At 51.5% G+C, this 90093-nt stretch carries 81 protein-coding genes and 1 tRNA gene (1 of these 82 cut by a window edge); 48 read left to right on the top strand and 34 right to left on the bottom strand.

The annotated features are described in order from the left end of the window. Window positions 1-51 precede the first annotated feature (51 nt). Window positions 52-570: a YcxB family protein gene (locus AB7C91_RS02905; protein WP_428589107.1), complete on the top strand. Its 519-nt coding sequence runs from the start codon at window positions 52-54 to the stop codon at window positions 568-570. 82 nt (window positions 571-652) lie between these two features. Then, a complete protein-coding gene (locus AB7C91_RS02900; protein ID WP_332447989.1) occupies window positions 653-1057 on the top strand; it encodes a GFA family protein in 405 nt (134 codons plus the stop codon). Between the two features lie 66 nt (window positions 1058-1123). On the opposite strand, the gene AB7C91_RS02895 is transcribed toward AB7C91_RS02900, so the two are convergent. Next, window positions 1124-1690, bottom strand: coding sequence for an HD domain-containing protein (locus tag AB7C91_RS02895; RefSeq protein ID WP_332447990.1), 567 nt, complete (start codon window positions 1688-1690; stop codon window positions 1124-1126). Window positions 1691-1934: 244 nt separating this feature from the next. On the opposite strand from AB7C91_RS02895, the gene AB7C91_RS02890 reads away from it, so the two are divergent. Beyond that, complete coding sequence (locus AB7C91_RS02890; protein WP_332447991.1) at window positions 1935-2795, top strand: AraC family transcriptional regulator; 861 nt, start codon at window positions 1935-1937, stop codon at window positions 2793-2795. Between the two features lie 85 nt (window positions 2796-2880). Here the strand turns inward: AB7C91_RS02890 and AB7C91_RS02885 are convergent, their stop codons facing one another. Next, complete coding sequence (locus tag AB7C91_RS02885; RefSeq protein WP_332447992.1) at window positions 2881-3948, bottom strand: Gfo/Idh/MocA family oxidoreductase; 1068 nt, start codon at window positions 3946-3948, stop codon at window positions 2881-2883. Window positions 3949-4120: 172 nt separating this feature from the next. Here AB7C91_RS02885 and AB7C91_RS02880 point away from each other — a divergent pair, with 172 nt between their 5' ends. The 17 genes from AB7C91_RS02880 to AB7C91_RS02800 all read left to right on the top strand — a co-directional run bounded on the left by AB7C91_RS02880 (window position 4121) and on the right by AB7C91_RS02800 (window position 20417). Continuing rightward, entirely contained in the window at window positions 4121-5242 is a 1122-nt protein-coding gene (locus tag AB7C91_RS02880) for a hypothetical protein (protein ID WP_332447993.1), read from the top strand. Window positions 5243-5423: 181 nt separating this feature from the next. After that, on the top strand, window positions 5424-6503 hold the full coding sequence (locus tag AB7C91_RS02875; RefSeq protein ID WP_332447994.1) for an extracellular solute-binding protein: 1080 nt from the start codon (window positions 5424-5426) through the stop codon (window positions 6501-6503). A gap of 72 nt (window positions 6504-6575) precedes the next feature. After that, a complete protein-coding gene (locus tag AB7C91_RS02870) occupies window positions 6576-7688 on the top strand; it encodes an ABC transporter ATP-binding protein (protein WP_332447995.1) in 1113 nt (370 codons plus the stop codon). Beyond that, window positions 7678-8532, top strand: a complete 855-nt coding sequence (locus AB7C91_RS02865; RefSeq protein ID WP_332447996.1) for an ABC transporter permease — start codon at window positions 7678-7680, stop codon at window positions 8530-8532. Before AB7C91_RS02870 ends, AB7C91_RS02865 begins: the two co-directional genes overlap by 11 nt. Next, a complete protein-coding gene (locus AB7C91_RS02860) occupies window positions 8529-9386 on the top strand; it encodes an ABC transporter permease (RefSeq protein ID WP_332447997.1) in 858 nt (285 codons plus the stop codon). Before AB7C91_RS02865 ends, AB7C91_RS02860 begins: the two co-directional genes overlap by 4 nt. Window positions 9387-9541: 155 nt before the next feature. Beyond that, on the top strand, window positions 9542-10198 hold the full coding sequence (locus AB7C91_RS02855) for a TetR/AcrR family transcriptional regulator (protein WP_428589099.1): 657 nt from the start codon (window positions 9542-9544) through the stop codon (window positions 10196-10198). A gap of 21 nt (window positions 10199-10219) precedes the next feature. Next, on the top strand, window positions 10220-11818 hold the full coding sequence (locus tag AB7C91_RS02850) for a xylulokinase (protein ID WP_428589096.1): 1599 nt from the start codon (window positions 10220-10222) through the stop codon (window positions 11816-11818). A 12-nt stretch (window positions 11819-11830) separates the two neighbouring features. Continuing rightward, the gene (locus AB7C91_RS02845) at window positions 11831-12271 is read left to right on the top strand and encodes a GtrA family protein (RefSeq protein ID WP_332448000.1); all 441 of its coding nucleotides are present in this window, start codon (window positions 11831-11833) and stop codon (window positions 12269-12271) included. Between the two features lie 19 nt (window positions 12272-12290). Further along, window positions 12291-13769: an aspartate aminotransferase family protein gene (locus AB7C91_RS02840; protein WP_332448001.1), complete on the top strand. Its 1479-nt coding sequence runs from the start codon at window positions 12291-12293 to the stop codon at window positions 13767-13769. Window positions 13770-13781: 12 nt separating this feature from the next. Then, complete coding sequence (locus AB7C91_RS02835; protein WP_428589092.1) at window positions 13782-14867, top strand: class II aldolase/adducin family protein; 1086 nt, start codon at window positions 13782-13784, stop codon at window positions 14865-14867. A gap of 393 nt (window positions 14868-15260) precedes the next feature. Continuing rightward, window positions 15261-15839 (top strand): NAD(P)H-dependent oxidoreductase, encoded by a 579-nt coding sequence (locus AB7C91_RS02830; RefSeq protein WP_332448003.1) that lies wholly within the window; start codon window positions 15261-15263, stop codon window positions 15837-15839. 222 nt (window positions 15840-16061) lie between these two features. Then, window positions 16062-17015, top strand: a complete 954-nt coding sequence (locus AB7C91_RS02825) for an RnfABCDGE type electron transport complex subunit D (RefSeq protein ID WP_332448004.1) — start codon at window positions 16062-16064, stop codon at window positions 17013-17015. Then, entirely contained in the window at window positions 17015-17608 is a 594-nt protein-coding gene (locus AB7C91_RS02820; protein ID WP_332448005.1) for an FMN-binding protein, read from the top strand. The genes AB7C91_RS02825 and AB7C91_RS02820 overlap by 1 nt, the downstream gene beginning before the upstream one ends. A gap of 1 nt (window position 17609) precedes the next feature. Beyond that, complete coding sequence (locus tag AB7C91_RS02815; RefSeq protein ID WP_332448006.1) at window positions 17610-18218, top strand: NADH:ubiquinone reductase (Na(+)-transporting) subunit D; 609 nt, start codon at window positions 17610-17612, stop codon at window positions 18216-18218. Then, complete coding sequence (locus tag AB7C91_RS02810; RefSeq protein ID WP_332448007.1) at window positions 18215-18808, top strand: NADH:ubiquinone reductase (Na(+)-transporting) subunit E; 594 nt, start codon at window positions 18215-18217, stop codon at window positions 18806-18808. The genes AB7C91_RS02815 and AB7C91_RS02810 overlap by 4 nt, the downstream gene beginning before the upstream one ends. 12 nt (window positions 18809-18820) lie before the next feature. After that, entirely contained in the window at window positions 18821-19927 is a 1107-nt protein-coding gene (locus AB7C91_RS02805; RefSeq protein ID WP_332448008.1) for a 2Fe-2S iron-sulfur cluster binding domain-containing protein, read from the top strand. 13 nt (window positions 19928-19940) lie between these two features. After that, window positions 19941-20417: a hypothetical protein gene (locus AB7C91_RS02800; RefSeq protein WP_428589085.1), complete on the top strand. Its 477-nt coding sequence runs from the start codon at window positions 19941-19943 to the stop codon at window positions 20415-20417. A 4-nt stretch (window positions 20418-20421) separates the two neighbouring features. Here AB7C91_RS02800 and AB7C91_RS02795 read toward each other — a convergent pair whose 3' ends face one another. Beyond that, entirely contained in the window at window positions 20422-21354 is a 933-nt protein-coding gene (locus tag AB7C91_RS02795; RefSeq protein ID WP_428589082.1) for a diguanylate cyclase, read from the bottom strand. A 209-nt stretch (window positions 21355-21563) separates the two neighbouring features. On the opposite strand from AB7C91_RS02795, the gene AB7C91_RS02790 reads away from it, so the two are divergent. The 9 genes from AB7C91_RS02790 to AB7C91_RS02750 all read left to right on the top strand — a co-directional run bounded on the left by AB7C91_RS02790 (window position 21564) and on the right by AB7C91_RS02750 (window position 37329). Then, window positions 21564-23057 carry a sugar ABC transporter ATP-binding protein gene (locus tag AB7C91_RS02790; RefSeq protein WP_332448011.1) on the top strand — a complete coding sequence of 498 codons (1494 nt, stop codon included), beginning with the start codon at window positions 21564-21566 and terminating at the stop codon, window positions 23055-23057. Between the two features lie 17 nt (window positions 23058-23074). Beyond that, window positions 23075-24295 (top strand): ABC transporter permease, encoded by a 1221-nt coding sequence (locus AB7C91_RS02785; protein WP_332448012.1) that lies wholly within the window; start codon window positions 23075-23077, stop codon window positions 24293-24295. Between the two features lie 74 nt (window positions 24296-24369). After that, on the top strand, window positions 24370-25464 hold the full coding sequence (locus AB7C91_RS02780) for a substrate-binding domain-containing protein (protein ID WP_332448013.1): 1095 nt from the start codon (window positions 24370-24372) through the stop codon (window positions 25462-25464). 83 nt (window positions 25465-25547) lie between these two features. Continuing rightward, on the top strand, window positions 25548-26594 hold the full coding sequence (locus AB7C91_RS02775) for a LacI family DNA-binding transcriptional regulator (RefSeq protein ID WP_428589077.1): 1047 nt from the start codon (window positions 25548-25550) through the stop codon (window positions 26592-26594). A 110-nt stretch (window positions 26595-26704) separates the two neighbouring features. Then, window positions 26705-28207 carry a metallophosphoesterase family protein gene (locus AB7C91_RS02770; protein ID WP_332448015.1) on the top strand — a complete coding sequence of 501 codons (1503 nt, stop codon included), beginning with the start codon at window positions 26705-26707 and terminating at the stop codon, window positions 28205-28207. A 316-nt stretch (window positions 28208-28523) separates the two neighbouring features. Continuing rightward, complete coding sequence (locus tag AB7C91_RS02765) at window positions 28524-30110, top strand: Na+/H+ antiporter NhaC family protein (RefSeq protein WP_332448016.1); 1587 nt, start codon at window positions 28524-28526, stop codon at window positions 30108-30110. 317 nt (window positions 30111-30427) lie between these two features. After that, on the top strand, window positions 30428-34156 hold the full coding sequence (locus AB7C91_RS02760; RefSeq protein WP_428589073.1) for an InlB B-repeat-containing protein: 3729 nt from the start codon (window positions 30428-30430) through the stop codon (window positions 34154-34156). 85 nt (window positions 34157-34241) lie between these two features. Then, window positions 34242-36539: an ATP-binding protein gene (locus AB7C91_RS02755; protein ID WP_332448018.1), complete on the top strand. Its 2298-nt coding sequence runs from the start codon at window positions 34242-34244 to the stop codon at window positions 36537-36539. 88 nt (window positions 36540-36627) lie between these two features. Then, window positions 36628-37329, top strand: coding sequence for a UMP kinase (locus AB7C91_RS02750; RefSeq protein ID WP_428589069.1), 702 nt, complete (start codon window positions 36628-36630; stop codon window positions 37327-37329). Here AB7C91_RS02750 and AB7C91_RS02745 read toward each other — a convergent pair. Beyond that, a complete protein-coding gene (locus AB7C91_RS02745; protein WP_428589066.1) occupies window positions 37307-38281 on the bottom strand; it encodes a radical SAM protein in 975 nt (324 codons plus the stop codon). The two genes, AB7C91_RS02750 and AB7C91_RS02745, sit on opposite strands and share 23 nt — an antisense overlap. Before the next feature lie 190 nt (window positions 38282-38471). Here AB7C91_RS02745 and AB7C91_RS02740 point away from each other — a divergent pair, with 190 nt between their 5' ends. Both AB7C91_RS02740 and AB7C91_RS02735 read left to right on the top strand, forming a co-directional pair. Continuing rightward, window positions 38472-39743, top strand: a complete 1272-nt coding sequence (locus tag AB7C91_RS02740; RefSeq protein WP_332447917.1) for a patatin-like phospholipase family protein — start codon at window positions 38472-38474, stop codon at window positions 39741-39743. Window positions 39744-39778: 35 nt separating this feature from the next. Continuing rightward, window positions 39779-40150 (top strand): hypothetical protein, encoded by a 372-nt coding sequence (locus AB7C91_RS02735; RefSeq protein ID WP_332447918.1) that lies wholly within the window; start codon window positions 39779-39781, stop codon window positions 40148-40150. Here the strand turns inward: AB7C91_RS02735 and AB7C91_RS02730 are convergent. Both AB7C91_RS02730 and AB7C91_RS02725 read right to left on the bottom strand, forming a co-directional pair. Beyond that, on the bottom strand, window positions 40102-40755 hold the full coding sequence (locus tag AB7C91_RS02730; RefSeq protein ID WP_332447919.1) for a 5'-methylthioadenosine/S-adenosylhomocysteine nucleosidase: 654 nt from the start codon (window positions 40753-40755) through the stop codon (window positions 40102-40104). The genes AB7C91_RS02735 and AB7C91_RS02730 overlap by 49 nt on opposite strands. Beyond that, window positions 40745-41587 (bottom strand): pyridoxamine kinase, encoded by an 843-nt coding sequence (locus AB7C91_RS02725; protein WP_332447920.1) that lies wholly within the window; start codon window positions 41585-41587, stop codon window positions 40745-40747. Before AB7C91_RS02725 ends, AB7C91_RS02730 begins: the two co-directional genes overlap by 11 nt. Window positions 41588-41652: 65 nt before the next feature. Here AB7C91_RS02725 and AB7C91_RS02720 point away from each other — a divergent pair, with 65 nt between their 5' ends. After that, window positions 41653-43554, top strand: coding sequence for a phosphoglucomutase (locus tag AB7C91_RS02720; RefSeq protein WP_428589061.1), 1902 nt, complete (start codon window positions 41653-41655; stop codon window positions 43552-43554). On the opposite strand, the gene AB7C91_RS02715 is transcribed toward AB7C91_RS02720, so the two are convergent. Genes AB7C91_RS02715 through AB7C91_RS02705 form a run of 3 tightly spaced genes read right to left on the bottom strand, consistent with a single transcriptional unit; the run spans window position 43551 to window position 45951 of the window. Then, entirely contained in the window at window positions 43551-43976 is a 426-nt protein-coding gene (locus AB7C91_RS02715; protein ID WP_332447923.1) for a very short patch repair endonuclease, read from the bottom strand. The two genes, AB7C91_RS02720 and AB7C91_RS02715, sit on opposite strands and share 4 nt — an antisense overlap. An 11-nt stretch (window positions 43977-43987) precedes the next feature. Next, window positions 43988-45295, bottom strand: coding sequence for a hexokinase family protein (locus tag AB7C91_RS02710; protein ID WP_428589058.1), 1308 nt, complete (start codon window positions 45293-45295; stop codon window positions 43988-43990). Window positions 45296-45327: 32 nt separating this feature from the next. After that, window positions 45328-45951, bottom strand: a complete 624-nt coding sequence (locus AB7C91_RS02705; protein ID WP_332447925.1) for a hypothetical protein — start codon at window positions 45949-45951, stop codon at window positions 45328-45330. Between the two features lie 91 nt (window positions 45952-46042). On the opposite strand from AB7C91_RS02705, the gene sbcB reads away from it, so the two are divergent. Beyond that, window positions 46043-47458 (top strand): exodeoxyribonuclease I, encoded by a 1416-nt coding sequence (gene sbcB, locus AB7C91_RS02700; protein WP_332447927.1) that lies wholly within the window; start codon window positions 46043-46045, stop codon window positions 47456-47458. Here sbcB and AB7C91_RS02695 read toward each other — a convergent pair. After that, window positions 47455-48639 (bottom strand): glycine C-acetyltransferase, encoded by a 1185-nt coding sequence (locus tag AB7C91_RS02695; protein ID WP_332447928.1) that lies wholly within the window; start codon window positions 48637-48639, stop codon window positions 47455-47457. The two genes, sbcB and AB7C91_RS02695, sit on opposite strands and share 4 nt — an antisense overlap. Beyond that, window positions 48636-49586 (bottom strand): NAD-dependent epimerase/dehydratase family protein, encoded by a 951-nt coding sequence (locus AB7C91_RS02690; protein ID WP_332447929.1) that lies wholly within the window; start codon window positions 49584-49586, stop codon window positions 48636-48638. The genes AB7C91_RS02695 and AB7C91_RS02690 overlap by 4 nt, the downstream gene beginning before the upstream one ends. A 108-nt stretch (window positions 49587-49694) precedes the next feature. On the opposite strand from AB7C91_RS02690, the gene AB7C91_RS02685 reads away from it, so the two are divergent. The 5 genes from AB7C91_RS02685 to AB7C91_RS02665 all read left to right on the top strand — a co-directional run bounded on the left by AB7C91_RS02685 (window position 49695) and on the right by AB7C91_RS02665 (window position 55701). Continuing rightward, complete coding sequence (locus AB7C91_RS02685; protein WP_332447930.1) at window positions 49695-50267, top strand: XRE family transcriptional regulator; 573 nt, start codon at window positions 49695-49697, stop codon at window positions 50265-50267. A gap of 74 nt (window positions 50268-50341) precedes the next feature. Beyond that, window positions 50342-51703: an MFS transporter gene (locus tag AB7C91_RS02680; RefSeq protein WP_332447931.1), complete on the top strand. Its 1362-nt coding sequence runs from the start codon at window positions 50342-50344 to the stop codon at window positions 51701-51703. Between the two features lie 54 nt (window positions 51704-51757). After that, the gene (prfA, locus tag AB7C91_RS02675) at window positions 51758-52822 is read left to right on the top strand and encodes a peptide chain release factor 1 (RefSeq protein ID WP_332447932.1); all 1065 of its coding nucleotides are present in this window, start codon (window positions 51758-51760) and stop codon (window positions 52820-52822) included. A gap of 3 nt (window positions 52823-52825) precedes the next feature. Further along, window positions 52826-53686: a peptide chain release factor N(5)-glutamine methyltransferase gene (gene prmC / locus AB7C91_RS02670; protein ID WP_428589051.1), complete on the top strand. Its 861-nt coding sequence runs from the start codon at window positions 52826-52828 to the stop codon at window positions 53684-53686. Continuing rightward, entirely contained in the window at window positions 53671-55701 is a 2031-nt protein-coding gene (locus AB7C91_RS02665; protein ID WP_332447934.1) for a RelA/SpoT family protein, read from the top strand. The genes prmC and AB7C91_RS02665 overlap by 16 nt, the downstream gene beginning before the upstream one ends. Window positions 55702-55703: 2 nt before the next feature. Here the strand turns inward: AB7C91_RS02665 and AB7C91_RS02660 are convergent, their stop codons facing one another. Next, window positions 55704-57338 carry a putative manganese-dependent inorganic diphosphatase gene (locus AB7C91_RS02660; protein ID WP_428589047.1) on the bottom strand — a complete coding sequence of 545 codons (1635 nt, stop codon included), beginning with the start codon at window positions 57336-57338 and terminating at the stop codon, window positions 55704-55706. 112 nt (window positions 57339-57450) lie between these two features. Here AB7C91_RS02660 and AB7C91_RS02655 point away from each other — a divergent pair, with 112 nt between their 5' ends. Further along, the gene (locus AB7C91_RS02655; RefSeq protein WP_332447936.1) at window positions 57451-57897 is read left to right on the top strand and encodes an RpiB/LacA/LacB family sugar-phosphate isomerase; all 447 of its coding nucleotides are present in this window, start codon (window positions 57451-57453) and stop codon (window positions 57895-57897) included. Here AB7C91_RS02655 and AB7C91_RS02650 read toward each other — a convergent pair. The 9 genes from AB7C91_RS02650 to AB7C91_RS02610 all read right to left on the bottom strand — a co-directional run bounded on the left by AB7C91_RS02650 (window position 57894) and on the right by AB7C91_RS02610 (window position 67804). Then, a complete protein-coding gene (locus tag AB7C91_RS02650) occupies window positions 57894-58439 on the bottom strand; it encodes a hypothetical protein (protein WP_332447937.1) in 546 nt (181 codons plus the stop codon). The genes AB7C91_RS02655 and AB7C91_RS02650 overlap by 4 nt on opposite strands. 6 nt (window positions 58440-58445) lie before the next feature. Then, window positions 58446-58970: a hypothetical protein gene (locus tag AB7C91_RS02645; RefSeq protein ID WP_428589044.1), complete on the bottom strand. Its 525-nt coding sequence runs from the start codon at window positions 58968-58970 to the stop codon at window positions 58446-58448. Window positions 58971-58972: 2 nt separating this feature from the next. Further along, window positions 58973-60244: a phospholipase D-like domain-containing protein gene (locus tag AB7C91_RS02640; protein WP_428589042.1), complete on the bottom strand. Its 1272-nt coding sequence runs from the start codon at window positions 60242-60244 to the stop codon at window positions 58973-58975. Beyond that, on the bottom strand, window positions 60244-61413 hold the full coding sequence (gene cdd / locus AB7C91_RS02635) for a cytidine deaminase (RefSeq protein ID WP_332447940.1): 1170 nt from the start codon (window positions 61411-61413) through the stop codon (window positions 60244-60246). The genes AB7C91_RS02640 and cdd overlap by 1 nt, the downstream gene beginning before the upstream one ends. A 120-nt stretch (window positions 61414-61533) precedes the next feature. Beyond that, window positions 61534-62934, bottom strand: a complete 1401-nt coding sequence (hydA, locus tag AB7C91_RS02630) for a dihydropyrimidinase (protein WP_428589040.1) — start codon at window positions 62932-62934, stop codon at window positions 61534-61536. 56 nt (window positions 62935-62990) lie between these two features. Then, window positions 62991-64442 carry an aminomethyl-transferring glycine dehydrogenase subunit GcvPB gene (gcvPB, locus tag AB7C91_RS02625; protein ID WP_428589037.1) on the bottom strand — a complete coding sequence of 484 codons (1452 nt, stop codon included), beginning with the start codon at window positions 64440-64442 and terminating at the stop codon, window positions 62991-62993. Then, window positions 64439-65794, bottom strand: a complete 1356-nt coding sequence (gene gcvPA / locus AB7C91_RS02620) for an aminomethyl-transferring glycine dehydrogenase subunit GcvPA (RefSeq protein ID WP_332447943.1) — start codon at window positions 65792-65794, stop codon at window positions 64439-64441. Before gcvPA ends, gcvPB begins: the two co-directional genes overlap by 4 nt. 65 nt (window positions 65795-65859) lie before the next feature. Continuing rightward, window positions 65860-66243 carry a glycine cleavage system protein GcvH gene (gene gcvH / locus AB7C91_RS02615; RefSeq protein ID WP_332447944.1) on the bottom strand — a complete coding sequence of 128 codons (384 nt, stop codon included), beginning with the start codon at window positions 66241-66243 and terminating at the stop codon, window positions 65860-65862. A gap of 31 nt (window positions 66244-66274) precedes the next feature. Continuing rightward, complete coding sequence (locus AB7C91_RS02610) at window positions 66275-67804, bottom strand: glycine hydroxymethyltransferase (RefSeq protein ID WP_332447945.1); 1530 nt, start codon at window positions 67802-67804, stop codon at window positions 66275-66277. 182 nt (window positions 67805-67986) lie between these two features. On the opposite strand from AB7C91_RS02610, the gene AB7C91_RS02605 reads away from it, so the two are divergent. Together AB7C91_RS02605 and infA are read left to right on the top strand one after the other, a co-directional pair. After that, window positions 67987-69369, top strand: a complete 1383-nt coding sequence (locus tag AB7C91_RS02605; RefSeq protein WP_332447946.1) for a sodium-dependent transporter — start codon at window positions 67987-67989, stop codon at window positions 69367-69369. A 69-nt stretch (window positions 69370-69438) separates the two neighbouring features. After that, entirely contained in the window at window positions 69439-69657 is a 219-nt protein-coding gene (gene infA, locus AB7C91_RS02600; RefSeq protein WP_013607767.1) for a translation initiation factor IF-1, read from the top strand. 41 nt (window positions 69658-69698) lie between these two features. Here the strand turns inward: infA and AB7C91_RS02595 are convergent, their stop codons facing one another. The 7 genes from AB7C91_RS02595 to AB7C91_RS02565 all read right to left on the bottom strand — a co-directional run bounded on the left by AB7C91_RS02595 (window position 69699) and on the right by AB7C91_RS02565 (window position 76044). Then, entirely contained in the window at window positions 69699-70688 is a 990-nt protein-coding gene (locus tag AB7C91_RS02595) for a Smr/MutS family protein (protein ID WP_332447947.1), read from the bottom strand. Then, on the bottom strand, window positions 70689-71333 hold the full coding sequence (locus AB7C91_RS02590) for a CBS and ACT domain-containing protein (RefSeq protein WP_332447948.1): 645 nt from the start codon (window positions 71331-71333) through the stop codon (window positions 70689-70691). 61 nt (window positions 71334-71394) lie between these two features. Further along, window positions 71395-72153: an ABC transporter ATP-binding protein gene (locus AB7C91_RS02585; RefSeq protein WP_332447949.1), complete on the bottom strand. Its 759-nt coding sequence runs from the start codon at window positions 72151-72153 to the stop codon at window positions 71395-71397. Next, the gene (locus AB7C91_RS02580) at window positions 72150-72929 is read right to left on the bottom strand and encodes an ABC transporter ATP-binding protein (RefSeq protein WP_332447950.1); all 780 of its coding nucleotides are present in this window, start codon (window positions 72927-72929) and stop codon (window positions 72150-72152) included. The genes AB7C91_RS02585 and AB7C91_RS02580 overlap by 4 nt, the downstream gene beginning before the upstream one ends. Further along, window positions 72926-73843, bottom strand: a complete 918-nt coding sequence (locus AB7C91_RS02575) for a branched-chain amino acid ABC transporter permease (protein WP_332447951.1) — start codon at window positions 73841-73843, stop codon at window positions 72926-72928. Before AB7C91_RS02575 ends, AB7C91_RS02580 begins: the two co-directional genes overlap by 4 nt. A gap of 1 nt (window position 73844) precedes the next feature. Next, a complete protein-coding gene (locus tag AB7C91_RS02570) occupies window positions 73845-74762 on the bottom strand; it encodes a branched-chain amino acid ABC transporter permease (RefSeq protein ID WP_332447952.1) in 918 nt (305 codons plus the stop codon). 109 nt (window positions 74763-74871) lie between these two features. Further along, window positions 74872-76044 carry an ABC transporter substrate-binding protein gene (locus AB7C91_RS02565; RefSeq protein ID WP_332448227.1) on the bottom strand — a complete coding sequence of 391 codons (1173 nt, stop codon included), beginning with the start codon at window positions 76042-76044 and terminating at the stop codon, window positions 74872-74874. A gap of 244 nt (window positions 76045-76288) precedes the next feature. Between AB7C91_RS02565 and mscL the strand changes: the two genes are divergently transcribed. Both mscL and AB7C91_RS02555 read left to right on the top strand, forming a co-directional pair. Then, the gene (gene mscL / locus AB7C91_RS02560; RefSeq protein ID WP_332448226.1) at window positions 76289-76723 is read left to right on the top strand and encodes a large-conductance mechanosensitive channel protein MscL; all 435 of its coding nucleotides are present in this window, start codon (window positions 76289-76291) and stop codon (window positions 76721-76723) included. 78 nt (window positions 76724-76801) lie between these two features. Further along, window positions 76802-76875 (top strand) — tRNA-Arg (locus tag AB7C91_RS02555). Window positions 76876-77077: 202 nt separating this feature from the next. On the opposite strand, the gene AB7C91_RS02550 is transcribed toward AB7C91_RS02555, so the two are convergent. From AB7C91_RS02550 to AB7C91_RS02535, 4 genes are all read right to left on the bottom strand, one after another. Then, window positions 77078-77491 (bottom strand): hypothetical protein, encoded by a 414-nt coding sequence (locus AB7C91_RS02550; RefSeq protein WP_332448225.1) that lies wholly within the window; start codon window positions 77489-77491, stop codon window positions 77078-77080. Window positions 77492-77907: 416 nt separating this feature from the next. Continuing rightward, window positions 77908-79020, bottom strand: a complete 1113-nt coding sequence (locus tag AB7C91_RS02545) for a hypothetical protein (protein WP_332448224.1) — start codon at window positions 79018-79020, stop codon at window positions 77908-77910. Between the two features lie 12 nt (window positions 79021-79032). Continuing rightward, a complete protein-coding gene (gene topA, locus AB7C91_RS02540; protein ID WP_428589025.1) occupies window positions 79033-81561 on the bottom strand; it encodes a type I DNA topoisomerase in 2529 nt (842 codons plus the stop codon). Between the two features lie 63 nt (window positions 81562-81624). Continuing rightward, a complete protein-coding gene (locus AB7C91_RS02535; RefSeq protein ID WP_332448222.1) occupies window positions 81625-82434 on the bottom strand; it encodes a hypothetical protein in 810 nt (269 codons plus the stop codon). 66 nt (window positions 82435-82500) lie between these two features. On the opposite strand from AB7C91_RS02535, the gene AB7C91_RS02530 reads away from it, so the two are divergent. Beyond that, entirely contained in the window at window positions 82501-84153 is a 1653-nt protein-coding gene (locus tag AB7C91_RS02530) for a B12-binding domain-containing radical SAM protein (RefSeq protein WP_332448221.1), read from the top strand. 60 nt (window positions 84154-84213) lie between these two features. Continuing rightward, window positions 84214-84933 carry a hypothetical protein gene (locus tag AB7C91_RS02525; protein ID WP_332448220.1) on the top strand — a complete coding sequence of 240 codons (720 nt, stop codon included), beginning with the start codon at window positions 84214-84216 and terminating at the stop codon, window positions 84931-84933. 59 nt (window positions 84934-84992) lie between these two features. On the opposite strand, the gene ychF is transcribed toward AB7C91_RS02525, so the two are convergent. Further along, window positions 84993-86099: a redox-regulated ATPase YchF gene (gene ychF, locus AB7C91_RS02520; RefSeq protein WP_428589020.1), complete on the bottom strand. Its 1107-nt coding sequence runs from the start codon at window positions 86097-86099 to the stop codon at window positions 84993-84995. Window positions 86100-86188: 89 nt separating this feature from the next. On the opposite strand from ychF, the gene hflX reads away from it, so the two are divergent. Then, a complete protein-coding gene (gene hflX / locus AB7C91_RS02515; protein WP_332448218.1) occupies window positions 86189-87511 on the top strand; it encodes a GTPase HflX in 1323 nt (440 codons plus the stop codon). A 66-nt stretch (window positions 87512-87577) separates the two neighbouring features. Here the strand turns inward: hflX and AB7C91_RS02510 are convergent, their stop codons facing one another. Beyond that, window positions 87578-88054, bottom strand: coding sequence for a hypothetical protein (locus AB7C91_RS02510; RefSeq protein ID WP_332448217.1), 477 nt, complete (start codon window positions 88052-88054; stop codon window positions 87578-87580). Between the two features lie 172 nt (window positions 88055-88226). Between AB7C91_RS02510 and AB7C91_RS02505 the strand changes: the two genes are divergently transcribed. Together AB7C91_RS02505 and rlmN are read left to right on the top strand one after the other, a co-directional pair. Further along, on the top strand, window positions 88227-89822 hold the full coding sequence (locus tag AB7C91_RS02505; RefSeq protein WP_332448216.1) for an OPT/YSL family transporter: 1596 nt from the start codon (window positions 88227-88229) through the stop codon (window positions 89820-89822). A 13-nt stretch (window positions 89823-89835) separates the two neighbouring features. Then, window positions 89836-90093: the 5' portion of a 23S rRNA (adenine(2503)-C(2))-methyltransferase RlmN gene (gene rlmN, locus AB7C91_RS02500; protein WP_332448215.1), read on the top strand. 822 nt of this gene lie beyond the right edge of the window; only the first 258 of its 1080 coding nucleotides appear in the window; the start codon lies at window positions 89836-89838; the stop codon falls past the right edge of the window.

The following is a 90093-nucleotide window of genomic DNA, read 5'->3' as shown; positions in this document are numbered from 1 at the left end:
AATCAGCAGATTGTGAATGAAATGCAAGCATGAATATGCTATAGTCGGCCTATGACCATAGCTGTGTATTTGGATGAAAGCCACTTCCGCCAATTTCTCATTTTCAACATCATCAAGCGCCTGAAGCTGCATAGACGGCCCGTCGTCTTTGCATCCATCTTTACGATTTCTGCGATCATCTGCTTTCTGATGTATCGGGTTGAGGGTGCACTGCTCTTGGGTACCGTACTGCTGGTTTCAGGCTTGGGAATGCCACTGGTATACTTCGCATCTTTCTTCGTTTCTCTGAAAAAACAAGTCCGGCTTCAGAACCTCAATCCCCCACGCCTTGTGTATACTTTGGAATTCTCAGAGGAATCGGACATGTTGGAAATTTCAAACGGCAAAGAGAGAGCAACCTATCGATGGCAGGATGTATTGCATGCGTATTGCGAAAAAGGAAGCATCTACCTGTTCATTACAAAAGAAAGGGCATTTCTCCTCCCCGGTAATTTGCTTGCAGATACGAATCGTGTGTGGAAGATTATCAGCGCAAAACTCCCGGTCGGCGATTTTAGCAAACATGGCTGAAACCGGACTAGGTCCGAGCGAAGGATGATCCACTGGACAAACTTTTGCCGGTTGTTGCATCATGCAGAAACAGGAGGTGCATATGAGCCTACACAAAGGAGCGTGTCTTTGTGGGAGTGTGACATTCGAAATAGAAGGTGATTTCGAACATTTCTACCTTTGTCATTGTCATCTATGCCGCAAAGACAGCGGTTCCGCACATGCTGCCAACCTATTCTCCTCATCGGCCACATTGCGTTGGCTCAGTGGAGAACATTTGGTGAAAACCTTCGATTTCCAATCGAGTGGACATATGAAGAGTTTTTGCACCGAATGTGGCTCGGCACTCCCTCACTTACAGATGCAGGGAACATTATTGGTTGTGCCTGCCGGTTGTCTGGATACTGAGCTATGCATACGGCCGGATGGTCATATCTTCAGAGCCGACAAGGCAGCATGGGACCATGATTTGGAACAAATACCGAAGTTTGCCGAACTTCCAGAGTAGTACGAAAATCTGCATTCTTCCAGCCAACCCGGTTTTCATTCCCGCATGACGTGCATGCGGGAATGGTCACGAAAGCAAGCGCCTGATTTCTTTATACAGAGTGCCATATTGCTCTTGTGCAATCTCACTCATCTTATTCCAATCTCGTTGGATTTTCTGCATGACCCAGATTTTCCCATCCTCTCTTGCCATCCTCTTCTTCCCATAGGCCACAAAGAACAATGAGGAAAGATCAGACATATGGGCAATTGCATCGGCATCAGCAACACATCGTTCCTCCGCTGTTTCCTTGATCATCGGCACACTTCCTCGATGATGCAGGATGCATTGGGCGACCAACTCGGTTTTCCGCTCAGGATACTGATTCGACGCCAAAATTTCACGGGCCCGCTGGGCTCCGTACCAATGATGCAATTCCTGTTTGGAGTAATCCTCAATTCCCGCCAAATCATGCAGCAACACAGCCAATGTCACTATTTCACAATCGGCACCATGGGCAACAGCAAGGTCCTGTGCAATGGAAACCATAGGATGGATATGAAACTTCCAGATTTCATATCCATGCGTATTGTTCTCTGATGCACAAGCTCGTTCCACTAATTCAGAAATTTTGGTGATCAGCATGGTATCCATACATCTCCCCCTGCTCCAGCTGAATCTACTTAGCCACGTAGGATGCGGCAGAATGCCTGGACTGATTCGACAGACGGCAGCGGGAAACAAGTATCCCTCGCTGCAATGCTGTTTTGAAAGTATACCAGAAGCAGAATAGAAAACAAATGCCTGGAAGAATCCGGCATCCGACATTTATATGTCATCTGGGTCGAGCATCATGCCTGCCTGAATGCTATCATGCACCAATACAGGGAGGACCCGTATGGTTGAACAGTTGCAGTCAGTGGTTGCGTATCTTGAGCAACATCTCAGTGAAGAAATTACAATGGATGCGTTGAAACCGCTTATTACCGGCTCAATCTACCATTTCAACAAAGTCTTTCATGCATTGTCCGGGTATTCGATCAGCGAATACCTGAGAAACAGGAGGATGTCTGAAGCGAACAAAGCTTTGCTGGAAGGAAGGAACGTTACCGAAGTAGCCTACCAATATGGATACAATTCGCAAGACGGATTCAGTCGTGCCTTTACGGCATGGGCAGGGTTACACCCCTCTGAAGTCCGGAAGCTTGGTTTCAGCAAGACAACCCCGGTACTCTCTTTTCAGATTACGGTACGGGGAGGAGATAGTATGGAGTGTAGAATCATCACAATGCCAGCATTCAAATTTGCCGGTGTCATCAAACGAGTACCGATGCAATTCGAAGGCATTAATCAGGAGATTGTGAAACTTGCACAATCAATCACAGCCGAACAAAGAAAAGCAATGCACCGGCTTCAGAATATGGAGCCAAAGGAAGTGGTCAACGCATCCTTCGATGCAGATTCAAACTTTTTGGAAGAGAAAGGCGAACTGACCCATCTCATCGGAGTACTGACCACGGCAACGGAGGTAGATCCAATACTGGAGACAATCCCTGTCGAGGCGATGACCTGGGCAATATTTCCTTGCGAAGGACCATTCCCTTCTACGCTACAGGAAACCATGGCCAATATCTATGCACTGTGGCTGCCTGTATCCGGATATGAAGTCATCAATGCCCCCACGTTCTCATTCACCAGGATGCATACACAAAGACAAGGATATGCGTACAGTGAAGTCTGGACTCCGGTTCGAAAATGAGGAACGGAAAACGCTTTACAAGGAAAGAACAGGACACAGAAACAAGTCAGGATCCCGGTTCGATTCATGCATTGCAGGTGCCTCTTCAATTTGCCTTCAAAGCCAACGCATCGGCCCATATCTGGGCTTCGGTTTCCACCCGGGTTTGTGTAGCACAACTGTTCTGGATGCATTGGGCAAGATAGGAGTCCTGCAAGGCCTCAGCCAAAGCATAGCCTTTCTTTTGGCATGCATCCTCCAAACAAAGAGCAAGCGCAATTTCATCATCGTTGAACCCGAGGGGCCAATAGGGATTGGTAAAGAGGTATGCATCCCCAAAGCCTACGGCACGTAACGAGCGGGGGTTGTTGGTCCAACTCCCGTCCTCGATTCTCTGCATGGTCTGGATGACTCCTTCATTGTTTCGGTTGAGATGACGCACCGTCTCGTCAAAGATCTCCCCCCGTTCTCCCCGAAGGCTGAAATGACCGCTTCTGATGTTGCTGTGGTACTGTACATCGGCGAAATCGAAATATCCGGTCTTTCCATCCGCAAAGTCGAATACCGCCACAGTTCGCTTTGTCTGGATACGGGTCCCTTCGGTATTGATACTATCCCGTCCTCCGGTCTTCACCACCCAGGAAGTCCTCGAAGCAGCTGAAATGGAGCAGTTGTTTCCCTGTTCTCCAAGAAAATGACGAATCAGGCTGGTTGCGTGGTGTCCATGCACGCTGCCGACGTGTACCTCCGTCAGCGAGCCCAAGAGAGGTAGGAGTGCATGGCAACTCTGATAATAGGGATACCTAACGTATTGCTCTGCAACCAATATCGTGCTTGATGATGCCTTACATCGTGCGTAGATCGATGCCAAGGTCTGCAAGGAAAGCGGGGTGAATCCCGTCTCGCACAAAATGGTTTCGCCCTGATCAATCAGAGACGAGAGAGAGGTTTCCAAGCTCGCAGCGGGTACACACAGCACCACCAGGTCATGAGGACAGGCAAGTGCAACCTCCACCTTGCTCGTTGTCTCCACGTGGTAGATTGCCTTCACTTGCTCAGCGCGAGCATCACTTTGGAGCACCCATTGCACCAAGGTGAAGCGCTCGGGAAACGCCTTGATGATCCGATAGTAAAAAAGGCTGCGCCATCCGTACCCAATCAACACGATTCTCATAGTTTGCCTATTGTATTTTGTTTCGGTCGCATGGTGTAATCATAGCACATACACTGGGGAAATCATCCGACTTCAGGTATTTGGTGAACAAATCAAATTCCCTGAAGAAGTAGTACTCGACTTTTGCCCAAATGCGGTACAATGGGTGCAGAAAACCAAATAGGAGGCCCAGGTGATTACGATCCACCCGGTAACAACCAAACGTGATTGGAAGCGCTTCTTCAATTTCCCCAATCTCCTGTACAAGGGCAATCCCTTCTATGTGCCAGCCTTATTGCTCGATGAACAATGGAATTTTAATCCGAAGAAAAACCCGGCATTCGAATATTGTGATACCGTCGCGTTCCTTGCCAAAAAGGATGGTGATACGGTAGGACGCATCGCAGCCCTCATCAACCACAAACTCAACAAAGCCAAAGCGCAACATTATATGCGCTTCACCCGCTATGATGTGATTGATGACCTACAGGTCAGTCGACAGCTCTTTGATGCTGTCTTTGCCTGGGGCAAAACGAAAGGGATGGATACGGTCATCGGACCCATCGGCTTTTCGGATCTCGACAAGCAAGGCTTGCTGGTCGAAGGGTTTGACCAACTTGGGATGTTCATCACCCTGTATAATCACCCGTATTACCATGAACATCTGACCCAATTAGGATTCGTCAAGGATACAGACTGGGTGGAATACAAGGTCTTTGTCCCCCAAAAGATCGACTCCCGTATTGCTAGAATCTGCGAAATCGCAGAAAAACGGCATGGGTATCGGCTCCTCTCCTTCACCAGCAAGAAGGAAGTCATTCCGTATGCCCACCAGATGTTCCATATGTACAACGAGTCGTTTGCCCAGTTGTATGGATTCTGTCCACTCAGTGACGAACAGATCGACATGGCGATCAAGCAGTTCTTCAGCTTGCTGAGCCTTGATTACATTTTCGTAGTGGTCGATAGGGAGAACTCGGTCATCGGTTTCGGCATTATGGCCCCGTCCTTGGCCAAGGCAATCCAAGCTTCCCAAGGCAGGCTCGTTCCCTTTGGATTCGTTCGGATTCTTCAGGCCTTGAAAACGTACCAGGTATTGGATATGTATCTCATCGCCGTGAAGCCCGAGTATTTCGGCAGAGGAGTAAATGCCATCATCCTGCATGAAGGGCTCAAGCGGGCCATTGAACACGGCGTACAGTATGCAGAGACCGGACCCGAACTGGAAGACAACAACAAGGTGCAGTCACAATGGAAGAGCTTTCATACCGAGCAACACAAGCGTCGGCGCTGTTATATCCGAACGTTGGATTGAGCGTCGGGATACCGCTTGGAAATAAGTGATTCTGAATGATTTTATCTTTTATAGTTTGGAATTGACTTTGCCATAGTGAGGACCTACCATACAAAGGAGGTACAAACTGCAGAGGGAACGAGAAATAGTGTAGCAAACCATGAGCGGTGGACACCTCGTAATCCAAAAGGAGGAGTTCTGTATGAAGAAAGGAGTTCTTGTTCTCGTTGTCCTACTGCTTTTGTGCGGCACGTTGTTTGCACAAGCTTCGTCAGAGACGAAGAATCCAGTACTGCGCATCATCACCTGGGCAGGATATGCCCCGCAGGAGCTGTTGGACAAATTCACTTCCGAGACCGGCTACAAGGTTGAAGTAACGCTGAGCAACAACGAAGAGATGATCAGCAAACTCAGAGCAACCCGTGGCGGCGGGTTTGACCTCGCCCAACCCTCCCAAGACCGCATTTCATCAGTGGTGGAACAATACGGAATCTACCAACCCATCGACTATGCAAGAATCAAGACCGAACAGATCGACCCTTCCCTGCTTGAAGCGGTGAAGAAGAATACGCTTGTCCAGGGAAAATCGTATGCAGTACCGCATATCTATGGAACCGAAGGCTTGGTCGTCAACAAAGCCAAGGCCCCCGATGTGAAAGATTTCAAGGACCTGCTCGATCCGAAATATGCAGGAAGAGTATCGTATCGGTTGAAGAGACCCACGCTCATCGGCATGGGATTCTCCCTCGGGTATGATCCGTTCGCACTCTATGCAGACCCATCCGGCTACCAGAAATTCCTTGATGAGATGGAGAAAGTGCTCATCGCCGGAAAACCTTCGGTAAAAACCTACTGGGACAACGGAGACCAACTGTTGCAATCCCTGCGCTCGGAGGAAGTCTGGGCGGCCTCGGCATGGGAGCAGGCAGGTTGGAAACTGCATGCAGAAAACCCGAACATCGACTATCTTGCACCCACCAGCGGAGCACTGGGGTGGGTTGACACCTTCGCACTCCCCTCAAAGAGTGAAAATCTTGATGCAGCCTATGCTTACATCAATTTTATGCTCAGACCGGAGAATGCGGCATTTTTCACCAATCGCGAAACCTATGGAACCGCCTCAAAGGATGCGGTGAACTTCCTTGATCCCGAAATCAAGGCAAACTTCAACCGTGGGCTTCCCCCCGATGTGTTGGCCAACATAAATTGGTATCCGACCGTCCCGGCGGGGATCGAGGAAATGGAAGGAAAGACGCTCGACAAGGTTAAGGCTGCTCGCTAGCAGGATAGACAGACAGAGTGCCGATGGCCTTCAGGTGAAGGTCATCGGCATCTTTCCAAGGTAAACAATACGATGGATAGTGCACTCTCAGTACAGAAGCTCACCAAACGATTTGGTGATTTTGTTGCAGTTGATCAAGTATCGTTCGAAGTGGAAGACGGCAAGTTCTTCTCAATTCTCGGTCCATCAGGGTGTGGAAAGACCACACTGCTCCGCATGATCGCCGGGTTCTACAAGCCCGATGGAGGAACCCTTTTGTTCAACGGGAAGAACATGGATGGGGTGGCTCCGAACAAGCGGCCGGTCAACCTGGTCTTTCAGAATCTGGCGCTCTTTCCTATGATGAATGTACATGAGAACATAGCCTTCGGGTTGCGGAGAAGGGGGGAGAAAGGTCCGGGCGTCGACAAGAAGGTGAAGGAACTGCTGGAGCGGGTCGGACTTCCTGAATCGGGAAACAAGCAGATCACCCAGCTTTCCGGGGGGCAGAAACAACGCATCGCCATTGCACGCTGCCTGATCATGGAACCAACCGTCCTGCTGCTTGACGAACCGTTGGGAGCGCTCGATGCAAAGCTGCGCGAACATATGAAGGTTGAATTGAAGAATCTGCAATCCCAAGTGGGAACAACCTTTGTGTACATCACCCACGACCAGAGCGAGGCGATGGTCATGAGTGATCAGGTGGCGGTCATGAACAATGGCCGGTTTGAACAGATCGGAACGCCCCAGGAACTGTATCATGAGCCCAAGTCCTCATTTGTGGCGCAATTCGTGGGGAACAACAACAAGTTGCGGGTGAAACTGCATGCAGATACACAGGGAAGCATCATAGCCCGATATGCCGACCGGTACGATTTCGTACTCTCCCAGAAATTCAATCTCACCGGAGAGCAGGAGGACTATGATCTCTTCATCCGGCCGGAATCCGTCATCATCAACCCCAGGCAGGCACGAAAGGATTTCCATGTCCTGGCAGTCGATGTAACCTCAATCCTGTTTGATGGGGGAAACAGCAGGTTGCTGGTCAAACCTTTGGGTACGCAGGAGGAATTGGTGGTAGCTCTTCCCCAGACAAGGGAATTTGATTTTATCCGACCCGGGGACCGCATTCAGGTCGGTTGGGACCTGCATAAGACCGTCTGCTTCAAACGCAGTGATTGGAAGTTATACGATGAAGAATAAACAACGCATTACAGGGGGATTCCTCTTCTTTTTCCTTCCGGTGGTCCTCTGGCTCCTTCTTTTGATAGTTCTGCCTCACCTCGAGCTCTTGAAGCTCTCATTCACCAAGGCTGATTCTGGCAAGCTCACCTTGGACAATTACCTGGCGTTTTTCAAGGAACCCATCTACTGGCTGACCTTCGTACGCACGGCCCTCTACTCGATCCTGGTGACCTTCCTGGTGATGGTCATCTCTCTTCCCGTCGCTTTCTATATTTCCAAACTTGTAAAGGGCCGGATGGCCGGTGTTCTCATGATACTCATCCTGGTTCCGTTCTGGGTCAGTGAACTGATACGGGTGTATGGATGGATGATCCTGCTCAGGGAAAGCGGAATCCTCAACCATTTCCTTGTTTCCCTGGGAGTATTCAAGGAACCGGTTGAAATGCTCTACAACGACGTAACCATGATTATGGGATTGGTGTATACCAGCATGCTCTTCATGGTGGTTCCGGTGATCGGGGTCATGGATGACTTGGACAATTCCATCATCGAGGCAGCATATGACCTTGGTGCATCAAAGATTGCCATCTGGAGAACCATCATCATTCCGCATTGTGCTCCGGGACTCGTCAATGGAGGGATCATCGTATTCATGTTGGTACTTGGGAGTTACCTGACCCCAAACCTGATGGGCGGCAAAAATTCACTCTGGTTCACCGAGCAGATCTACAACCAGATCATTCTCTATTTCAACTGGAACCAAGGAGCCGCATTCGGGTTCCTGCTGCTTGCCCTCTCCTCTCTCATCATCTGGATACTTCTCAAGTTGACCAAACAGAGCCTGAAGGAGGTGGTGAAATGATCAGAAGCCTTCCATCCTCAAAACCATACCGCTATGGATTCACGCTTTTCATAGTCCTGTATTTCCTATTCCTTTTTGCCCCATTGGTAGTGACCATGGTCCTGGCTTTCAACAATTCCATGTACCCCTCACTTCCTTGGCAGGGTTTCACCCTCGATTGGTTCTTCGGAAACGGCCCGCAAAAATACGGCATTTTTCATGACCAGACCAACTTAAGAAGCCTTTTCACCTCCTTCAAAGTTGCATTTTGGGTAATGCTGCTCTCCACCTTCCTCGGCACGTGCGCCGCCTTTCTCTTTGAACAGGAGAACTTCCGGTTCAAGGGGGTACTCTACTTCCTTATGCTCGCCCCTCTGGTCATCCCCGGGGTAATCCTAGGTATCTCCATCCTGATGTTTTCCAATGCCATCGGACTGTTTATCGAGCATCAGACAAACCTGTATATCAAGTTTCTTGGTCCCGGCTTCCCGCTGGTGGTGCTCGGCCAATCCTCGTTCATCTCCACCATCGTCGCCTTGGTCGTCTCCGCCAGGTTGAAGAAGTTCGACCGCAGCCTTGAGGAAGCAGCCTACAATCTGGGAGCCAACAAGGCGGAAGTACTTTGGTTCATTACGCTCAAGTACCTCAGACCTTCCATCATCGGGGGGGCTGCTATGGCATTTTTGATGTCTTTCGAGAACTTCAACACCACGATATTCCTGGTTGGATCGCAGGCAACGCTTCCGATCAACATGTACATGCAGGTGCGTGACGGATCAACACCGGTGATCAACGCAATATCTTTCCTGTTGATTCTCGGCACTTCCATCTTTGCCGTGGCGAATCTTTCCAAAGGAAACAAGCCTATCCTATGAAATGCTGAATCAGGTTTCTGCTCGATTGAAGCAGGAAAGCGTACAACAAGGATGTGAATTTCAACAACCCGGAGGCTTGACCCGGGTATGGGGCGTGCTATACTCAATGGTGAGTGAGTACTCACTTACCAAGAGGAAGCGGAGGATACGGACCGATGCAATCCAACCGGAAACTTACCAAACCCACATTCGACAAGCTCAGTGAGGAAAAGAAGCGTGTAATCCTCCAAACGGCGACCGAAGAGTTTGCCAACCAAGGGTTCGATCATGCAAACATCAACATCATTGCCCAGAAAGCGGGGATCAGTATAGGTTCCCTGTACAAATACTTCGAATCCAAACAAGATCTCTTCCTGATGACCATCCATCAAGGCACCGAGGTATTGAGGAGCATTCTCCAGAACATCATTCCGTCAACGCAATCCTTCGAGGAAAAATGCAGGGCATTGATCCAGGCCATCCAAACCACCTGCAGGCAACAACAGCAACTCATTCGTCTCTACAGCGAATTGACGTGCGTAGGCAATGATGATCTGGTCAAACAACTCACCTATGAAATAGAGGCCGTATCAGCCCAGATGTATTCTGACTTGATCAGGGAAGGACAGCAAACGGGGGAGATCAGAAAAGATATCCACCCTGCCATGGCGGCATTCCTGATGGACAACCTGTTCATCTCCCTGCAATTCTCCTATACAAGTGAATACTTCCGGCAGCGGTTCAGGCTCTTCTTGGGTGATGAAATCGAGGAAAATGACAGTTTTGTTCGCAACCAGATGGTGCACTTCCTTTGTTCCGCACTGAAACCATAAGCAATCGAGCGGGGGATCGTCATGGCATGCAAGATGTACCTACTTTCCTACGATATCGGAACCACAGGCATGAAGACGTGCCTGTACTCCCCCGATGGCAACTTGCGGTTGATCACTTCCGCTCTGGCCAAATACCCGTTGCAACTTCTGGAAGGTGGCGGCGTTGAACAGGACCCACAATCCTGGTATCAGGCGATGCTGGAGACTACAAAAGCAGTGCTTTCCCAATCCAAGGTGGATCCTTCCGACATCAAGGGTATTTCATTTTGCTCGCAGATGCAGGGCTTGGTGCTTGTTGACCGACAGGGCAATGCCCTGCGCAATGCGTTCAGCTATCTCGACCAGAGAGCAACCGCTGAATTGAAGCAAGGATTGGCCACAGGCCTATGCATTGCCGGAGCCAACATACGGAAATTGCTTGTGTCTCTGGCCATTACCAAAGCGGCACCAACCAGCGTGAAGGACCCGGTGTGGAAATATCAATGGGTAAAGCATCATGAACCGGAAGTGCATGCACGCATCTACAAATGGCTTGATGTCAAGGAATATCTGATCGCCAGACTTACCGGATCCTTCATCATGACCGAGGATTCGGCGTTTGCAACACTTTTATTCAATGTGAAGAAACGAATCTGGAGCCCAATGATGTGTCGTATGCTCAACGTGAAGCAGGAACATCTGCCCACCATCATCCGTTCGACCGATGCAGCAGGAAAGTTGGGAAGCAAGGCGGCTTTCGACCTTGGTTTGCAGGAGGGTACCCCGGTATTCGGCGGAGGCGGAGACGCCGCAGTCATCGCGCTGGGAGCCGGCTCGACCGAACCGGGGGACAGCCATATCTACATTGGTACTTCGGGATGGCTTTCCACCATGGTTTCCCACAGCATGGTGGATCCAGCGACCAAGACCGCTGCAATCGTCAGTGCCATTCCAGGGCGCTACACCTATTTTTCAGAGCTTGAGACTGCAGGGAAATGCCTCGAATGGGTCAAGGATCATCTCGCCCTTGATGAGATCAATGTCTATCTGGACAAAAGATTGGCGACCCAATCCGCCGAGTCGCTTGCAACCGACTTGTATGCATACATGGCTTCAGTCATCGACAGTATCAAGCCGGGCAGCAACCATGTCATCTTCACCCCGTGGCTGCACGGGAATCGTTGCCCATTCGAGGACTGCAATGCCCGGGGTATGTTTTTCAACCTCGGCTTGGATACCGGAAAAACTGAGATGATCAGGGCCGTAACTGAAGGAGTCTGCATGCACATGCGATGGTTTCTTGAAGTCCAGGAACGAAGGCTCAAAACCTCTCCTACAATCCGTTTCGTTGGTGGCGGGGCGTTGTCTGCAGTGACCTGCCAGATTCTCAGCGACATCTTGGGAAGACCGGTACAAACCATTGAAAACCCTCAAAACGTCGGGGCGTTGGGTGCCGCCTTGGTTTCCGCGATGGGGTTGGGTCTCTTTCCTTCATTCGAGGAAGCACGTAAGGCAATCCCGACAGGACCGATCTACCATCCGAGAAGCGAGTACAAGCCGGTATACGACACCAACTACGCCGTCTACAAACAACTCTACCGCAGCAACAAGAAACACTTTGCTCTGCTGAATGCCCGTTGAAAGGAACATCCCATGGAATACAAGGCACAGACACCATTATCCAGAAAAGACAATCTCATCCAATTCGGAAAATTCGTCCTCTTCTCCATCAGTGCCGGCATCATTCAAGTGCTGGTATTCGCCATTATGGAAGAACTCATTTCCCTCCCCTATTGGCCCAGTTACCTAACCGCACTCATTGCGAGCGTCGTCTACAACTTTACCGTGAACAGACGCTACACTTTCAAGAGTGCAAACAATGTTCCCAAAGCCATGACGCAGTTGGGTATCTACTATGCCATCTTCACCCCGCTTTCCACGTGGTGGGGGGATGCATTGGTCGGCATCGGCATTCCCGATTATATCGTGCTGGGTGGTACCATGGTGATCAATCTGGTCACCGAATTCGCCGTCAACAGATTCATCATCTATCGGACCTCGATGAATACCCGAATCCAGCGCAAACAAGCCTAACTAGTACAGGAGGAAAGATATGGATACCCGATTCGCCATTTCATCGTATCCTGATGCAACAGTCATTACCAAAAAACTAGACGATTTGATCAGGCTTCCCATCTATAGCATTGGACGGGATGCGATGGCCGTCTATGAGCAATCATACTTCGACCAACGATGCCCACGTTCCAAGGCGATGATCAAGGAAGCGAAACAGTATATTCCCGGAGGAGTTCAGCACAATCTTGCGTTCAATCATCCATTTCCCTTGGTCATGACCAAAGCGGAAGGAGCATATCTTCAGGACCTTGACGGCAACCAGTATTTTGATTTTCTGCAGGCAGGCGGACCTACCGTCCTTGGGTCCAACCCTCCTTTTGTGCGCGAGAAAGTCATAGAGCTGCTGCAGGATGGAGGACCTTCAACCGGTCTCTTTCATGAATACGAATACAAATTGGCAAAGAAAGTGTGTGAAAGCGTTCCCAGCGTCGAGATGTTGAGGATGTTCAACTCCGGTTCAGAAGCCTGTATGGCCGCCGTCAGGGTGGCTAGGCTCGCAACCGGAAAGAAGAACATCATCAAGATGGGAGGAGCCTACCATGGCTGGAGTGACCAACTCGCCTACGGGATACGGCTGCCGGGAACCAAGGGATTGCAAGCCCATGGGGTGCCTTCCTATCTCTTCAAACACACCCAGGAATTCTTCCCGAACCACCTTGATGCATTGGAAAGAACGTTGCGACGGAACAAACTCAGAGGAGGGACGGCTGCAGTGTTCATTGAACCGATCGGTCCGGAAAGCGGAACCCGTCCGTTGGATTTGCAATTCAACAAAGAAGTGGAAACACTGTGCCGCTCCTATGATGCCCTGCTGGTGTTCGATGAGGTGGTCACCGGTTTCAGGATTGGAATGTCCGGAGCCCAAGGGTATTTCGGCGTGTCCCCGGACTTGACCGTATTCGGCAAGGTCATTGCCGGAGGTTACCCCGGCGCCGGGGGTCTCGGCGGCAAATCGGACGCAATGAAGTATCTTTCTGCAGGGATCCAGAGTGGGGTCAAGATACACAAAGCCTTGGTCGGAGGCACCATGGCGGCCACCCCGATCAGTTGCGTCGCCGGCTATTATACCTTGGAGGAAATCGACAGGACTGATGCCTGCAGGAAAGCAGGACGCATGGGCGACCGCCTTACCTTAGGGCTTCAGAAACTCATCGAGGCCTATCAATTGCCGTTCGTTGCGTTCAACCAAGGCTCGATTTGCCATTTGGAGACCGTGGGGACCATGCATTTTTCCATCAATTGGAAGAAACCTTGGACGATTGCTCGTGTGATCAACGAGACGGCAAGAAGAAAAAAGGAAATGGAGTACATGGGCTCTGCGTACATGGCCGAAGGGTTGGTCACGCTTGCCGGGAGCAGACTCTACACCAGTGCAGCGTATGATGAAATGATGATCGACCAGGCTCTTGAAGCCTTCGAGCGCGTGTTCTCTCATGTTACGTGCATCAAGGACTGAAGGCGGCAAGGTATGCAATTACAGCAGGCCAAAGAGACGGTATTGGAAGCGGTAAACCAATTGGTTACTGCAAAATTGGTCGCCCGAACCTGGGGAAACATCAGTTGCAGGGTGGGATCGGACCAATTTCTCATCACCCCCAGCGGAAAGGCGTACGACCGGCTTACCATGGACCAGTTGGTGCTGGTCTCCTGCCCTGACCTCAGCTATACAGGCTCGATCAAACCATCTTCGGAGAAAGCCATCCATGCCTTGGTATACCAATACAAACCCAAGGTTGCGTGTGTTATCCATACGCATCAGGAAATGGCATCCTTGGCCAGTCTGCTTGGAGGGAAACTTGCGGTACCGGAACACGACGGGAATTTGATGGGAACCTGTATTCACACTGCGCGGTACGGCTTGCCGGGTACCAGGCAATTGAGATGCCAGGTTCAGCGTGTGCTCAATCAGGGTGCAAAGTCCGCTTTGTTGATGGCAAACCATGGAGCTCTTTGCTATGGAGCATCCTTGGACGAAACATTCCTCAGCGCTGCGGTTCTGGAACGTATCTGCCGGCAACTTGTGTTTTCCCGTTCACCCTTGCTGAAAACCCTGGAGGGGAAAAAACAAATCATGTTGCTCGCCGAGAAACACGAATCCGGTACGATTGCATGGAATACTACCATTGCTGGTGTACTCAAGTCCTTTTGTACACAGCTGATGTATCGAAAAGCCGATTGCCGGTATATCCTGTTGCTCGTCAGTGAGGAGGTGCTTGCAGTCACCAAGACCATGGACAGGGTGTATGCATATCTGGACGACTTTGCCCAGATTGCAGGCCCTTCGATTGCCGTATTGCATCCGCATGCTTCCATCCCGTCCTCAGCATTTCATACCGATGCACTGCTCTGTAAGGAGTATGGGGCCCTGTGCATGGGAAGCAGCAAAGCTGATGCCGAGGCGGTCGCTATGCTTGTGCAAAAGAACTGCAAGGCAGCCTTATTTGGCTTGGGAATTCCAGCGGTACAACCACTTGCTTGGCTGGACACCCAGGTAATGCGGTTCGTGTATAAACACAGCTATGCAAAACGAGCAGAGGAAGATTCACGCATGTGAGACCCCAGGTCGGAGAGTGCTCAGAATGGCCTACACCCAAAGCTTACTTCATTGTGCATGCTCTGTATGGGCTGCTTTGCAAACGTCCCTGAGTTTCGAAGCTACACGGAAGAGGCATTCTTCGAGAGAGGGGAAAAAGCTTCATCACAATTCTGTTCATAGTGGGATAAACCGGAAAGGGGACCTTGGGGATAGGCTGATTCCGTCTCATGGTTGCAGCGCGTGCTCACTGCCGTCCCAAGCTTCCTGTTGCACGCAAGAGAGGAATGGGATCTGAGAACAAGAGCGCAGAAATGATAGCAGGGGAAACTATATTCGTCCCAATTGACGTTTGTAAAATATTATTGTATACTACATTTAAGAGATAAAAATTCTCATCGAAGGAGAAAAATCATGAATGTACCAAAAATTGGGATTATTATAAGTAGCACCAGAGCCACGAGAGTGGGAGAACAAGCAGCAACCTATGTGGCATCCATCGCTAAGAAACGAACGGATCTTTCGTTTGAAATCGTTGATTTGCGTGACTATCCGATGCCGTTCTTTAATGAAGTCGCATCAAATGCCTATGTCCCCTCAACCAATCCGATAGCCCAAAAATGGCAGAAGAAAGTCGCCGAATTCGATGGGTTCATCTTCATCACCGCCGAATACAACAACAGCATTACGGCAGCCTTGAAGAACGCCTTGGATTATGCCTACCCTGAATGGAATCGGAAGGCAGCTGCATATTTCTCATACGGCTCGGCCGGCGGCGCACGTGCCGTACAGCACCTGAAGGACATCTGCGTCGAATTGCAGATGGCTCCCGTCAGACAAGCCGTCCTGATTCAAGGCAATGATTTCTTCCCCATCATGAACGGCCAAAAACAAGTCAAGGATCTTGGATATCTCGAGGGTTTGGTTGAACAGATGCTCGACCAACTTTCTTGGTGGACGCTTGCCCTCAAGCAAGCAAGAGAAAAGGCCTGATATCCTGTACAGCCGATGGGAAAGGAGGGAAAAGCGCGATGCTTTTTCCTCCTTTTTTGTACCTGTCGGCCAAAGAGGATTCTAGGATGCTTCCAAGCAGGGTACCATCTTTTCCGCTTAGTATATACTTGAGATTTGATCTTGATGACCGTATGAGTCCATAGTTTATTTTTACATTCCCCCAGTTATGCCTTATACTGATTACAATAAAAGGGAGGAACCGTGAAAATACAGAAACAACAAGCAATGCGTACGGTCCTGTACGGGCTCGCACCACTCTGTCTGGCTGCAATCTATTTTTTCGGTTGGCGGTTTCTTGCCGTACTCGCGGTGGTGGGAATCGCGGGACTGGCATCGGAAGCAATCATGGCAAAACGGTATGGGTACAAGATCACCGAGTCGGTCTTTGTCTCCTGCACCCTCTTCGCCTTGTCCCTGCCGCCGACCATCCCCCTGTGGATAGCAGCGCTCGGCATCGCCTTCGGCATCATCTTTGCAAAGATGATCTTCGGAGGATTCGGGAAGAACATCTTCAATCCCGCCATCACTGCCCGTGCATTCGTATACATCAGTTTCGGGTTCCCTCTTACCGGGAAATTTATCGGCAATGCAACCGATCTTTCTTGGTTTCCTGCTGGATTCGGAGCGTGGATCAGCAAAGCGGACAGCGTTTCCTCAGCAACCCCGTTGGTCACCCATGACGTACCGGTCCTGCGTCTCTTGTTCGGTTTGACCAGCGGCAGTTTCGGAGAAACCTGCGCAGTCCTCATCCTGCTGGGAGGATTGTACATCATCTACAAAAAAGCAGCGAATTGGAGAATCGTGGCGGCTGGCTTGGCTTCATTTCTGCTGTTGCAGGCAATTTTCTGGGCCGGCGGGATACCCATTGCCACCAGCAATGGGTTGATACGACCGGACAATCCCTTGGTCGCCGTACTGAGCGGCAGTTTTTTGCTTGCCGCCTTCTTTATGATCACCGATCCAGTTTCCGCTTCCCAGTCAACCAATACCGGACGATGGATCTATGGCCTCATGTTCGGATTGCTGACCGTCTTGATCCGTACCTTCTCGACATGGGTTGAGGGAACCACATTTGCGATCCTACTGTGCAACATGTTCGCGCCCCTGCTCGATACCCTGCTCAAGGGAGCCAAGAAAAAGAAGGGAGGAGCATGATGAAACAGAAAACAACTTTTTTCCAACAACGGATCTATCCACTGACCTTCATGCTTGCCGTCACCATTGCCTGCATACTTCCTACGGCGTTTCTTCATCTGGCCACCCAAGAGAAGGCGACCAGCAATGAGCTGTCCTTTACCCGGAGGGCAATTCTCCAAGCCAGTGGTGTTACATTTGCGAATACACCTTCTGGCATTGAGCAAGCGTACCTGAATTCGATAACCGCCAAGGATGGCTACTACATTGCATCCACCCCGGGTGGCAAACGATACGTCATTCCCGCCCAAGGTCCAGGACTTTGGGGAACGATCAGCATCATGGCAGGGTTCGAGGAGGATGGGAAAACACTCTCGGGCATCGCCATCGTAAGCCAGAGTGAGACTCCCGGCCTTGGGGCCCGAATCGAGGAACCTTGGTTCACCGCCCAATTCAAAGGGATGCACGCCCCGTTCAGCTTGGCAGGGGAAGGGGCAACCAAGAAGGCGGGGGAAGTGGATGGCATCACCGGAGCCACACGCACCTCAGAATTTTTCCGGAACCTGGTGAACAAGGTTTCGAAAGACGCCCCGAGCATCATACAAGGAGCATGAGATGGCAAAACACCAGATTCGCAAAACCTTTTTGGAACCCTTGGGAAAGAACAACCCTGTATTCGTCCAGATTCTCGGCATCTGCTCCACCCTGGCGGTTACCAACAAACTACAGAACACCATGGTCATGACGTTGGGCGTCATGTTTACGACAGCCCTATCCAGTTGGACCATCTCACTGTTGCGCAACTACATTCCCTCACGTATTCGTATGATGGTCGAAACCATGGTGATCGCTACCTACGTCATCGTCGTCGACATCGTGCTCAAAGCCTACTATCCTGAAATGTGGAAACAACTTGGACCATACGTGGGTTTGATCATCACCAACTGCATCGTCATGGGGCGCATCGAGGCGTTTGCGTTGCAGAACAAACCGATGCTCTCCCTCATCGACGGACTGGCTTCCGGGTTGGGTTACGCCTACGTACTGCTTGCCATCGCGTTCGTCCGGGAACTGCTGGGAACCGGAAGTCTCTGGGGGTATAGGATCCTGGGAACCTGGTGGACGAACTGGTCGATCATGATCATGCCGCCGGGCGGGTTCTTCGTCTTGGCGATCCTCATCTGGCTCATCAGGGAAACCATTATGAAGGAGGCTAAGAAATGAACGCATCAATCATGCCTTTTGCCGTATTCTTCGCTTCCATTTTCACCGGGAACATCCTGCTTACCAACTACCTGGGGATGTGTTCATTCCTTTCCGTTTCAAAAGAACTGAAGACCTCGGTTGGATTGGGAGTTGCCGTCATATTCGTCATGGCAACAACCACACCGCTCAACTATCTGGTGTACCACTTTGTCCTGTTGCCCTTCAATTTGGAATATCTGAGGTTCATCGTCTTCATCATCGTCATTGCAGCCTTCGTCCAGCTCACGGAAATGACCATTGAACGATACAGTGAGGGACTCTACCAATCGTTGGGAATCTTCCTCCCCTTGATCACCGTCAATTGTGCCATTCTGGGCGTGAGTCTGTTCATGGTCATCCGTCAGTATACGTTCTTCACCTCATTTTTGTTCGGTTTGGGGAGCGGCATCGGATGGTGCATAGCCATCATCGCCATGGCGGGCATCCGACAGAAGCTCAAGCATTCCCAAATACCTCCCGGACTGGAGGGACCGGGCATTGCACTGGTAATCGCCGGATTCATGGCCATGGCGTTCATGGGCTTTTCCGGCATGATCGCACTCTCATAAAGGAGGAGAACGATGGTGATCACGCTTCTGGTCAGTATAGGAATCATCAGTGCCATTTCCGTAGTGCTCGCCCTCCTTATGGTCATTGCGGATGCCACGATCGGCAACTACGGGATGGTCAAGATCTCGATCAACGACGGGGCGAAGGAGCTGGAGGTGCAAGGCGGCCAGCCGTTGCTCAAAGCACTCAACCAAGAGGGGGTGTTCATCCCCTCGGCCTGTGGCGGCCGTGGATCCTGCGGCTTATGTAAGGTAAAAGTTGTCAATGGTGGCACAGAATATCTTCCAACGGAGCTTCCTTGGATCAGCGAAGAGGAAAAGAAACAAAACATCAGGCTTTCCTGCCAGTTCAAAGTCAAACAGGATGTGGCCATTACCATTCCTGAAGCACTCTTTCTGGTGAAGGAGTTCAAGACCGTGGTGGAACGCATCCGCGATCTGACCCATGACATCAAGGAAATAACGTTGCGTTTGGAAGATCCCAGCGATATCAAGGGGAAAGCAGGACAATACATCCAGTTTGAGGTGCCCGAATACGAGAAAACAGATGAACGAATATACCGAGCCTATTCCATGGCCTCTCCACCATCAAGCAAAAACCATGTCGAGCTGGAAATTCGTCTGGTTCCCAACGGGATCTGCACCACCTATGTCCATACCCTGCTCAAGGAAGGGGATGAAGTGACCATCAACGGGCCGTATGGGGAGTTTTATCTCAGGGATACCGATCAGAACATCATCTTCATTGCCGGAGGTTCGGGTATGGCTCCCATCAAGTCGATGTTGCTGGATATGGCGGAAAAAGGTATTCAGCGCAAGGCGATGTACTTCTTCGGCGCCCGTTCCAAACGCGACCTGTTCCTGTTGGATGAGATGAAGGAATTGGAAAAGAAACTGCCGAATTTCAAGTTTATTCCTGCGTTGAGCGAACCGCAGCCGGAGGACGGTTGGGACGGAGAGACCGGCCTCATCACTGATGTGGTTCGTCGTATGGTAAGCGAAGGAAGCAACAGCGAAGCATACCTTTGTGGAAGCCCTGGTATGATCAATGCCTGCATCCAGGTTCTTACTGAATTGGAAGTCCCGACAGAGCGCATCTTCTACGACAAATTCTCATGACAAGGAGTCCCGTATGAAACAGACACCCGAATACAACGCCATACAACAACAGATGCAAAAAGGCGTCATCACCTTGCATGGATTCCTCGGCGACGACAAGCGCAACCTGGTCGATATCATCGAAAGCGACTGCCTGACAGTCCGCAAACGGAATCGTAGTTGCAAAGCGATCGCCGAACGAATGGAATATTTCAAGGCTCACGGACTCGCAGGATTGGGGGAGTTCATCACCGTCGATGATACGTTCGAGGTGAAAGTCGAATCGGTGCGGGGTGTGTTGCCTTCCCCGTTCGGGGGGAAAGGTATGTACGGGAAAATCAATACCACTGTGACCAACAAGGCCTTGCACAGAACTATCATCTATACCGATCTGCATATTCATTTTATTGCTGATCATGGATTCTTCGAGGGAAAAGGCTCACCGTTCCGTCTAGAACCCGACGATCTGATCGATATCCTGGAAGTCCCCGCTACAAGAGAGGATGCATAGGATTCTACGGGAGTGTAGCAAAGTGGGTTTGGTTCCTTCCCTTTTGTTTGCTTTGGTACATCAATTGATCGGCAGCCTGAATGATGGTTTCCTTTTCCATCGGTCGTTGTACCAAAACTGCTCCGATCGATACCGTACAGACACGGTCGAGCGTGCCGCGTTTGACACTGCTGTGCTCCACCAGAATACGCATCCGTTCAATCGTTTGTACAATGGATGCAGCTTCCTCCGAGTTGATCAGGACCAGGAATTCCTCCCCACCCCAGCGGCCGATTCGATCATCACTGCCCAGGGCATTCTCCAAACTTCGGGAAATCGTCTGCAAGGCAAGATCACCGATGTCATGGCCGTAGGTATCATTGACCGTCTTGAAATGGTCTATATCGACCATGGCCACACCAAACCCGGTTTTGAATTCCTTTAGTTGCGTCAGTTTCTCCGAAAGGGCCGACTCAATGAACCGTCGGTTCCCCAACCCGGTCAGCTGGTCGGTCATGGCCAACACACGCAGATCTTCGATGGTAATCAAATCGCCTGCCAGTTGCGGGACCGGCTTCTCCTGGGAAAACAACTCAACTGCTCCAAGACAGGTACCCTTCTCATAGACAGGAAATGTCCTGACGTTCACCGCGACACGATTCCCATCCTTGTGATGGAGGAATACCGAAGCTGTTCGTTCCTGTCCATCCTCCATGGTCCGGTGCAACGGACAACCGCCGATGCAGAGGTGCGTTCCCTTCTCATCGATGTGGTTGAGGATATTGGCATAGCAATGCCGGCCTATCACCTCCGGGGCGGAAAATCCGGTTATGTTTTCAGCCCAGTCATTCCAGAAGGTTATGGTCCGGGAGGTATCTACGAAATACACTCCTTCCTTCACATATTTCAGTATTTCCAGGTATCGTTCGCTGTGTTCCATCCGTTGCGCCTCTTTCATGTATATCAGGTCCAAAGATTGTTGGTTTTTATGTCCAATGTCAAGAAAACCATCAAAGGAATGCCCTTGATTGTAAAAACCATAACCGGTAATACATCCTGTATACAAGAAATTTGGCGGAACCACACTATATTTGTAAACGTTTACAAGATTTACTTGACAGATAAGCCAAGACATGTGAGCATAGTATTGTAGAAGGAGATACGGCTGTGAGAAACGTAATCCTTTCGATGAAAGCCATCGATAAACGGTTTGCCGGCGTACATGCACTCAAGGGTGTTGACTTCGAATTGTGCGAAGGCGAGATCCATGCATTGGTCGGTGAGAACGGAGCTGGGAAATCGACCTTGATGAAGGCGCTCACGGGTATTTTCCCCAAGGACTCGGGGGAAATCCATTATTTGGGAAAACTCTTCAATCCACAAGGCCCGAGAGATGCCTTGGATGCCGGTATTGCCATCGTCCATCAGGAATTGAACATGATGGAGCATCTGACCGTCTCCCAGAACCTGTTCATCGGACGGGAAGCCACCAAGCACAATGGGTGGTTCCTCGACGAGAAGGAACAGAACAGACGGGCGACCGAACTATTCAAACGACTGAACATGCACATCGACCCGCAGGAAAAAGTCAGCAACCTGACCGTGGGGAAGCAGCAGATGGTGGAGATAGCGAAAGCCGTCTCACACAATCTGAAAATCCTCATCCTGGACGAACCTACAGCAGCCCTCACGGACCGAGAGATCAATGACTTGTTCGTGATCATGCGGGATTTGGCCACGAAAGGGGTCGGCATGATCTACATCAGTCATCGCCTTGATGAGATCGGTATGATCACTGACCGGGTGACGGTTCTTCGTGACGGTGAATATGTAGGGACGAAAGAAACCAAGGATTTGAGCAAGGAAGAGATGATCAACATGATGGTTGGCCGGGTGATTTATGAGAAACCAAAAGCCAAAAGCAATGTGGATCCCAACGCTCCGGTCGTTCTGAAGGTCGAGAACCTCAACGCAGGCAAGCTGGTGCAGGATATCAGTTTTGAATTGCATCGTGGGGAGATTCTGGGATTTGCCGGCTTGATGGGAGCAGGCCGAACCGAAACCATGCGTGCCCTTTTCGGTGCAGACAAAGCGTCCGGTGCCATATACATCAACGGTAAGAAAGCGGTGATCGAGAGTCCGAAGGATGCCGTACGTTACGGCATCGGGTATCTTTCTGAAGACCGCAAGCGGTTTGGGCTTGCGATCAAGCTCTCGGTGGAGGACAACGCCATCATGGCTTCCTATCAGGACCTCTGCCCCTCCTTGTTCCTGCCTAAAGCCAAACTTCATGCGATCGCCACCGATTACGTGAACAAACTCAATGTAAAAACTCCTTCCCTCGACCAGTTCGTGCGCAACCTCTCCGGAGGAAACCAACAGAAAGTAGTCATAGCCAAGTGGTTGATCAAGAACTGTTCGGTCCTGATCTTCGATGAACCGACAAGAGGAATCGATGTCGGGGCGAAAAGCGAGATCTACCATCTGATGAATGAATTGGTCAAGGAAGGCAAGTCGATCATCATGATCAGCAGCGAGTTGAATGAAATAGTACGGATGAGCGACCGCATCGCAGTCATGTGCGAGGGAAAGCTTACCGGATTTCTCGATATCGAAGAGGCAACCCAGGAACGAATCATGGCCCTGGCTACCCAACGCTGAGAGGAGTATGAGCTGAAATGAAAACGAAAGACACGGGAGAGTTGCGGGAGAAGAAGGGCATCAATCTACAAAAATTGCTTGCTCCCCTGGCACTGGTTATCGTCTATGCATTCTTTGCGCTGTTTGGCAGAAACTTCTTTTCGTACACCACCTTGGTCAACATCCTTGACTCCTCCTATTACATTGGCTTCATCGCCATCGGGGTCACCTTCGTCATCATCACCGGAGGCATCGACTTGTCCTGCGGCACGGTCATGATGGCAGCCACCATCATCGGAGGAACGGCCTACAAGACCTGGGGTTGGCCGATGTGGCTTTCCTTGATCCTCATTCTGGTGGTGTCCACCGCTTTCGGGCTTTTCAACGGCATCATGGTGAGCCGGCTCAAGCTCCCCCCGTTCATCGCTACCTTGGGCACCATGATGATCAGTCTGGGTACCGGATCGATCGTATCGAATGTTCGCAGCGCTACATTCCCTGCTCGTGGGGCATCGGACAGTTGGTTCAAGGGCATCTTCAAGTTCATTGCCCCGAATAATGCCTCCTATCCCACCGGAGCATTGGTGCTCTTTGGTACGGCGTTCATCGCCTACATCATCCTCACCAGGACCAAGATGGGCCGGTACATATTCGCGGTGGGATCCAACAAGGAAGCAGCCCGCCTCAGTGGCGTCGATGTAGCCAAATGGGAAATGATGGCCTATGTGATCAGCGGATTTTTGGCCGGCGTCGGAGGCATTGCATTTGCAGCCGTATACACCACGGTCATGCCCGCCCAGGGGCAGGGTTTCGAACTCTATGCCATTGCAGGGGCGGTCATCGGAGGCACCAGTCTGAGCGGCGGCGCCGGTTCGGTGTTGGGTACCTTGATCGGTGTCTATATCATGAGTGTCCTCCGGGCAGGATTGCCGTCGATGGATCTGCAGTCGCAGTATCAGACATTCTTCACCGGAGTGGTCGTACTCGGAGCAGTCATGCTGGATATCTATCGTACAAAGAAATCAACGGAAGTCCGCATTCTCTCGGCATCCGATCGCTATCGCGAGGAGATGATGCTCCGCCTCTCCCAGCTGAAAGCAGAGGAGGCGGGTGCGCAGGAAGACAAGAAAGAGGCCATTCGGACACGTATTGAATCGATGAGAACCGAAATGCAGAAAGAATACCAACGTCTGAGACGAGAAGAACGTGAACAACGGGCTGAGTTGCGCAAACAAGAAAAGGAGTTTGAGAAGACGTAAGCGCCATTACCGCCCGGAATACCGTGTAATCCATCCGGTTTCGTATGAGGCCGGGAAAAAACAGGAGGGATAGTATGAAGAAAACCTTAGTCGTTCTGTTGGCTCTGGTTGTACTTGCTTCAACAACGGTGTTTGCCCAAGGTGTACAGGAGGCCAAGAAACCTTACATCGCCGTTGTTTCAAAAGGCGAGCAGCATGATTTCTGGCAACAAGTGAAATTGGGTGCCAACGCAGCAGCTGAGAAGTATGGTGTAGACATCACCTTCGAAGGACCTCCTTCCGAAAGTGATGTACAGATTCAGGTTGAGATGCTGAACAACGCCATGGCCAAGAATCCTGTGGCCATTGCCTTGGCGGCATTGAACACCAGCAGCGTGCTGGACCAGCTCCAGCAGGCCAAGAGTCAGGGCATTCCTGTGATCGGATTCGACTCAGGCGTTCCCGAAGCTCCCGCTGGATCAATCTGGGCGAATGCAGCAACCAACAACTATGCAGCCGCAGGTATGGCAGCAGAGAAGATGTTCGAAGTGATCAAGAGCAGAATCGAAGCGGCGACCGATGCAAAACCGGTGAAGATCGTGGTCATGAACCAGGATGCCTCCGGTGAATCACTGCTCAGCCGCGGCAAGGGCTTTAGGGATACGATGGTCAAGTTGATTGATGAGAAGACCGCTCTTTCCAAGAGTGACATTTCGGTCATCGGCAACACCGCCTACATCGCCTCCGACAGCCCCACCAAGGGCAAGAAAGTATTCATCGAGATGATCGTTCCTGCTTCTTCGGCCATGACCGATGCCACCAACGCAGCCCAGGCTGTGCTGAACAAGGTCACCAGCGACAACATCCTCGGAATTTTCTGCTCCAATGAAGCTACGGTAAAGGGCCTCTTGGCAGCAACGAATGACGGAGCAACGCTGAAGAGCAATGCCGCACTGCGCAATGTCGTGGTCGTCGGCTATGATGCAGGCGCTGCACAGAAGAATGCCGTACGTAACCAGTACTTCCTTGGTTCGATTACCCAGGATCCGTACCAGATCGGATACAAGGCCGTCGAATTGGCTTACAAAGCCTACAAGGGTGAACCGGTTGCTGATGTCGATACAGGAGCCAAGTTCTACAATTACCAGAACATGGATGATGCCGACATCAAGGGTTTGATCTATGATTGATTGTTGAACCAGACCTCAGGTTCATCTACCAGAGGGGTCGCCGACATTCGCGTTGGCACCCCTCTGTTTTTTAGAGGATCAGCATGGTTGACGAAAATACATCACCGACCATCAAGCATGTGGCTCAGGCGGCAGGGGTTTCCATTGCAACGGTATCCCGTGTCCTCAACCACAGTGAAACGGTGACGGAAACAACACGCAAACGGGTCTTGGAGGTGATGGAGAACCTTGGGTACAACCGTAATGAGGTCGCCCGTGCCTTGAAATTCCGTCAGACCCGCACCATCGGCATCATTGCCCCTGAACTCTCCAACATCTTCTTCATGGAAGTCGTCGAAGCTATGGAGCAACGACTCGCGCCCAAAGGCTATTCGATGATCATCACCTCCTCCAACGACTGTGTCGAGGAAGAGAAACGAAAACTGCAGATTTTGATCGAACGCAATGTGGATGGATTGGTCGTCATGCCGGCAGGATCTGAAGGTGACCATTTTCTTTCCAAGGCATTGTCAAACATACCCTTGATCATGGTGGACCGTCGCATCAAGGATCTTACAGTGGACTCAGTGGAAACCGACAACCGATACGGAGTGCACCAAATGGTACTGGCTCTCGCCCAGGAAGGGTTTACGCGTATCGGTTTCATGGGAGGTGATTCACAGATCCATACTGCCGGTGAGCGTCTGGCCGGCTTCCTGGAAGCCATGGCAGCCTTCGGCCTCCCCCTTGAAGAGCGGTTTATCCTGCATATGGGAGCGATGAACCAAGCCGAAGGCCGCGCATTACTGAAGCAGGTGCTGCAAGAACCGGATCATCCCCAGGCATTTTTCATCGCCAACGACTCCATGCATCTGGGAGCAACCCTTCAGGCAATGGAAATGCTCGATGCAGAACAGCTGCAACACCTGGTCTTCGCAAGTTTCGATTATCTGAGCTATTCTCCCCTGCTCAAGCTCTGCCACTATGCCGTTTGCCAACCGCTCGAACGAATCGGCCAGGAAGTAGCCGATCTGCTACTCAAACGCCTTGGCGGCGATTGGGACGACTTTCCCAAGCAGGTGACCTTGCGCCCAGAGATCAAGGTCCTGGAAGCCAACGGAGGCATCCCGTTTACCCCGAGGAATTGGTAAAGCTCCCTTCTTCTCTAGACATCCCCTGTTGAATGTCGTTTGCCGCTTCTGCTTTTCCTTTCCCAAATCTTCATCAACCGATATACTCATACACAGGACGGGGGACTTTCATGGTGAAGAAGGAAGAAATGCTGAAACGAATCATCAAGATTTGCACCTTGCTGTTGTTATTCTGCCTCATCGCAGGAACCACCCTCTTTTTTTACAACGCACATCACCGATACACCATCAACCATGGTTTTACTTCCCTTGCCCTGCAGTATGACCCTGAACAAGGGATCTCTCAATACAGCTGGAATGGATTCGCTGTTACCGTGAAGGATGGCTTTGTCAAAGGGATCCAAAAAAGAGGTTCCCTCGAACATCTGGTTATCCGGGCCTTGTCACCAATGGTACGCATTGAAATCACAAACAGTGGATCCAAGGAGCAATCACTTTCCATCGATTTGGAAAACATCAATCCGGAACTGTATGGATTGCTTTTGGACTCCAGCATTTCCCGATCCAGAGTGAGTGTCAACACGTTGGAATTCAGTCTGCAGATTCCTATCGGCAAGACAGTAGGACTCACCCCTTCCGCCAAATCTGGATTTGACAATGAAGCCTATGTCGTGCTGGGCGACAACCGAGATGGGTACGAAACGTTTGGCGCGATCATCGAACAGGTGAACGCAATTAAGCCGGCCTTCGTCATTGACAACGGCGATCTGGTCTTCAGCGGGAAACCCAACCAATACCGCCTGTTCGACCAGATGGTTGCGAATATGGCAACGACGGTTTGCACAACCTTGGGGAACCACGACATTCGCGGAGAGGGAAGATCCACCTACACGCAATTATACGGTCCACCGTACTATGCATTCGATTTGGGTGGAAATCATTATGTCTTCCTTGACAGCTCCAGAGGATATGCACAGAAGACAGCCATTCCGGAAGAACAATATGCCTGGTTGGAACGGGATTTGAAGAAGGCGCAAGGCAAGCGCATTACCGTGATCTCCCATATTCCTCCAACCGATCCTCGGAGCGGATTGAAACCAAACGAAATCGAAGCATATACAGACAAGGTTGAGAAGGAAGGCGGATTCGTCGAGAGGAAACTGGAAGCGTACAGTGAAAACGAATCCATTGATCACGGATTCCGTGACAAGACAGAAGCCCAGCGGTTCGAGAACCTGATGACCCGTTATGGGGTACAAAACGTCTACCTGTCGCACATCCACAGCTATTTTGATAGTTCAAAAGACGGTGTACGTTACATCATCAGCGGCGGGGGCGGCGCTGAATTGCTGACGCAAAACAGCTATTATCACTTTTTGATCGCAAAACCCGGAGAATCGGAAATCTTGACCATGGTGGAACTTCCCTCCCCTCCGAATCTTCTTCTGCAACGGTACTGGGCAACCATCGTCCTCTTTGCACAAGCCATGTATACTGAAAATATCGTTGCGGTAACATTGCTTATCCTTGGTTTTGTGGCTTTCGTCCTCTTGTTGATCCTTCTTGTTCTCATGAACCAGAAAAATCGCCTCGCCTATCTCAAGATTCTGTTGAAAGACACCTTCGGCTATATGGTCAACAGATCCCATGAGTTGCATCCCCCCAAGGAGTGATCAAGTACGGTACACAGGACTTGATGAGGCTTCTTCACCTCACATGCTGTGTACGTTGCGCACATGGTTGGGCCATACGTTTATCCCTTGCTGCCTGCCGATGACCAGGGGTGGAATATACTTCTCAATCTGTAACCACAAAAAAGTTACCCAAAGAGAAATCAAAGAAAAAATACTTTTCCAATCATGCAGAATGGGATTCTTACACGCTTGCGAATTCAGGAATGCCGGTTTTACAATAATTGCAAATCATTGAGAGATACGACGCCGGCATCGTTGGCTCCTGTACGTCGCATCCCTCCCTTTGGAGGTATGTATGGATTACGGAATGCTCTCGCTTCTACCACCGGTAGTGGCCCTTCTTTTATGTTTCCTCACAAAAGAAGTCATCTCCTCTCTCTTCATCGGTGTTTTGGTCGGTGGAATGTTGGTCAACAAAGGCAACATATTCTCAGCCATTGCCAGCACCTGGGACTGGTCATCGAACCAGCTTCTCAATAAATGGCAGGCGGAATATTTTCTCTTCCTGTTTGTCGTCGGAGGCGCAATCGGTCTCATGTACAAACTGGGCGGAGGAACCGCATTGGTCCAGAAGCTAGAGAAAAAAGTACAGAACAGCAACAAGTCCCAGATCCTCATCGGACTGCTGGGCATTCTCGTATTTTTCAATGAGTATGCAAATACAGCGATTGTGGGAACCGCTGCAAAGAGCTTGTCAGACAAGAATCGGCTCTCCCGTGAGAAATTCTCCTACTTGTTGGACTCCACGTCTTCGCCGGTTTCCGGTCTCGCCCCCATTTCCGACTGGGCGGGCTATCAGACAAACACTATTGCAGTTGCCTTGACTGCTTTCGGATCCTTAGGCGTATCGGCCTACACAATCTGGATCAGGTCCATCCCCTATATGTTCTATTGCTGGTTTGCCATTGCCCTCGTATTCATCATCGCAATCACCGGTTTCGACTACGGTCCCATGAAGAAGGCAGAGTTCCGTGCCAGGGAAGAAGGGAAACTGCTTGCCGACGGCGCGATTCCTGCCGGTAATGTTGAGGCTGAAGTTGGGGAAGTGAGCAACAAACACCTGTCCATCTGGACCTTCATCGTTCCCGTGGTCGCCTTGATCGGCATCGCCTTGTTCGGGATGTGGTATACCGGAGGCGGCACTTCCGCAGAAAGCTTCGCCCAAGCTTTGGGGAATTCCGATACAGCGGCAGCACTGCTCTGGGGTGCATTCGGCATGACCATCACGTGCATCATCTTTGGACTGGTGTGGAGAATCATGACCTTCAAGGAAATGATGGAGACCTTCATGCAGGGAGCAAAGACCATGTTCGTCGCCTTCCTGCTCATGGTATTCGCATGGGCGCTCAAAGCGGCTTGTGATGCCGTCGGAACTGCAGATTATACGGTAAACCTGGTATTGCCCTTGGTGGAAAATGCACCGTTCATCCTTCCGGTTATGGTCTTTTTGGTATGTATGCTGCTCTCCTTCGCCTTGGGAACTTCCTGGGGAACGATGGCCATCATATCCCCGATTGCACTTCCTTTGGTGCTGAACGTCACCAACCTCCAAGTCAATCCCTTGGTCTATGCAACGGTCGGAGCCGTACTCTCCGGCTCAATCTTCGGTGATCACTGTTCACCAATCTCCGATACCACGATCGTGTCCTCAACCTTCGCAGGATCGGACCACATGGCTCATGTAAACACCCAGATTCCCTATGCCTTCACTGCCGCCGGAGTATCAATCCTCGGATACTTGCTGATGATGATCCGCATTCCCTGGTTCATCATTCTGCCTGCCGGCGTGGTACTCTTGTACTTTGTGGTGCGTTTGTTCGCAAAGCAATCTGCAAAACGCTATAATCTTGCACAAGTCACCCCGTTGTACGGAGCAAAATAAAAGCTTTCATCCAGCCAACAGCAACCTTCGATGCACGGAGTATCGGAGGTTGTTTTTTTCCCATACTGGAAATTTCCTTTTTTGGTACCGTTGCTCTGCCATGGGATTGCCGGACAAGAAGAGCTGGTTTTCCTACAGGGACAATCAGGTAACGACCGCCCTGATTCCAGAATTAGGTAGGAATACCCATCGTATTGGGTATTTCTTGAACCTGTGCACCAAGACAACGAACTCCTACGATGAAGTCGGGGCATACTCAACGATGCCCGAAGTCGTGTCAAACCACCTCAACCGACGGGGAAAAGGAGTTCCAATTCATGCAGAAGAGACAAGCATTCTCCATCCTGCTTGTAATCGTTTCCTTGGTTTTTCTGACCAATTGCCAAGACCAACCTCCTTACCGCTACACCATTACGTATGTCGTATCCGGGGGAACGAACAATCCAGCCAATCCTTCGTCCTATCAGACGGACGACGAAACCATCACGCTCGCCGACGCTTCAAGACAAGGGTATACCTTTGCCGGTTGGTATTCCACGGATGAGTATACCGAACCTGCAGTTAGTCAGATACCAACAGGCTCTCTCGGGAATATCACGCTTTATGCAAAATGGATCGCCAATACCTATCTGGTGAGTTTTCTCAGCCATGGTGCGACACCCGATCCAGAACCTTTGCAAGTAACCTTCGATGCAGCGTACGGTAGCTTGCCGGAAGTTGCCTTCACCGAGACCGGGTATACCTTCGGCGGCTGGTTTACCGCCGAGGGAGGGAATGGGACAAGCATCACCAATGAAAAACTGGTGCTCACTGCATCAGATCATACACTGCATGCCTATAAGCAGCCGCTGTCCTATACCATTTCCTATCAGATGCAAGGAGGGACGAATCATCCGTCCAACCAGGAACACTACACCATTGAGACGCAAACATGTATCCTCTCTGATCCTTCCCGAAACGGCTATACATTCCAAGGGTGGTATGCAGATGCACTATTTACCGAACCGGCGATCGTACAAATAGAACAAGGCTCGACGGGCGATAGAACACTGTATGCAAAGTGGCAGATCCTCACCTATACGCTTTCCTACTCTCTCAATGGAGGGACGAATCATCCGGACAATGGGACAGCCTACAATGTTGAGGACACCATCAATCTCAAGAATGCTACAAAAAATGCCTATGATTTTCTCGGTTGGTATGAAAATGACGCGGGAAGCGGGGATCCTCTGCTCGTCCTGCAACCAGGCACAACCGGTAACAAGACTCTGTACGCTCTGTGGGCACCCACTTCCTATGCGATCACCTACCAACTCAATGGAGGCGTAAATACCAATGCCAACCCTTCCTATTATTGCATAGAGGATGATGCCATCACGCTCGCTGATCCAGGCAAAACCGGATATACCTTCATCTCTTGGTTCGACAATGCACAGTTCTCAGGCAGTCCGGTAACCGCAATTCCGGCAGGATCTCAGGGAGATCGTGTCGTGTATGCGTCATGGACACCGAACGTATATTCGGTCACATATCATCTTAATGGGGGAACAAATGCAGGAACAAACCCGACAACCTATACCATTGAGAGTGAGACAATCACCCTCAGCAGTCCAAGCAAGGAAAATTATACCTTCAATGGTTGGTATCCTACCGGTGAGTATTCAGGTTCCCCGATCACCCAAATTCCCCATGGGACAACAGAGGACAGGGTTTTGTATGCAAATTGGTCGCCGACGGCCTATCTGATCACGTATGTACTGAATGGAGGAACGAATGCTGCGGGAAATCCGCAAACCTATACCATCGAGAGCGATACGATCAACCTGGCCGAAGCCCATCGCCCCGGTTACCGTTTCGATGGTTGGTATCCTACCCTTGATTATGCAGGCTCGCCGATCACCCAGATTCCCCACGGATCCACACAAGCGATTACCCTCTCTGCCAAATGGACGGCACACACCTACACGGTTACATTCAATGCGGGTGCAGGAAGTGCTGCTGAGCCACCCACAAAACAAGTCACCTACGATTCCCCCTACGCTGATTTGGCGACTACCTCCCGTTTGGGATACAGTTTTGACGGATGGTATACAGCAATGGAGGGAACCGGGGCCAAGATAGGAACCGGGACCAGCGTAAGCATTGCAGAAAATCATACACTGTATGCAAACTGGATTGCCGATGCCTATATCATTACCTTCGATGCCGGTGCAGGAATGGCGGCGAACCCAGCAACAAAACAAGTCTGGTATGATTCGGCTTACGGCGAACTTTCGAATACTGAGCGCACCGGATATTCTCTTGAGGGCTGGTATACCGGTCCTGACGGTACCGGTACGAACGTTGAAGCATCCACCATCATGCACACCAACAGTGCGCATACACTCTATGCCCATTGGAATGCCAACACCTATACGGTACAGTTCGTCACCGCAGGAGGAAGCCCTGTTTCCGATATCCAGGCAACCTTTGACCAACCCTACGGGGTGCTGCCTGCATCAAGCAGGAATGGATACACCTTCCAAGGGTGGTATACCGGCGAAGGGGGAAGCGGGACCAAGAGAGAAGCGGAGAGCGTGGTAAGCACAAGCACAGACCACAGTCTGTACGCATATTTCAAGCCGATCACCTATACCATCAGCTATACACTGAACGCAGGAACCAATGATGCGGGCAATCCTGTCAGCTACACCGTCGAGACAACGACAATCACCCTTCAGACTCCTACCAGAACCGGCTACACCTTCGAAGGATGGTATGGCACCTCTGATTTTTCGACTTCGGCGATATCGTACATACTACAAGGATCCACCGGAAATCAGACCGTATACGCCCGATGGAGCCCTACGGTGTACAGCATCACCTATCAGACGGCAGGAGGTGAGAACAACGCTGCCAATCCGCAAAGCTATACCATCGAGGATGATGCCATCACCTTGGCTGATCCCGCAAAGACAGGGTATACATTCCTTGGCTGGTACGCAGATGGGGCGTTCTCGAGTGACCGGATCACAAGCATTCCCAAAGGCTCGATAGACAACAGGATACTCTGGGCGAAGTGGACGCCGATCATCTATACGATCGGCTATGAACTGAATGCAGGAACGAATGATGCGGCTAATCCAGTCAGCTACACCGTCGAAGACCGTGTTGTTTTGGCTGATCCAACTCGTAATTATTACGATTTCCTTGGATGGTATGAGAACGACGGGTTCACCATCGGTCCAATCTCCACACTCGTAGAAGGTACCATTGGCAACAAAACGCTCCATGCAAAATGGAAACCTACCGAGTATCCCATTACCTATCATCTGGACGGAGGCACGAATGCCAGCGAAAATCCATCCAGCTACCATATTGAAAGTGCGACTATTACCTTCGCTGACCCAACCAAACCCAACTATTACTTTGCAGGATGGTTTACCGAGAGCAGTCTAGCCACGATGCAACTGAGCATCGAAGGCGGGTCACATGCACCGGTTACCGTGTATGCAAAATGGAAGCCGCTGTATCAGATCGGTGATGCAATCACCCAATATCCGGGAGGCGTCGTCTTCTACGATATGGTGGATTACGACTACCGCGTCGATTCCTGGCGATATCTGGCGGCCATCACGCAAATGGAATTGGGAACGTTCCCTTGGATCGCCTATGATTCGACCTACGATACGGATGCGTGGACGGGAATTGAGAATTTCCGACTTGTCGGGGGCACATCCCCGGCAATCGGAACCGGACTGGAAAATTCCCAAGCCATCCTTACGAAAGCCGCGTACCGCAATTCCGCCGCCAATGCCTGTGCCTCCTTCCAGGGCGACGGCAATATCGGGTCCTGGCACCTGCCTTCCCAGGAAGAACTCTATCAAGTGTATCGCAACCTGTACCTCGATTCCCGGTTCGAAACTCCATACCATCCTGAGCATTATTGGACTTCAACCGAATCCGGTCTGGATCAGGCCTACTGCCTAGATTTTGCAACGGGGAATCCACAGGAAATCGGTTCGCTCTCCAATACATACAAAGTCATACCGATCAGGAGGTTATAACAGAATACAGGCAGCGTTTCAGTCTTGATTACTCCCCTCATTCGGATATACTGAGGATACGCTAGAACCGAAGGAGGGGCTGTGTATGTCCTGCTTCCACTCCGGTACGGGTAGGTATTTGAAGATGCCTTGGTTTGTATTCATGCTTATGATACCCGCAAACCTGGAAGCGTCAGCATTGGTCGTCCCAAAATACAGCTCGATAGGATTGCCACTCATCATCGGGCTGCTTGCACTCGGTGTCCTGTTGGGATTGCTTGCCTATACCATCTTTCTGGCGTTCTCTACCAAGGAACCAATGTTCATCTACTTCTCAGTCATCATGGTCCTCTTGGCCGTCTTGCAAACCTTTGCCGCCTTCGACCGTTTTCTTTTCAGTCTCACCTACAACAGGGTTACGATCATCACCCATCTGCTGTTCATCACCTTCCTGCTTTTTTTCGAAACCTTTTTCACCCTTTCCGTCCATGCGCCGCTCCTTTCACGTATCAACCGCATTTCCATTCTGGTCATTGCTGCATATACCGTCTTCTTCCTCCTGGCAAAAGCGTTGATGCCGAATGCCCGGGAATTCCATGCACTGCTTGATTTCATCCGGGAACTTTTTGTGTTCTCTACGAATATCATCTTTCTGTACACGATCATCCGGGCGATCAAATGGATGCCAACCGAAGCAACACTTCTTTTGGTGGCTTTCATTCCACCCGCCGTTCTGACGTCCGTGAATGCTTTGAACATATTTACCTTCATGCATCGATATGAAACCATGGTCACCTTCCTCATGACCTACAATCAGCCGATCGGTTTGTCATTGCAGGCAATCCTGTTTTCCTTGGCCATGGGAAACCGTTACAACCAAATGAAACTCGAACGACAGGAAGCTGCTCGGGAAAGCGAACAGCTGCGGTTGCTCGATCAACGGAAAACCGAGTTCTTCATGGACATGAATCATGAATTGCGTACGCCTTTGACCATTATCCTTGGCATGACTGATCAACTCAGGCAAGGGAAATTCGGTGACTCCATCCGTGCCAACGACCGAGTCTTCCAAACCATTGAACGAAACGGTCTCCGTTTGTTGAGACAAGTGAATCATCTGCTTCGAATCGGGAAACCCAGCGAGACGGTGGGTACCGACCTGCTTCCGGTTTCGGCCTTGCTGTCTCGGATGATCGATGAATTCAGCCCCATCGCTGCACAGCTCTCCATTGCTTTGAAAATAGAGGCGGATACATCCTCGATTCTTGAGATGGCAGGAGAAGACTTTGAGGCTGTAGTGATGAATCTGCTTGCGAATGCCTTGAAATTCACCAAAGCCGGAGGGTCCATCCATGTCACCTCCCGAATCATCGATGATGGATCTTTGTGTATTTCGGTTGAGGATACAGGAATCGGTATAGAGAAAGCCGACCAAGAGCTGATCTTCCAGCGATATCACGGAATCAGGATGGGCAACCAGATGCAGACGGGGCTCGGCCTCCCCTTGGTCAAATCCATCTTGGAAGGGTACGGGGGTTCCGTGGCTTTGGACAGTACACCCGGTATCGGTTCAACATTTACCCTCACCTTCCCCCATACGATGGTTCAAAGAACAACCAATCTGCCACAAAGCGAGCATCCCCTGCAGAACAGCAAATTGTACACCACGCAATTCGCTGAACCAGGGAATGAAGAACTTCCTTGCTCGGATACCTCCTCAAAACCTACCATTTTGGTGGTGGAAGACAACTTGGACATGTGCTCCTTCATTTGCGCTGCAATCAAGGACGAATACCGGGGTATAGTTGCCCATTCGGGAACGGAAGGCCTGGCATTGCTCGACACTGAATCGGTGCAACTGATCATCAGCGACATCATGATGCCCCATATGGACGGGCATGCTTTTCTCTCCTCCATCAAAAAGCGTGGGCGGCTCATCCCATTCATCTTTCTGACCGCACGGGATTCCTTGGAGGAGAAGATCAAAAGCCTAGAGGAAGGAGCGTTGCATTATCTTACCAAACCATTCAGTGCACACGTACTGCTTGCGACCATCAAAACAACCTTGGAGCATGACCGAGTCCTAACCGAAACCCACGTAGAACAGATGCAACATGGTTTCGATCTGCTTGTGCATGAACTTGAGCAGCCTGCGAAATCCGTTGATACGGTGCTGTATTCTTCCAAATTGGAACAACTTGCCAAGGAATGTTCCCTCTCTGCAAGAGAACGGGAAATCGTGTTCCTTCTGGGAGAAGGAAAGAGTGACAAGGAGATTGCCGAACGGCTCAACCTATCGGTGAAAACCATAGCGAACCACAACCAAAAGATCTATCAGAAAATCGGGGTCAACAGTCGATTCGAATTGTTTGCAAAGCTGTTCCGATGCAGGGAAACCCCATGAGTGTTTCGTAGCGGCTCTTTATGCAATCTTGGTGTTTCATGATTGAGGGCAACGACAGAATCTGCTACGATGACCGACGGAGGATTTCATGAATAAGTTGGCAGTTATTTCACTCGGTGGTTCCATCATTGCTCCGAAGGAAGTCGATTCGGCTTTCCTCAAGCAACTCGGACACGAACTCAGAATATATTTACAGGAAGACAAAAGCCGCAAACTCATCTTGGTGTGTGGAGGCGGATATCCCGCACGACTATATCAGGAAGCGATGCGCGCCATCGATCCCAGTATGGACAGCGAAGAGCTCGATTGGCTGGGTATCCGCGCAACACACCTCAACGGACAGCTGGTCAAGGCGATGTTCAGCGATCTTTGTACCGACAACCTGATCACCGACCCCACCGGGCACATCAATTTTCAAGGGCAGGTGCTGGTAGCGGCAGGATGGAAGCCCGGATTCTCTACGGACAATGATGCAGTCATCCTTGCCGAGCGATTCGAAGGCAAGTTGATCATCAACCTCAGCAACATCGCCAAAGTCTACACCGATGACCCGAAGAAGAATCCCGATGCCCAGCCATTGGACAGCATTTCCTGGGAAGCGTACCGAACCATGGTCGGGGATACCTGGACCCCTGGCAAGAACACACCCTTCGACCCGATCGCCAGTGGGCGTGCGGAGAAGATGGGCATGTATGTTGTCTGTGCCGATGGAAGGAACATCCCCAATACGATGGATATTCTTTATGGTCGTTCGTTCGTCGGGACGGTCATCGGTTCCGAGAACGCATAATCTGCTGGAATAGGGGAAGAGGAACCGCAAAATCCTCGGGAAACGGATTCTCCTGGGTAAAATCAGGTATCCAGGAGACGTTTTCCCCTAATTCCTGGACAAACCCATCCTCGATATCCAAATCCTCCAAAGTCTGAAGCAATAGGTCGTACTCGTATTGGGTAATCGGAGGAAACAGCACATTCTGTTTCGGTGGTTCAAACTGGACCATCAACGATAGGTAGGCATGCTCTTTCAAGGTTCCGGCGAAATAACGGAGCACTTCGAGACTTGCTTTCAAGGAATTCGGGAATACCAGATGACGTACCAGCAGTCCCTTGAGGTTTCCCTTCGCATCCTCATAGGTCCGAGGATGTCGATCTACCAAAAAATCCATGACTGCTTGAATTTTCTTGGCATATAAGGTCTGTGCACAGAATTCGGCACTTACCTGCAAGTCCAGGGTCTTAACGTCAACCAGGTAGAGGTCAACATATGGATCGATCAAGGAAAGGCCCTCTGGTGATTCAAAACCGGAACTGTTCCAAACAACATCCAACACCAAATCTTGTTCCCGGGCAATATGCAACGCTGCAATGATGGAAGGTATGAAATGCGTACCGGTAACCAGGTTCAGGTTCGTCGCCCCCATCTCCTGTAAACCGAGCATGATGCGTACAAGCTCATCAATGTGCAGTTCAATCCCAACTGCATCACTTCCCGTCTCGCTCTTTCCTGAAATCTGATGGTTCTGACAATACGCGCAATGCAAGGGGCATCCACTGAAAAAAATCATCCCCGAGCCATGCGTTCCGCTTACCGGAGGCTCCTCTCCTTTATGCAAACCAGCCCAGGCTACCCGAACAGTGGCATTTTCCCCGCAAATACCCCGCTTTCCGCTCAGACGGTCCACGTGGCAGTAATTGGGGCAAAGCCGGCAGGAGGTATACGCTTGCAACAATTGTTCATCCATCCTTCAACTCCTGATTGTAAGTCTATCCAAAAGTGGGTGCTTCGCATAGAGTCGAAGGAGCAGAGAATCATAGTAATCATATATATCGTTCTTAATTAGGAATAGTATGCATGGTAATAATGTATACCTGAAAACAACCGTATTACTTGGGATGCTTGACCCGCAAGGCCAAATTCATCACTCTTATCATATGCTTGAGCGTACCTTGCTGCATCGACCATCCGCATCCGCTTCATCTGAAGAACGATACATCCTCTCCATAGACGGAGGAGGGATGCGTGGCATTGTACCTGCAGTATTGCTTGCAAAACTAAGCGCTCTTCTGGAGGAATTGGGGGATAACCGCCCCCTGTACTCCCATTTCGACTTGATCGCAGGGACATCCACCGGAGGCCTTCTGGCACTTGCACTCTCGACACCGGTTGAACGAACCGGCCTCGAAGTCGACAGCAGATATGTCAGCTATATTTATGAGGAGCAGGAACAGACATTCTGGCAGAAAGTCCTGAGACGGCCCAAACAGGAAACACTGAAGGGAACCCTCCCGTTCGGTGTACTCGTCAATTCCTTGGAAAGCCTCTATCTTCAGCATGGCCGCCAGATTTTTCCCAAGAACCAAGGAAGGATCTTCAGTCAGATTTTCATCGACAAATATGATGCTGAACCGTTGGAACGGTTTTTGAAACAGACATTTTCCGACGTCCCCTTGTCAGAGGCGATCGTCCCCACCCTGGTCACCACCTATGATGCGGCAAACGGACGGCCATTCATCCTCAGTTCATCTGACAGCCATGCATTCCTGTTCTGGGAGGCTGCACGGGCAACCAGTGCCGCACCCACCTTCTTCAAACCCGCCTACCTCTATGACCGACAGGAACAGATCATGCAGACACTCGTCGACGGCGGGGTGGTTGCCAACAACCCGACCCTCTATGCATATACCGAAGCAAAACGTCTGTATCCGGATGCAAAGAAATTCCACATCCTCTCACTCTCGACCGCCAGCAGCGACTTCACCTTCAAGGTCAGCGGGGCGGGTACCGGGGTCATCGGCTGGATCGACCCGGCCAAAGGCGCACCCATCCAAAAAATCTATGCCACCGCCCAGATGCAGGTGGTCGACCACATAGCCCGGAGCATCCCCGATCTCTCGTATACCAGGATCCATGGACAGCTCGGCGATGAGTACAAACTCGATGAAACCAGCAACCTTGCCCTTTCGGCCATGCGAGAAGGCGCCCAGCGCATCTACCATGCCAATGAGGAGACCCTTACCGAATTTGCCCGCCTCTTGAGTAGGCGAAACCGGTTTGACCAACTAACCTTGGGGGCAAAGGAAGTGGTCCTTCCCAGTCAGAAGCAGGATCCAATCCCGCTTCCTCCGAGCGACAACCCCGCTCTTTCCAGTTATTACAATTTCCTGGACCGTTATCAGATCGACGAGGGGGACAGCCTGAAGTGAGCTCTCATCCCAAACAAGTCGAGCTGGAACATAAGATGCGTCTTCTTTGCGATGACCTTGACCGCTATCTGGAGGATTCCTTCGGCATGCGCTATCCGTTGCATCCCAACCGTCTGGCCAGGGGGAAGGCCGCCAGCAACGCCTACGACGGACTCTTTTCCACCGGTACCCAATTCACCCTCGGCTACGGCAGTGAATACGGTCGAGGGTACATCGTATCGGTGGAGATCAGGACACTCTCGCCGGTGAAGGAGGAGGATCGAAAACAGATTGAGGAAGCTGCCATGCAGTATCTGCAGACAATCATCCCCATCTATCTCGGGGAGCGGGAAATTTCCTTGCAGAAGGACGGATCGGTCTATAAATTGGTGGGGGATTTCTCACTGGGGACATCAAGCAACAGCTGAAGTCCGCGTGACAAGGTTTTGGAAGCATTCCTTACAAACTTTGCATAATCCTTCGGGCGGTGCCCCTGCTCGTCATCACTGACAACCCGGATCATGGTCAGGGGAATGCCGTGTGCACGGCATGCCGAAGCAACGGAAAACCCTTCCATGTCCGCACAATCCAATCCAAGAACCGTACGCAGCTCGGGATGCTCCTGTCGATAGGAACGCACCAAGAAACGATCGGCACTCCCGAACACAACCGCTTTGAATGATGGAAGATCGTAGGTTTGCAAGGGCAGTTCCCCGCTCAGAGGCTTCCCTTCAGCATCGTAGGTCTGCCCGATCGCCAAGCCGAAGGGCCGAAGGTCCAGGTCATACTGGATTACCTTCGTGGCAATGACTCCATCCCCGATCGCCAATTCAGGATCCAAAGCTCCGGCATAGCCGAGCAGGACCACCATTCTGGGTCTATATCGCTCCAATGCCTGCATGGTGGAAACGGCACTGCATACCTTTCCGACTCCCACCGTCTCTCCAGCGATCGAGAGCGGGGTGCTTATGTTTGTTAGGACTCCTTCCAATTCTCGGCTACTGGAAGCAAGCACGAGGACATCACATCCCATGACGCATATATCTCTTTGTCAGTTCATCAAGTATCAATGAAGGAGCGATACCGTGCCGTCGTTCGTATCCTGCATCCAGTGTCCGTGCTATGGCAAGGGATGTCAACTGAATCGCAAGGGAAACCGAAGTTTGTAAGGACTGCTTATGAACCAAGCTCCCCAACAACAGACTGGCGAACAAATCTCCGCTGCCCGGATACGAAACAGGAATCGAGGCATAGGGAACAAGAGAGGAAACGCCGGCATCATGCACGGCCACCGCTTTGGTCGATCCAAGGTCGACGCTGGTGATCACCACGCTGGCTCCGGTTTCTTCACCGAGGCGGCCTGCCCATTCCAAGGCAGTCCTCTCATCGAAGACAGGGCGCATCGGCTGATCGAGCAGCAAGGCAGCCTCGGTGGTATTGGGGGTGATGACATCGGCAAGCTTCACCAAAGAGCGCATCGCCTTCACCTGTTGCATGGTGATCGGGCCATAGAGCATTTGATCATCCCCCAGGACCGGATCGACCAGAACCAGAGGATCGGTATGTTCACGCTGTTGCCGTATGAACCGTTCGACCACCGAAACCTGGGTTGCACTCCCCAGAAATCCCGAATAGACGGCATCGAAGGAAAGGGAGAGCTGTTCCCATGCAGAAAGTACGGCCTCAAGGTCGTCGGTCGCATCGCGAAAATGGTAGGATGTAAATCCATCGGTCTGGCTGGAGAGCAATGCGGTGGGAAGCGGAGAACACTCCACCCCCTGTGCTTCCAAAACGGGGAGCACCACCGTCAGAGAACTCTTTGCATAACAGCATAGATCATGGATTGCGGCACAATTGGGTAGCATAGATTCACACTATCGTACATCTGCAAACATGGCAATATATGATATACTCGCTCCATGGAGGTCTTATGCTCATCTACGACACCCGTTTCCACCTTCCTATTGCCGATGACCAACTGCAGTGCCTTGCCTTCACGCCGCCGAGCAGGCAGACTTTGCACGCAGCCCTGGATTCCATGATTCTCTCTTCTTCCGGTTGGCGGAAGGTTTTCGCCAAAAGCGGGGATGAGGAAGATGCCACCTACGAAATACAGGACCAGGATGCCGTGCTAGCCTCGCTTGCAGCCCTCGCTCTCGCACGCCATCTCGGCTTGCCGGCGGCACAGAAACAGGCGGTACAGGTCGGTAGACCTTCCCATACCATGGGTGATGTCACCATCTTGGTCGGCTTGGATGCCCGACCCACGGGACGGATACTTGGAGATATCGTCGTTCGGACACTCCTGTCACTGGGCTGCAAGGTGAGATATCTCTTCATTACCCCTGCCCCACAGATCATGGCTGATTGCAATCTGCATCCCCAAGAGGCCGATGCATTTTTGTACATCTCAGCAAGCCACAATCCGATCGGACACAACGGCTTCAAGTTTGGAAAACAAGGAGGCGTATACAGTGGCGAGGAAGCGGAACAATTAAGCCGGATATTCAGGACCCTGGTCAAGGAAGAGGAAAATGCCGTCTCGTACGTGCAAGCGTGTGTAACCGCTCTGGACCCCAAGGTGTATCGCACCGTTCTGGAAGCGGTGAAAAAAGAACAGGAACAAAGCCTTGACCGCTACGAGACCTTCATCCTGAGTACCGCCGCCAAAAGCGACGACCCCATTGAACACAAACGCTTTATCGCGGGGCTGCAGCAGGAGCACAAGAAGCAGGCGCTGGGCGTGGTCGGGGAACTGAACGGCAGCGCCCGTTCGGTCAGCATAGACCAGAATATCCTCGGACGTTTGGGCGTGAAAACCTATTTCCTGCATGACAGACCGGGCGATGTGGTGCATGCCATCGTTCCGGAGGGGGAAAATCTTTCATTGTGCCGAGATACACTTTCAGCCCTCTACCAGAAAGATGCAGCCTTCCGCCTGGGATATGTTCCCGACAATGATGGTGATCGGGGAAATCTGGTGTATATCGAGGAGAAAACCGGTACGGCCCATATTCTTGAGGCACAGAATGTGTTTGCCCTGGTGGTGCTTGCCGAACTCTCCCAAACCCGTCTGAAATATCCGAAGGCATTGCTTGCCACCGTAGTGAACGGCCCTACATCCCGCAGAATAGAGCAGATTGCACAGGCGTTCGATGCCGAGGTCTTCCGTTGCGAGGTCGGGGAGGCGAATGTCGTTCAGCTTGCCCAGCAAAAACGGGAGGAAGGGTATCTTGTCCCAATTCTGGGAGAAGGCTCAAACGGAGGGAACATCACATTTCCTGCAAAAGTCAGGGATCCATTGAACACGTTGCTGAGCCTGATCAAGCTGCTGCGGAACCGTGAAATTCCCAAGCTCTGGTTCCGTTCGAACGGCTTGGATGTTCCCCATCCCATCAGCCTGGAGCGAATCATTGAAAGCCTTCCCGTCTATACGACAACAGGAGCCTTCTCCAAGGATGGGAAGATGAACATCCACCAAAGCCACCAGGTTCTGAAGAACCGGTATGAAGTCCTGTTCCTTTCCGATTGGGAATCCAAGAAGGAACAGCTGGCGGCGATGGGCATCCATTCCTATACAATCCTGCAAACCGAAGGGATTGTGTGTACCGAGGGAATGGGAGAAACCTTCCGACATGCTCCCTACAGCGGGGGGTACAGTGTTCTCCTGAAGGACGAGGAGGGACTCATCACCGATGTCATGTGGATGCGCGGCAGCAAGACAGAACCGGTGTTCCGGGTATTGGTCGACTGCAAGACGGATGACCAAAACCGTCATGACTTTTTGTTGGCATGGCATAGGGATCTGATTGCACGATCGGATCTCGCCTAACCGGACTGCCAGATTTCATTGACCAATCCTAAAAGCGTTTGCTCCCGCCTGTCGGCGGGAGACAATTCGCATTCCCACACAACCAGCACCTGATAGCCCATACTCAACAACTGAGCACAAACCCGTTGGTCACGTTCGCGATTCTTCTTAAGCTTTTGTTCCCAGAACGGACGGTTTGTCTTTGGAATAATAAAATGCCTGCAATGCTCGTGTGCATGCCAGAAGCATCCGTTCACAAAAACAACCGTCTTGTATTTCGGCAGGACGATATCGGGCTTGCCGGGAAGACGGTTGTCATTGAGACGATAACGGAACCCTTTGCGGAACAGGTAGGTACGGACCACCCGTTCAGCTTTGGTATCCTTCGCCTTGATGCTTGCCATGATCCTGCTGCGCTGGGCCAGCGAGAAACAATCGGCCATAGGCAAACCTGCTAGACGCTCAGACCCGCGATGGCAGCCCCGAGTGTCGGAGAATCCTCGATGCGTACAAATTTATAGTACCGCTTGCGCTCGTCCTGCAAATAGGTTTGCAGATAATATTCGGTGTACTTCTTCAGGAACTCGGTCTTATAGAACGTGGTCCCGTCGGCATTGATGCAGACCGGGCGACGAGGATCGGTACCGGCTCCACTCTTCAACACGGTCGCAGCAAGATTCGCTGCGGTCAGTTTCCCGGCACGGGCTATCAAAGCCTCGAGAATCATCCACAAAGCGATTGCATCATCCTCATTGCCGGAACAACAGGCAACCAAGGCATATTCCTCGTTGAACGGCATCTCCAGATAATTGCTCATCACCGTCGTGCTCACCGGACCAAGGGCTGCATACCGTTCGGCGAAGGTCTTGCTCAGCAATCCCGTCTCGACGGCCTTCTGGATGACCAGACTGCTCAGCGGTCCGAGATAGGCTCCGCTGATCATCTTTTCCAGATGATAATATGCGGGTTGTTTGGTGGAGTCGAAGAATTCCCGGTCGAGCTTGCTCGGACAATAATCGAAATTTCCCGATTCTATGTTGATGATCTGACTTCTTCCATCGAATAGTCCAAGCTTCCCGATCGCATTGTTCTGTTCCACATAGGCGGTATTCGTTCCGGTTCCCAGGATGAATCCGATATACCCGCTGTAGGGAATGTCGCTGGCTTCACTTTGGCCGGCGAGCAAGGTTGCCACGGTATCGTTGAGGACCGCAACCTTCTTTCTTGAAACATCATGCCCTCGTCGCTCCAGCTCATCCAGAAGGTTTGCTGCAACCGGCTTACCAATGACTTCGGGGGCTTTGATTTCCTTGGAGAAAACCAAAGGGATACCATCGTGATCGGAGGTGATAGCCGCCGCATAGGAAAAGCAAAACCCGATGCGATCGCTCTTGTCGATCAGCCGTTCCACCTCATCGGCGAAAGCGCTGAAAAACTGGGCGGCGCTTACCTCCTGCTTGACCCCAGGCATCGAGACCTTCCGGAAGTCCTCAATCCGAGCCTTCCCTTGCGTGTCGAAGGTAACCAGACAGGTGCGGAAGTTTGTGCCTCCTGCATCCAGGACGATCACCGGCTGTTCGGTAGGCAGGGATCCGATCACCTCGGTGTAGGTGGGAATCATTTTCAATGAACTCTCACGACCTCCCAAGCCGTTTTCCATTTCGCTCAGAAAGGTATCGAGCAACTGATGCATATCAACAGAGTCCGGGTCTATCCCCCAACTCCGTAGAAAGGTTGTGGTCTTCTGGACAATATCGGACATGATTCCTCCTTACCGAAGGGCGAAAGGCCGACCTAGACCTCCCGTCCCTCCCCATTGATTCGCAGTGTAAGCGGTTCTACCGCAAAATATCCGTCTTCGTCTGAGTGTAGCATGAAAGTGCCTTCCACCCGAACAGGGGTACTGACCCGTTTGCCCTGCACCACCACATCGGCAGAGACCGTCACCGAAGGAAAGCGTCCGGTGGTCACGACGGTGGTCATCAGACTTGCAAGACTTACCCCTTCCCCCCACTCGGTAACCGCGGCACCTTTGAGGATGGCTTGTCCCTTCTGCCAGTCATGCACGGTCAAGAATTGGATGGCAACATCGTTGAGCGGTCCTTTGGCAGCTTCCAACAAGGAAGCGAAAAAGGAAAGGTTTGCTTGTTTTGTCTTCTGGAACACTTCCAGGTAGGTGCCGATGTCGGAGTCCTGGAATATCAGGATGGAAGGCAGTGTTTGGTTGGCTTTGAAATGGAGCGAGCTCCCCGGAAGGTCCAAGGCCGGCGAATTGAGGAAAGCAGCAACTGCACAAATGGTTGAATCGGTGATTGCAGCGAGTGCAACGGTCACATCATTGGCTGTCGGGGTTTTGGCACCGACAGGAGCGAGGAGAACAACCAATACCAAAAGTGTGGCGAAACCTTTCTTTTTCATCCTTATCCTTCATTCTAGTTCACTGTTGCAAAGAGAACAACCATAGGCAAGAAAAAAGACAGAAGTGGTCGAATGTGGTACAATCACACCCATGAGTACTCGTGCACCGCAAAACACCATCTTCTGGTATGACCTGGAAACCTTCGGCCTGGACAGCAGGTACGACCGCATCGCCCAATTCGCAGGACAGCGCACCGATCTGGCTCTCAACCCGATCGGAGAGCCGGTCGTCCTCTATTGTCGGCTCAGTGACGATTATCTGCCCGACCCGCTTTCCTGCACCATCACCTCGATCACCCCACAGGAAGTCAACAGCAAGGGAATGTGCGAAAGCGAAATGATCGAGCGCATCAATGCAGAGTTTTCCAAGCCCAATACCGTCGTAGCCGGCTTCAACAACATTCGTTTCGATGATGAATTCATCCGAAACGCCTTGTATCGGAACTTTCTCGATCCCTACAGGAGGGAATGGGAAAACAACTGCAGCCGGTGGGATATCATCGATCTGGTTCGGGCGGCCTACGACCTACGCCCGGAAGGCATCAGCTGGCCGCCACGCAAGGAAGAGACGGGAAATCCCACCTTCCGCCTTACGTCCCTGACACAAGCGAACGATATCGAACAGGTGGGGGCGCATGACGCGCTGGTGGATGTACGGGCTACCATCAACATCGCCCGGTTGATCAAGGAAAAGCAGCCAAAGCTGTACGATTACTATTTTACACTCAGAATAAAAACCCAGGTCAAAAAGGTGGTACAGACCCCCTTCGGGGATCCGGTGCTGTATACCGCTGCATTCTTCAGCAAACAGGAAGGGTGTTCGCGGTTGGTCACCCCGATCACCCATATGAAGAGCAATGCCAATGCAATCATCTGCTTCGATCTTTCCAAGGACACCACCCCGTTGTTGACCGCCACAGCCGAAACACTGATGAAAATCGACGGCGTGTTCACCCTCTCGATCAACAAATGTCCCTTTGTCTCACCTTTGAACGTACTCACCGACCAATTGGCGATCAAACTGGGCTTGGACAAGAAGCTAGCCCTTTTGAGGCATCAGCAATTGCTCGATCATCCTTCGCTGCTGATGATCGCCCGAAATGTACAGGATACCTTCGAAGGCGTGGATGATGTTGATTTCATGCTCTATGACCGGTTTTTCCCGGATGCCGACCAAAAGCGGTTCAATCTGATCCGTCAGGCACAACCGAAGGAGAAATTGTCACTGAATCTCGATTTCGAGGATAACCGCATTCCCACCATGCTGTTTCGGCATGTCGCCCGCAATTGGAGTGAGGCCCTCAATGAGGAACAGAAACGCAAGTGGCGCAGTTTCTGTGCGAACCGCACGTTGAATCCACCGGGAGCCATCAAGATGAACTGGAATTTCTTCAATCGTAAGATTGAAGAAAAAATGGCAAGCACTGAAATCTCCGCCGAGGAGAAACGAGTGCTTGCCGACTTGAAGCAGTATGGGCAGGAATTGGAGAAACGCATCTTTGGTTAGAGAATGCCCATCTCCATCGCTGCCGTCTTGAACGCATCAACCGCAATCTGGATATCTTGCGGCGTATGCGTGGCAGACAGTTGCACCCGGATGCGGGCCTTGCCTTTGGGTACCACCGGAAAACAGAATCCGATGACATAGATTCCCAATTGCAGCAAGCGGTCCGCCAGAGCCACAGCCTTCGGCTCGTCATAGATCATAACCGGGACTATCGCCGTTTCACCGGGAACCAAGTCGAATCCTGCTTCTTCCATGGACTTGCGGAACAGGCGGGCGTTGTACATGGTCTGTTCCTTGTACGGGTTGCCTGCCTCCAGGAGGTCGAGTACCTTCAAGGTACCACCGCAAATCGCCGGAGCAAGCGTATTGGAAAAGAGGTAAGGCCGTGCGCGTTGCCGGTATAGGTCGATCAAAAGCTGTGAGCCGGAAATACAGCCGCCGCTTGCTCCCCCACAAGCTTTTCCGAAGGTTGTGGTGATCAGATCGACTTTCCCCTGCACTCCGCACAACTCCACCGTACCCCGCCCCGTAGGCCCGAGGTAGCCGGTGGCATGGGAATCATCAACCATGACCAAAGCATCGTACTGCTCGGCCAAGGCGCAAATCTCCTTGAGCTTGGCAACATCCCCATCCATGGAGAACACCCCGTCAGTGGCGATGAGCCGGCGTCCGCACCCTTGGCTTTCCTCCAGGCAGTGTTTCAAACTTTCCATGTCGCTGTGCTTGTAGCGCAGACGCTGAGCCTTGCACAACCTGATGCCGTCGATGATCGATGCATGATTCAGTTCATCGCTGATCACCGCATCCGACTCGCCCAGCAGGGGTTCGAACAAAGCGCCGTTGGCGTCAAAGCAGGAAGAGAACAATATGGTGTCATCGGTCTGGAGAAACGAGCTGATCCTGCGCTCCAACTCCTTGTGGATTTCCTGCGTTCCGCAAATGAAACGTACCGATGAGAGTCCATACCCCCACGTATCCATCGCATCCTTGGCTGCCTGGATCACTTGTTGGTTGTCGGAAAGTCCCAGATAGTTGTTTGCACAGAAATTCAGGACCTTTTGCGAGCCCACTTCAATTCGGCTGCTCTGGGGACTGCTCAAAATCCGTTCCCGTTTCAAAAGCCCGGCTCGTTCCTGCTCAGCAAGAAACGCCTGAAGTTGTTCACGTACCTGTTGGTTCATACACCTCTCCTTTGAATGGTTTCAAGCATATCCTTGGTCATCGTGGCAAGATCATACTTCGGTTTCCAATCCCACTCGACCCGGGCTGCATAATCCTCCAGGCTGTCAGGCCAGGAATCGGCAATGGCCTGCTTTACCGGATCGATATCATAACTGATGGTGAAATCAGGAATATGGGTCCTGATGTATGCAGCCTGCTCTTCAGGGCAGAAGCTCATAGCTGCAATATTGAAGGCGTTTCGATGCCTCAGCCGAGCAGGATCTGCTTCCATGATCTGGATGGCAGCCTGTACTGCATCCGGCATGTAGATCATATCCAGATAGGTATCTCCGCTCAAAAAACAAGTATAGTGATGCTGCTTCACCGCTTCATAATAAATCTCCACCGCATAGTCGGTGGTACCACCTCCGGGAGGCGTCAAGTTGCTGATCACCCCGGGAAAGCGAATGCCACGGGTGTCCACATCGTATTTATGATAATAATAATCGCAAAGCAACTCTCCTGCAACCTTGGTGACCCCATAGATGGAGGTAGGCCGCTGGATGGTATCCTGGGGAGTGAATTGCTTGGGGGTGGTCGGTCCGAACGCCCCGATTGAAGACGGGGTGAAGACCGAACAATCATGCCTTCGGGCTACTTCCAGTGAAGTGATCAATCCGCCCATGTTCAGATTCCAGGCTTGCAGAGGGTCCTTCTCCGCCCGTGCCGAGAGAATGGCTGCCAAGTGATAGATGGTGTCGATCTGATGGTCATGTACAATTTTTTCCACTGCATCCCCATCGCGTGCATCGACTTTGTAAAAAGGACCGCCTTCCACCAACGGTCGGTTCACATCATCACGGATGTCGGTCAACACCACGTTGTCCGCACCATAGCGCTTACGTAATTCAAGGGCGATTTCCGAGCCCAGTTGGCCCAATGAACCAATGATCAGGATGTTCTTCATGAATACCTCCAGCGTTGACAAGACACACAACCCAGCTTACAATGGATATGTTCATTATAGTAAACTCATTTCACTATGTCAAACTTTTTACCCTGCAGGAGCACTGAAATGGAAAACCCTCCGATGATCGGCAAAAACATCCAACGTCTACGCACCAGCCGCAAGCTCACCCTCAATGTACTCTCCGAACGTTCGGGAGTTTCCAAGGCGATGCTCAGCCAGATTGAATCCGACAAGGTCAATCCTACCGTAGCAACCGTATGGAAGATAGCCCGGGGGCTCAATGTGGAACTGAATGACCTGCTCGACACCGATGATCAGCCCAAGCGGGTGTTTTCCCTCAATCCGGCAGGGGAGGACGCCCCCAAGCTTGAAACCCATGAGAACGGGGTTTCGATCCGGATCCTCAGCCCGCTGAACATGGTGGAGGAACTGGAAATGTACCTGCTGACCTTCGAGGCTCACAGCAAGCTGGCCAGTGAACCCCACTATCCGGGGACCCAGGAATTCCTTACCGTGGTCAAAGGTACGGTGAAAGTCCAAGTCGGGGAGAATCTGGCGGAGATCAAGAAAGGCGACTTTCTGGTCTACCATTGCGACGTCGAACACTCAATTTCCAACGAATCGAACCAACCGGCGGTCGTGCATATGGTCGTACGATTCACCGCGGACAAGCATTAGGATCCGAAACCTCAAATTTCTTTTTGACACACCTCCTTGCCTACAGTATAAGTGAAAGGCAAGGAAGGTGTTGTATGGCTACGAAAGGCAGTATGGTTTCCTATGGAATGGGGCGGTTCATCGCAGAGTTCCTCACCGGTGCGTTCGGGTCCATCGTGTTCATGTTTTATGAGACCGAAGTGGGATTGCCGGCAGTCTATGCCGCCATCGCAACCATTTTGTATTCGGTATGGAACGCAGTCAATGATCCGGTTATCGGATACATCACCAACAAACGGGCCCCTTTTTCCAAGCTCCTGGGCAGACGGTTCCCTTGGATCATACTCGGCTTGGTGTTTTCCAGCGTCTCTTTCGTCCTGATCTTCTCGGTCCCCGAGCGTTGGAATGCAAAAACCCAGCCGGTACCCGTGTTCTTATGGATGCTCATCACCATTTGCCTCTTTGACGGGCTGTACAGCTTGTGGGAAGTGAATTACCAAAGCATCTATGCAGACAAGTTCCGTTCCCAGAAGGAACGCACCGAAACGGCCGCCATCGGAACGGGCATCGGCGTGCTGGGAATTGCCAGTGGATTCATCATCCCTCCCCTGTTTTTCTCCTATGGGGATCGTGCAAGCTATTTCACCTGCGCGCTCATCATTGCCGCCGTCAGTCTGGTCTCCTCGGTTTTATTCGGGTATGGAGTCTTTGAGACAAAGGATATGATCAAGCGGTTTGCGCAACAGCAACAACATGAGGCACCTTCATTTTTCAGCCAGATGCGCAAGGCCTTGAAAAACAAGGACCTCCTTGCTTTCGTAATCTTGCTCTTTATGTATCAGAGTGGATGCATGTTGATGACCGCCAGCATCAACTATGTGGTCAAATATGTACTCCAGGCGAAAAGCAACCAAGCTACCCCGATCTTTGCCGGCATGCTCGTCGGCACCTTGCTTTCAATTCTGCTCTGGACCCAAGTGGCCAAACATTTGAAGAACAACCAGAAAATGCTCTTCATTTGCTCCCTCTTCCTTGCACTCTTCGCATTCCCCTTGACCTTCCTTTCCAACCTTACCGCATACATCGTTGTCATGGCCCTCTGGGGCCTGGGATTCGGAGGATTCTGGACCTTCATGAGTCCTGCCATGGCCGATGTGATCGACAACCTGGTGGTCCAACAACATAGGCGTGACGACGGGGTGGTATTCGGTATGCGGGCATTTTTCATGCGCTTCAGCTATGCCAGCCAAGCGGTTGTCTTCTTCCTCGTCCATGAACTGACCGCTTTCAACCCTGATGCGGTGACAGAGCGTGCACGAATCGGAATTCGGCTGCATATGGGGGTAATTCCAGCCCTGTTCTTTCTCGGGGGGGGATTGTTGTTTTTGAAGATGAACCATCTCGGTCCTGCACAAGTGGAAGAAAACCGGGTATTACTCAAACAACTGGATATCTAGCAACGCTATGCAAAGCGGCGGCACTTTTGTATACTTTGCTGTTAGGAGATACCCATGCTGAAGAAACTGCCCGAATATGAAAAGCAGCTTGCAGATATAGATGACAAACTCAGTCGTCCAGAGACAATGCAGGATATGAAGCTCTATAAGAGCCTCAATCAGGAACGCGCACATCTTGCACCGATCATTGATGAACTGAAAACCATGCAGAGCCTGAACAAGCAAATCGCCGATGCCCAGCAGCTCTTGAAGGAAGAGGATGATCCACAGATGTTGGATCTTACCCGTGAGGAATTGCATGAACTCGAAGCCGCCTTGGAGAAGAGCGAACAGAAAACCAAGCTGTTGCTCATCCCCCCTGATCCCTTGGAGGGCAAGGATATCATCATGGAGATCCGAGCCGGAACAGGCGGCGACGAAGCAGCCCTGTTTGCAGCCGATTTATTCCGCATGTATTCGCATTTCGCCGATGCAAAGGGGTGGAAGATGGAAATTCTCTCCACCAATGAGACCGGCATCGGGGGATATAAGGAGTTGGTCGTATCCATCAGCGGAAAAGACGTATATGGTTCGCTTCGCTGGGAAAGCGGGGTGCATCGGGTACAGAGGGTGCCGGAAACCGAGAGCGGTGGACGCATCCATACCAGTGCGGTGACCGTGGCGGTACTGCCCGAAGCGGAGGAAACCGATATCGAGATCCGTCAGGAAGATTTGAAAGTCGACGTCATGCGCGCCGGTGGTCCGGGTGGCCAATGCGTCAACACCACTGACAGTGCAGTCAGGCTGACCCACCTTCCAACCGGCCTCGTCGTCATCTGCCAGGATGAGAAAAGCCAGATCAAGAACCGTGCGAAGGCCCTGCGGGTTCTGCGTTCACGCTTGTATGATCTGGAGGAAGAGAAAAAGCAAAAGGAACGGGCACAGGCTCGCAAAAGCCAGGTTGGCTCAGGCGACCGCAGTGAACGCATCCGTACCTACAATTTTCCGCAAAACCGTTTGACCGACCATAGGATCAATCTGACTTTGTACAAGTTGGAATTGATTCTTGCCGGACAGCTTGACGAGGTGGTGGAGGCATTGAAGATAGCCGCCGGCGAGGCTGCCCTGAAGGAATCCTAACCAGTGACGATTGTGCAATGGAAGGCGGAAACCGTACGCCTGCTCAAGCAAGCCAAATTGGACGAAAGTGCCGATCTTGACGCCCGTCTTTTGTTACAGAAGGCCACCGGCATGGATCAGATTCAGCAGTTGATCGCCCATGATCACACTCTCTCCGAGCAAGAGCTGGCAAATCTCTCCGTCCTGCGTTCCCAACGCCTTGCGCACAAACCGATGGCATACATACTCAAGGAGAAGGAATTCTTCGGCAGGCCGTTCGCGGTGGATGAACGGGTTTTGATCCCCCGTCCCGATACGGAAACACTTATCGAGGCTGTACTTGCGTTCGCCCATACCAAAGACCGCGCTTCTCTTCTCCCGATCATCGATGTCTGTACCGGAAGTGGGGCCATCGGGATTACCTTGGCATTGGAGCTGGACGTAGAGGTGACCCTCAGTGACATCAGCAACGACGCCTTGCAGGTTGCCGACTCGAATGCAAGAGCCCTGTTGGGGCACAGCCTGCCGTTGGTGGAAGATGATCTTTTGGCACATGCAGCACAAACCTACGGCATCATCGTCAGCAACCCTCCGTATCTGAATGCAACCTGGTGCGAGCAAGTAAGCAAGGAGGTGTCCTGGGAACCCAGGCTCGCCTTGGATGGGTTTGGGAGTGACGGGTTGGATCTGATCAGAACGCTGGTTGCGCAAAGTACTCGATATCTCAGAAACGGAGGGGCACTCTTTTTGGAGTGTGACTATCGACAGGCCAAGCAGGTTGCGGCTATGCTGGTTGCACACCAATTTGGGTCTGTAACCATTGAACAGGATTTGGCGGGATTGGACAGGGTTGTCTGGGGGGTGCACACATGTACGAACAACTGATCGAACGGTTCATCCAGAAAGCAAACAAATATCCCAAGGCCGACCAAGAGAAAATACTTGCCGCCGCCAGTTTTGCCGCCAGCAAGCATGAGAACCAGAAGCGTGCCAGCGGGGAGCCGTACCTCATCCACCCGCTTGCCGTCGGTGAAATCCTTATTCAGCTCAAGATGGATGCCGACACGATCTGCGCCGGATTGTTGCATGACACGCTGGAAGATACGGATACGACGCATGAGGAATTGGCCAATTTCTTTGGGAACAGCGTCGCCGACATGGTGGAAGGCGAAACCAAGATAGCAAATCTCAAGACGATGAACAAAAGCCTGCAGGAAGCGGAGACGATCAGAAAGATGTTCTTCGCCATGAGCAAGGACATCAGGGTCATCATCATCAAACTCGCCGACAAGCTGCACAACATGCGTACTATCCAGCACCTGAACCCGGAGCGCGCCCGGGAAATAGCCGGGGACACCCTGGACATTTTTGCCCCGCTCGCCGACCGGCTGGGTATCTCATGGCTGAAGGATGAGTTGGAGGACTTGAGTCTGAAGGTTCTCAAACCCGATACCTTCAACTACATCCAGGAATACTTGTTAAGCAAGAAAAGCGAACAGAAAGCATATTTGAGCAGGATCGAGAAATCCATCTACCGTGCATGCGGCGATGCCCAGCTCAGCGACGTGTTGGTGACCAGCAGGGCGAAGCATACCTATTCGATCTATATGAAGATGAAGAAGCGTAAAAAGGAAATCGACGAAATCTTCGATATCCTTGGGGTGCGCATTCTGTGCAACACGGTTACCGAGTGCTATACAATCCTCGGGGTTGTCCATAGGCTTTGGCCGCCCATCGAGGGTCGCTTCAAGGACTACATCGCCATGCCCAAAGCGAACAACTACCAAAGCCTCCATACGACCGTTATGGCGCTGGATGGCAAATTGCTGGAGATCCAAATCCGGACCAAGGAAATGCACTTCACCGCGGAATACGGTGTCGCCGCCCACTGGACCTACAAGGCGGAAACAGGCAGTGAGAGCGGTGCGTGGTCCAATATGGACAATGAACAGTTCTCCCGCATCATCAGCAAGCTGAAAACCTGGTCGAACGAGATAGAGACCAGTGAATCCTATATGGATGACATCAAAGGCGAATTGCTGAAGGACACCATCTACGTATTCACCCCCCAAGGCCATATCGTGGAACTGCCGGCGAATGCCACCGCCTTGGACTTCGCCTATCAGATTCACACGGAGGTAGGCAACCATACTACCGGAGCGAAGGCGGATGGCTCGATCATTCCCCTGAATGCACCGTTGAAGAATACCCAGGTCATAGAGATTCTCACAAGCCCCAATGCACGGCCGCATCTGCAATGGCTTCGCTATGCCCAGACAAACAGCGCACGCAAGAAAATCAAGGCATGGCTCAACAAATTCGATGAGAACATCCTCATTGACAAGGATATCATCGCAAAACGCAAAACCGTCGAACCTCCGGTGAAAACGGAGCCGCAACAGGTCATCCAGCCGCCCTTGGATGATGAGAACATCGTCCGACAGGTTTTTGACGCAAAGAAGGTGAAATTCCGCGTCGGTGATGAAAAGAACATGATGATCCATATCGCCCAATGCTGCTCACCGGTGCGAGGGGATGACATCGTCGGCTATATCAGCCGAGGAAGGGGAATCATCGTCCATAAGCGCGATTGCCCGAATCTTAAGAATATGAGCGAAATCGTCGACCGCTCCATCGAGGTTGAATGGGAAACGGAATTCCCCAAGCTGACCAAGCGCTTCAGTGTGACGAGTAAACGCACCTATGATCTCTTCGGAGAAATTGAAGGGGCCCTGCGCAAGTATAAGGGACATTTGATCGAAGGGAGGCTGCATGACGATGAGGAAGGAAAACTCATGGGAACCTTCACCATGGAGGTTGAACGGGAAGAGGACTTCAAGAAAATCATCAAGAATCTGAAGACCATACCCAGCATCAACACCATTGCAGAAATCAAATAGGGCTATTCTTCCAGTACACGCAGGATTTCAGGCAACAATTGTTTCTTTCGTGACAATACCCCCGGCAGCCAGAACTTGCCGTCCCCATCTTTCTCATACGCCAATTTCCGCTCAAAGAGCGGCATACTGGTCATCAGCAGAACGCTGTTTTCCCGAACGACATCAGTGATCAGGAACATCGCCCAATCCAATGCATGGGTTTGTCTGACCTTCTCCAACTCGGTGAGGTATGCAGTCTTGTAGTCGTCGACATCGGTCAATGTGGTGACTTCACACTGCCCGATACCGAACGTCACCCCGAGTTCCTTGTATTGCTTGAAGTCGGCTTCCAACATCTTCCGCGGATCTTCCTTGGCAAGCGAAGCCCCGCTTTGGAACATCGTCTCTCCGAATTTTCGCATGTCTGCGACATTCCCCAACTGCAGAAGATCCTGCACGGCAGTATAATCCTCAAACGTGGTGGTCGGACTCTTGAGCATGATGGTATCACTGATGATGCCGCTGAGCAGCACCTTCGCAAGATGTGCGGGAACCTCTACCTGATTGCGGACGAACAATTTATAGATGATCGTACACGTCGAACCAAGGGGTTCGCAACAGATGAAGATCGGATTTCTGGTCTTTGCCGCACCGAGACGATGGTGGTCGATTATTTCAACAACCTCCGCCTCATCGATGCCAGGAACCCCCTGTTCGCTCTCATTGTGGTCCACCATGATCAGCTTGGTCTTCGGTTTCTCCAGAAAACAGCGCCTGGTCACGAATCCGGTATACTGATTCCCGGTGAAGACCGGAAGACCCCGGAATTCACTGTCAGCGAGGATATCCCTTGCCTCATCGAACAAACAGTCCGATTGCAAAATCGGCGGGTCCTGGAGCATCAGCTGGACGACAGGGACACACAATCGCAGCAGGCGCAACGTCTCGGCAGTGTCATGCTGACTGACAAACACCACCCCTTCATACGATTCCCAGTCCACTTTTGCACTGACTTGATCCTCAATCCCTGTCAAAATGATAGCCGGAATCTGCAGTTCGATGGCTTTTCGAATGTGATCTTCCCTGTCTCCGACCACCAGAATGGGAGGGCTTCCTTCCAAAGCATCCATATGTTTGCAGAAGATCACATACCGCATGGCACCAACCATGATCGGAGCATCGAAAGTGGTCCGGCTTCCTTTCTGCAGGAATGAGCCCTTCAACACCTTGGGAAAATTCTCCGCTACAAAATGGTATACCGGACGTTTGCCGCTGTTTTCCTTGAGGATGAAACTACTGACTTCATCGACGCTGAGCAACCCGCGGTATCGCTGGCCTTCCATGACCGGTACGACCGAGGATCTGTTGGAAGAACCGTAGAAGGAGACTAGTTTGTATACCGGATCGACGGTTTGCACCACGTCCTGTGTTGTACGGGTGACACTCATCACTTTTGTCCGTACATCCTTGATGAAAGGGGGTGGGGAGATACCAAGTCGTTCGAATTGCGCCTTGGTGGCATCGTTGAGATTCCCGCACCGTACCGGAAGATAGGTATTCGTAGGATCCAGCTTGTTCTTCAGATAGGCATAGCAATATGCAGCACAGATGCTATCCATATCAGGATTACGATGCCCGCTCACATAGATCTCAGCCACTGCATACTCCTTCGGATGCCCCATTCTACTCCAGTTGACGATTGCTGGCAACTCGGATCTGCTAGGCAGAGTGTGACAAATCGGGTACCATCAACGTACGGAGGAAACACAAATGCCTAAGGTAGTACTTGCGAACGACCATGGGGCCGTGGAATTGGCCGCCACTTTGAAAGAATATCTGCAGAAAATCGGATATGAGGTGAACCATCTTGGGGTGTTTACCAATGAATCGGTTGATTATCCCGACCAAGCACAGGCAGCCTGCCTGGAATACAAAAAGGGAGGCTATGAGTTCGGCATCGTACTCTGCGGTACCGGAATCGGGATCTCCATCAGTGCGAACAAGATTGAAGGCATCCGTTGCGCCTTGCCGCAGAACAGCTATGCCGCCGGCATGGCACGTCGGCACAACAATGCAAATTTCATTGCCTTCGGTGGAAGGATCGACTATACAGAGGATCCTGTGGACATGCTTGAGGCATTCATGGATGCCAAGTTCGAAGGGGACAGGCACCAACGGCGTGTCGATAAGATAATGGCCCTCGAGCACAGCTGCTAACGATAATCCCGATACGTCCCCACAGCGTAGAAATCGAAAAGAATCACATCGAAGAGAAGACTGACTTGATGTGTTTCCAGGTTGTAGGCAAGATTCAGGGTGAACAGACGCTCGCGCTTGCCTGCAACCGGAGTCCCTACCGTCAACGGGGTAAGGGAGAGAAGCAGGTGGGACAATCCAAAGGCCCCATCCATCCGGTATGGGGAAAACATGAGTCCCGCTCCCAATAAGGTGTTGATCCCAACCCCGGCTACGTTGGTTGCCGTGGAACGCTGGCCCAACAAAGCTTTCCGTGCAACGATCGACAGCGAAGCATCTCCGAACAAGGAGGGAATGAGCTGGGTATCGAGTTGTGCATCCAATTCCCAGGTGTCGGTTAATCCCAGCGAAAGGCCGGTGGCCAGTTTCATCCTGCTTGGGTCAAGCGATCTCTCATACAGGTGCGCGTCCCCCCCCAGGGTAAAAGCCAAATCAAAATACCCGGCGAACACAGGCAGGGAAAGCAATATGACCAGAACACACAACGACAACTTCTTCTGCATACGGACCTACTTGAATAAAAAGGTATATCGGATGAGGTTGATCCCCCAACTGTCCATGGTCATGTCGGCTGGGTCATAGACCACGAAGGGAACAAGGAATTCATACCAAAAGTCCTTGGCGCTCAACTTGAAGGGACTGGCTGAGAACGAAACCAAAGTCATGTGGCGCATCGGATCATACTGATACGCCATGCTTATCATCGGGGTATAGGCGATGACGTTCTGGCTGATGGAGTTGAACGGATGCTTGATGGTTCGTAGTATATCCACATTTATTCCGCATTCGAGATACGGAACCACCCAATCTCCGTTCTGGTCGGTTCCCACGGCAACCTTTGCGGTCAAGGAAGGGTTGCCAAATGGCAGGTACCAAGGCTTGTAGACAAACGACAGCTCGGTTCCGCTCGATACCCTCCCTTGGCTTTCCTCAACCGATTGCCCATACCATCCTGCCCCGTAGCCAAGGGTACGTGCACCGAGCATGTTGAGCACGATCATCAGGGCACAGGAAAAAACAACCATTCGTTTCATGCTCAACCTCCAAAGAACCCGAAGAGATACCGGGGCAGTGCATCAATGGTGTGCCAGGAATCGGCCATATCCTCGGTAATGGGAATCGTATTTTCGTACAATGCGGCAAAATGGTCCTTCAGCTGGAGGGCAAGGGCGGCATCGTCAATAAGCAGCGAAGTCTCATAGGCCAGATTGAATGAACGGTAATTCACATTCGTCGACCCTACGAGCACATAGCGGTCATCGATGATCATCAGTTTCTCATGCAGCAAGCCCAATGACCGGACTTTCTCGCTCTCCACCCGTAGATCGATGCCCATGGTCAACAATTGCTTGGTCATGTATTCAATTCCCTTTCGGTTGGTTTCCCGCTTATCGAACGGAATGACCATCTTGATCTTCACTCCGCGTTCACTTGCCTTGCGGAACGCCTCGAGCATGGAATCATCAAAGAACGGAAGGAACGGAAGTACTTCGATGCTTGTCTTCGCCTGAGCAATCATCGTCCCGTACAGTTGGCTCAGCTTTTTTGAATCGGGATGTTGGTCGACGTACCAAGCGGTATAGGTATCCAATCCATCAAGCGTGGTCTGGTCGACGGAAAAATCCTCCCGGCGCACCGTCTCCCAACTTCGGTCGTTCCACCAGGGCACAAAATGATCGAGCATGATGGTACAAAGCTGCGGGGAATAAAACTCATACATGCTGTCCCGCTGCAATTGGTCATCGGTCGCTCCGATGGAGATATAGTTGAGATTCATCCCTCCTACAGCCAGATGTTTGCCATCCACGATGACGAATTTACGATGATCCCGCACGGCCAGACCCACTGTACTGATCAATCGGGTGCCGGACATCGGGTTGAATTCCAAAATATGGACCCCGCTGTCCCGTAGAAAATTGAGGGGAATCAAATGGTAACGGGTATCGGTCATATCGAAGGCACCGATACCATCAACGACAAAATACACCCGGACCCCGCTTTTTGCCTTTTGCACGATGGCTGCATACAAATCCTCAAGTTCGGCTGAACTGGAAGCGAGAAATGAGGAGGTGATGATGTAGTCCTGTGCTCCCTCCACCAATTCCTTGATCCGATCACGCCAAGCCTTGCCGTCTTGGTAGACGACAGGAGTGCTGATTTGTACTTCAGGAATGGAGAATGCAGCATACTTTTCATTCAGAGGAATCTGCGAATCCAATACATACGGGTCGAGCATTTGCCTTGTGTTGGTACAAGAGCTGAACAAAAGCACGATTCCAAGCGAACAGAGTAAGAGAAATCGTCTCATCATGACCTCATGCTCGGGAAAATGAATGGATGCGGCAACAGGTCGGCAAACCGATACACCTGATGAACACCTCCCCTGCCTTCAGCATAGGCCACGTCAACCAGATGGATTTCCGTTTCCGGTCGGCTGAATTCAGCAAGCACCTGCAGGCACTGGGCGCAAGGAGGAGCCGGAGGAGCATCTTCGCTGACCACCACCACTTTCGAGACTCCCAACGCACCTTCAGCGGCAATTGCATGCAACACCGCATTCCGTTCCGCACAGATGGTCGCCCCATAGCTGGAATTTTCCACATTGCATCCACTGTATACCCGGTTGGTGGCACTACTGACGACACTCGCCCCGACTTTATACTCGGAGTAGGGGGTGTAGGCATGCTTACGGGTCTCATACGCCTCTTCTACGGCAATGGCGAGCAATTGTTCCTCTCCCATCAACGGAGAAGCGGCAACCAAGACTTTGTTGGCACCAAAGACCGTTCGCTCATCGCTTCCCTTGAGGGATGCAAGCAAGGAATTGAACTGCTTGAGCGTGGAAAAATCCTCGAAGGCATCGAGCGAGGAGAGAATGTAATCGGCTCCTGCTTCGGCAAGCTCGGAAACGTTGAAGGTGGTCTGGACTGCGCATACTTCGCATCCAGCCGCTTTTCCCGCACGTATGCCGTTGATGGCATCCTCAATGACCAGACATTGGTCGGTAGGAAGCCCCATGTTCAGGGCGGACAGCTGATAGATATCCGGATTCGGCTTGTTGCGTCTGATGCGGTCACCGGTGACCACCTCATCGAAATCAGCCTCAGTAAGGCCGATGGCCTTCAGGTTCATCTCGGCCTTCATCTTCGCGGCACTGGTGGCAAGGGCAAGCTTCAACCCTGCTTTTCTTGCGTTGGTAAGAAAACGATGTACACCGGGCATGGGACCTCGGTCCTGGGCATATTGGTCATAATAGGCGAACAATGTATGCCTGGCCTGCTCGAAATCAATCGACAAGCCATATTTCTCTGCAACGCCGCATAAAAAGCGTTTGTCACCGGCCCCGATGAATGGAGTAAAATCCTCCGGTTGTACCTGTACCCCTAAATCTGAGAAGTACGACATTGCTGCATGGAGAATAACAGGCTCTGAGTCGATGAGAACCCCATCCATATCAAATAGTATTCCTTCGATCATTTCAGCTCCTCTCCGGTAGTGTAGTGAATTCAGCTGTGTGTGACAATTCTCCGACATACACTCCCAAATGACACAAAACGGCAGCACTCGGCTGCCGTTGCGTCCTGTTCAGCACATACTTCAGTGCATGATGGTTTTGCCGCGTCCCACATCATGCTGCGGTATGAACTCCCCATTTCCGGGAATTCCCAGATACATGTTGTCCCCCATGATCAACCGCCCGCGAAGGTAGGTCATCACCGGTTTCCCGATGACCTGCATGCCTTCATAGGGCGTGTACCCACTTGCACTGTGGATGGTATCCTTGCTGATCGTCCATGCCTCATCGGGATCGAAAAGAACCAGGTCGGCATCACTGCCTACGCGGATCGAACCCTTGCGGGGATACAGACCGAAAGCTTTCGCCGGAGCGGTGGACAGCAGATTCACCACCTGCTGGATTCCGATCCGACCGCTGTTTGCGGCGAAGGAATAGACAAGGCTCAACAATTCCTCAGTTCCAGGAATCCCGGGGAAAATCGTACGGCAGTCATTGCTGGAAAGCTTCTGCTCGCGGGTGAAGGAACAGTGGTCGGTCGCAATGACCTGCACTTCCCCGTTGAGCACCGCCTCCTGCAAAGCCTCGTTGTCTTCCTCGCTTCTCAGCGGAGGGGTCATAACATACAACGGACCATCCGGTCCCTCAAGCTTTTCCTTGTTCAGGAACAGATAGTGCGGGGTGGTCTCTACAATGACCCGCAGGCCCTTAGCCCTGAGTTCCCTGACCTTCTGCAACCCAGCCTTGCTGGACAGATGCACCACATACAGGCTCATATCCAGTTCCAAGGCAATCCTGCCAACCGTATCGATGCCGCGAGCTTCCACTTCGCTCGGTCGGAGCAGGGCATGGGCTGCCGGAGTATATGCTCCTTCGTACGACTGGTCGATCTTCTGGATGGTTGCATCATCCTCACAATGCACGCTTACCATGATGTCAAGTTTCTTGCACAAGGAGAAAAGCGCTTTCAATTCCTTGGGATTCTCGATCATGTACCCTACATTCTTGTACGTGGTGAACAACTTGATCACCTTCACACCCGCTTGCTTCAGGGCGACAAGTTCTTCCTCCAAACCCTCACGATAGGAATATACGCCCTGGTGCAGGGAAAAGTCGACGGCCATTCCCTCTGCCATCGCCGCCACCCGCTCGTTCGTGCAGCGCACAAGGTTGCCGCTCTTGTCATCATCGGCAAAGTCGATGACACACGTAACACCTCCGAAGGCTGCACAGCGACTGCCTTCCTCGAACGAGTCGGCTGTCACGGTACCTCTGCTTATCAAGTGGTAATGGGTATGGGCATCGATGATCCCGGGCAGTACGCACAGCCCTTCGGCATGCACGATTTCCGTATTCTCGGGAATCTCTTGTGCTTCGATCGATGCAGCGATACGCACTATCTTCGAATCTTCCACCAAGATGTCTGCATGCCTGGTCCATTCGGTATCAACGAGAAGTCCGTTTTGTATCAGTAGTCTCTTCATATCTCTAGGATACCCTAGGAATGAAGAGACTGCCAAGCAAAAAGTGCGAGAGGATGCTAGTAGCGGAGGTTCGGTTCCTTCACCGCCTTCACTTCGTCCAGACGCCCCACCACCGTAGTCCGGGGAGCCAACTTGAAGGAAGCGGGATCCTGTTTCGCCCGTTCAAGCAAAGCCAAAAGGGTATCGGCGAAGGCATCCAGGGTCTCCAGACTCTCACTTTCCGTCGGTTCGATCATCAACGCTTCCGATACCAGCGATGGGAAGTACATCGTAGGAGGATGATACCCCTCATCGATCAGAGCTTTTGCAAAATCGAGTGCGGTTACCCCATACGCTTGCTTCAGATCCTCCAGACTGATCACAAACTCATGCATGCACCGCTTCCCGTAGGGAATTGTGAATGCAGGTGACAGTCTTGATGCAAGATAATTCGCATTCAGGACGGCATGACGCGACGCGGCACGCAACCCTTCGCTGCCCATCCGAAGGATATACACATAAGCACGCAGCAAGACCAGGAAATTGCCCCAGAAAAAGCTGACCTTTCCGATGGAATGCTCCAGATCCCAGCGATAGGCATACCCGCTGTCGGAGAGCTCAATATCCGGTTTCGGCAGGAACGGCCGAAGCTTTTCCTTGACCATCACCGGCCCACTGCCCGGACCTCCTCCGCCATGGGGAGTTGAGAAGGTTTTGTGCAGATTCAGATGCACCACATCAAATCCCATATCACCGGGGGTGGCCATGCCCATGATCGCATTTAGATTCGCCCCATCGTAGTAGAGCATCGCTCCCTTGCGGTGCACCAGGTTCGAAATGAGCAGAATTTGCTTCTCAAACAATCCAAGTGTATTGGGATTGGTCAACATGAGCGCAGCGGTGTGCTCGTCAAGCTTGCTTTCAAGATCCGCCAGATCCACCATACCATCCGCATTGCTGGCAATGTTCACCACCTCAAACCCATTGAGCGCAGCGCTGGCTGGATTCGTCCCATGGGCGCTGATGGGAATCAAGATCTTGTTCCGCTCTCCCTCCCCTTTGCTTTGGAAATAGGAGCGGATCATTTTCAAACCGGTGTACTCACCATGTGCTCCCGCACACGGCTGCAATGTCCCCCACGCCATACCCGTAATCGAAGACAGATCTTCCAGCAGGTTGTACATCACGGACAGACAACCTTGGACCGTTGCGGTGTCCTGCAGTGGATGAACCTGGGTGAAGGCTTCCATTTTGGCGATATGCTCGGAAAGCTTGGGATTGTATTTCATGGTACAGGAGCCCAATGGGTACATCCCGTTGTCCACCCCATGGACAAGGTTGGATAATCGGGTGAAATGCCGCACCACATCCAACTCGGCAACCTCAGGCAATCGGGCCGGTTTTGTCCGGCTCAATGCGGCGGGAAGCGAAGGAAGTGCTTGGTCAAAGCCCCTGGGAAGGTCTAATTGGGGAAAGCAGAATGCCTTTCGTCCGGGTTTGGACAAGTCTATCAACAACGGCTCTTTCATTTCATCACCCTCCTGGCTGCCGCGAGGTACAATTCCAGCTCCTCTCTGCTGCGTTTTTCGGTCACCGCCACCAGCAGGACCAATTCATCCTTGACCTGACGGGTCAGGGCAGCGAGACGTACTCCTGCGAAAATCCCTTCGTTACGCAGTTCCTGCATGAATTTGCGCATTTTCTTCGCATCCGAGAATACCAAGGGAAATTCACACCAGAACGGTTTGTCCCATATCAGCGTCATTCCCGGGAGCTGGGCAAGATGATAGGCAAGGTAATGCGCCTTGGTATAACTTTGCGATGCTGCTTCCACCATACCATCCCAGCCAAGGGAGGAAAGGTGGATGGTGGTCATCAAGGCAGCCAATGCTTGGTTGGAACATACATTGCTGGTCGCCCGTTCCCGTTTGATATGCTGCTCACGTGCCTGAAGGGTCAGGGTAAAGCCCTTTCGGCCTTCCCCATCGACCGTAGCTCCGACAATCCTTCCCGGTAGCTTGCGCAGCAGATCCTGTGTAACGGCCATATAGCCGCAACCAGGACCACCAAAGGCCAAGGGGAGCCCAAGCGATTGGGTGTCGCCGATGGCAATGTCAGCGCCCCATTCCGCCTGGCTTTTCTGGATCGCCAAGGACAAGGGATCGCTGTAGATTGCCAAGAGGCAATGTTCGGCATGCAGTTGCTCGGCAAGACCGGAATAGTCTTCAAGCAACCCATACCGGTTCGGGCTTTGGACGATCAGACCGGCACAGTGTTCATCCAGTAATTCGGAAATACCAAGAAGATCGGCAACCCCTTCTTTTTCCGGAACAAGGCGGAGCGTGCGTTCCGTACCTTTCGCCCATGTCTCCAATACCTGGAGAATGAACGGATGCACCGTCTCAGATACCAAAACCGTCGTAGATTTTCGTTTTGCTCCGACCATCAGGTTTGCCGCCTCAGATGCAGCATTTGCCCCGTCATACAAGGAGGCGTTGGCGACATCAAGACCGGTGATTTCACAAATCATGCTCTGGAATTCATAAATTGCCTGCAAAAGCCCCTGACTCATCTCGGCTTGATAGGGGGTGTAGGCGGTGACAAACGAAGGCAAGGACGAGAGGGCTTCAACCGTGGAAGGGATGATATGGTCATACCAACCGCACCCCAAAAATGGGATACCCTGCATATTGCGACCTGCAATGGAATCAATCATCCGCTGCACTTCATTCTCGGTTCTCCCGTGGCTGATGGGAACGGAATCTGCAAGCAGCAGATCCTCTCCCAGAACCTCAAACAATTGATCAAGTGAATCCACACCGATGGCTTTGAGCATATGCTTCCGGTCCTCATCGGTATGGGGAATATAAGGATAAACCATAGTTTCCTCCCGTACATGGACAGAACACCGCCGCCAGATCTGGCGGCGGTGTCTGCTTTTATACTTTACAGTGTTTCAAGGTACGCTTGGTAGGATTGGGCATCCAAAAGGTTTTGATAATCCTCTTGGCTGAAGGAGGTCAGTACATACAAATGATGTGCATAACAATCCTCATTCACCAATTCCGGGGAACCATCAAGCTCCTCGTTCGCTTCCAGTACGGTTCCGGCGATGGGATTGAGGATAGCCGAAGCAGCTTTTACGCTCTCAACGGTGGAGACCTCTTCTCCTTTGCCATACTGTTCTCCCAATGGAGGCAACTCCACAAAGACGATTTCCCCGAGTTCATGTTGGGCGTGGTCGGTGATTCCTACATAGGCTTTCTCACCTTCGATACGAACCCATTCATGATCTTTGCTATAACGCAGATCCTGCAAAATCTTGCTCATCACAAACCTCCAACCATCGCTAATGCTATCATCAGCTTCTCTCGTTGTCGAGAGGAAAGTACTGTTGCAGGAAGGTGAGATCAAGTTCCGGATAGAGCTTGAACTGATCGAGCAGGGCCAGCACACGACTCTGGGCTTCCTGCTTTGCCTGAGCATCAGTAACCGCCTTCGCCTTGCTTTCCTGACCGGCCTTCTCCCCTTTGGTGAGAATGACCGGCTTGGTGTGGCTGAGCACCAAGGCAATGATGGAAGCGATTTCCTTCATCTCCGGCTCACCCATGCCCAATGTGGTTACTGCAGGAGTCCCGATCCTCAGTCCGCTGGTGTACCAAGGGCCGTTCGGATCGAACGGAAGGGCGTTCCTATTGAGCGTCACACCGCATTCCCGAAGTGCACTTTCAGCCTGACGGCCGTTCAAGCCGAACGGGCGTACATCAAGCAACATCAGATGGTTGTCAGTTCCTCCGGTCGCAACCGGAATGCCTGCATCCAGGCATGCTTTTGCCAAAACATTGGAATTTTCAACGATTTTCTGAGCATAGGTGCAGAAACCAGGGTCAAGCGCCTCTTTGAATGCAATGGCCTTGGCTGCCATGACATGCGGCAGCGGACCGCCGATCACCAACGGACACCCTTTGTCCACACTCTCGGCAAATTCCTCTTTACAGAGTACCATGCCGCCGCGGGGACCACGCAGTGTCTTATGCGTAGTGGTTGTCACCACATCCGCCCAGAGTACCGGATTGTAGATGCCGGTGAATACCTTGCCGGCAACCAAACCGGCAAAATGCGCCATGTCAACCATGAACACCGCTCCTACGTTATGGGCGATTTCCGCCATCCGCTTGAAATCGATCTTGCGTGGATAGGCACTGTACCCGGCAAGCAGGATCAAGGGTTTGATTTCATTTGCCAAATTCTCGATAGAATCATAATCAAGCAGTCCGGTCTTCTCATCCACAGCATAGCTGTAGGCATCGAACATCTGTGCGGATACATTCTGGCGGTAGCCGTGCGTCAAATGCCCGCCCGAATAATAATCCAGACCGAGCAACCGCTGGTTGCCCAATTTTTGGCGGACGGTATTCCACATTTCCCTGGACATTTCGCTGGGATTGGTGACGTTGAGTTCTGCTAAGGTGGGTACCTGGATCCGGGCATTCAGAATGGCCCAATACGCCACCAGGTTTGCATCAGCACCACTATGGGGCTGCACATATGCATGTTCGGCACCAAACAGCTTGCAAGCATACTCACAAGCGGCGGCCTCAATCGCATCGACGTTGTCACAGCCAGCATAGAAGCGGTGGTAGGCATACCCTTCGCTGTACTTGTCGGTAAGCAGGTTTCCCATGGCCAATTGGCTGGCAATTGAGGAGAAGTTCTCACTGGCGATCAACTTCAGGTGGGTCCGTTGGTCGTGCAATTCGTGTACGATCCGTGCAGCTATCATCGAATCCACGTCTGCAATGTGCCCAAGGGCTGCCGTGTAGGCAACCATTGCCTCATTTACTTCTTTGGTCTGAGCCAAATACGCTTGCAATGCTTTTGAACTGGCCATCTATCTCACCTCTTGCATGCTTTCTTAGTAGGTATCTTGCCCTTGCACGGCTCCTCTGTCAACGCATCCGGCAGTTTTTGCACAAATCTGTTGCATTTTTCTTTTATATCCCTTTACAATGTTCCGGTTGTCTTATAAGGCAACATATTACCATTCCATGCAAAGAGAGAGATTATCACTATATGAATCAATCAACCACCCGCGAAACATTGGCCAGCCGACTCGGTTTCATCCTGCTTTCCGCCGGCTGTGCCATCGGTCTGGGAAACGTCTGGCGTTTTCCCTACATCACAGGACGCTATGGCGGTGCTGCCTTCGTATTGATCTATGTGCTCTTTTTGGTCATCCTCGGCCTTCCTGTCATGGTCATGGAATTGTCGATCGGACGGGCGAGCAAGAAAAACATCGGCCTGGCGTTTCAGACGCTTACACCGAAAAAGAAAGGATGGCCGGTCTATGGAAAATTTGCCATCGTCGGAAACTATGTTTTGATGATGTTCTACACCACTATTTCCGGCTGGTTGTTCTCATACTTCTTTCATATGCTCAAAGGGGATTTCAGTGGACGTGATGCACAAGCTGTATCTTCCTTCTTTTCCTCGATGTTGGGAAACCCGCTGGGCATGACCTTCTGGATGCTTTTGGCCGTCATCCTCGGCTTCCTGCCTGTTGCCAGAGGATTGCAGAGCGGTGTGGAGAAAATCACCAAATACATGATGATCGGCTTGCTGGCTTTGATGTTGGTGCTCGCCGCAAACAGTTTGAGCCTGAAAGGAGGAGCAGAGGGGCTTCGGTTCTATCTTATCCCTGATTTCTCCCGCATGGCCGAAAACGGATTGTTTGAAGCAATTTATGCAGCAATGGGACAAGCCTTCTTCACCTTGAGTCTGGGCATCGGCAGCATTGCTATTTTCGGTTCGTATATCGGCAAGGAGCATCGGCTCACCGGAGAAGCGGTCCGCATCATCTCGCTCGACACCTTCGTCGCCCTCGCCAGTGGTTTGATCATATTCCCTGCTGCATTCGCGTTCAACATCCAACCCGATGCTGGTCCTTCCCTGATCTTCATCACCCTTCCCAACATCTTTGAACAGATGGCCGGAGGGCGTTTCTGGGGTTCCCTGTTTTTCCTGTTCATGAGTTTTGCCGCACTCTCCACCTTGATCGCCGTATTCGAGAACATCATCAGTTTCTGGATTGATACCAAAGGTGTCAGTCGGAAAAAAGCGACGTTGTATAATGCGATCGCAATTTTTCTCTTGAGTCTTCCCTGTCTTTTGGGATTCAACGTGCTTTCCTCGTTCCAGCCATTCGGTGCGGGCACCGGTGTCTTGGATCTTGAGGACTTCATTGTCAGCTCTACCTTGCTACCCTTGGGTTCTTTGATATTTACTCTCTACTGTACTTGGAAATATGGTTGGGGATGGAACGCTTTTCTTGATGAAGCCAACAGTGGTGAAGGTCTGAAATTCCCTCATGGATTGCGTTTCTACTTCAAATTCATCCTTCCGGCGATCATCATCGGTCTCTTTACCAAGGGATATTGGGATATTTTTATCAAATAGACCTAGGTTGACAGAGCTGGGAGTAGTGCATATAATTTCCTAGCTTTTAAGCAGATATTTGGAGGATTTGTGGCCAAAGAAGAAGCAATTGAAGTCGAAGGAGTCGTACGTGAGGCTCTTCCGAATACGATGTTCCGTGTGGAACTTCAGAACCAACATGTTATCCTAGCCCATCTTTCGGGCAAAATGCGCAAGCACTATATCAGGATTGTTCCTGGCGACACAGTGCGTGTGGCACTTTCCCCGTATGATCTGACCAAGGGTCGCATCATTTACCGGGAACGCTAAGGAAACCGAAACAGGCCGGATCACCGGCCTGTTTTATGCCCTCAACTTTGTTTCAACACTATCCAGATCACTCCGCTCCCCCCATGCATCGCTTTGGGGGTATAGGCTTCGCGTACCACATTGCTGATCCGAATTTGGGATAAGGCAGCTTCCTTGAGCAACGAATAGCCCTTGTCGTTATGGAGCCCTTTACCGGTGATGATGGCAATTTTGAGAAGTCTATCGTCCTTCGCTGCTCGCAAGAAGTCCGCACAGGCTTTCTCTGCTTCAAGTACGGTCATGCCATGCAGATCCAAGGTTTTCTGCGGTTCAAGTGCTCTGAGCTGGGAAATGGTAAGCTCCGCCTCTTCTTTCTCGTGCTTCTCAGCTCGAGCCTTTTTAATGGCGGCATCTTCATCCTTTGCGGCATTCCACGCCCGATAGGTATCGGCGAATGACCAACTGACCGGCCGCTCCCGTTCACCATCAAGTTCATCCTTCTCTTCCAAAGCCTGTTCGATTTCCGCGGTAGGCTTGATCGGTGCATCATCCTTGATCTTGATACGAGGGGACATCGCATTCCCTTTGGGTTGCCTGCCTGACTCATGTCCCTCGAATTGGTCCAAAAGGGAGCCGAAGTCCTGCTTCGGGGTATATGCCTTACTCTTCTTGATTGGATCAACGCTCTTCTCGGCCTGTTGCCGTTTCTCAGCCTTCTCTCCCTCCCAAGCAGAAAGGATTTCCCCAAAGCTCTTTTCCACCTGCACCTTGCTGTAGCTCTTCATCCGCTTGGTGACGCCGCCAAGCTCCCCGGTGGCTTCCCAACTGGAAAGAATATCACCAAAGTTCGCCTTCGGGTCGTATCCGAGTACGATCGGGTCCTTGCGCTCGGAAGCCGACTTCACCACAGCTGTCGGTTGAGTTTTCTTGAGGACCTTCGGTTTGACTTGTTTGATATCCTCAAACGGCCGATATGCATCTGATTCAACTACAAGACGGCTGTTTCCAGCCGCCTTGTGTTCGTCAGAGGTCTTCTTTTTCTTCTTAGACACTCAAACCTCCCTAACATCGAGCAACTGGGAAACGAAGGGTTTGATGATTTCCACCACCTTGCTGATCGGCGCTCCCTGAACCTTTATGGTGCAGATTGCATTGCTCGGATCGGTGCCCATGAAGGTACCGAAGGTGATGATGTCTATGCCCTGCTCGCTCAATGCCTGGCTTATCTTGGCGATCGTCCCCGGCTTGTCTTCGACGATGAATGATACCCGGACCCCGAAATGCCTTGCACCAAACAGCTCAAGCAGAATCTTGAACATGTCACTCTTGGTCACGATGCCGATCAAGCGGTCCCCTTCGAGAACCGGAAGGCTGGACAGATCCTGGTCGACCATCATGCGTGCAGCCTCTTCCACAGTCGTATCCTTGGTGATGGTAACCACGTTCTTGCTCATCAGCTTCTTTACGGTAAGCTTGCTCAATAGATAGGCCATCTCATGAATCGAAAGGCTGCTTGCCGGAGAAGGTGTGGCGTACAGGATATCCTTCTCGGTGATGATTCCCACAAGCTTTTTGTCCTTGTCGAGGACAGGAAGGCGATGGACCTTTTCCTGCTTCATCAACGCGGATGCTTCCGCTATGGACATATCAGGAGTGGCCGTAACAGGATTGCGCGTCATTCTTCGTTCGATAATCATATGGATCTCCTACCTACCATCTAAGAACACTATAATTCAAGCCTGCGGTATTTTCCAGTCATTATTCGCCGAGATACGCAGCGCGAACCTTTTCATTCTCCAGCAATGCGGAGGAGGCGTCATGCAGGACAATCTTGCCGTTTTCCATGACATACCCCTCGGTCGAAGCCTTCAAAGCCATGCGGGCATTCTGCTCAACCAAGAATACCGTCACCTTGTCCTGCTGGTTGATCACTGCGATCTTCTCGAAGATGTCGGCGATTACCAATGGGGCCAAACCGAGTCCCGGCTCATCGAGCAGGATCAGTCGTGGACCACTCATCAAAGCACGTGCAATGGCCATCATTTGCTGTTCTCCCCCACTGAGAGAACGGGTCTTTTGCCGTCGCCTTGCCCCCAGAATGGGGAAAAAATCATACATGGCTTCCTTGCGGTCGTTGATGATGTTCTCGTCGCGAACCAGGAAAGCTCCCATATCTAGATTTTCCTCGACGGTCATATCAGCGAAGACTCTCCGTCCCTCCGGCACCAAGGCTATGCCTTTTGCCGCGATAAGGTCGGTGGTCAGATACCGGGCGTGCTTTCCATGTTTGGGCACATCGGCCTTGGCTTTACAGATTTCTTCCCCATCAAAGGTGATCGAACCGGTGACCAGCGGTTCCTGCCCGACGATTGCCTTTAAAAGGGTACTCTTTCCACTGCCGTTGGCACCGATCAGACAGACAATGTCACCTTGGTTGACGTGCATGCTGACGTGCTGCAGAGCCTTGATGTTTCCATAGGAAACGGAGATATCATCAATGGTGAGCAACTCTTTCATTCTTCTTCCTTCCCAAGATAGGCTTCGATCACGTTGGGATTGTGCTTGATCTCATGGGGAGTCCCCTGGGCAAGCTTCTGTCCATAGTTGAGGACGGTGATCGTATCGCAGATATTCATGACAAGCTTCATGTCATGCTCAATCAACACAACCGTGATTCCCAGATCCCGGATTTTCCGGATGATCTGCATCAGATGGTCGGTCTCCTGCGGATTCATGCCAGCTGCCGGTTCATCCAGAAAGAGGAGTTTGGGATCAGTGGCCAAGGCACGGGCGATTTCCAGTTCCCTTTGCCTTCCGTACGGAAGGTTTTTTGCCAACTCATCCTTCATGGAATGCATGCCGAAGAAGTCCAGCCATTCAAGCGCTTTTCCATAGATCTGACCCTCTTCCTGCTTCAGAAAGATGTAGCTGTTCAAGGCATTGAGGAAACGACCTTTGGTCTGGTCCTTCCCGGTTTTGAAATGCCTGCCGATCATGACATTCTCCACCACCGTCAAATCCTTGAACAAACGTATGTTCTGAAAGGTTCTGGCGATACCCATCCTGCAGATGGTGTGGGCCGGATAGCCGGTGATTTCTTTCTTATTGAAGAACACCCTCCCCGACGAAGGAGTATCCAGCCCGGTCATATTGTTGAAGAGCGTAGTTTTCCCAGCCCCGTTTGGGCCGATCAAACCGGTGATGAGACCACTCTCAACCTGAAAATCGACCTTGTTCACGGCGACAACACCGCCATAGGCACGTGTGAGGCCTTCGGTTTCCAAGAGAATCATTGCACACCTCCACGCTTTTCGACATTTTGGTTGCCGTAACGGATATCCTCACGCCCCAACAAACCCTGGGGACGCCAGATCATCATGACTACCAGAATCAAACCAAAGAGAATCTGTTTGAATTGGGGAGGAATGACGCTGGACAGACCGGTCAACTGGGGGAAGTAACTGATGAACTGAATGATGAAAGCGCCAAGGATGGAAGCCTTGAAGTTGCCCAAACCTCCAAGCACCACCATACACAGTACCATGACCGATACCATGAAAGTATAGGTTCCCGGTGTCACCGAGAGGGAGAAGACCGCTTGGAGCGATCCTGCAATCCCTGCTACTGAAGCTCCGAGAATGAAAGCATACACCTTGTATTTGGTGATGTTGATCCCCATTGACTGGGCTGCAATCTCATCCTCACGGATTGCGGCGAGGGCTCTTCCCATACGAGACCGTGCCAACCGTTGGAATAGGAAATAGGCGATTGCAACGAACAGGATGACCATGACCAGAAATGCATATTTGTGGTAGGGGTTGATCGTAAAACCAAACAATTTGGGCATCGGAATCTTCTGGATACCCATCGGCCCATTGGTCAACGAGTCCCAGTTGTTCAATACGTTGCGCACGATTTCCCCGAAACCAAGGGTGGCAATAGCCAGATAATCTCCCTTCAGACGCAACGTCGGCAGTCCGATCAACAAACCGAATACAGCACTGAGAAGGGCCGCTACCGGCAAGGTGGCCCAGAAGGACCATCCAAAACGGGCAGCGAGAATCGCGGTTGCATAACTGCCGATGGCGAAGAACCCGGCTTGGGTGAGGCTGAGCATACCGCCGTAGCCGGTGATGACGTTCTGACCGATGGACATCAGGGCATAGATGCCCGAATAAATCAAAATGAGTAGGAAGAAATTCAGCATATCAGACTTTCTCCTTTTCGACCTTGCCGAAGATTCCTTCCGGTTTGACCAAAAGGATAATGATCAAGACGCCGAAAGCGATGGTGTCCTTCAAACCGGAGGGGATGCCGAATACAGCTACCCCGAAGGTTTCCAACAGACCGAGCAGAATGCCGCCGAACATGGCACCGCTGATGTTTCCTATTCCGCCGACTACGGCTGCGACGAATGCCTTCAAGCCGGTCATCGTGCCCATGGTTGCATACACCTTGAAGTCAAGGGCAATTAGGATTCCTCCGACTGCAGCAAGGGCGCTGCCGATGGCAAAGGTCATGCTGATGACACGGTTTACATTGATACCCATCAACATGGCGGTATCCTGATCAAGGCTGGTCGCACGCATGGCCTTACCCATCCTGGTTCTATCTATGAACAACTTGAGGATGAGCATCATGGCCATGGAAACCACCAGAATGAGGATCTGATGCGGAGTGATGACCACCTGACCGATATGCAACGGTGAATTATCGAACGGATAGTTGAACTTTCTCGACTGGGTCCCGAACATCCAAGCCGCACTGTTGGAAAGAATGAACGAAACGCCGATAGCACTGAGCAACGGAGCCAACCGAGTGGCTTTGCGCAGGGGTTTGTATGCAACCCGTTCAATGAACATTCCCAAGCCGGCGCTGAACAACATGCTGATCAGCATGGCCAGGAAAAAGGCGACCAAGGTCCAGACCCCGAGCGGCGCACTGCCGCGCAGTGCGTCGAAGGCAAACAGACCTACGTAAGCGCCAACCATCAAGACGTCACCATGGGCGAAGTTGATAAATTTCAGAATGCCATAGACCATGGTATATCCAAGGGCTATCAGTGCGTAGATGCCCCCAAGCGTCAGGCCATTCATCAAATGTTGGAAGAATTCAGCAATTCCCACGATGCTCTCTCCTTCGTACGGAAAACTAACAAGTACGATAACATAAGAAGACCGGTGTAAACAACACCGGTCCTCCCAATTCCCGCAAGACCGGGAAACATTACAGACCTTAGTCGATCTGTGTCAGCACACCATTCACCACCGTGTAGGTGCCCAGGTATTCCGGAGTGGTCTTGTTGACCTTGTAGATACCCTGGTAGGCAACCAAGTCACCGTTCGGAGCAAAGTTTACGACACCCGATACACCTGCAAAGTCCTTCGTTGCAGCAACCGCGTCACGGATTGCCTTGCGGTCGAACTTGCCGGTTGCCTTGTACACCTTGTCCATTGCAGCAAGCAGAATGTTGGTACCATCGTAGGCGTTGGTTGCGAAGCTGTCAGGACCGACACCATACTTTGCTTTGTAGTCGGAGACGAACTTTGCAAATGCCGGGCTTTCCTTGACTTTTGCAGGACCGACGTAGATGACGCCGTCAGTAAAGTCACCAGCGAGGTTGTAAATCTCAGGATTGGAGAATCCATCGCAGGAAAGGAACGGAGTCTTGATGCCGAGCTGAGTGGCCTGCTCAAGGATCTGTGCCATTTCTGCAGTATAGTCAGGAATATAGATGGCTTCGACATTGGCGGTACGAATCTTGGTGAGCTGGGTTTTGAAGTCCTTGTCGCCGACTTGGAATGCCTCAGCGATGGATACTTTACCACCTGCAGCTTCAAAGGAAGCGGTCATGCCTTCGTACAAACCCTGGCTGTAGTCGTTCTTTGCATACAGGACTGCAATGTTCTTATAGCCAAGCTTGTCGTGGAAGTAGCGACCGGCGACTTCACCCTGCAGACCATCGGAAACGACGGTGCGGAATACATAGTCACCGATATTGGTGATGTCAGCGTGGGTAGCGGACGGACTGATCATGACAATGCCTTCATTCTGCACACGTTCACCGACAGCGAAACTTACACCGGTGAAGACGGGGCCGATGAGACCGACAATCTTATCAGAGGAAGAAAGCTTCTCGATGGCGGAAAGGCCTTTCTCTACACTTCCTTCGGAATCCTCGGTTACGAGGGTTACGGGAATCTTACCGGCAATACCGCCTTTGGCATTGAACTGCTCAATGGCAAGCATTGCAGAGTTATCGCTGAGTACGCCATAGTTGGCATAGTCGCCGGTCATCGGGCCGATGAAACCAACTTTGGGACTTGCTGCTTCACTACCGCCCTGTGCAAGCAGGGGAGAAGCCAGCAAAACTGCGAGAGCAGCTACAACAAACAGGCTTTTTTTCATCTTTGGTACCTCCAAATACTACTCGATGCATGCAAAACATATTCTACAACCGAATATTGGTTTAGGTTATACAATAACAAGTATATTTATGCAACAATCAATCATCGTAAATTGAAAATTTTCCTCAGAGTTTTTCTCCATAGGTCCCAAGGTAAAGATATGTCGCCGATTGAGCTCCTGTTTCCATACCCAAATTTCACATGCCGTGATATACTCAAGGCAGCTAGCAGCGAGGGAGGATTTCATGGGAGAGAAGAAACACATGCTCTCTGAATTCAAGAAATTCATTACCAGGGGGAATGTCATGGATATGGCGGTCGGCATCATCGTCGGCACGGCATTCACTGCAATTGTCAGTTCGTTGGTGAAGGATATCCTGATGCCGGTCATCGGCCTGATTCTTGGAGGAGTCAGTTTCGCCGACTTGAAGATCGTCATCTCCGCTGCAACCGAGCAGACAGCGGAAGTCGCCATCATGTACGGCAACTTCATCCAGAAGATCATCGACTTCCTCATCATCGCCTTCGTAGTGTTTATGATGGTACGCACCATCAATACATTCCGCGGTCGAATGGAAGCAAAAAAGAAAGCCGAAGAGGTTGCGGCTCCTCCTGCACCACCAGTCATTCCTGCAGATATTGCACTCTTGACTGAGATTAGGGACCTGTTGAAAAAATGACGAGGCAATGCGAGGGGAGAAGAAAAACCAATCCCCTTGCATACCATTTTCATTTACGGTACTATCGTCTAGGCATTAGCTCCTGTAGCTCAGCTGGATAGAGCACTTCCCTCCTAAGGAAGGGGTCGCGCGTTCGAATCGCACCAGGGGCATTCTCAAGGCTGTTGGATCATCCAACGGCCTTTTTTTCATCTATGAAACAATACTGTTTGAATACTCTTGATCGCCATGTTTCCCGCTTTCATAGGGTAGCGAGGGAGAAAACAAAAGACTGGGATTACCTCCCAGCCCTTTGTACCTGTGTTGCACCACTGCATACAAGCAACAATGCATCAACGTTTTGGACTTCTCGGATTATACCGGCAATTGGGCATTGCTCCCACTCACCGAAATCTCGGTTCCTGAATAGGTAGCGGTAATCGATCTATTCAAACCATCAACCAAATAATCATAGGTAAAACTAACGCTTGCAGACCCCAAGGCATCATCATCAACGGTTACATACACCGTATTGTCACCGTAAGGAGCCAAATAAAAACGCTTGCTCTCTCCTGCTGCTATTGTTTCTCCGTTTGCCAGAGCATTCGGGTAAGCCATCTTCGCTCCGGAAACATATTGTCTGATAGCTACATAGTCTATTGCATTTGCACTGTCATTGACTATCACCAGCGCCTTGCTTCTCGGGGAAAGATCACAACCGGAACTCAACAGTCCCCAAACCATACAGATACTCAGAACAACCAAAATACTCAACCTTCTTTGCTTCATACGACCTCCTGTGTTAAGAATATGCCTGTGTAGTATATGTATAGTTTTTTACGAAAATCCAGCACAAAAACATAATATTTGTATGAATTTAACCGTTTTTCACAATCCAATATGATAATTGTCCTTGAGTCAAACCAAGAATCAGCCATAAAGAGGGATGATCAGTGCCATAAACCCAAATCTGTCCGATTCCCGTTTTCCCGGCTCAGGCTTCATGAACTTTTTCTTGAGCAAGTGGCTTCATTGTGTTTTGGATTACATTGATTTTTGCCTGTTCGTCCGCACCATCTGTTTGCTCTGAGGTATTTGCCCGAAGGCAACTGCGTCATTCGGGAATTTCACCCAAGCATGATGACGTGCCCGTCATACCAAAAAACCGCCCCTTTGCAGGGACGGTAATCAGCAGCATCTTTAGGCTAGAAGAGCAACAGGAGCAACAGCACCAAGAGGAGAATTCCTGCCAATGAGAGAAAGATCAAGCGCAGCAGACGTTTGCGCTTCTGCTCCACTCGTTGTCCAACGGTTTGTTTTGCAAGTTCCGCCGCCAGTCGCGCTTCCTCTGCTTCCAAGCGTTTCTGCCGCTCTTCCTCAGCCTTCAGTTCGGCTTCCCGTTTCTTCTGGTTCTCGGCTTCCTGCTTGGCTTCCTGATCCTTCAGGTCAAGATAACAACGACCGCACAAAACCATTCCTTCGCAGTCATGCAGATCGTCATAATAACTTTCATTGCATTCCGGGCAGATGTAGCAACGTTTGAGGATTCCCCCTTCGGTGAGTTTACAGACCATCATCTGATGATCCGCCCCCTCGGACGATGGGGAAGCCTTCCTGAACAAACGAGAAAACCATGAAGGGGCCTTTACCGTATGCTCCTGTTGGGCCAACGTCTGGGAAACATGCACGATCCGCTCACTTAAGCCACGGTCTTGTGTTATAAGCAACAGGTTCTTCTGTTTCCCCTGCTGGCTGAACAATCGTACCAGATGGTCATCGGCAATCCCGATGCTTCCCGTATCCCCGATGCGGACCAAACCCCGTCGTGCCAATAGCCTGATCAGATCAGGGCGAATGGTCGCCCGCACCCGGACTTCCTTGTCCTTTTCGGGATTGTCTTTCAATCCATGCAACTCCTCGAGGGTCTTCTCAAGGATGATCAGTTTCTTCTTGCGTCGTTTGAGAATCGGCTCAGCATCACTGATGAAATGCAAAAACCAATCTTCCTGAATGATCGGGGCGGTATCGACATAAATCTCATCGAACGAACGAAGCTGTTCATCCAGCATCTGCTGGTATTGTTCGTCCTTGCTGCCATACCGGCTGCGATCACCGACCTTGCAGGCTACCACCTCACGATAGAGATTCATGTCCTGTTCGGTCTTTCCGCCTTCCAAATGGATGCCGACACTGCGTAGGTTGCTGGCAACCTTCTCAGCCGACAAATGGAATTCCGAGGCCAGAATGTCAACCGCATTGCCGCTGGTGATGGTTTGCATCCGCAGCCCTGTCGGTCGATTTCCCAAAAATCTTGCCATAATTCGTATTCACTATTCCTTCGCACGTTTGGTGCGGATGATCGCAACGGCTTGCTCAAGGGTAAGGGAACCGGCCTTCACCTCGTCTTTCTTGTATTCAGACGGAAGCGCGATATTCTGTTTGCCGGCTTTCAGATACAAGCCATAACGACCAGTGGCCAATGCCACCGTCTCTCCTTCAAAAGTCCCCAGCTCCTTGATTACCGAAGCCCCCGGGCCCTTTGTTCCTCGTTTCCTTGCCTTCCCTCCGGAGCTTTCCACCTCCTGGGCAAGCAAAGCGAGCGCTTCTTCCAACGTAATGGAAAACAGCTGCTCGTCATGGTCGGTTTTCTGTAAATTTCGTGTCTTGGAATTGCAGGCGATATACGGACCGTACTTCCCCTTGTAAGCCAGTACCTCATTGCCTAAGGCATCGGTACCGAGCTTCCGCGGCAACGACAGATACCGCTCGGCAAGTTCAAGATCCTCCTGCCTGTTGGCGTCCTGCACCCATTTAGGAATACTCGCCCGCTTCGCCTGCTTGCCCTCACCTTCCTGCCAATAGGGTCCGAACCGACCGGTCAGAACCTGTATGGTACCGGAACCGAGGGTAACCGGCTCCTTCTTTTCCTTACCATTTGCGATCAATTCCTTGATCATGGCATCAGTGGTGTTGCCGGGAAGCGCAGTGGGAGGAAGGGAGAGGTACTGACCCTTGGCATCAATGACGTAGGGACCGTAGGGGCCTACCATCACCGGATTCTCCTCACTGATATGCGGAAGCCTCAACGTCTTGGAAACAACCTTGTTGTCTTCTTCCAATTGCAGCTTATTCTGGTTTTCCAATCCTTTCTCGCCCAAATAGAACGAGTTGAGGAAGGATACCTTATCCAAGGAACCATCAGCGATCTTGTCCAGACCATCCTCCATCATGGAGGTGAAATCATAATCGATGAATTGTCCGAAATTGGTCTCCAAGAACTGACAGACGCCAAACCCCATGAACGTGGGGGCAAGCGCAGAACCTTCCTTGGCTACATATTTACGATCGAGCAGCGTCTTAATGATCGTCGCATAGGTGGAAGGACGGCCGATACCCCGCTTCTCCAGCTCCTGGACCAAGGAAGCCTCAGTGTAGCGGGCAGGACTCTTGGTCTGATGCTCGACCTCGGTCAAACCCTGAAGCGGGCAGATCTCGCCCTGACTAAGTACAGGGAGCAGGGATTCCTTGTCATCAAGCGCTTCATCGGGGTCGTCCGAACCTTCGACATATGCCCTGAGGAAACCAGGGAATACAATTTCCGTTCCACTCGCCGTGAATTCCCCATTCCCTGCGGTCAGCTTCACCGTGGTGGTGGCTTTCTGGGCATCGGCCATCTGACTTGCCAGGGTACGTTTCCAGATCAACTCGTAGAGGGCGAACTCCTTGCCGGAAAGTCCAGCTTCACCAGGAAGCAGGAAGCGCTCCCCTGCAGGCCTGATCGCTTCGTGGGCCTCCTGGGCTCCTGCGCTTTTTGCGGCAAAATAGCGTACACTCGGAGAAAGGAACGACTTCCCATAGAGCTCCTCCACCAAGGAGCGGGCAGCCTGAGTGCCCTCCTGGCTGAGGGAGGGACTGTCGGTACGCATGTAGGTGATGAAACCGTTCTCATAGAGCTTCTGTGCGATCCGCATCGTTTCGGAAGCACTGATATGCAGTTTCTTGATCGCATCCTGCTGCAAGGTACTGGTGGTGAACGGAACACTCGGACGAGTGATGAACGGCTTTCTTTGGATGCTCTGCACCACAAATGATTCACCCTCCAGCTCCTTGACCAAGGCAATCGCCTGATCCTTTTGCAACAACAGGGTATCCTTTTTGGCCTTGTATTGGCCGGTTACCGAATCAAAATCCTTGCTTGAAGCGATGCTCTGTCCTTGATACGCAGTCAATTTCGCTTCGAATCCCTGCTTCGAGGAAGCAAGCAACTGCGCCTTGGCATCATAATACGTGCTCATCAAGAAGGTGAGTCGCTGGCGTTCCCGCTCCACCGTCAACCTAAGTCCGACCGATTGCACTCGTCCAGCGGACAGCTTTTTGTTCGAGAGTTTGCGCCACAAGGTCGGAGAGAGCGTGTACCCGTACAACCGGTCGACCACCCGCCTTCCCTCCTGAGCCTGGACCAGATGCTCATCCAAAGGCCGTCCCCCTTCGAGGGCCTTGGTGATTGCACTTTTCGTGATTTCATGGAACACCATCCGCTGATAGGGGATTTTCGGTTTGAGTACCTCCAACAGATGCCAGGAAATGCTCTCTCCCTCACGGTCCTCATCAGTGGCCAGCAACAGCCGGTCAGCCTTCTTCAGACTGCTTTTCAACTCCTTGATCAACGACTCCTTACCCGAAACCACCTCGTAATCACAGGCAAAATCCTTTGCAACGTCGATGGCCATCCGGTCTTCCGGAAGGTCGCGGATATGACCCTTGCTTGCAACGACCTTGCAGGAAGAGGGAAGAAATTTGGTAATGGTCTTCGCCTTGGTTGGTGACTCGACGATGATCAGGGTTTGCTCAGCATCCATGCAATATACTCCTAGGGACCGGCTGTCTCAGGTTAACACATATACTGCCCGCTTCAGCTTTTGTCAACGTATACCTTGCAAAGAAACCGATTGGGCCGGTCCAACATAGCTGCACCGAAAGACTCCGTCATCCTCAGGATTGGGGGATTTGAACACCCCCCAACCGGCCATTCCCTCTCCTTTGGTCTCAAAGCAGAGCTCCTTCTCCCCGGTAGGGGAGACTTGGAATCGATAGCAGGAAGTGGTGGTGAATCGAAGGGCCCCCACTTTGGTCTGCATGACGATGCGCAGCGACGAATCAGAAATCTCCACTTCTTTCACCATCCACGTCTTCGGCGTGACTTTGGTGGTGTTGAACATCTCTGCATTGACTCGGTAGGCTGTCTGGTGCTCCGACTCCCCCTCATAGGGGAACTCCTGCTCGCAGGGAGCGACGGGAAAAAGCCGATACAACCGATCATACAACCCATGAATCTCATAGCCTCCAGCGGTATGCACAACCAAAAAATCCAATTGCCTGCATTTCCCATTGTTATCCGTTTTGGTCTTGTTCACCCATCGATACCAACCCTCCCAGCCGGTCGTCCTGAAATGCGCGGCATCTGCCTCGATATCAACGTTTCCGGTCTTCCTCGCCGCCACAAGGACTTCATATGAGGTATGACTGTGCAAGTTTGCGAGAACCACCTGCGTCTGTTCCACCCGCTTCACCGGCTTTTGGTCGAGATAGATGTCATAGTAGTCTGCTCCTTTGACGGCATCCCAATGCACCAAAAGCTGATCAGGCAATGCTCCATCAAGCTCAAGATGCATGCTTTCCGAAAACAAAGGAGTGACGAGAAAGAGAAAAAGCAACACCAGCCATCGCTTCATACCTTACTCTATACATAGTCGCATCCTGCTTGCAAGAGTCGGACACTACACAGTACTATCACCGATATGAATCTCCACTTGATATCCTGTTGTCTGGAAGAAGGCAATCTCAGCTACCCTTTGGGAGCATTATGCATCCAATCTGCCGTCAATTCCCACTTCACCGACGCATCTCTCTGCTGTACCCACACGTCCTTCACCCTGGAGGACGATCCGCAGCAAGCCGCGCGTATGATCGCACCTCACAATCCTTCCTGCATCGGGCTGTCCGTCTACCTGTGGAACAGAGCCTGGATGGACCGGTTCGCCCGGGAGATGAAAGAGCAAGACCCATCGCTCGTCATCTTCGCAGGAGGACCGGAAGCGACGGCGAATCCTACAAGCTTCGCCTGGGATGTCTATGATTTCCTGATCCTCGGTGAAGGCGAGGTCTCCACCGTCCAAGCCATTGAACAACTGCTTGCAGGGACCCCTCCAGAAGGACTCGGAATCGTAAAACGGGATGACCTGCCCACCTACTCCCCCGCCCCTGATCTCGCCCGTTTGGATTCGGTGTTGCTCAGTTCCATCGCCGATGCCTATGTGACCGAAGGGTCCTCCGTACTCTGGGAAATGACGCGGGGTTGCCCTTTTCACTGTTCCTTCTGCTTTGAATCCCGGGGACAGCGTTCGGTTCGTCACGTTCCGCTTGCACGTCTGGAAGCGGAACTTGACTATCTCATACTCCGAAAGGTAAGTGAAGTCTACATCCTTGACCCGACTTTCAATATGGACAAACAACGAACCCTGCGGTTGCTTTCCTTGTTGGGAGGCAAGGCGCAACACATCCATTTTGTATTCGAAGTGCGGGCGGAATTACTGGATGCTCAGCTTGCCGATGCATTTGCCAAGCTGGATTGTTCGCTGCAGATCGGGCTTCAGAGCAGTGATGCAGAGGTCCTTGCCCAAGCAAATCGCAGATTCGACGCAAAACAATTCGCGCGAAACATCGAGCTTTTGAATGAACGGGGACTGCCCTTCGGGCTTGATCTGATCATCGGCCTTCCCTTGGACAGCCTCGACCGATTCAAACGGAGTCTGGACTATGCGATGCTGCTCAAGCCCAGCAATCTTGACATTTTCATCCTCTCGTTGCTCCCCGGCACCTTGGTCGCTGACCAAGCATCCTCATTCGGTCTCGTTGCCCAGGAGCAAGCACCTTATTCCCTGCTCAATTCCCCGACGTTTCCCTCCCAGGATCTTGCAACAGCCCTGCGTCTGAAAAAAGCCTGTGATCTTTTCTTCACCGTCGGCCAGGCGGGGATGTGGCTGGGAAAATTCTGCGAAGCCACTGCATTGCGTCCTTCGACGCTGCTCACCCTGTTCGAATCCTACCTTGCCTCCTATTGCCGCAAAACGGGCAAGCAGGAAGAGGAGCTGGACATCTTCGCCGTGCAGGAAGCATTTGTCCTCAGCATGCTGCGAAAGACAGGTGCGCAACAGTATCAAAACGCGCTGGTTTCCTATATGGAACTGCACCAAGGCATCGCCTTTTTCCACACGTACGGAGCAAGCCCTGTGCTGGAACTCTCCTACAGTCTGGACCAACTGTCGTATCTGGAGCACATGAGCCTGGACCAATTTCTTGCGCGGAACCCGGTCGGAGAAGCACAACGGTTGGGAATCTATCGGTCGGATGAGGGGGAATTGATGTTCATCCCCTTGCATGAGGAGAATTGAACAAACTTCCTGTTGAGAAGCAGACCAAAATCACGTACAGTAAGCATAAGGAACAGATCAGTGAATCAGGTAAAGAAACTCAGTATTTGGGTGGTGCTGCTTTTGCTCACCCTTGTTTTCAGCACAGGTTGTACCGTCACCGAGAATCTCAGTTTCAACGATTCTCAGAACCATGCCTCAGCCTTCAATTTTACGGTTGAGGATTTCTTCATAGCCGTCCTGCAGGACTTCAGCGAATTCGTACCCAAGGAAGGCGATGCATCCTTGATGGACAAGGCAATCGGTGATTTCGAGAAGGCTTTGAACAACAGTTCAGCCACCGATCGGGTACAGTTGGAAAAACTCAATGCCAACGCCTACGAAGGGACATTCGTATTCAGCGACCTGAACAAGCTGATGACCGATCTGGGTGCCGGTGCAGACCAGACACTGCTTACCCTGAAACCCAATTCGATGACCTTTTTCCTCTCCATGGACAACTACAACCAGCTCGTCCCGGTCATCCCCTTCCTCGCCGACCAGAATTTCGAAGCGTTCGGTCCGGTCTACAACCAAGGGTTGAGCGAAGCGGATTACCTGGATATGATCAGCTTCATGCTGGGCGCCGAAGGACCGGATGCCATCAAGCAATCGGTCATTACGCTACGCATCCAAACCCCCAAACCGATTGTTGGATTCAACGGGGGCAAGAAAATCTCAGACACCGTCTATGAGTTCAGTTTCCCGTTGATCGACTTCCTGTTGCTCAGCAAGCCGATCACCTTCAGCGTCCAATGGTAAGCTGAGAACACCAGCGAGCCCGACAGGGAATATACATCCCCGTCGAACCGGAAGGCATGTTATACGTTGAAACGGAAGTGCATGATATCCCCGTCCTGGACGATGTATTCCTTGCCTTCCATCCGCAGTTTCCCTGCTTCCCTGACCTTCTGTTCAGTCTTGTATTGGAACAAGTCCTCACAGTTGTATACTTCTGCCTTAATGAACCCGCGTTCGAAATCCGTATGGATCACCCCGGCAGCCTGCGGTGCCTTATACCCGGCATGGAACGTCCAGGCCCGGTCCTCATCAGAGCCCGCCGTGAAGAAAGTGCGCATCCCCAGGATGTGATAAGCACTGCGGATCAATTGGTTCAATCCCGATTCCTGCAGCCCGACGGCTTCAAGGAATTCCTGTTTCTCTTCCTCAGTTTCCAATACGGCGATTTCCGATTCGATCTTCCCGCAGATCATCACCACCTCGGCACCTTCCGCCTCTGCGATCGAACGGACGACCTGTACATAATCATTTTCCTCAACAATCCCGTTCTCATCCACATTGCAGACATAAATGACCGGCTTGAGGGTGATCAGATGAAGATCCCGGACCAGTTCGAGCTCCTCTTCCTCAAGACGCAATGACCGGGCTGAATGCCCTTGTTCCAGACAGTCCTTGAGTTTGGTGAGTAGGGGAAGCGTTTTCTCACTCTCTTTCTGTGCTTCCTTGCTCAAACGAGTCAATTTTGATTGTTTTGCCCAACGATTGGTCACCGTATCCAAATCAGCCAATGCAAGCTCGATGTTGATCGTCTCAATATCGCTTGCCGGGTCGATGCGGTTGTTGACATGGATGATGTCGCCGTTGTCGAAACAACGTACCACATGCGCAATGACGCCTACTTCCCGGATGGAAGCAAGGAATCGGTTGCCCAACCCTTCCCCTTTGGAAGCTCCTGCAACCAATCCGGCGATATCGACGAACTCGAAGGTGGCTGGAACCACCCGTGCAGGCGGGATCAATTCCACAATCCGATCCAAGCGTGGGTCGGGGACCGAAACAATTCCCACATTGGGATCAATCGTACAGAACGGATAGTTCGCGACTTCGGCAGGCGCTGCCGTCAAAGCTGAGAAAATGGTCGACTTGCCTACATTGGGAAGTCCTACTATGCCGCAATTTAAACCCATGATATACCTCATTATCGGCTCAGTGGAGCCAGCGAAGGCAGTGTAGCACATATTGACTTGCGCGTTAACCAGCCCTATAGTCAACGGCAATGGGTATCGATTACAGCAATGGCTCACAAGAGCCCTCCCTGAAGGGAAAACATCTCTACCAGACCAAGGAAGAACAACAAACGGCACTCTTGCTCATCCTTGTCCCCCCTACCGAAACAATGCAAGCGGCAAGCCGCAGAGCAGAGGAACTGAAAGCCTTGGTCGACACCATGGGTACTGAGTCGGTGAGAACCGAGTACATAGCCCTGCGCCAACAAAACAGTGCCACATTGATCGGAAGCGGCAAGGTACAGACGATCAAGTTGCTTATTGAAGAGATCGGCGTCGATCTGGTCATCTTCGACCAAGGGATCAACCCACGGGTGCAACGCAATTTGGAAAAGGAATGGGAAACCTGCGTAATCGATCGTGATGAGGTGATCCTGCAGATATTCGCTGATCGTGCAGCCACAAAAGAAGCTGCGCTCCAAGTCGAACTTGCACGTTTGGAATATTCACTTCCCCGCCTGACCCGCCGATGGACCAATCTTTCCCGTCAGCAAGGCGGCGTCAAAGGCACCCGTGGCGAAGGGGAAACCCAGCTGGAACTTGATCGTCGCCAAGTCCAGGACAGGATCGTCTGGCTGAAGAGCCAATTGGAGAAAGTAGTCCAGCAGCGTTCGATCCAACGAAGCCAACGGATGAACGGCAATATTCCCACCGGCGCCATCGTAGGCTACACCAACAGCGGAAAATCTTCCTTGTTGAATGCTTTGTCCAACGCAGGGGTATTGGTTGAGGACAAGTTGTTCGCAACCCTCGATCCGACCACCCGGATGGTGAAATTGCCCGGCGGGGAGGAAATTCTGCTCTCCGATACCGTCGGGTTCGTATCAGACTTACCGCATACCCTGGTCGATGCCTTTAAAAGCACCTTGGAAGAGGCAACCTATGCGGATTTCCTGATCATTGTGTGCGATGCATCCCATCCGGACATGCTGGGCAGCTACACCACCACCGTCCAGGTGCTCGAGGAACTGGGATGCACCGACAAACCTGCCATTGTCCTTGCGAACAAGATGGACATGGTGCTGGACAGCTTCGCCGTAACACGGCTGAAGTCGATGTACAGCCCGGTCTTGGAGACGTCGATCAAGACAGGACAAGGATTGGATGCTCTGCTCGTACAGATCGGAGCAACTTTGCATGAACTTTGCCCCACCACCACGTATATGATTCCCAACCACCGGCATGACCTGGTTGCCCACATCCATCGGTTCGGCCAAGTCGAGAGCATAGAGTACACGGAGGAAGGAATCATCGTCCGCACGCGGTTGCAGCAACGCTTCCAAGGCAAACTGAACGCATTCAGAATCTCCTGAACAAAGAAAAAAGGTGCCAACCCCGAAAGGAAGGCACCTGTGCAATACCCTAGCGAAGGTACGCGGTTAGTTGAATCTCCACATGGCACCGATATAGGCGTCGTAGTAGAAGTCAATATTCGGTGTGATCCACAATCCGGGAACCACCCTGAGGTACAGATCAAGCGGCACATCCTTGTTTTCAAGGTTGTACACGACACCCACCGGTGCAATGGCGGCAAGACCAAATCCCTTTCCGGAACTCAGAGGAATGCCGATATAGGCACCACCACCAACGGTCACATTGAAATGGGCCTTGTCGATATCAAATTCAGCTACCTTGAAATTGGCAGCCCCATCAACAGAAAGGTAATCAGACAAAAAACCAAATCCAAGATTGGCGATGATGTCAAAATTATCCATACGATACTGGCCGGAGATACTTGCACTGGTACCGAGGTTCAATCCAATGGCAAGATCGGTCTGGGCGGTCCCTTCGGTTGCAGCAGCAACAGGAATCAGGACAAGTGCTACAAGAATCAAAGCAAGTAAAACTTTTTTCATACGCATTCTCCCTTTGTAGGACGTTTCCTACCGTGTTATGGTGATTTAGAATATACCATAGGTGACAGTTCTTGAACAGGGAAGCATAACCATATCCCTTGCAGAAAGTCTGACCCCTAGCGTTTTTGGAAAAACCTCGATACCATACAGAAAGAGAGGAAGTGTAAGAAATATGAACAGACACCTAACCGTACGCGGCTTGATCATAGGCATCCTGGGTTTGTTGGTCATCACCGCCAGCTCGATGTATGTAGCGTTGCGCATGGGGGCCCTTCCCTGGCCCACCATCTTCGTGACCGTCGTCAGCCTGGCAGCATTGAAGAAAGCCAAGGGATCGACACTTCAGGAAATCAACGTTACCCATACCATCATGAGCAGTGGTGCAATGGTTGCCGGCGGTCTGGCATTCACCCTGCCCGGTCTATGGATGCTCGATCCGAACGCTTCCTTTTCGATCCCCAGTCTGATCATTCTTGCAGTGGTTGGGGCAATTCTCGGTACCTTGTTTTCTGCGTTGTTCCGCAAGAAACTGATTATCGAGGAGGCGCTTCCCTATCCGATGGGAATTGCGAGTTACAACACCCTGCAAACAGGAAGCAAAGGCGGAGCCGGAGCACGGACCCTCTTCGCATCCATGGGCGGCTCGGTGGTTTTCACCATCCTCCGCGATGGCTTCGGCAAAATACCTGCATTGTTGACCCTTTTCAAGGGTAATGCGCTCTTCCCCTCCTTTTCCCTGTGGGTTTCTCCCATGGCGATGGGAATTGGGTCGATCATCGGACCGCTGTATGCGCTGGTCTGGTTCGGTGGGGCGATCCTCGGCTATTATCTGCTCACCCCGATCGGTATCCAGAGTGGATTGTTCGATTCCATGGCCCAAGCCGATGTCTTCCGTTCCAATCTCGGTATCGGTCTGATGATCGGGACCGGTCTGGGAGTATTTTTCAAGGCGGTTGCCTCCCGTCTGCTGGCTCAGAAAAAACTGGAAGAAGCAACACCGAAAATGTCCTCCACCAATCGGCTGCTCATCATCCTCATCCTGTTCTTTGCAGTCATCCTGCTTGCACTCGGAACAGAACTGGGATTAATTGAAGCCCTTGTATTGATGGCAGGCATCTACCTGGCCACGTATTTGTCGGGCATGTTGACCGGGCAGACAGGCATCAACCCGATGGAAATCTTCGGCATCCTGGTGCTTCTGGTCATCCAGTTGATCTCGAACCCCTCACTGATCGCATCTTTCGGCATTGCAGCAATCGTTGCAGTAGCTTGCGGGCTTACCGGGGATGTCATGAACGACTTGAAAAGCGGCTATCTATTGAAAACCGATCCACGCCAGCAAATTCTGGGGGAAGGCATCGGGGGTGTAATCGGAGCCGTGCTTTCAGTCTTCGTCCTGCTGATCATGAAAGCATCCTTCGGAGGATTCGGAACCGCTGAGCTCCCCGCCCCCCAGGCGGCAGCGGTATCGGCGATGGTAGGCGGCTTGAGCCATGTTCCGGCCTTCCTCATCGGGTTGGGCATCGGGTTGGTACTGTTCCTGGCAAAACTCCCTAGTGCAACGTTGGGACTGGGTGTCTACCTTCCGATCTACATATCCTCCATCATGGGTCTGGGAGCCTTGGTCTCGTCATTGTTGAAATTCGTATTTGGAAAGAAGACCAGCAAGGAGAAACTCAATGAACAAACCGGCTTGATCGCCAGCGGCCTGCTGGGAGGCGAAGGCATCACCGGTGTGGCGATTGCTATCCTTTCCATGCTCAAATAGGTATACTACGGTAATGCAACAGAAAACCAACCTTCCCTTATCACTCTATGGACTCGATCCCGACACCCTTGTTGAAGTGCTTGCACTTCCCAAGCGATTTTACGGAAAGCAAATATTCAATTGGCTGGTCAAAGGTGTCTTTTCTTTCGACCAAATGACCGATCTTCCCAAAAACGAACGGGAGCGGCTCTCCGCCTTGATGCCGAGTGCCGCCTCCTCTACCATCCAGACCACCGAAACCGATGAAAGCGGTGCGACCAAAATGGGGATT

Source organism: Sphaerochaeta sp., from assembly GCF_050256055.1.
In the GTDB taxonomy this organism is placed as follows: Bacteria; Spirochaetota; Spirochaetia; order Sphaerochaetales; family Sphaerochaetaceae; genus Sphaerochaeta.
This window is presented reverse-complemented; position numbering and strand designations above follow the sequence as displayed.

What these genes read in the sequence shown, in the direction of transcription:
- AB7C91_RS02905 (WP_428589107.1), top strand. Translation starts at nt 52, where the DNA reads ATGACCATAGCTGTGTATTTGGATGAAAGCCACTTCCGCCAATTTCTC.
- AB7C91_RS02900 (WP_332447989.1), top strand. Translation starts at nt 653, where the DNA reads ATGAGCCTACACAAAGGAGCGTGTCTTTGTGGGAGTGTGACATTCGAA.
- AB7C91_RS02895 (WP_332447990.1), bottom strand. Translation starts at nt 1,690, where the DNA reads ATGGATACCATGCTGATCACCAAAATTTCTGAATTAGTGGAACGAGCT.
- AB7C91_RS02890 (WP_332447991.1), top strand. Translation starts at nt 1,935, where the DNA reads ATGGTTGAACAGTTGCAGTCAGTGGTTGCGTATCTTGAGCAACATCTC.
- AB7C91_RS02885 (WP_332447992.1), bottom strand. Translation starts at nt 3,948, where the DNA reads ATGAGAATCGTGTTGATTGGGTACGGATGGCGCAGCCTTTTTTACTAT.
- AB7C91_RS02875 (WP_332447994.1), top strand. Translation starts at nt 5,424, where the DNA reads ATGAAGAAAGGAGTTCTTGTTCTCGTTGTCCTACTGCTTTTGTGCGGC.
- AB7C91_RS02870 (WP_332447995.1), top strand. Translation starts at nt 6,576, where the DNA reads ATGGATAGTGCACTCTCAGTACAGAAGCTCACCAAACGATTTGGTGAT.
- AB7C91_RS02865 (WP_332447996.1), top strand. Translation starts at nt 7,678, where the DNA reads ATGAAGAATAAACAACGCATTACAGGGGGATTCCTCTTCTTTTTCCTT.
- AB7C91_RS02860 (WP_332447997.1), top strand. Translation starts at nt 8,529, where the DNA reads ATGATCAGAAGCCTTCCATCCTCAAAACCATACCGCTATGGATTCACG.
- AB7C91_RS02855 (WP_428589099.1), top strand. Translation starts at nt 9,542, where the DNA reads ATGCAATCCAACCGGAAACTTACCAAACCCACATTCGACAAGCTCAGT.
- AB7C91_RS02850 (WP_428589096.1), top strand. Translation starts at nt 10,220, where the DNA reads ATGGCATGCAAGATGTACCTACTTTCCTACGATATCGGAACCACAGGC.
- AB7C91_RS02845 (WP_332448000.1), top strand. Translation starts at nt 11,831, where the DNA reads ATGGAATACAAGGCACAGACACCATTATCCAGAAAAGACAATCTCATC.
- AB7C91_RS02840 (WP_332448001.1), top strand. Translation starts at nt 12,291, where the DNA reads ATGGATACCCGATTCGCCATTTCATCGTATCCTGATGCAACAGTCATT.
- AB7C91_RS02835 (WP_428589092.1), top strand. Translation starts at nt 13,782, where the DNA reads ATGCAATTACAGCAGGCCAAAGAGACGGTATTGGAAGCGGTAAACCAA.
- AB7C91_RS02830 (WP_332448003.1), top strand. Translation starts at nt 15,261, where the DNA reads ATGAATGTACCAAAAATTGGGATTATTATAAGTAGCACCAGAGCCACG.
- AB7C91_RS02820 (WP_332448005.1), top strand. Translation starts at nt 17,015, where the DNA reads ATGAAACAGAAAACAACTTTTTTCCAACAACGGATCTATCCACTGACC.
- AB7C91_RS02815 (WP_332448006.1), top strand. Translation starts at nt 17,610, where the DNA reads ATGGCAAAACACCAGATTCGCAAAACCTTTTTGGAACCCTTGGGAAAG.
- AB7C91_RS02810 (WP_332448007.1), top strand. Translation starts at nt 18,215, where the DNA reads ATGAACGCATCAATCATGCCTTTTGCCGTATTCTTCGCTTCCATTTTC.
- AB7C91_RS02805 (WP_332448008.1), top strand. Translation starts at nt 18,821, where the DNA reads ATGGTGATCACGCTTCTGGTCAGTATAGGAATCATCAGTGCCATTTCC.
- AB7C91_RS02800 (WP_428589085.1), top strand. Translation starts at nt 19,941, where the DNA reads ATGAAACAGACACCCGAATACAACGCCATACAACAACAGATGCAAAAA.
- AB7C91_RS02795 (WP_428589082.1), bottom strand. Translation starts at nt 21,354, where the DNA reads ATGAAAGAGGCGCAACGGATGGAACACAGCGAACGATACCTGGAAATA.
- AB7C91_RS02785 (WP_332448012.1), top strand. Translation starts at nt 23,075, where the DNA reads ATGAAAACGAAAGACACGGGAGAGTTGCGGGAGAAGAAGGGCATCAAT.
- AB7C91_RS02780 (WP_332448013.1), top strand. Translation starts at nt 24,370, where the DNA reads ATGAAGAAAACCTTAGTCGTTCTGTTGGCTCTGGTTGTACTTGCTTCA.
- AB7C91_RS02775 (WP_428589077.1), top strand. Translation starts at nt 25,548, where the DNA reads ATGGTTGACGAAAATACATCACCGACCATCAAGCATGTGGCTCAGGCG.
- AB7C91_RS02770 (WP_332448015.1), top strand. Translation starts at nt 26,705, where the DNA reads ATGGTGAAGAAGGAAGAAATGCTGAAACGAATCATCAAGATTTGCACC.
- AB7C91_RS02765 (WP_332448016.1), top strand. Translation starts at nt 28,524, where the DNA reads ATGGATTACGGAATGCTCTCGCTTCTACCACCGGTAGTGGCCCTTCTT.
- AB7C91_RS02760 (WP_428589073.1), top strand. Translation starts at nt 30,428, where the DNA reads ATGCAGAAGAGACAAGCATTCTCCATCCTGCTTGTAATCGTTTCCTTG.
- AB7C91_RS02755 (WP_332448018.1), top strand. Translation starts at nt 34,242, where the DNA reads ATGTCCTGCTTCCACTCCGGTACGGGTAGGTATTTGAAGATGCCTTGG.
- AB7C91_RS02750 (WP_428589069.1), top strand. Translation starts at nt 36,628, where the DNA reads ATGAATAAGTTGGCAGTTATTTCACTCGGTGGTTCCATCATTGCTCCG.
- AB7C91_RS02745 (WP_428589066.1), bottom strand. Translation starts at nt 38,281, where the DNA reads ATGGATGAACAATTGTTGCAAGCGTATACCTCCTGCCGGCTTTGCCCC.
- AB7C91_RS02740 (WP_332447917.1), top strand. Translation starts at nt 38,472, where the DNA reads ATGCTTGAGCGTACCTTGCTGCATCGACCATCCGCATCCGCTTCATCT.
- AB7C91_RS02735 (WP_332447918.1), top strand. Translation starts at nt 39,779, where the DNA reads ATGCGTCTTCTTTGCGATGACCTTGACCGCTATCTGGAGGATTCCTTC.
- AB7C91_RS02730 (WP_332447919.1), bottom strand. Translation starts at nt 40,755, where the DNA reads ATGGGATGTGATGTCCTCGTGCTTGCTTCCAGTAGCCGAGAATTGGAA.
- AB7C91_RS02725 (WP_332447920.1), bottom strand. Translation starts at nt 41,587, where the DNA reads ATGCTACCCAATTGTGCCGCAATCCATGATCTATGCTGTTATGCAAAG.
- AB7C91_RS02720 (WP_428589061.1), top strand. Translation starts at nt 41,653, where the DNA reads ATGCTCATCTACGACACCCGTTTCCACCTTCCTATTGCCGATGACCAA.
- AB7C91_RS02715 (WP_332447923.1), bottom strand. Translation starts at nt 43,976, where the DNA reads ATGGCCGATTGTTTCTCGCTGGCCCAGCGCAGCAGGATCATGGCAAGC.
- AB7C91_RS02710 (WP_428589058.1), bottom strand. Translation starts at nt 45,295, where the DNA reads ATGTCCGATATTGTCCAGAAGACCACAACCTTTCTACGGAGTTGGGGG.
- AB7C91_RS02705 (WP_332447925.1), bottom strand. Translation starts at nt 45,951, where the DNA reads ATGAAAAAGAAAGGTTTCGCCACACTTTTGGTATTGGTTGTTCTCCTC.
- sbcB (WP_332447927.1), top strand. Translation starts at nt 46,043, where the DNA reads ATGAGTACTCGTGCACCGCAAAACACCATCTTCTGGTATGACCTGGAA.
- AB7C91_RS02695 (WP_332447928.1), bottom strand. Translation starts at nt 48,639, where the DNA reads ATGAACCAACAGGTACGTGAACAACTTCAGGCGTTTCTTGCTGAGCAG.
- AB7C91_RS02690 (WP_332447929.1), bottom strand. Translation starts at nt 49,586, where the DNA reads ATGAAGAACATCCTGATCATTGGTTCATTGGGCCAACTGGGCTCGGAA.
- AB7C91_RS02685 (WP_332447930.1), top strand. Translation starts at nt 49,695, where the DNA reads ATGGAAAACCCTCCGATGATCGGCAAAAACATCCAACGTCTACGCACC.
- AB7C91_RS02680 (WP_332447931.1), top strand. Translation starts at nt 50,342, where the DNA reads ATGGCTACGAAAGGCAGTATGGTTTCCTATGGAATGGGGCGGTTCATC.
- prfA (WP_332447932.1), top strand. Translation starts at nt 51,758, where the DNA reads ATGCTGAAGAAACTGCCCGAATATGAAAAGCAGCTTGCAGATATAGAT.
- AB7C91_RS02665 (WP_332447934.1), top strand. Translation starts at nt 53,671, where the DNA reads ATGTACGAACAACTGATCGAACGGTTCATCCAGAAAGCAAACAAATAT.
- AB7C91_RS02655 (WP_332447936.1), top strand. Translation starts at nt 57,451, where the DNA reads ATGCCTAAGGTAGTACTTGCGAACGACCATGGGGCCGTGGAATTGGCC.
- AB7C91_RS02650 (WP_332447937.1), bottom strand. Translation starts at nt 58,439, where the DNA reads ATGCAGAAGAAGTTGTCGTTGTGTGTTCTGGTCATATTGCTTTCCCTG.
- AB7C91_RS02645 (WP_428589044.1), bottom strand. Translation starts at nt 58,970, where the DNA reads ATGAAACGAATGGTTGTTTTTTCCTGTGCCCTGATGATCGTGCTCAAC.
- AB7C91_RS02640 (WP_428589042.1), bottom strand. Translation starts at nt 60,244, where the DNA reads ATGAGACGATTTCTCTTACTCTGTTCGCTTGGAATCGTGCTTTTGTTC.
- cdd (WP_332447940.1), bottom strand. Translation starts at nt 61,413, where the DNA reads ATGATCGAAGGAATACTATTTGATATGGATGGGGTTCTCATCGACTCA.
- hydA (WP_428589040.1), bottom strand. Translation starts at nt 62,934, where the DNA reads ATGAAGAGACTACTGATACAAAACGGACTTCTCGTTGATACCGAATGG.
- gcvPB (WP_428589037.1), bottom strand. Translation starts at nt 64,442, where the DNA reads ATGAAAGAGCCGTTGTTGATAGACTTGTCCAAACCCGGACGAAAGGCA.
- gcvPA (WP_332447943.1), bottom strand. Translation starts at nt 65,794, where the DNA reads ATGGTTTATCCTTATATTCCCCATACCGATGAGGACCGGAAGCATATG.
- gcvH (WP_332447944.1), bottom strand. Translation starts at nt 66,243, where the DNA reads ATGAGCAAGATTTTGCAGGATCTGCGTTATAGCAAAGATCATGAATGG.
- AB7C91_RS02610 (WP_332447945.1), bottom strand. Translation starts at nt 67,804, where the DNA reads ATGGCCAGTTCAAAAGCATTGCAAGCGTATTTGGCTCAGACCAAAGAA.
- AB7C91_RS02605 (WP_332447946.1), top strand. Translation starts at nt 67,987, where the DNA reads ATGAATCAATCAACCACCCGCGAAACATTGGCCAGCCGACTCGGTTTC.
- AB7C91_RS02590 (WP_332447948.1), bottom strand. Translation starts at nt 71,333, where the DNA reads ATGATTATCGAACGAAGAATGACGCGCAATCCTGTTACGGCCACTCCT.
- AB7C91_RS02585 (WP_332447949.1), bottom strand. Translation starts at nt 72,153, where the DNA reads ATGAAAGAGTTGCTCACCATTGATGATATCTCCGTTTCCTATGGAAAC.
- AB7C91_RS02580 (WP_332447950.1), bottom strand. Translation starts at nt 72,929, where the DNA reads ATGATTCTCTTGGAAACCGAAGGCCTCACACGTGCCTATGGCGGTGTT.
- AB7C91_RS02575 (WP_332447951.1), bottom strand. Translation starts at nt 73,843, where the DNA reads ATGCTGAATTTCTTCCTACTCATTTTGATTTATTCGGGCATCTATGCC.
- AB7C91_RS02565 (WP_332448227.1), bottom strand. Translation starts at nt 76,044, where the DNA reads ATGAAAAAAAGCCTGTTTGTTGTAGCTGCTCTCGCAGTTTTGCTGGCT.
- mscL (WP_332448226.1), top strand. Translation starts at nt 76,289, where the DNA reads ATGGGAGAGAAGAAACACATGCTCTCTGAATTCAAGAAATTCATTACC.
- AB7C91_RS02550 (WP_332448225.1), bottom strand. Translation starts at nt 77,491, where the DNA reads ATGAAGCAAAGAAGGTTGAGTATTTTGGTTGTTCTGAGTATCTGTATG.
- AB7C91_RS02545 (WP_332448224.1), bottom strand. Translation starts at nt 79,020, where the DNA reads ATGGCAAGATTTTTGGGAAATCGACCGACAGGGCTGCGGATGCAAACC.
- topA (WP_428589025.1), bottom strand. Translation starts at nt 81,561, where the DNA reads ATGGATGCTGAGCAAACCCTGATCATCGTCGAGTCACCAACCAAGGCG.
- AB7C91_RS02535 (WP_332448222.1), bottom strand. Translation starts at nt 82,434, where the DNA reads ATGAAGCGATGGCTGGTGTTGCTTTTTCTCTTTCTCGTCACTCCTTTG.
- AB7C91_RS02530 (WP_332448221.1), top strand. Translation starts at nt 82,501, where the DNA reads ATGAATCTCCACTTGATATCCTGTTGTCTGGAAGAAGGCAATCTCAGC.
- ychF (WP_428589020.1), bottom strand. Translation starts at nt 86,099, where the DNA reads ATGGGTTTAAATTGCGGCATAGTAGGACTTCCCAATGTAGGCAAGTCG.
- hflX (WP_332448218.1), top strand. Translation starts at nt 86,189, where the DNA reads ATGGGTATCGATTACAGCAATGGCTCACAAGAGCCCTCCCTGAAGGGA.
- AB7C91_RS02510 (WP_332448217.1), bottom strand. Translation starts at nt 88,054, where the DNA reads ATGAAAAAAGTTTTACTTGCTTTGATTCTTGTAGCACTTGTCCTGATT.
- AB7C91_RS02505 (WP_332448216.1), top strand. Translation starts at nt 88,227, where the DNA reads ATGAACAGACACCTAACCGTACGCGGCTTGATCATAGGCATCCTGGGT.